Raw genomic sequence first — 112,850 nt, forward strand, 5'->3', positions numbered from 1 at the left:
CGCCCCGAACAGCACCTCAGCGCCGCCGGTGAAGGCGTATCTACGACCACCAAACAAAAGGCGCAAGCGATTTCTTCAAAAAAATCCCAATGCCCAAACGTCAGGGAGGGGGATATTGCCGGAACGCTGTCCCGGCCTTACAAGCAAGCCCCTGATTACAGGTCGAATCTTCAAGAGCTCACGGAATAGGCGCCACCAGGGAACTTTGGCGAGGCTCGGCCAGACGAGCCATAAGCCTTCCTGACGCTCCACCACTGAAGCTCGTCAGACGGAAGCGCCGCCCGCAAGAGTCGCGCGCGCCAAGTCCCGCCTCCGGTACGAAAAGCGGCGCCTTCCGGAGACGCCGCTGCCTTGAGTTTCGGATGAGTGCCAGTCTCAGGCCGCGCGCGGCCAGGACTGTGCGCCTTTGACCACGAGGGATTCGTGCAATGCCCGTATGGCCGCCGCCATGTCGCCGCGCGGCATGGTATATTGCACATCCACATTGCGCGGCCCCTGAGACGCCCCGAGGCAGGCCAGCCCGCCGTCCGCCAGGGCCTGCAACCCCCGAGTCAGGACGGAAAGCCCCAGAAGATCACGCCCGACCACGGAAACCAGAGCCAGTTCGCGGGTGCTGATCTCCGCCTGCGGGTATTTGCGCATCAGGTCAGCCTCGACCCGGCGCAGTTCCGGCACCGTTGCATCCACGTAGTGGGTGATGGTGTTGGCATTCGACACCTTGGACACGATTCGGACATCGTGACGGGTCAGCGCCTCCAGGATCGCGGCATCGTAGCCCTTGACCCCCACCATGTCCTGCTCGAAGACCTCGAGCGCCAGAACCGGGAGACCTGTAACGATTTCCACGCCCGCCTCGTCGGCCGGCTGATCGTCGATCAACGTGCCGGGATCGTGAGGCTCGAAAGCATTCGTTACGCGCAATGGCACATGCGCCTGGCGCAGGGTCTTGGCCGCCGATGGATGGATCGCCTCCATCCCCAGGTTCGCCATCTGGTCCGCCACGTCGTAATTCGTCCGGCCCAGCTTGCGCACCTTGTCCTGGCCGACGAGTTTCGGATCAGCGGAGGACAGGTGGAACTCCTTGTGGATGATCGCTTCGCGCGCGCCGGTCAGCGCGGCCATCTGCGAGAACGTCACCTCGGAATAACCCCGGTCGAATTCGCGCATCAGACCCTCGGCGCATTGGGCGTAGCCGGTCACGATGGGCATTTCCCTCGAGGGGTCGACGCCGTCGAGCGCAGAGGTGATGCGCTCTTCCAGCGTCACGTCGCCATCGCCGCGCCAGCCCGTCAGATCCACGAGTGTCGCGTTGATGCCAGCCCGACGCAAAAGCAGAACCGCAACCTGCGCGGAGTGCGCCTCCCCGATGCCGGACAGGAGTTCCCGAATCTGCAGGAGGTGCGCGTTCAGGCGGAAATGGCCGTAGGAACACAGCCGCCCGAGGTCCACCAGGCAGGTACGCGCCCCGTCAATGCGATCATTCACCAGCGCGGTGGCCTGGGCGATGTCGTCGGGATGGTCGAGAACTGCGGTATGCGCCTCGATCATCGCGGCGGCCGCGGCGTCCAGTGCCGTACTCCACTTTTCTTCGCCCTCGCCATCCGCGAAACTCGCATAGACGCCCGGCTCCCCGGACTTCTTGTGTTCCAGAAGCAGGTTGGTGATCCCGCCAAAGGCGGAGACCACGAAAACCCGCCCGTAGTCGGTCCGGCCCCCATCGGTGAAGACCGTATCGCGCAGTTCGCCGAGGCGGGACATTGACGTCCCGCCGATCTTCTCAACGGTATGCATGGTTTATGCGTCCTCCAGATCGGGCGCGGCATAGGACCCGTCGGCCTGGTGCACTTCCTTGCCCGTCACGGGCGGGTTGAAGCAGCAGGCCATGACCAGTTCTTCTTCGGCGCGCAGGATGTGACGGTCATGCTGGTCGAGCGCATACATCACGCCCGGCTTGATCTCGTGCGTCTCGCCCGTGGCAAGGTCAGTGATCGAACCCTTGCCCTGCATGCAGTAGACGCTCTCGAAGTGGTTCTTGTATTCGAAAGTGTGCTCCGAGCCCGCCTCGAGAAAGGTGATGTGGAAAGAGAAACCCATCTTGTCGTCGGCCAGCAGCATACGGACAGATGTCCATTGCGCGTCCGACACGACGCGGGTGGGTTCGGTCTTGGTGATTTCGTTGAAGTCACGAACGATCATGTTGGTTACTCCGCTGCAAGTTTCGTTGTGGACAGGACGTCACGCGCTGCGGCGATCAGGATATCGAGGCCGCGCTGCAGGGTTTCGTCCGGCGTAGTAAGAGGCGCCAGGATCTTGACGACCTCGTCGTCGGCCCCGGATGTTTCGATGATCAGTCCGTTCTCGAAGGCGCGCGCACAGATCTCTCCGGCAAGATCGCCAGAGCCCACGTCAACGCCGCGCATCATGCCGCGTCCCTTCAGGCGCGCACCGGGAACCATGTCGGCGATGGTGTTCAGACCATGTTCGACCACGGTGGCGCGGCGCGCGACATGGCGCTGGAACTGACTGTCGGACCAGAACTTGTCGATGGCCACCTTGGCGGTGACAAACGCGTGGGTGTTGCCACGGAAGGTGCCGTTGTGCTCCGCCGGGCTCCAGATGTCGTGCTGCGGACGGATCAATAGCGCCGCAAAGGGCAAGCCCATGCCAGACAGAGACTTAGCCAGCGGAATCAGGTCAGGCTCGACGTCCATTTCTTCGAAGGAGAAGAAGGTGCCGCAGCGACCGATGCCCGCCTGGATGTCATCGAGGATCAACAGCGCGCCATGCTTCTTGGCCAGACGACCGATGCCTTCGATCCACTCCTTAGACGCGGCATTCAGGCCACCCTCGCCCTGTACGGGCTCAAGGATGAAGGCCGCCGGGGCGTCGATGCCGGAACTGGGATTGTCGAGCATCTGCTCGATGATCGAAAGCGTGTCGATACCGTCGCCAAAGGCGCCCTCGTAGGGCATCCGGGTCACGCCGTGCAGATCCATGCCCGCGCCACCACGCTTGCCCGCGTTGCCGGTAGCGGCCAGTGCGCCCAGCGACATGCCATGGAAACCGTTGGTGAAGGCGATGATGTTGGAACGTCCCGTCACCTTGCGCGCCAGTTTCATGGCGGCCTCGACGGCGTTCGTGCCGGTGGGTCCGACCATCATCACCTTGTGGTCCATGCCACGGGGCTTCAGGATCTTCTCCTCGAAGGTTTCGAGAAACGCCGCCTTCGAAGCCGTGTGCATATCGAGCCCGTGCGCGATGCCGTCGCTTGAAATGTGCTCGATCAGCGCGGTCTTCATGTCGGGGTCGTTGTGGCCATAGTTCAGCGACGAACAACCGGCCAGAAAGTCGATGTAGGTCCGCCCATCGGCGTCGGTCATCTCCGACCCGGAGGCGGAGGTAAAGACAGTGTCGAAGCTGCGGCAGTAGCTGCGGGCATCGGATTCACGGCGCTTGAAAACGGAAGGTGTGGAAGCGGTCATGGACTGCTCCTTTCGATATGGATTGATACTGGAAGAAAAAGTGCGGGTCGGATGCCGATCAGGCGGCGCGCTCCATCGCATCGGAATCGAGGTCGATGGTGACCATGTTCTCCGTGCTGGCGCGACCCTTGAAGTGCTCCGACTTCAGGAAGTGCGGCTCCGACGAGAGTGTGCCCCCCTGTACCCGGGCGAACTTCCGGAACATGCCCCAGGACGCGGCGTTGTCCGCCGTGATGGTGGTTTGCAGACGGGTCACGCCCGCACAGATTTCGCGATTCAGAAGGGATTGCAGCATCGTAACGCCCAGCCCCATGCCACGCGCCTTTTCGGACACCGCGACCTGCCAGACAAACAGCGTGTCGCCCGCGTTCGGCGTCAGGTAGCCCGAGATCCAGCCGACAACCTCTCCGTCCAGCTCAGCCACCACGCAGGTGTCGGCGAAGTGGTCGCACTGCAGCAGGTTGCAGTAGATGGAGTTCTCGTCCAGCGGCTTGCAGCTGCGCACCAGTTCCCAGATGGCCGGACCATCCTCGGCAGTCGGTGTTCGCAAGCTGGGGGTACTTTTTCGCGCGATGTCGCGGGGATGTTGCATGTGTCACTCGTCGGTTGTTTCCTTTGATGTGCAAAGTATCGTCTCGCGCGGATATTTCAACTGCCTAAGCGATTTTTTTGACCTTTGGGCGTTTACACCCATATTTCCTTAGGTATACCGCTGATCTTGAGAGGTCTTAACTTTGATTAACGAAACGAAAGACGCTTGTTTGGCGCTGACGGCCCCGGTAGTCTGGCACCTCAGAGCGGGAAGGAAGACGATGGACCGGGTCGACAGCAGCCTTATTGCCCTGCGCAGGATCATCCGCGCGACAGAGCTTTATGCCCGTGATCTGAAGCAGATTGCCGGGATCACAGCCGTACAGTTCCGCGTCCTGCAGATTGTCGGCGAGAAGGGTCATACCACAGCCAAGGAAATCAGCACCCGGATGCATGTGAGTCAGGCCACCGTGACATCCCTCGTCGACAAGCTCGTACGCGAAGGCATGGTGACGCGCGAGAAGTCCCAGACCGACCGCCGCCAGACCGACATCCTGATGACGGAAAAGGGGCAGGCCACCCTCGACGAGGCGCCGGACCCGTTACAGCAGCGGTTTGTCCGCAAGTTCGCGGCGATGGAGGACTGGGAGCAGTCCATGCTCCTCGCCGGCCTTGAACGCGTGGCCCTGATGCTGGACGCCGATGATCTCGACGCCGCGCCGGTTCTCGATACCGGCGAGCTGAAGAACGGCGCTCACCACTAGGCAAAACCACCCAGGATAGACAAAATCCCGCACAGGCCCCGCGTCTGCTGGGGCGGTCCGAAATCGCGGCGCAGGCTGACTGGCCTCGCCGCGTTGGGATGTTGCTTTTTGCAAATGCGGGAACTCACGAAAAATCGCCCTAGATCACGATTCGGATACACGGAGGGGAACATGTTCCACAAAATCGTCTTACCCGTGGACCTCACCCATGCCGACAAGCTCGGCAAGGCGCTCGGACTGGCCGCAGAGCTGGCGACACGCTACGGGGCCGAGGTTTGCTATGTCGGCGTGACCGCCAACACGCCGGGGGCCGTCGCCCGCAACCCGAAGGACTACAGCGACCGGTTGGCTGCCTTCGCGGCGGAGCAGGGCCATGAACGGGGCATAAACACCACCTCGCGAACGATCGTTTCGCACGATCCGTCCGTCGATACCGACCGACACCTCATCGAGGCGGTCAAGGATCTGGGCGCCGACCTCGTGGTCATGGCGACCCATCTGCCTAACGCGGGCGACTACATCTGGGCAGGCCACGGTGCTTCAGTCGCGGCCCATGTCGGGGCTTCGGTCTTCCTCGTGCGCGACTGAACCGAGCCGCACAAGGCCAGGCACCCACGCCCCCAACCAAAGCACAGGACGAACAGGAAAGAGAGGATACATGACAGACGAAAATGTCAGCGCCGGGGATGGGATCCCCACGCCGGACGGCGCGTCACACGTCATCGAGACGGATTACGAGATCGGACAGGATAACGTCGAAGGCAATCTTGGCCCCTTCGGCTTTGACATCCACAATCCGGTCTTCGCGATCTCCGGGCTCGCCATCGTGGCGTTCGTCTTCTACACGCTGGCCCTGCCCGAACAGGCGGGCGCGGTGTTCAACTGGCTGTTCGACAGCGTGACGAAGGGCTTCGACTGGTTCTTTCTTGGCGCGGCCAACATCTTTGTCATCTTCTGCCTGCTGCTGATCGTATCCCCGGTGGGCAGCGTCCGGCTTGGCGGCACCGAAGCCACCCCGGACTACGGGTATGTCGGCTGGTTCGCGATGCTCTTCGCGGCGGGCATGGGCATCGGACTGATGTTCTACGGCGTATCCGAACCGATGAGCCATTTCTCCTCCTCCGTTGGCGGGACCGCCGTGGGCGAGGACGGCATTCGTACCGACTGGGCGCCGCTTGGCGCAGCGGGCGGTGACGAAGCGCAGGCTGTGCGGCTGGGCATGGCGGCAACGATCTTTCACTGGGGGCTGCACCCTTGGGCGATTTATGCCGTGGTGGGTCTGGCGCTGGCGCTGTTCTCCTACAACAAGGGCCTGCCGCTGACGGTGCGCTCGGCGTTCTATCCGATTTTCGGCGACCGCATCTGGGGCTGGCCGGGTCACATCATCGACATCATCGCGGTCTTTGCCACGCTCTTCGGCCTTGCCACCTCGCTTGGCTTCGGCGCGACACAGGCAAACGCGGGTCTGAATGAACTCTTCGGCATCCCCGTGGGTGAAACCACAGAGGTCATCCTCATCTCGGCCATCACCGCCGTGGCGCTGGTTTCCGTGCTGCGCGGCCTCGATGGCGGGGTAAAGGTCCTGTCCGAGATCAACATGGGCCTTGCCTTCATCCTGCTGATCTTTGTGCTGCTGGTCGGCCCGACAGTCTGGCTGTTGACTCTGTTTGCCGATTCGCTTCTGGCCTACATCCAATACCTCCCCGCCCTGTCGAACCCGATCGGCCGCGAGGACGTGAACTTCAGCCAGGGCTGGACGTCCTTCTACTGGGCGTGGTGGATCAGCTGGTCCCCCTTTGTCGGCATGTTCATCGCCCGCGTCAGCCGGGGCCGCTCCGTACGTGAATTCGTGGTTTGCGTGCTGCTTATCCCCTCACTGGTCTGCGTTCTGTGGATGTCCGTCTTCGGCGGCTCCGCGCTGCATCAGGTCATCAATGACGGCTATACTGCCGCACAGGACGCCACCCTTGAACTCAAGCTGTTCAAAATGCTGGACGTGCTGCCGCTGGCCTCGATTACCTCGCTGATCGGGATCGTCCTCGTGATCGTTTTCTTCGTCACCTCCTCCGACTCCGGGTCGCTGGTGATCGACACCATCACGGCAGGCGGCAAGGTCGACGCCCCGGTGCCGCAACGCGCCTTCTGGGCGATCTTCGAAGGTGCCGTGGCCATCGTGCTCCTGCTTTCGGCAGGCGGCCTGAAATCGCTGCAGTCCATGGTGATCTCCACCGGCCTGCCGTTCACGGTAATCCTGCTGGTGATGTGCTTCGCCATCTGGCAGGGCCTCAGGAACGAGCGGCGCGCCATCAAGTGATGGCGCCCTGACTTGCACCCATGATGGCCCGGACCCCACGCGGTCCGGGCCATCTCTCACGTCTGATAGAACCGTCCCCGCCGAATCTGCCCGGAATTGACAGCACCCCCGCCGCGCCACAAGGCTATGCCATGGCCGGGAGGAGGTCCGGGCCGCGAGGACGGGATTTCATCGGATGACGGATAAACGGGAACTGCGCATCGGCCTGATCGGCTCCGGCTTCATGGGGAAGGCGCACGTCTTTGGCTATGCAACCGCGGTGAAGGTCTTTGACCTGCCCGCGCGGATCACCCTCCACACGGTGGCGGACATCAGCGCCGAGGCGGCGAACCGCGCCGCGAGGGCCCTGGGCTTTGCCCACGCCACCGACGACTGGCGGGTCATGGTCACCAACCCCGAGATCGACGTCATCAATATCACCGCCCCCAATGCCCTGCACAAGGACATGGCTCTGGCTGCCATTGCGGCGGGCAAGCATGTCTATTGCGAAAAACCCCTCGCCCCCACCGCCGCGGAGGCGCTGGAGATGACACAGGCAGCAGAGGCCGCCCGCCTAAAGACGCAGGTGGGCTTCAATTACCTCTGCAACCCCATGCTGCAACTGGCGCGCGACATGATCGAGGCCGGTGAACTGGGCGAGATTCGCGGCTATCGCGGCCTGCACGCGGAGGACTTCATGGTGGACGCCCAAGGGCCCTGGACCTTTCGCCATGATCCGGCGGGCGGCGGTGCGCTGGCCGATATCGGCAGCCACGCGCTGGCCACGGCGGAATTCCTGTGCGGCCCGATCACCCGCATCATGGGCGATTGCGTCACCATGATCGCGGAGCGCCCCGATGGTTACGGCGGTCGCAAGCCGGTGGAAGTCGATGACCTCGCGCGGGCCTTCCTGCGCTTTGCGTCCGGCGCCACCGGGTCCGTAGAGGGCAACTGGATCGCCACCGGGCGCAAGATGCAGCACGATTTCGAGGTTTACGGCACGAAAGGCGCGCTGGCTTTCAGTCAGGAACGGTTCAACGAACTACATTTCTATTCCAACGACGACACGCCCGGTCGCCACGGCTTCCGCCGGATCGAGGCGGGACCGGCCCACCCCCCCTATGGCAATTTCTGCGTCGCACCGGGCCACCAGATCGGGTTCAACGACCTTAAGGCCATCGAGGTCGCGGGCTATGTCAACGCGATTGTCGGCGACGCGGGGGAGCCGTTCAATTTCCGCAATGGCCTGCGCATCCAGCGCCTCGTGGAAGCGATCCAGCAATCCGCGCGGGAGGAACGCTGGCTGGAGATCTGACGTCCCGCCCTGTGACGCCGGTCAAGGCACGGGTTCGCAAGGCAGGCCGTGGATTACTCCATACGCTCCGCCAACGCGGCGGTGGTGGCCTCGACCGGGCGCTGCCAGTGGTGCGCACCGCCCCATGGCCCGCTGGTACTGACACGCGCGGTGCAGGATCGTATAGGACTGCAATCGCTTGGGTCACAGGGAACCAAAACGCGGGCGGAACGGTTCATCGCTCATGCATGATCACGCCGAAGCCCCGCACGACAGCGAACACAAGGACGCCGAAGCCATCCGCGACCCGGCGGATGAAAAGAGCGTCTTCAACGCATCCCGTCTATCGGCGCGGCTGATCTACGAGGTCATCCGCCGCGACGGCGAAGAGGAACTGGCCCGCCCCACCGTATCGCTGATCTGGTCGGGCATCGCGGCTGGCATCCTGATATCGCTCTCGGTCATCGCGCAATCGGTGCTGCGCTTTCGCCTGCCGGACGCCGAATGGGCCATCCTGATCGAATCCCTGGGCTACTCCGTGGGCTTCATGGTGGTGATCTTCGGGCGGATGCAGCTTTTTACCGAGAATACGATCACCACCGTCTTGCCGGTGATAACGGAGCAATCGCTGTCCTGCTTCATGAAGCTGCTGCGCCTCTGGGGCATCGTTCTGACAGCCAACGTGGTGGGCGCCGGCATTGCCTCGGGCTTCCTCTACCTGCCGCATTTCGTGCCGCCGGATGCAACTGACAGCCTGCTGGAGGTTGCGCACCACGCTGTGGATGGCACCGCGCGGGAGAATTTTTACCGGGCCATTCCGGCGGGCATCATCATCGCCGCCATCGTCTGGATCATCCCGGCAGCACAAAAAAGCGCGTTTTTCGTTATCCTGACGATGACGTGGCTCATGGCGGCAGCGGGCTTTGCCCACGTCATCGCCGGATCGGTGGAGGCGGGCCTGCTGGTCTGGTTCGGAGAGGAAACGCTCTGGAACGTCACCTTCTCCTTCTTTTTTCCGGTTCTGGTGGGCAATGTTCTGGGCGGCACCGCCGTCTTCACCCTGCTTACATGGGGCCAGGTGAAGAACGAGGTAACGCGGGACTGACCGCTCAGGCCCCCACCACCAGCCGTTCGTGCAACTCCCTCAGGTCCGGGTGCACCAAGGCAAGCCTGCGCAGCCAGTCCCTTGCCGCCCCGGCACGGTCAGCGTCCGTGTTCAGCACCCGTGCAGAGAGGTGAGTCTCCAGCGCCGGTCGCATTGCCGCCGGGCCACGCGCGCGAACGAGGTCCGCGATAATGTCCCGCAGGTGGGCATCGTACCAATGCTCCGCCAGCACCGGCTTGAAATCTTCATGGTAGTGGTTCAGATCCGACTCCAGTGCGTCCGCCTGCCCCAGGGCCATGACAGCCTCGGTCGGGTCGAAGACACGCAGCCCTTCGGCCTGCGCAACTTCCTTGACCATCGTCACGTAGCGATCACGCGTCTTGATCGGGGCACCGTTCTCACGCGCATTCACATGGGTGACGAACATGACATTGGGCAATTGATTGGCCAGCGCGCGCATGTCCTCGCGGGTCTGGGCCGCGTCCGCGCGGCGCAGGCGAACCTGACGCAGCACGTCGCGTTCCGCCGCGCGCTCCGGCCCACCCCAGGCGTCGGACAACAGTGCATCGATCCCGCCCTGTGTCTCGCGCTCGATGGCCTTCCAGTAGGCGTTCTTGCGTGCGTTGTCCTTGAAGAAGTCCGCGTATTGCGTCCGCAGGTAATTCAACTGCAACAGCGTATCGCCAAGGCTCAGCACCTTTTCCGAGCTCAGTTCCACGATGTAGATGTCAGACGGTTCGTGTCGCTGCGCCGCCACCTCCGCCCGGTCAAAACCGGACACGAATGGCCATAGCGCTTCGTCAATATCGACTTCGCCCAGCAGATACCGCATCTGCTGCACGGCCTCCGGCGAGGAGTGGCAGAAGCCAAGGCTGCGGCCACGGTTCATCTCCACCCCGAGGAAGGGCCGTGCCTGCCGCAACGGATCGACGATCCGGCAGGACCCGATCGGAGCGACGCTGAGGATCTGGCCGGACGTCTGGCCGGAACTCTGCTGCGCTGGCATATGGGTAGTCTCCGTAAAGTATGTCTCCGAGGCTATCCCGGAAGCGGGCCGATTGTCAGCCGCAATTGACGATTGGATCGTCATCTCACATCCCCTGCCAGCGAGGCGGACATCAGCCGCATGGCGGTACCGCGCAGCGGGCCGTGCCGGCACTCGTCGAGGTATCCCTCGGCCGCGCAGAAGCGTAACATGGCGCGCAGGGTCGAGCCGGTCAGCGTGCCGGTCAGGTGGCCGGAGTAGTTCCCGCGCCTTTTGAACTCGGACTGCACGAGCCAGATGAAATCGTTGCGATCCGCGCGGGCAACCGCGCTCATCACGTCGTAGGCGACCTCGGGGCTGGCCTCGTCCAGCCGCTCCGCGATCATCTCCCGGGCCTTGGACCGCGGCTGGCTGTCCATGATGATGCGGACCTCCTCCCCGGTGCGGGTCGCGTCCCGCAACAGGTCGCGGTAGCTTTCAAGCAATGCGGGACGCTGCGCCCTCAGACCCAGCCCCGGCACGAGACGGGCCGCGCGCAGCAGTGCGGCCGCGCTGTCCCCATGGCCGTGATCCGCTGCCGCACGGACCTGCGCCACCACCACGTCGCGATCCAGCGACACGGGCACGTGATCGGACAGGAGTTCCAGTGCAAGCACGCCATACCGCGGGTCCTGGGACTTCAGTCCCTCCTCCAGCGCCGCCAGCGCCGCCGCCCGGTCGGAACGGCTGCCCAGCTGGCGCCGGATCTCCGCGTCGATGAGAGCGACCTCCGCACCCTCCACGCGGTCCGTCACCGCGTGTTCCAGCGTCCTGCGCGCGTTTCCGAACAGCCCGCGGCGGATCTGCATCTCCGCCACCTTGAGGCGCGCGCCTTCCACGCCGCTGCGCGCCGCGCGCTCGTACAACACCTGAGCCGTCGGATAGTGGCGCGGCACGCCCAAGCCACCGCGATAAAGTCCAGCCAGCCGCATCGTCGCCTCGCCGTGGCCCTTGCCTGCCAGCTCTTCGAAGATCCTGCGCGCCGCGGCGAAGTCGGCAAAGCCGCTACCGGCGTCAGACAGCGTCTTGCCCAATTCCATGCGCGCGCGACCGTCACCGGCCGCAGTCAACGTTTGCAGCAGCGCCAGACCGGCCTCCGGGTCCGACAGTCCGCCAAAGCTGTGGCGCAGGTGGGCCTTCGCCACGATCAGGTCAAAGCCCACGATCCCGGCCGCACGCGCCTTTGCGAAGGCGTCGAAGGCCGCCTCGCCCTCCCCTACGCTCAGAAGCGCCACAGCGAGGTAACGCCATGCCGGTGCATAACCCAGCTTTGCCGCCTTGCGATAGCTGTCGATGCCGCGGGCCGCATCGGGGGCCGTCATGGTGCCGCGATAAAAAATATTCCCCATGCGAAACGCGGACCGCGCGTGGCCTTCCTTCGCCAGACCCGCATAACCCTCCAGCACCGCCTGCATCTGCTCGGTGTCGCGCGCTTGTTTGCGCAGGCGTTCCACCGCCTTGTAACGGCTGTTCAGCGTCTGTGCGGCCTGGGTCGGCTGTTCTTGCGTCATCGCCACACGGTGTTCCTGTGCATGGGTCGCCGCCGGAGCCAACGACAGGATCGCCGCGCCGAGTACGATCCCGCGGGACAGCAAGGGGGCAAATGTCTTCATTCGGATTGTCATCTCGGTCACCTGTCTTTCGATTGGCGTCGCGGTAGCGGTGCAGGTCCCTGCCCGCAGGCAATGTCAGCACCGGCACATATCATTTGAGTACGGCGGTGAGGTGCAGCGCCTGCACTTCGAAATCGCGCTGGCCCAGTGTCGGGAAGCGCGCACGGACTTCGGGCGTCAACCGTCCCAGCCCGGTCTCCCCGGTCGACTGGACTTCCTCCTGCGTCTCGATACGGAACAGGGCAGAAACCGCTTCGAGCACCGCGTCCAGCCGAACGCGATTCAGCCTGCGGGCGATGTAGTGGTCCTGAGGCGCGTCCCAGCCCAGATGCCCCCAGTCCAGCAATGGCTGCTGCGCCGCATCGCCGGGACGAATCGCCGCGACGGTCTTGGGTGACTGGGCGTGCCCGTTCCACGCGTAAAAGTTCTTGTGCCGGATCACGATCCGCCCGCCGGGCCGCAGCAGCGCCGCAACGCGGGCCAGCGCAAGCGACACGTCCTCCACATGCGCCAGAACATGGTGCATCACCGCGAGATCAAACCGGCGGTCGGTCTCGAGATGCTCTATTGCCGTGGCTTCGACCTGCCAAGGCGCCACACGCGCCGCGATCTCCTTCGGGGTCCAGCCGAATCCCTCTCTCCGGCGGGTCGCGAGGTTCTTTACCCGGTCACGGTCAAGACGTAACTCCGGGTCGATCCCCAGCACCGAGCGCGCGCCATGGGCGAGGTAGCCCAGCCCGTGCAGTCCCGCGCCACAGCCCACGTCCAGGACGTCGCGCCCGTCCAGATGCTCAGCAATACGCTCCGGCCATGCCATGTAGCCGAAGGCCGCCGCGCGCTGCAGCAGCGCGGGCTGGAATGCCCCGAAACGCCACGGCTTGTCCGACGCACTCTGCCACCAGCCGTGCACGGCAGCCATCTGGCGCCCCGCATTGCCCTGAGCCCCCTGCAGCGGGTCATTGTGGCGGATCAACAGCTCCGAAAAGGCCGCGAGGTCAGCCGCGCTTACCCGGTCGGTACGGATCGTTGCCTCAGCGCTTTCCCACAGCCGGATGTTGGCAGGGTCCGGCGCCTGTGCCGCCAATTGTGCCCAGGCCGCGGCCATGTAGCCCTCCTGCACCAGCCGGATCAGCCGTACGATGTTCTGTGGCCCTTGCGCCATGTCCTGCGCCACGAGTTCCGGCAGGATGCCCGGATCGAGCAGATCGCGCAGGTCCTGCTCCAGCGTGGCCGGGCGCTCCGCCACCTCCAGCGCGAGGATATTCGAGGCTTCCGCGTCGTTGCCCTCCGCATAGCGGTAGAGCCCCAGCCCCACCAGCCGGTCGACGTAGGCCATCATCTCGTGATGCTTCGGGTTCAACCCATTCTTTACGAGGATCACGCCGTGAGCCGCCATCGCCCCTGCGACCGACGCGAGGCATTCGTGCAGCGCCCTTGCCGTCTTGGGTGAATCGATCACAAGCAGGGAGACCTCCGGCCCCGACCAGAGAAAGTCGCTGAACGGCACCGGGTGGATCGTCGCGCGAGCGCCGGTTTCTTCCAGGATCGCCTCGAACAGCGGGCGAAAGCTGTCCCCGGCGGCAAGCACGCCCGGCACGCGCGCCGCGTGGTCAGCCGTCCAGTCGAAGCAGTCGACCACGTGCAGATCACCATGCTTCGCCAGCGCATGGCTCAGGTAACCCAGCCACGGCCCCATCTCGACGATCACCGCGTCCTCTGGCAAGACCTCTGCCACTTGCGTGACCCGGCCAAGGTCGCATTTGCCGACCATGCGCGGGTGATCCTCTGCCAGAAGGCGACTTGCCACCTCCGCTGGCGTTTTACCCTGAAACGACAAGATCGCCGCGCCCTCGCCAGCGGATGCCCGTCCTCTCTGCGTTTGCCAATCCCGGTAATACATACTCTGCCTCGCCTACATTGAGCGTTTCGCCCTGCGGGTCGTTGCCCGCTCCGGCGCGGTTCTCAGGAACCGCCCGGTCTGTGGTTGCCTACGTCAGCCGTTGCCTTCGTTGCCGTTGCCGTTGCCGCCGCCGCCGCCCTTGCCATTCCCGCAATTGCCGCCACAGCTGTCGTAGTTGCCCTTGCCCACCCGATAGAGCCATTCCTTCAGAATGGTTTGCCTGTCGAAAGATTTCTGCCCGACCACCTGCGCGCGCACATCCAGCACCGCGAGCATACCGATCTCGTCCCGGCGTTCCGTCATGCGGCGGGTCCAGAAAGCGTCGAGCGCGGCCAGATCCCCCGTCCGGGCGATGGAATAGCTCATCCAGACCAGCGCCCGTTCATCGCCCTCGCGGCCGACCCGTTCGAGAACACGCGCCACACCCTCGGATACACCGGCGATGGCGCGATCCTGCTCCAGTTCGCGGCGAAGGTCACGCCAGACGGCGCTATCCGTCACCGGCTGTTGCAGACCAAGGGCCAGCGCAGGAGTGACGGTGGAAACCACCGCCGCCACCATCAAGCCAAGACGAGACAGCGACCGTTCCAGAAGGCGACGCCCCGCGGTCATCAGAAGTTCTCCGACAGCTGCATCAGCGGTGCCGCCACGATACCCGCGATCGAGTAGTCGCTGCTGGTATAATCACCTGCGGTCAGCACGATCTGGTCAACCAGACGCGGCTGCGGCGCGGTCCAGCCAAGTTCACCGTTGGAAATGTCGCCGACTTCACGGCGCTCCTCCGCCATGGCACGCAGCGCGGCAAGATGATCCGCCCCCGGGCGCACCACGCCGATCCGGTCGGCTTTCTCGCCGCCGGGGGCAAAGCGTTGCAGCGCGTTCTCGTGCCACGGCAGATCCGCAAGTGTCGGCAGCCGCTCCGCGACATTATCCGGTCCGGTGGCCTGCGTCTGGCCGTCCACCTCCAGAGGCGCGCCCACCGCCTCGCCATCGGCGCCAAAAGAGCCCACCACGCTGGCGTTGAAGGAACTGTCAGGCAGATCGAAGACCCCGGATACGCGGAATTCCTCGGCCGGATAGCCGCCTTCCGACAACGTGATGAACGCCACTTCCACGTCGTTCGGGTCCGGTTCCCAGCCTTCGAAACGTGCCCCCTCTCCGATGAACAAGTCGCTCAGCCACAGCCCGCGCAGCAACATCGGCGCGGCGAAACGGATCGTCAGGCGCTCATTAATGTCGATTTCGTCGTTCTCATGCCCATCAAGCACGCCAAGCCCGTCGATGGGGTCCCAGTAGATCGCCGCCGAAATCCAGACGCCCTCTGCGTTCAACCGCTCCGCCACGACCTCTATGCCGTCAACGTTGCAGCGATCCGCGCCCAGGCAGACCTCCCATGAAATGTCACGGAAATCCGTTTGGCCCCGCAGTTCTGTGTCCACCGCACCCATCGGCATTTCCGCAGCAAAAGCGGCGGCAGAAGTTATTACAAGGGCGACCCCGGCGGGGCGTACGAACTGGGGTAAACATGATTTCAGCAACAACGACATTGTATTTTTGCACCCTTCCCGCGCCTTCTACGCGCTAGATTTGTGATCGTACCGAGGTTAGAACCGGGAGAGGCGTATTTCTTAGCGCTCCGGTTACCACTTTGATTGACCTGTCACCCAGATAATTCCGGGGCAGGAATGTGGCGAAATTGTGCAGCACCCGATTAAAATCGGGAGAATGACCTATTAAGACGGGTCAGCCTGGCATAAATCCATCTGAGGGAGCCATGGCCCTGCCATTCGCCCTCCAGCGCCCTTACAGGATGGTCCGACCGAGAGATGCCCGATTCGACGCCCGCTCCGGATTTCGCAAGGCTGCGCCGCACCCTCGTGGAACTCTGCGGACGCGACGCTTACCTCGACGCGCTACTGGCTCTGGAGGACAGCGGACTCGCCGTCGCAGAAGCCCCGGAACTCTGGCACTATCTCGAACGACAACTGACCGAAGGCCGTGCCGACCGCCTCGCGCGGGTGGTTCGCGCGCGGCTCGCCGAGGCGGGCAGCTATTCGACACAGGCGGCGCTTGCCGATGCTCAGGCGGCGCTCGACCACGGCGACCCGCACCGGGCGGAAACCATCCTGCGCGCGGTTTTTGGCAGCGACGACCTACCGCCGCCGGTCGCACGGGTCATGGCGCGCGCGCTGGCGGGGACCGGCCACCCCGAGGCTCTTTTGCACCTCGACCGCCTCTCTGACGGTGACAGCGACATGGCATTGCTGAAAGTCGACACCCTCCGGGCCGAGGACCGCCTGCTCGAAGCCCAGGCGCATTGCGAACTTTTTGCGCGCCAGTTTGGCGGCGACGCGCGGTTCCAGGTGCGGCTGGCGCGCATGGCCGTCGGGCTGGGCCGCTGGGACGAAGCCTTGCGTGTGTGGGAAACGCTCTGCGCCACGCCCGGTTTTCCGCGCTCCGTGGCTCTGGCGAACCGCATCCGCCTGCTGGCCCGGCTCGAACGCAATCCCGAGGCGCACGCCCTGACGGCCGAATTCCTGCTCGAAGGCCCTGCCCTGCCGGACCTCGTCACCATTGCTGCCACGCTTGGCATGACCGGGCTGATGCAGGCGGCCATCGCTGATGCCGTCCAACGCGAATCCCGCCTGCCCCTGCCCGAAGGCGACTGGCCAGAGGTCTGCGGACAGCTTCTTGACCTAGGCCGTCTAGGCCAGGTGGCGCGGCTCGCCTCTCAGGGCCTGCCGGTCGGCCCGGCTGTGACGGAGACGCTCGCCGCCGCACGCCGCGTCCTGGGGCGCGACAATACCAGCCCAGCAACCCCGGCTGAAGCCGCGCGCCTGCAGATGCCCGACGCGTTGCTGCCCTTCCCGCCCTTCTACGCCATGCGCCGCCCAGCGCTGATACGGCACCCTGACCGGGCACGCATCCTGCTGGTCAATGCCTCGCTTGGCTCCGGCGGGGCGGAGCGGCAATTCGTCATGATGGTGCAGGCGCTTCTGCGGCAGGGCATCCGTCCCGATCAAATCGACGCCGCACTGTTTTCCGTTTCCCCTGACAGGGGCCGCGCGCATTTCCTGCCGGAGCTTCAGGACACCGGCATCCGCCTGCACGACCTCCAAAGCCGCGACGGTTTCTACCGCCGCCTCGACCCCGCGCTCGAGGACACCTGCCAACTGCTGCCCAAACCCCTGCGCGGCGACGTGGTGGCGCTGCACGATCTCGTTGCCGAGCTGCGCCCGGACATCCTGCACGGTTGGCAGGATCGGGCCGGGCTCGCCGCGGGCTTTGTCGGGGCGCACCTCGGGACCGGGCGCATCGTTCTGTCGGCCCGCAACATGCAGCCAGCGAAGCGTGATCGCGGCGCGCAGATCGACGACCGTCGTCTCTATGCGGCGCTCTGCGCCCTGCCAAATGTGCAGCTGACCGCGAATTCCATAGCAGGAGCAAGGGATTACGAAGACTGGCTCGGCCTTGATCGCGGCGCGGCGGGCGTACTGATGAACGGCCTCGACACCGCGCGGTTCGCCATTCTCCCGCCGCGCGCCCCGAACGCCCGCGTGGTACGCCTCGTGGGCGTTTTCCGATTCGCCCCGAACAAGCGCCCGCTCCTGTGGCTCGATACCGTGCGCGCCCTACAACGCCTGTCACCGTACGACGTCCGCCCGCGGATGGTCGGCAGCGGCCCGCTGCGGGACGAAATCCTCGCCCACGCCTCTGCCATCGGGCTGAAGCATCTCCAGATCGACGGCGGACTGTCGGAACCCGCCGCAATCTATGGCCCCGCCGACGTGATCCTGCTCATGTCCCGCGTCGAAGGCACGCCCAACGTCCTGCTCGAAGCGCAGGCCATGGGCATTGCCGCGGCGGGCTGCGACGTCGGCGGCGTGCGCGAGGCCATGCTGTCCGAAGGCCCCGCCGCCGGCCTCGTCTTGCCGGAGGACATCGCGTCCGAAGACGCCGCCCGTCTGATCCAGGACTGGCTCCCCACCGCGCTCGCCGCCCCGGGCGACGCACGCGCCGCCTTTATCCGCGACACCTACTCGCTCGAAGCACTCGGCTCCGGCACGTTGGGGTATTACGGATTGGAGGCATGATGACCGCCGTCACGTGGATCGATACGCCCGAGGGCGATCCCGCCGCCGGGCTGATCGCGGCGCTCCTGCCGGAGGTGCGGCCGATGCCGCCGCTGGCCGCGACCGCGCCCGAAGACACAGTCTGGTTCCCCTCCCACCACGCCTTTGCAGCCCGGGCGGCGGAGTTCGCAGCGACCCCCTGCGCACTGCATGTCGCCGTCCGGCGCGGCAGATCGCTGGCTGCGGATGCGCAGGTCCTGCGCGCGTTGGCCGACCGCCTGGCGCCACGCGTGACCTTCCACGCACTCAGCCCCGCCGCCGCCACCGCCTTGCAGGCTCTCGGCATTGACGCGGCTCCTCTCGGGACGGCCCCTACCGCCCCGCCCCCCTCCGACCGCGCGGTGATCGAACCGGATCGCGACCGGCTGCTGCACATCCGCCACGGGGTGGAAACGCCGCTTCCGCTGACGGCGCTGAACTGGGCGCGGCTTGCCCGTGGTGCGGTGCTGACCGCGCCCGGCGATCTGGAACCCGACTGGCATGACCTTGCAGCGCTGGCATCGCGTCTGCCCTCGCCGGGTGACCCCGGCCGCCACCTGCTTTTCATCACGCCCAACGGCGTTGGCCTTGGCCACTTGACCCGGCAGCTTGCCGTGCTGCACGCCATGACCGAACCGGTGCGGGCAACGTTCTGGAGCTTTTCCCGCGCCGCCCTCATCGCGCAGGCAGCAGGCCACGACGTGCTGCTCCGCCACACCGCCGAACACCTCGGCGCCGATCCCTCCGCATGGCAGATGCGCGAAACGGAGGCGCTGGCGACCTACCTGCGTCGCTTTCGCCCCGCCGCCATCGTCACCGATGGCAGTCAGGTCGAACCCTTCCTGCGCGACGCGATGGCGCAACCCGGCTGCCATCACGCACGGCTGATCTGGATCCGGCGCGGCATGTGGCGCGCCGATGCTGATGCGCGCGGCCTGTCCGACGTGCGCTTCTGCGACCGCGTGCTGATTCCGGGCGACCTTGCCGCCCGCGCCGACCCTGGCGCCACCGCCCGCGCGAATCCCTTTCCGCCGGGTCTGTCAAAGACACGAACCAGCGCACCGGTCGTCCTTTCCCCCGCCACGTCACCTCTTTCGCGCCGCGACGCGCGTCGTGCTCTGGGCCTCGGGTTTGGCACAGGAACGACCTGCCTGGTCTCCCTTGGGGGAGAAGCGTTTTCCCGCACGGCGGGGGTGGAGGATCGCCTGCGTCAGCTCGCCCGCAAGGCCCGCGTCACGCTCGTCTGGGCTCGCTCGCCGCTGGCGGCGCCATCAGACCATGCCGACGATACCCGCCAGATCGCCCTGTATCCGATCAGCCCTTACCTCGCCGCTTTCGATGGTGTCATTTCTGCCTGCGGCTACAATTCCTTCCACGAACTCATGACAATGACAAACAGGCCCGTGCTCTTTGTTCCAACGATCAACGAGCGCCTGGACGATCAGGGCGCGCGTGCCCGGCATGCCGCGTCCGAAGGCTGGGCGCTATGCTTCGACCCGGAGCAGGGACACGACGAATCGGCGGTTCTGCGCAGTTTCCTTGGCTCGCTCCGTCGCGCGGAGCCTGTCGCGGGGCGCCCGCCCGGCAATCCGACAGGGGCGGCAGAGATGGCGGCGACCATCCAGGACTGCATTCGGGGGAATATCTGATGGCATCGACCGACGATCAGGATACCGATGCGCTGATCCTCCTGCGTCAGGCGGGTCGCGAACGGCAGGAACTCGGACGGCGCCTCGCGCGCTATGAATTCGAAGCGCTGAAACGAGACCTCTCGGATCCGGGCGCCTTCGACCTCCGGCTGGAATTCGGAGACGTCAGGCCGGGCCGCCTGCTGCTCGATCCCGATCTGGATACCGCCCCGCAAACGCTGGACGCACTACCGCGTTTGCCGGTGCCTCTGGGCCGCGTTGCATGGGCGGACCATCCCGAAGACCTGCCCGTGACCGGAATTCTCATAGGCGACCTGCGCCCCCCCGTGCTTGCCTCCGGCCTGCTTGCGCTGCTCACGGAACATCACCAGCAGCCTTTCGCGCGATTGTTGTTTCTCTGCAGGACGCTGGCACCTGTGCACGTGCTCGGTCGCTACGGCTTCATCTGCGCCTGCATCGGTGACGCCCCGGTGGACGGTGTCGGCATTACTCTCGGCCTTCGTCACGGGCTGCATCAGATCCGGACGCTTGACGAGGGCGCTCTCCTCTGGTCGAGCGAAACCGCAGAGGCGCCCCACTGCCAACCGCCCTGAAAGCGCGGTCGCGCGCTGCGCGAGTTGCATGTGCTTATACCGCGTATTAACTATACATCGGGGAAGAGGCCAAGTGACTGCCGGTGAACGGGATTTCAGGCACGAGGCCTCCATCAGCGTGTCGGGATGCTGCAAAATCCTATCGCTAACTGTGAATTGCCCCGAGAACTCCGCCACCCCGCCCCAGAACAGCCACTTTCAAGTGCGATTTCTGACCAAGCCCGGAAGGACAGGAGTCCAGGATGCCCAGCTTCAGAATGCCGAAACTCGGCAAGAACAGCATCGGCCCATCGGCCAGAGCAAAGACAGACACCGCCCCCACCTCGACAGCGTCGCCGAAGCCGACCTATGCGGCAAGGCAGGAGCGCAAACGGAGCCTCGTTCTGGCCTCCGCCACGCTGGTCTGCGCGTTGGGTATTGGCTACGTCATGCAATACGGCCTGCCCGGCATGGACAATCGTGACGAGGCCCGCACCCGGCCCATGGCACTGACGGACATCACGCCGACCTCCTCCGCCGCCGGGGACATGCCGCGCCGCGAGCCAGAAACCGGAGTATCGGCCCGCATCGCAGAAGGCACCCATTCGGCGAAGGCCGCGCTGCAATCCACCGACGCACCCGCACCGATCACCCTAGCCGCACTCGAAGACGTCTCGCCCGGGGCCGCCCCGGCCACGCCCGACATGCAATCCGTGCAATCCGTGCCCGACCCCGCCTGCGACGTCACCATGAGCGCCGAACCGGCGGCGGGCGCGCTCGTCAAGCTGACGCTCGACGCACCCTGCAACGCCTCTGAACGCCTGACCCTGCACCATCAGGGCATGATGGTCACCGCCGCCACCGGGAAGAACGGCCACCTTGCCATCACCGTGCCTGCGCTGGCCGAAAAGGCGCTATTCATCGCCTCCTTTGCTTCCGGCGATGGTGCCACCGCGCTGGCGGAGGTTCCGACCCTCTCGCTTTATGACCGTGTTGCATTGCAATGGAGGGGTGACACCGGCCTTGGCCTGCATGCCCGCGAATTCGGTGCCGATTACTTCGGCCCCGGCCATGTGCACGCCAGAACTGCACGCGACCTCGGTGCCACGGCCCGCGGCGAGGGCGGTTTTCTCGTGTCGCTCGGCGATGGGACCGCCCCCGACGCCCTGCGCGCGGAGATCTATACCTTCCCGCGCGGCGCCGCCCACCGCGACGGCACCGTGGCGCTGAGCGTGGAGGCGGAGATTACCGCCGAGAACTGCGACCATCCTATCGAGGCGCAAACCCTTGAGATCCGAGACAGCGCAGCCCTGCGCACCCGCAATCTATTGCTGGATATGCCGGGCTGCGACGCCATGGGGGACTTTCTGGTGTTGAACAATCTGGTCGAAGACCTGACAATCGCCGCGAGGTAGAAGTCAGGCGAACGAGGCCCTTCATGAGCATCCGGCGTGCGGCGATCTTCGCCGCACTTTTCTTCGTGCAGACGCTTTTCGCCCTGCCCGCGGCCCTGGCACAGGACATCACCCTGCGCTCCCGCGACGGCTCCATCGAGCTGAAGGGCGACCTTCTGGGCTTCGACGGCGAATTCTACCGGATCGATACGCGCTTTGGCCGCCTCACCGTGGACGGATCCGGCGTCACCTGCGAAGGCATTGGCTGCCCCTCCCTGACCGACTACGTGGCCGAAGTGCAGGTCTCCGGCTCCGCCACGCTGGGCCGCGTCCTTGTCCCGGCCCTGATTGAAGCCTTCGCCGCACGCTCCGGCTTTGCCGCTGAACGGTTGCCGGAGGATCGCGACCATTTCACCTACGCGCTGACTGACCGGCGCACCGCGAAACTGGCTGGGCGCTTCCATTTCAGCGTCACAAATACCGATGCGGGCTTTGCCGGCCTGCTTGCCGACGAGGCTGACATTGTCATGGCCCTTCGCGAAATCCGCCCCGCAGAGGTCCAGCGGGCGCGCGAGGCAGGTCTGGGCGACATGACTCTGTCGAACCGCTCATCCGTGCTGGCGTTGGATGCGCTGGTGCCCATTGTCGCCCCCGGCAACCCGGTCGACCGGCTGTCGCTTTCCGACCTCGTGGCGATCCTCTCCGGCAAGAAAAACAACTGGTCCGCTTTCGGCGGCCCCGACGCCCCCATCACCCTGCACGCCCGCGCGCAGTCTGCCGGGCTGTCCCAGTCCATCGAGGATAGCCTTCTGGTCCCGGCCCGAGCCACGCTGGGCGCGGCCACGCGTCACGCCTCCAACACCGCTTTGGCGGAGGCCGTGACCCGTGATCCCTTCGGCATCGCGCTCGCCGCCTTTTCCGACATCGGGGGGGCAAAGCCCCTGCCGCTAACCGGGCCCTGCGGTTTTCAGCTGCGCGCCGCACGCCGCACGGTCAAGACCGAAGACTACCCGCTCACGGCTCCGGCCTTCCTCTATATCCCGGCGCGCCGCCTGCCCGCGCTGGCTCGGGACTTCCTCAAATTCACCCGCAGTCCGGCGGCGCAGATCGTCATCCGCCGCGCCGGTTTCGTCGATCAGGCGCCGGAGGAAATCAGCGTCGACCTGCAGGGCGACCGTTTTGCGAACGCTGTCCTTTCGGCCGAGGGTACCGATGGCCTTTTTGAACTGCAGCGCATGACCCGTGCGCTCACCCCGATGCGCCGCCTGACAACGTCTTTCCGGTTCGAGGTGGGGTCCTCGCGACTCGACGCTCAATCGCGCTCCAATGTGCTGCAATTGGCCCGCGCGCTGGAAAGCGGGGCATACGATGGGCGCGAACTACTCTTTGCCGGCTTCTCCGACGGTGCGGGACCCGCTGACGCCAACCTGCGCATCGCCGCCAAACGGGCGGAGGCCGTCCGCATCGCCGTCGAACTCGCCGCTGAAACCGCGGACCTGGAACGCACCCGCATGACCTCGGATGCTTTCGGAGAAGCCATGCCCATGGCCTGTGACGACACATCCTGGGGGCGCGAGGTCAACCGCCGCGTCGAAGTCTGGCTGCGCTGAAAATCGGCCGAGGCCAATCCGTATCCAGTGAGGAACCCTTCAATGGGGACGGTGACTGACCGGAACGAGTCCCTAAAGGAACCCCTCCGATCGGAAGCTCGTCTCTGACGACTTTCCGATGATGAGGTGGTCGTGCAAGATGATCCCCAACGCCTCCGCCGCTTGCTGAATCTGCTCGGTCACGACGATATCCGCCTCCGAAGGCGTGGGATCGCCCGAAGGGTGGTTATGCACCAGGATCAGTGCCGTGGCGTTCAACTCAAGCGCGCGCTTGACCACCTCCCGCGGGTAGACCGGGACATGATCCACAGTACCGCGCGCCTGTAGTTCGTCGGCGATCAGCACGTTCTTTCGGTCGAGGAAAAGCACGCGGAACTGCTCCACGTCGCGATGCGCCATGCTTGTCTGGCAGTAGTCCAGCAGCGCGTTCCAGCCGCTCAGCACGGGCTTTTTCAGCACCTTCGCGCGCGCCAGACGATGCGCGGCGGCCTCGATGATCTTCAGTTCGCAGACGACCGCTTCTCCCACCCCGCTGACCTCCGCCAGCCGGTGCGTAGGCGCGGAGAGTACCGCGTTGAAATCACCAAAGACCTCAAGCAGTTGGCGGGCCAAAGGCTTCACGTCGCGCCGGGGGATCGCACGGAAGAGAACAAGCTCCAGCATCTCGTAGTCGGGCAGCGCATCGGCCCCGCCCACCAGAAATCGCTCCCGCAGGCGGGCGCGGTGATCCTTGATATAGGACGGCTGGGCGCTGGTCGCCTGTGCCGGAATCTCCGGTGCCTCGTCGCGCGCAAACAGTGGGGCCTGCGAATCGGAAAACTGGCGGTAGCGGCTCATATCGGGATCCTGCGCCCACCGTGGTAAAAGCCGCGTTAACGCGCCTTCACATTTTTGCGTTTCTTCTCGCGCCGATCATAGGTTGCCACGCGCCAGGCGTAGATGGCGATCAGCCCAACCACCACGGCGGTGGATATCGGGTTCAGCCAGGCGCTCACCGCTTCATACCCCCCCTCCAGCCAGTAGCCGGCCAATGTCAAAGCGGCTGTCCACGCGATGGTGCCCACCGCACTGAACCCCAGAAACAAGGCCCGCGGCATCCGCCGTACGCCTGCGGGTACGGAGATCAGCGTGCGGACGGTCGGGATCAGGCGCCCGATCAGCACGGCGCTGCCCCCATGGCGGTCGAACCAACCGTTCGCACGGTCCAGTTCATCAGGCGAGATCGACAACCAGCGCCCGTGTCGTTGCGACAGGTGGCAAATGCGGTCGAAACCTATGCGACGTGCGCCCCAGTACCACAGGTACGCTCCCGCCAGCGAACCGGCGCTGCCTGACAGGATCACCGCCAGCAGAGACATATCACCCCGCGCGGCGTTGAAGCCTGCCAGCGGCATCACGAGTTCCGAGGGAATGGGAGGAAAGACGTTCTCGAGGAACATCAGGAGCGCGATACCGAACGGCCCCATGCTGTTGATAAGGCTGGTGATCCAGTCGAACATGCGTACCTCCGGAAATGCAGACGGCCCGTGTAAGGAACACGGGCCGTCCGGCATTGTTCCGATTTCCCGATGCGCCGCCGATCTTTTCGGTAAAAACCGGGCAATGACACATCAGCCGATCCAGGGCCGTTCGCCCGGGCACCGGATCAGCCCTTCATCGAATCCCAGAAGTTGCGTACCGAACTGAAAAAGCTTGAGCCTTCTGGGTTGTTGTCCTCCGACAACTGTTCGAATTCGCGCAGCAACTCCTTCTGGCGGGTGGTCAGGTTCACGGGTGTTTCGACGGCAAGTTCGATGAACATGTCACCTGTACCACCGCCCCGCAACGCTGGCATACCCTTGCCACGCAGACGCATTTGGCGCCCGGATTGCGATCCTGCCGGGATTTTCACGCGGCTTCGGCCACCGTCGATCGTCGGCACCTCAATGTCGCCGCCCAGCGCTGCCGCAGCCAAGGATACCGGGACGCGGCAATGCAGCTCCGTGCCTTCCCGTTCAAAGATCTTGTGCTGCTCAACCTCGATGAAGATGTAGAGATCGCCCGGAGGCCCACCCCGCATTCCTGCCTCGCCTTCACCGGCCAGCCGGATGCGCGTGCCGGTCTCGACCCCTGCCGGGATATTCACCGACAGCGCGCGCTCCTTCTGCACGCGGCCCGCACCGTGGCATTTGGTGCACGGGTTCTTGATGATCTGGCCCAGTCCCGAACAGGTCGGACAAGTCCGCTCCACGGTAAAAAAGCCCTGCGTGGCCCGCACTTTCCCCATGCCCGAACAGGTTGGACAGGTGGTCGGCTCCGACCCGCCTTCGGAGCCGGTGCCGCTGCACTGGCCGCAGGCGACCGACGTCGGCACATTGATCGTCTTGGCAAGACCGCTGAAGGCGTCCTCCAGCGTCACGCGCAGGTTATAGCGCAGGTCCGCCCCGCGCGATGCGCGCTGGCGCCCACCACCCTGACGGCCCCCCATGAAGTCGCCAAACAGGTCGTCGAAAACGTCCGAAAAGGCAGAGGCGAAGTCGGGGTTACCCCCCATTCCGCCGCCGGGACGCGGACCACCGCCCATGCCGCCCTCGAAGGCCGCATGGCCATAACGGTCATAGGCCGCCTTCTTCTCGGCGTCCTTCAGAACCTCGTAGGCTTCGTTCACTTCCTTGAACTGGGACTCCGCGTCCGGGTCGTCCTTGTTGCGGTCCGGGTGCAGTTCCTTGGCCTTCGTCCGGTACGCCTTCTTCAGCTCATCGGCGGACGCGCCACGCTGGGCCCCCAAAACCTCGTAATAATCACGCTTGGACATTCACGTCCTCCTCTCATATCGAAAGGGCCGGTCCGGCGTCCGGACCGGCCCCTCGACTTGTGGGTTCCGCGAGCGTGCCTTAGCCGCGCTTGTTATCGCCCAGATCCTCGAAGTCGGCATCGACGATATTGTCGTCGGCCGAGGTGCTGTTATCGCCGGTTCCGCCGCCAGCGTCACCGTCTTCGCCCTTCTCGGCCTGCGCCTTGTAGATGGCCTCGCCCAGACGCATCGCCGCCTCGGTGACGTTCTGGATTCCGCCCTTCAGCTTGTCAGCCGTGACGTCGTCCTTTTCGAGATCGTCCTTCAGCGCCGCGACGGCCAGCTCGATGGCCTCGATTGTGCTCGGATCGACCTTGTCGCCATGCTCTTCGATCGACTTCTCGGTCGAATGGATGAGGCTCTCGGCCTGGTTCTTCGCCTCGACCAGATCCTTGCGGGCCTTATCGCCTTCGGCGTTTTCCTCGGCTTCGCGCACCATACGCTCGATGTCGTCATCCGACAGACCGCCCGACGCCTGGATCGTGATCTTCTGCTCCTTGTGGGTGCCTTTGTCCTTGGCCCCCACGGAGACAATACCATTGGCGTCGATGTCGAAGGTCACCTCGATCTGCGGCATGCCGCGCGGTGCCGGCGGGATGTCTTCCAGATTGAACTGGCCGAGCATCTTGTTGTCCGCCGCCATCTCCCGCTCGCCCTGGAACACGCGGATGGTCACCGCGTTCTGGTTATCCTCGGCGGTCGAGAAGACCTGGCTCTTCTTCGTCGGAATGGTCGTGTTGCGGTCGATCAGGCGGGTGAACACGCCACCCAGCGTCTCGATGCCCAGCGACAGCGGGGTCACGTCCAGCAGGACCACGTCCTTCACATCACCCTGAAGGACACCGGCCTGAATGGCGGCACCCATGGCGACGACTTCATCCGGGTTCACGCCCTTGTGCGGCTCCTTGCCAAAGAATTTCGTCACCTCTTCGATGACCTTCGGCATACGCGTCTGACCGCCGACCAGCACGACTTCGTCGATGTCGGAGGTGGTCATGCCAGCGTCCTTCAGGGCCGCCTGACAGGGCTTGATTGACGCCTTGATCAGATCACCGACAAGGCTTTCCAGCTTGGCGCGGGTCAGCTTCATCACCAGGTGCAGCGGCGTGCCGCCGGAGCCCATCGAGATGAACGGCTGGTTGATCTCCGTCTGGGTGGCCGAGGACAGTTCGATCTTGGCCTTTTCAGCCGCCTCCTTGAGACGCTGCAGAGCCATCTTGTCCTTGGTCAGGTCGACCGAATGCTCTTTCTTGAACTGGTCCGCGAGGTAGTTGACGATCCGCATGTCGAAGTCTTCACCGCCGAGGAACGTGTCGCCGTTGGTGGATTTCACTTCGAACAGCCCGTCGTCGATCTCGAGGATGGTCACGTCGAACGTACCGCCGCCAAGGTCGTAGACGGCAATCGTCTTCGCGTCCTTCTTGTCGAGGCCATAGGCCAGCGCAGCCGCGGTCGGCTCGTTGATGATACGCAGCACTTCGAGGCCCGCGATCTTGCCCGCGTCCTTCGTTGCCTGACGCTGGGCGTCGTTGAAGTATGCCGGCACGGTGATGACCGCCTGGGTCACCTCCTCACCGAGATACGACTCGGCGGTCTCCTTCATCTTCTGCAGCGTGTAGGCGGAGATCTGCGAGGGCGAATACTTCTCGCCGCGAATCTCGACCCATGCGTCGCCGTTGCCACCGTCCACGATCTTGTACGGGACGATGTCCTTGTCTTTCGTCACTTCCGCATCGGTGGTGCGGCGGCCGATCAGACGCTTCACGGCAAAGACGGTGTTTTCCGGGTTCGTCACGGCCTGGCGCTTGGCCGGCTGGCCCACCAGGCGTTCATCTTCGGTGAAACCGACGATGGAGGGGGTCGTGCGTGCCCCTTCGGCGTTCTCGATCACACGCGCCTGCGAACCATCCATGATGGCGACGCAGGAGTTGGTGGTCCCGAGGTCGATGCCAATAACCTTACCCATGTTTTCGATCCCTTTCTGTCTCAAGGCGATACAACGAGGCTGTGGACCCGTTACGGCGTCCGTACCCCGCATTTCAAGACGCTGACAGGTGCCTGCCACCGCGTTCGGAGGACATATAAGGAGGCCCCCGCGCTTTGCCAAGCACCGGAGGCCATGCAAATTGGCGCAATTCCGGCATGACGCTGCGGGGGGCGCCCGCGACACAGGGGACTCGAATTTCTGGCGATATAGCCCCAAATCCTGAGTAATCGGTTTCCACCCGGAGGACAGGCACCGCATGACACCGCTCGAGATCAAGGGATTTCGCATCTACCCCGCAGCGCTGAACCGCGCCGCCCAGGACCGCATCATCGCGGATGTTCGCGACGTTCTGCGGCAGGCGCCGTTGTTTCGCCCGCGCACCCGGCGGGGACCCATGTCGGTGCGCATGTCGGCAGCGGGGGAATATGGCTGGATCAGCGACACCAAGGGTTACCGCTACGAACCGAACCACCCTGACGGGCAACCCTGGCCGGCAATTCCCGGCTCAATCCGCGCGCTCTGGGACGACCTGGCCGACAGCCCGCGCACACCGGAGTGCTGCCTGATCAACTGGTACGACGAAGGCGCCCGCATGGGGCTGCATCAGGATGCGGACGAACAGGATTACGACTGCCCTGTGCTGTCGGTCTCGCTCGGGGCGGAGGCGCTGTTCCGGATGGGCGGCACGGAGCGGCGCGACCCCACGGTATCACACTGGCTGCAATCGGGTGACGTGGTGCTGCTGACGGGGCCGTCGCGCCGCGCCTTTCATGGTGTGGACAGGCTGCGTCCCGGACCATCACCGCTGTTTCCGGAGGGCGGGCGGCTGAACCTGACGCTGCGCGTCGTCACCTGATCGCGCCGCCAGACGAAACCCTTGCGCACTCCGGGGCGTGGCATGGAGGGTGGGCCGCTGAGCCGGAGGCTCGGTCGGGGCGCCCGGAAGGCCCGTCCCCCGTCAGCGCCGCGCGCTCCACGAGGCGGAGGCGTGCTTGCGGGTGTAGAACTCCCCCATCAGCCCGACCATCAGCAGGACGATGCTGACCACGAGCGGGTATTCCCAGCTGGAATTGCGCGGGTTGTAGTTGATGAAGGCGTGGCCGCGCGACTGGTCGATGGTGTGGAACAGCGGGTTCCAGTCGAACATCTTCAACATGTAGGGCGGCAGCGTGTTCGCCACGAACATCTTGCCGGACGCGATCATGTTCGCCCGCTGGAAAATCGTCGACGCGATGCTGACCGGCGTCGGCGCCCAGGGCTTGATCGCGAGGAAGACCATTCCGATCGACGCCCCCGCGAACCACGACAGCAACAGCATCTCGAGGCATCCGATCGGGTCGTAGATTTCCTGCATGACAAAGGGATTGAACGCGACGTCGTAGACGAAAAGCACCGCAACCAGCGACAGCACCTGGATATAGAGTGTCGACAACATGGCGCTGATGATGGCAATGGCCGTGTTCATCGGCGCGTGCTGCATCATCGGGCTGGCCGGTCCTTCGGACCCGGCCACCGCGCCCAGCGTCTTCGAGAACGTCATGTAGAGGAATATCCCCGTCATGATGTAGATCAGGAAATCGCCCCGCACCGCGTTGCGCCGCATCCCCATGATCTCGAACATGGCAAAGAAGGCCAGCACGAAGATGATCGTCTGCAGCAGGTTCATGAGGATCGCCATAAACGCGTTCTCATGCGTCTTGCGCACCGCCCGGACGGAATTGTGGTAGATCAGTTCGGCGATCTGGATGGCCGATTGCAGCTTCGACTTCGGCCGCGCGGTCTGAAACATGCCTGTGCTCCGCTCTGCGGTTTCTGCCGCCTTGCCCCTCGGTCCCGGCTTATGCCGGTTGTTCGTTAGCTTGCCGTTTACGCTCATCCGCAGCATAAGTCGCAGCAGGTTTCAAATCAACAAACCGTGCCACCCGCCCGCCCCGCCGGGTCCCGCGGTGCGGTGGTGGGGACACAGGAGTTTTCCATGAACTATTCCGAACTCGTGACGCTGATGCGCCGTCTGGCCATCGAGGCCGGCGAAAAGATCATGGAGATCTACGAGGGCCCCGACTTCGAGGTAAAGACGAAATCCGACGCCTCCCCCGTGACAGCCGCCGACGAGGCCGCTGACGCGCTGATTTCGGCGGGTCTGCGCGCCGCCTACCCCGATGTGCCGCTTGTGACGGAGGAGCAGGCCGCATCGCACGATGTGCAGGCCCGGACCTTCCTGATTGTCGACCCGCTGGATGGCACGAAGGAATTCATCAACCGGCGCGGCGACTTTACCGTGAACATCGCGCTGGTCGAGGACGGCGTCCCCACCCGTGGCGTGGTCTACGCCCCTGCCCGCAAGCGCATGTTCTGGACCAACTCCGTCGGCCATTCGGTCGAGGAAGTCGGCACCTTCGACCCCGAAACCGTGGGGGACACAAAGGATATCCGCGTGGCCGACCCCGACAACGACGCGCTTATGATCGTGGCATCGAAATCGCACCGCGATCAGGCCACTGACGATTACATCAACCGCTACAAGGTGAAGGACATGCGCTCTGCCGGGTCCTCGCTGAAATTCTGCCTCGTGGCCACGGGGGAGGCCGACCTCTACCCCCGCCTCGGGCGCACGATGGAGTGGGACACCGCCGCAGGCCACGCCGTGCTGGCGGGCGCAGGCGGTCGCGTGTTGCGCTTCGACGACCACACGCCGCTGGCCTATGGCAAGGAAGGTTTCGCCAACCCTTTCTTCATCGCCTACGCTCCGGGCGTCGATCTGAAAAAGGACTGATGGCCCTCCCGGTCAGCGTAGTCGTGGTCAGTCGGCATCGGCCGGAGGCCCTGTCGCGCTGCCTGACCGGCCTCTCCCAACTTGATTACCCGGACGTGGAGCTGGTGGTCGTGGCCTGCCCGGCGGGCCTTGCCGCGCTCGCAGCGCGGGCCGACGCGCCGCAAGTGAAGGCGATCCCCTTCGACGAAGCCAATATCTCGACCGCACGCAACCTTGGCGTGGCGGCGGCGGCGGGCGCGGTGATCGCCTTCATAGACGACGACGCCGTGCCGGAACCGATGTGGTTGCGCCACCTCACGGCCCCTTTCGAAGACGAAGAGGTCGCCGCCGCCGGGGGCTTCGTGCTTGGCCGTAACGGCATCAGCTTTCAGTGGCGCGCACGCACGGTCGACCGCGCCGGACAGGCCGCGCCGCTCGCCGTCGACGACAGCCACGCAACCGTCCTGCCCCCGGTCCCCGACCGCGCGATCAGGACCGAAGGCACCAACATGGCCGTTCGCCGCGCCGTTCTGGCAGAGATGGGCGGCTTTGATCCGGCCTTCCGGTTCTTCCACGACGAAGCCGATCTGAACATGCGCCTCGCTGCCGCCGGCCATGCCACTGCCATCGTGCCGCTTGCGCAGGTCCACCACGGCTTTGCCGCCTCCGCGCGCCGCGCCCGCGACCGCAGCCCGCGCGATCTGACCGAAATCGCCGCCTCGCAACAGGTCTTTCTGCGAAAACATTGCCCGCCGGAGGCCCGCGCCGCAGCATGGGATACCTTCCGCGCGGAGCAGCACCTGCGCCTCCTGCGCTGGATGCAGCGCGGTCCTCTCGACCCGCTCGACCTGCGGCGCCTGATGGCGGGGTTCCAGCGTGGCCGTCGTGCGGGCGAAGATCGGCCCCTGCACACCCTGCCGCCAATTCACGCGCCAAACGAGGGCTTCCGCCCGTTTCCCACGCGCCCCGACGCTCCACGCCGCCTGTTCGCGGGGCGTCCGTGGCAGGCTCCGCGCCTGCGCGCCGAAGCTGAGAAAGCCGTCCGTCGCGGTGAAATCGTCACGTTGATTCTGCTTTCGCCCAGCGCGCTTTACCACCGGGTGCGCTTTGCCGGCGAAGGCTATTGGGAACAGACCGGCGGGCTCTTTGGACGCAGTCAAAGACAGGCGCCAATCTTCCAGCCATGGCGTTTCACCTGCCGGATCGACGCCGAAGCGCGCCGCTTTGCCGCCCCGCGCGGTCAATTTTCCGTCACGTATCGGCGGTAAGCTGTTTCTTTGAACACGCGTGGAACCAAATGGCTGGCCTTTTCTGTTATACTTGGCAAAGGTCATACGCCAAAGGCATAACGGGTGGTCCGTTGACCATGAGTAGTTGAGAAAGAGGAGCTAGCGGATGCGCAAAAAGGTCACGAAGGCGATTTTCCCTGTCGCCGGCCTTGGAACCCGCTTCCTTCCGGCAACCAAGTCGGTGCCGAAGGAAATCATGACATTGGTTGACCGGCCGTTGGTGCAATACGCCATCGACGAATGCCGCGCCGCCGGCATCAAGGAATTCATCTTCGTTACCTCGCGTGGCAAGGGCGCGCTGGAGGACTATTTCGACGTGGCCCCGGTTCTGGAGCAGGAGCTGCAGAAGAAGGGCAAGGACGAGCTGCTGGAGATCCTGAAATCTACCAATATGGATTCGGGTGAAATCGCATACATCCGGCAGCACAAGGCGCTTGGCCTCGGGCACGCGATCTGGTGCGCGCGCCGTCTGGTGGGCAACGAACCCTTCGCCGTGGTGCTGCCCGATGACGTGATCGCCGCCGAAAAGCCCTGCCTGCAGCAAATGGTCGAAGCCTACGAGGAAACCGGCGGCAACATGGTCGCCGCCATGGAGGTGCCGCAGGACAAGACCAAGTCCTACGGCGTGCTCGACGTCGAAGAGGACATGGGCTCGCTGGTGAAGGTGAAGGGCATGGTCGAGAAACCCGACCCCGCCGATGCGCCCTCGAACCTCGCGGTGATCGGCCGCTACATCCTGTCGCCGCAGATCTTCGAGAACCTGAACCAGAAGAAGACCGGCGCGGGTGGCGAGATCCAGTTGACCGACGCCATTGCCGAGGAAATCGGCAAGGAAGAGAGCGGCGTTTACGGCTACCGCTTCCGCGGCCAGCGCTTTGACTGCGGGTCGAAGTCCGGCTTCCTTCAGGCAACCGTGGCCTTTGGCCTTGCCCGCGAAGAACTGCGCGACGACCTCGAAGGCTACCTGCAAGAGGTCATGGCCTCGCGCAAGGCCGCCGAGTAAACGGACCGGGAATGGCGAACGTACTGGTAACGGGCGGGGCTGGCTATATCGGCAGCCACGCCTGCAAGGCGTTGAAGTTGGCGGGTTACACGCCCGTCACCTACGACAACCTCGTCACCGGCTGGCAGGACGCGGTACAGTTCGGTCCCTTCGAACAGGGCGATTTGCAAGACCGGGCCCGGCTGGACGAGGTGTTCCGCATCCACCAGCCCGTTGCGGTGATGCACTTCGCCGCCCTGAGCCAGGTGGGCGAGGCCATGGCGAAACCCGGCCTCTACTGGCGCAACAACGTCGCCGGATCGCTGACCCTGATCGAGGCCGCCGTGGCAGCAGGCTGCATGGACTTCGTTTTCTCGTCGACCTGCGCCACCTATGGCGAACATGACAATGTCGTGCTGGACGAAGAAACCCCGCAACAGCCGCTCAACGCCTATGGCGCGTCGAAGCTGGCAGTGGAAATGATCCTGCGCGATTTCGAGGCCGCTTACGGGCTGAAATCGGTGATCTTCCGGTATTTCAATGTGGCAGGCGCCGATCCGGAGGGCGCCGTGGGCGAACACCACCGCCCGGAAACGCACCTGATCCCGGTGATGCTCGAGGCGATCGACGGCCAGCGCGCTGCCCTTACGATCCACGGAACCGACTACGATACAGCCGACGGCACCTGCATCCGCGACTACGTGCACGTCTGCGACCTCGTGGACGCGCATGTGCTGGGCCTGAAGTGGCTGGAGGCGGGACATGCCAGCCGGGTCTACAACCTCGGCACCGGAAAGGGGTTTTCCGTGCGTGAGGTCATCACCTCCGCTGGCAGCGTCACCAATGCCGAGGTCCCGCATTCGGAAGGTCCGCGCCGCGCCGGCGACGCGACCAAACTGGTCTCCGGATCTACGCGTGCGGCCGCCGAACTGGGCTGGGCTGCGCACCGCTCCACCATGCCGCAGATGATCGCTGACGCCTGGCGCTGGCACAAGAACGGCCACTATGACAAATGACGGCCCGGCGGCCTTCCGGTGACCGCAGCGCCCCCAGGAGAAAACCCGGCCCCCGGCCCCGGTCTCTGTTGCCATGCATTGCGAAAGACACCGGAGCGCGTGAAGGGCTGGCCCCGTGCAGGGGCCGCCGCTAACTTGCCCGCATGACCCGCCTGCTCGACCTCACCCGCCTCGTCAGCCGCGCCGGACGCCCGCTGACCGGGGTGGATCGGGTTGAGTTCGCATGGCTCTATCACCTCCTGACCCTCGACACTCCGCTCTTCGGTCTCGTTCGGTCCTCCTTCGGATATCTATTGCTGGACCGCGCTGGCTGTGCCCTGTTGCGCGACCGTATCCGGCACGGCGGCTGGGGCCCGCCGGACGCGCTATCTCGACTGAAGCGCATTAACCCGATCCGCGCCGGTGCCGAAGCCGATCTGCGCCGCGTCGCGCTCGCCCGCGCGCTGCCGCCCGGCCTGCCCCGACTGCTGCGACGCCACCTGCCGCACGGCGTGCACTACGTGAACCTCGGGCATACCAACTTCACACGTCGGGTGATCCGCGCGCTCGACACTCTGGGCGCGCGCAAGGCCGTTCTGATTCACGACACGATCCCGCTCGATCACCCGGAGTTCCAGCGCCCCGGCTCTGTGGACCACTTCGCCGCCTTCCTCGCCCGCGCGGGGCACCACGCAGACCTGCTGATCGCCAATTCGCAACAGACCGCGCGCGACCTTGCCCGCCATCTGCCCGCCCCTCGCCCCGAAATCCTCGTCGCGCCGCTTGGCGTCGACCTCGCCACGCCCGGACCGGCGCCGGAGGGGCCCTGGGCGCGACCCTATTTCGTCACCCTGGGCACCATCGAGCCGCGCAAAAACCACGCCCTCCTTCTCGATATCTGGGAGGCGGGCATGGATGCCGACCTGCTGATCCTTGGCCATCGCGGATGGGAAAACCACGCCACCTTTGCCCGCCTCGACGCCCGCCCGCCCCGCGTGCACGAACGCGCAGGTCTGGACGATGCCGCCGTGGCGGCTCTGATCGCGGGTTCGGCGGGCTTCCTCTTTCCCAGCTTCACAGAAGGCTACGGTCTGCCCCCGATGGAGGCCGCCGCCCTCGGAGTGCCGGTTTTATGCAACGATCTGGGGGTTTACCGCGAAACTTTGGGCGAGATACCGATCTTCGTGGATGCTTCGGCAACCCATCTGTGGCAAAACGCAATTCAAACGCTGGCAGACGATTGCCGGGCAGGACGGACACGACCAAGGGCCTTCTCGCCACCCACGTGGGACGCGCACTTCAAATCCGCCTTAACCCGCATCTGATAGCAGCGAAGGACTGGCCCGGGAGGAGACGGGCAAGGGGCAGATAACACTTTGGGCGCATGGCAGTCATACAGGCTCAGGCTACAACGGAGGCGCTGGCGCATTCGCGCCTTCCGCAAACGGCACGACCTGCGGCCCGTCGCCAATCGCACCGACCAGATCCGCAGCTCCGATTTGCTGCTGTTCTCGACCCAGCGAAACGAAGGCATCCGGCTGCCGTATTTCCTGCAGTACTACCGCGACATGGGCGTGAACCACTTCTTCTTTGTCGACAACGACAGCGACGACGGTTCGCTCGACTGGCTGGCGCGACAGTCTGACGTATCGGTCTGGACGACGCGCGCCAGTTACAAACGCTCGCGCTTTGGCATGGACTGGATGAACTGGCTGCTGATGAAATATGGCCACGATCACTGGTGCCTGACCGTCGACCCCGATGAGTTGTTCCTCTACCCGTTCTCCGACACCCGCCCCCTGCGCGCGCTGACCGACTGGCTCGACGCCTCCTCGATCAAATCGTTTTCGGCCATGCTGCTGGACATGTACCCCAAGGGCCGCATCGACCAGCATCCCTACAGTGCCGGGCAGGATCCGCTGGAGGTCGCCAGCTGGTTCGACGCGGGCAATTACACGATCACGAAGAACCCGCTATTCGGCAATCTCTGGATACAGGGCGGACCGCGCGCCCGCATGTTCTTTGCCGAGACACCACGGCTGGCGCCGGCCCTGAACAAGATCCCGCTGGTACGCTGGGACCGCCGCTACGCCTATGTTTCCTCCACCCACAACCTGCTGCCGCGCGGGCTGAACCAGGTCTACGACGAGTGGGGAGGGGAGAAGGCATCGGGCGTCCTTCTGCATACGAAATTTCTCGCTTCCTTCACCACGAAGGCCGCAGAGGAACTGGACCGCCGCCAGCACTACGGCGCCAGCCGCGAATACATCGCCTACGCCGAAGGCGTAAGGGAGAACCCCGACCTCTGGTGCAAGTGGTCGGAGAAATACATCAACTGGCGCCAGCTCGAAATCCTCGGCCTCATGTCAAAAGGCAACTGGGCGTGAGCGTCGGCATCATCATGCTTGTGCACACGGCCTTTGAACGTGCGGAACAGGTGGCGCTGCACTGGGCAAGGGGCGGCTGCCCGCTGGTCATTCACGTAGACAGCGCCGTGCCCCAGGCAAATTTCAACGATTTCCGCGAGCGGCTGAAGGCCGTGCCGGGTGTTCTGTTCTCCAGACGGTACCGCTGCGAGTGGGGCACATGGGGGTTGGTCGCGGCCTCGCAGGCGGCATCCGAACTGATGCTCAAGACGTTCGGAGACGTGCGCCACGTCTACCTCGCCTCCGGGTCCTGCCTGCCGTTGCGCCCGGTCGAAGAACTGACAGGCTATCTCGCGGAACGCCCGCGCACCGACTTCATCGAAAGCGCCACCACGGCGGACGTGCCGTGGACGGTGGGCGGCCTGGACCACGAACGTTTCACCCTGCGGTTCCCCTTTTCGTGGCGCAGGAACCGCTTGCTCTTTGATCGTTTCGTCGAAGTGCAGCGGCGCATCGGCTACAAGCGCCACATCCCCAAGGGCATCACGCCGCACATGGGATCGCAATGGTGGTGCCTGACCCGGCAGACGCTTTCGGCCATCCTCGAAGACCCGGAACGGCCCGCCTACGACGCCTATTTCAAACAGGTCTGGATTCCCGACGAATCCTACTTCCAGACATTGGCACGGCAATACGCCACGCAGATCGAAAGCCGCTCGCTCACGCTGTCCAAATTCGATTTCCAGGGCAAACCGCACATCTTTTACGACGATCACCTGCAACTGCTGCGCCGGTCGGATTGCTTTGTCGCGCGCAAGATCTGGCCGCATGCGGACCGGCTGTATGACGCGTTCCTCACCGACCCGAACCGCGCGATGTCGCGGCAGGAACCCAACCCCGGCAAGATCGACCGCATCTTTGCCAAGGCAGTGGATCGCCGGACACGCGGCCGCCCCGGTCTATACATGCAGTCGCGCTTTCCCAACACAGGCTGGGAAAACGGCGTGACGGCGGAGAAATATTCAGTGTTTCAGGGCTTCACAGAACTCTTCGTCGATTTCGAAAGCTGGCTTTCGCGGGCGACGGGGGCGCAGGTGCAGGGCCATCTTTTCGCGCCGGAGCGGGCGGAATTCACCGGTGGGCAGCCCCTGATCAACGGCGCGCTGTCCGACAATCCAAAGCTGCGCGATGCCAATCCCAAGGGTTTCCTGACCAACCTCATCTGGAACACGCGCGGCGAACGCCAATGCTTCCAGTACGGCCCGCGCGACAACCCCGATATCCTGCCGCACATATCCCGCGATCCCAATGCCCAGATCTCTGTGATCTCGGGCGCATGGGCGGTGCCGCTGTTCAAGTCCAACGCCAATTTCGCCGACATCCGGGCGCAGGCCGCGAAGCTTCAGAAGATCGAGAGCAGGATGCTCGACACCCTGCGATCCCCGGAAGTGAAGGCGCGCATCCGCATCTGGTCCATGGCGGAATTCATCGAAAGCCCGATGGAGCCGCTGCAGGTCATCATCGACGAGATCGGACAGACCGCGCAGCGCCGCCTTGCCGAAGCGCCACGGCTGGAAAACCTTGTGGGCTTTGGGCAATTCCTCCAGAACCTGAAGAACCAGGGCATGCACCCCTACCTGATGGGCGACTTCCCCGTCGACCCGGCGCCGCGCAACACCCGCGGCGGGGCGCGCAAGCCCTACCTCGTCAAGAAGTGACCAAGGACAGATGGCCAAATTCGACTGCTTCGTGATCTTCGCCGAGATGCGCACCGGCTCGAACTTCCTCGAGGCGAATTTGAACGCCTTCGACGGGCTCAATTGCTTCGGGGAGGCATTCAACCCGCACTTCATCGGCTACCCCAAGTCGGAGGACATCCTCGGCATATCGCAGGCCGAGCGCGACCGCGATCCCACGCGCCTGCTGAACCAGATCCGCAAGGCGACGCCGGGCGGGTTGGGCGGCTTTCGCTACTTCCACGACCACGACCCCCGCGTGCTGGACAGCCTGCTGACCGACCCGAAGGTGGCGAAGGTCGTGCTGACGCGCAATCCGGTGGATTCCTACGTTTCGTGGAAGATCGCGCGCGCCACCGGCCAGTGGAAGCTGACCAATGTGAAGCGACGCAAGGAATCGAAGGCGCATTTCGATGTTCGTGAATTCGAGGAACACGTCGCCGACCTTCAGGCCTTTCAGCTGTTGTTGCTGAACACGCTGCAGAAGACCGCGCAGACCGCCTTCTACATCGACTACGACGACCTGCAGGATCTTGGGGTAATGAATGGCCTCGCCCGCTGGCTGGGGACGTCCGAGCAGAAGGACAGCCTCAATACCGCGCTGAAACGCCAGAACCCGGAGCCCATATCGGAGAAGGTCGAGAACTTTGACGACATGCAGCGCGCACTGGCCCGTCACGACAGCTTCAATCTGACCCGCACGCCGAATTTCGAACCGCGCCGCGGCCCGGTGGTGCCGGGTTACCTCGCCTGCGCGACAACGCCGCTCCTGTACATGCCGATCCGCTCCGGGCCGGAGACGATGGTCACCCGGTGGATGGCCGCTCTCGACGGTATCTCCCCGACAGACCTCACCGGCGATTTCACCCAGGGCGCGCTGCGCGCCTGGAAACGCGAACGCCCCGGGCACCGCAGCTTTACCGTGATCCGGCACCCGCTCGCTCGCGCACATGACTGCTTCTGCACAAAGATCCTCTCGACAGCCAAGGGCAGCTTCAAGGGCATCCGCCACACGCTGCGCCGCGTGCACGCCCTGCCCATTCCAGAAGGCGAGCCAGGCGATGACTACAGCCCAGAAGCGCACCGCGAGGCGTTCACCGCGTGGCTCAGGTGGGTAAGGGCCAACCTCTCCGGCCAGACCGCCGTGCGCGTGGATGGCCATTGGGCCACGCAGGCGCAGTGCCTGCAGGGCATGGCGGATTTCACCCTGCCAGACATGATCGTGCGCGAGACGGAGGCCGAAACCTACCTGCCCGCGCTCGCCATGCAGGTAGGCCACCCGGCCCCCGCCGACCCGGTGCCGCAGCCGAACCGCGCACCCTACAGCCTCGCCCAGATCCACGACGGTGAAATCGAATCCCTCGCCCGCGAGGCCTACCAGCGCGATTACGTCATGTTCGGCTTCGACGACTGGGCCTGAGCAGACCTTCGGCGGCAATCGCCGCCTGACGGACGGCGCCAAATGGACAAGCAGTGCTTCGCTTCGTCCCGGTGCGGATGTTTCACCGGGTATCTCACCCGGCCAGCCCGGGATACCGTCCGCCTTGTCCCGGTCCACGGGGTCCGCGCGCCGGGTGAAACGGCCGCCCTGCCGTGACGAAAGACGCCCGGTCCATGGACCGGGCGTTTCACGAGACGATGGCCAGGCGCTCAGGCGGCTTTCACCACCTCGGCTTCGGTCAGGATGGTGAAAAGCGTTGCCGGGTCCGGGTTCGCCCTAAGCTTGCCGCAGAGGCCCGCGTCGCGCAGGGTACGCGACACCAGCGCGAGCGCCTTCAGATGCTCGACCCCGGCCTCTTCGGGCGCGAAGAGGGCAAAGACGATATCCACCGGCTGCCGGTCCACTGCGTCAAAGTCGATGGGACGCTCCAACAGGAGGAAAACGCCCAGCACCTCCTCCAGTCCGGGAATGCGCGCGTGCGGCAGCGCCACCCCGTGGCCGACCCCGGTCGGACCAAGGGACTCGCGCTCCAGCAGCGCCTCCACCAGCGTCTGGGCGTGCAGCCCATGCGCGGTCTCGGCGAGGTCGGCAATGTCGTGCATCACCCGCTTCTTCGAGGAACAGGAGGCCATGACCTTGACGGCCTGTGGTTTCAGAAGATCGACAAACTTCATGTACAAATCCCGAGGGTCAACGCACGGCCGACGGCTCGCTCGGGGATCAAGGATCGATCCAGCCGATATTGCCGTCCTCGCGCCGGTATACGACGTTTACCCCATCCTTTTTCTCATTCCGGAACACCAGCACCGGGGCACCGGCGAGCTCCATCTGCATCACAGCTTCGCCGACTGACAGCGACGGGATCTTTGTCTCCATCTCCGCCACGATGATCGGCTGAAGCGTCTCGGGCTCGGATTCGTTGCCCTCATCATGGTGCGCGAGGATATAGGAGGAGGCCCCGAAAGATTCAACAGGTTCCGTACGGTCCTTGTGGTGGTCCTTCAGGCGGCGCTTGTAGCGGCGCAGTTGCTTGTCCATCTTCTCCACGCAGGCATCCAGTGCCGCGTAGATTTCCGTCGCGTGCCCCTTGGCCGCGGCGTTCAGGCCGCTGGACAGGTGCACCACGGCCTCGCAAACATACTCATGAGCGGACTTCGAGAACACAACGGTCGCATCGGTCGGGCGCTGCGAATATTTGTCCAGCGCAGCCCCCAGTTCGTTCTGCACATGGGTCTGAAGCGCTTCGCCGATGTCGATATGTTTTCCCGTGATCTGGTAACGCATGTTCCGTCCTTCTCTTTGAGCACCGACAATCCCCCCGGGGGCGACAGGCCCCGGACCAGGAAATCATCGGTTCAGGAAAGGCGCCCTGCGCCGACCAGAGCGGAACACCCCCGGAGACCGGGACGAGCGCGACTGCCTATGGCCGTGTTGCAAAGCACCATACCCATAATTGGAGGCGAAAGCCCTTCGCCTGTCAATGGAAACCGCGATCACATCATCCGCCGTCAGGGGGAAACGCACCCTTGAACTACACGCGTGGTAGACAGGGTATTAATGTGCACGCAACGATCCGCCGAGGGACGGCCAGCACGCGTCAGACCATGCCGGAACGGGGGCCGGAACGGGGGCCCGAACCTGCCCGACCGTGTCAGGCGCGCCCGCACTTTCGCAGACCCCTTCGCCCGGATCAGGACGGATCAGGCCGGATCAGGCCAGATCAGGCCAGCCGGAAGTTGTCGCCGAGGTAGACGCGGCGCACGTTCTCATTTTGCACAACCTCTTCGGGCGTGCCGGACATCAGCACCTGCCCATCGTGAAGGATATAGGCACGGTCGACCAGCTCCAGCGTCTCGCGCACGTTGTGGTCGGTGATCAATACACCCAGCCCCCGCGTTTTCAGATCCGCCACCAGATGCCGGATATCCCCGACGGAGATCGGGTCCACCCCGGCGAAGGGTTCGTCCAGCAGCAGGTACTTCGGATCGGCAGCAAGGCAGCGGGCGATTTCCACCCTGCGGCGTTCCCCGCCGGACAGCGCCAGCGCCGGCGCGCGGCGCAGGTGCTCGATGGAGAACTCGCCCAGCAACTCCTCCAGCCGCTCGCGGCGGCGATGCGCGTCCTTTTCCGCGATGTCCAGCACCGCGCCGATGTTGTCCTCCACCGAAAGACCGCGAAAGATCGACATTTCCTGCGGCAGGTAGCCGATGCCCATCCGCGCGCGGCGATACATCGGCAGGTAGGTGGCATCGCGCCCATCGATCAACACCTGCCCCGCGTCCGGGTTCACCAGCCCGGCGATGGCGTAGAAGGAGGTCGTCTTGCCCGATCCATTCGGACCCAGCAGCGCCACGACCTCGCCCCGGTCCAGGCGCATGGTCACGTCGCGGATGACGACGCGTTTGCGATAGGCCTTGCGCAGGTGGTTCACGCGCAGTCCACTGTCGCCCTCCGTCACGGTCAGCTCCGGGCGCGACGTCCTGTCTTGCGCCGGGGTCACTGGCTGGCCTTCTGATCGTCAGCCGGTTGCAGCACCGTTTTCACACGGCCCGACATATTGGCGGTTCCGGTTTCGAGGTTCACCACCATGCGCTCCGACGTGACCGCGCTCGGCCCCTGCGTCAGCAGCACATTTCCGGTCATTACCACGGTGCCGTTCGAAATGTCGTAATCGGCGCGCTCGGCCTCCGCGGCCTCCGTGCCGCTGACAAGGATAACGCCGCCGGTCGCCTCCATGCGCTGGATCTTGCCCTGCTCCTCCGAATACACGACCAACACGCGCGGCGCGGCGAGCCGCATCTCGCCCTGCACGATGACTACGTTTCCGGTATACAGCGCGGTGCCATCCTTCTGGTTGACGGACAGCGCATCGGCGGTGGCCTCCACCGGGGCCGAGGTGTCCTGCTGCATGCCATTGCCGAATGCGACCTCGGTGCCCTGCGCCTGCCCCGGCGCCGGAAGCCCCATCGATAGGGTCAGGAACAGCGCCGTCAGAATGGCTCGGGTCATGGGTCATTATCCTTTGCTGGCGGCTGGTATATCAGCTTTACGCCGCCGGTGAAGAGCATTTGCACCGCGCCATCCGCGTCGGCCGGAAGGATCTGCATCTTGCCCGCCTCCAGCGTGCCCAGCGGCCCTTCGCCCTGAACGGGGGCGAGGCTTTCGGCAGCGGTGCGGTCGATGTCGGACACCAGCGCCTGGGTTTCCAGCCGGTAACCGAGGCTGTTGGTGATGATCACGCCCTGATCCAGATGAATGCGCCGCTCACCGTTGCGCAGGGTGCCCAGCGTCGCGGTCAGGTCGATGGCGCTGCCGTCCTTCATGCGCAACTGCGCCACCAGCGCATCGGCGGCGATGTCACCGCCCTGCAGCGGGCGGGCGCGCTCTGCCGTCATGGTCAGCAGGTCGCCGCTCTGTGTCGTGCCGGAATATTGCGGCGCCGCGACCCCCTCGAGGATCGTTCCGCCGCCCTCCAGCGTGTCGGCAAAGGGAACGTTCTCCAATGGGTCGCGCCCGGATGAAAACAGGAACAGCGTCGACAAAAGCGCCAGCGCCGCCAGCGGCAGCACCACCTTCAGCCAGGCGATCACGCGGGAATAGAGGCCGTCGCCGCGCATTGCCGCTCACATATGCGCGAAAATGTCGGTATCGGCCCAGCCCGCCAGGTCGAGCCGCGCCCGCATCGGCAGGAAGTCGAAGCACGCCTGCGCCATCTCCAGCCGCCCCTCCCGGTCCAGCATCGCGGTCAGCGCCTCCCGCAGGCGGTGCAGGTGCAGCACATCGGAAGCGGCATAGTCCAGCTGCGCGCCGGTCAGCTCCGCCGCGCCCCAATCCGACGATTGCTGCTGCTTCGAGATATCCACACCCAGCAACTCCTGCGTCAGCGTCTTCAGGCCGTGGCGGTCGGTGTAGGTCCGTACCAGGCGGCTGGCGATCTTTGTGCACCAGACCGGTTCGGCCAGCGCGCCAAAGGCATTGTACATCGCGGCGATATCGAAACGGCCGTAGTGAAACAGCTTCAGCACGGCCGGATCGCGCAGCAGACGGGCAAGGTTCGGAGCCTCCGTCTGGCCCTGCGCGATCTGCACCAGATGGGCGTGCCCGTCACCACCCGACAGTTGCACCACGCACAGCCGGTCGCGGTGCGGGTTCAGCCCCATGGTCTCGCAGTCGATGGCCACGACCGGCCCGAGGTCGAGCCCCTCCGGAAGGTCGCGCTGGTACAGGTGGTTCGCCATGATCCCGCTCCGTCCGGGTGAAACTCTCGTGCGGGACATATCCCCCGCACGCTGCCGGATCAACCGCGCCCGCCAACGGGGCGTTGCCACATTCCGCCTGTCGATTCGCCGGAATAAGGCGCAAGACGACGCATTTGAGGCGCAAATGCGACCCTTGAGCGGTGCGATTCGGGCACCCCCTGCGCACCCCAAACGCCATCTGTAACATTTCGTGAGCAAAACCGTTCGCGCTGAAATTGTTCAAAACAGATCGTTTCCAATTTTGAAGTAAACCGTTTCCGCCCGGACATACACCGCACTCTACGCGCGCAGCCCATCTGCCCGCCAATCCCCATTTCCCTTTACTCGACTTATAATGGCGAACGATTCCCGCTCTCGCCCACATTTGGCCCAGAGCAGGAAACGCTACTTGGCGCGAAACTGCGATCTCGCCCCCCTCCCATTCGGGTCGACATGACGCCAATGCGCGGATTTTCTGCCGTTTGGCGCCATTGTCGCAACGGTTGAACGCTGCCACACAGACAACACCAACACGCTGCAAACACGGAGCATTCAACCCAAACCTGTATTGCCAAGCCTTTATTGACGGAAACAGGGCAGATGGGCATAACGAAGAGGTCGCGCGGGTTCGTCACAGTGTCGCCGCAATCCGCACAAAACGGCACTTGGGGGTTGGTGCTTCCATTACGGGAGTCAATGGGTACGTCTGCTGCGAACTGCCTTGGAAATCCATCGGTGAACTGAGCACGGGGCATCCGCTGCCCTGACGCAAGGGCGCGTGTCCGCGCCCCGGCGGAGCCATGCCCGACAACATCGCCCGACCACAGGCGTCGAACCAGACCAGTCCCGTTCCGTCACGCATGACTGAAGGAGGTCATCTTGACACTACACATACGTCAGCCGCTGCCAACGGCATCGAGCATCGAGACCCTGATCGACGACGCGCTTTTTGTCGGCGCGCGCCCCACACCCTACCGCGACAGCATGAAGCGTATGCTGGATGTGGGAATCGTCTTGCTTCTGGCGCTGCCGGCGGCGCTGCTGACCCTCGTCTTTGCCCTGCTGGTGGCCTGCGACGGGCACAACCCGTTCTACCGGCAGACCCGCGTCGGCCGGAACGACCACAGCTTCCGCATGTGGAAACTGCGCTCCATGGTTCCAGACGCCGACCGCCTGCTTGAGGACCACCTCGCCAGCAACCCGGAGGCCCGCGCCGAGTGGGACCGCGACCAGAAGCTGCGCCACGATCCGCGCATAACCCGGATCGGGCGACTGATCCGCAAGACCTCCATCGACGAGCTGCCGCAACTGTGGAACGTGGTGACCGGGGACATGTCGCTGGTCGGCCCGCGCCCGATGATGCTGTCGCAGCGCGCGATCTACCCCGGCACGGCCTATTACTCGCTGCGACCGGGCATCACCGGATACTGGCAGACTTCCGTGCGCAATGAATCGAGCTTTGCCGAGCGTGCCGGTTTCGACTCCGCCTACCTGCGCGACCTCTCCCTCTTTACCGACCTGAAGGTGCTGCTGAAGACAGTGCGCGTCGTAATCGACGGCACCGGCTACTAAGGTCACGCCCCTGAGATGAGAAAGCCCCGCCGGATCACGCGGAGCTTTTTGCCGTCCGTATCCGGCAACATCGTCAGACCCAGGCGACCTCTGCCGTCATCACCTGGCGTCCATCCGGCCCGCGCACCCACATCTGGCCCCCGCGCCGGCACAACTCTGCCGGCTCATGGTGCATCAGCGCCGCGCTGCCCCGGAAACTGAACGCCTTCAACGCCCCGTCGCGCGCCGCCATCAGCATCAGGCGCTGTGCCAGCAGCGGGCCGTGCACCACCAGCCCGTCATAGCCCTCGACCTCGCGGGCATAGGCTTTGTCGTAGTGGATGCGGTGACCGTTGAAAGTCAGCGCCGAGTAGCGGAACAGCTGGGTCGTGTCGAAGCGCAGGACCTCCCGCGCGGCCTCGTCCAACGGCGCCTGTGGCGGCACGGGGCGCGGCGCGTCGGGCGCGGCGTCCTCGCGGTAGACCAGATCCTGCGTATCGACGACGCAGAGCGCGCCGCCCTGCGTGATCCGATGCTCCAGCGTGACAAATCCCAGCGCCCCGCTGCGCCCCTGCTTGCGCGCGACCGACAATCTGGTCGAGGTCCGTTCCGCCGGTATCCCGGCGCGCAGCGGCGCGTGGAACGTCAGCCGCCCGCCCGCCCACATGCGGCGCGGCAACCCGAGGTCCGGGATCAGGTCGTCGCCGGTGCGCGGATGGCCGTCACGGCCCAACGCCTCCGGCGGACGCGCATCCCAGAAATATACCTGATGAAAGAACGGCGGCAGCGGATCGCCCGCCGCGATGGTGCCGGACAGGCCCAGCGTCGCCATCAGAGCCTGCGCGCGGGCCGGGTCCATCGCATCGACCTGCGTGCGTTGCGGCTGGACTTCGGTCATGTGTCGGTGTCCATCTTCGGTCGCGCGGCATGGGCTTCGGCGGCGCGGCGCAGGTCGGCCATCAGCTCATCCAGCAGGCGGATCCCCGTGGCGTCGGTCAGGCGGCCCCCGGCGTCCCATTTGGTTGAGGTGTTGCCCACCATGACCTCCGGCCCGGGCAGCAACAGCGGTCGAAAGGCCGTCAGACAGAGCCGCGTCATCGCCTGCGCGCGGGGCCCGCCCGCCGCACCGGCGGCGGCGGACATCAGCGCCACGGGCTTGTCCCGCCACGGCGCGCCGGGGGTGCGACTGATCCAGTCGAGCGCGTTCTTCAGCGCACCGGAGATGCCCTTGTTGTATTCGGGCGAGGCAACGATCACCGCATCCGCGTCGGCAATCGCCCGGGCGGCCTGCGATACCTCCGCCGGGATACCGGGGTCGGCCTGCATGTCGGCATCGAACAGCGGAAAGCGGATGTCGAGCTCCGAATAGGTGCAGGGACCAAAGCGGTGTGCGGCCTCCTGCAACAGCAGACGATTGGTAGATGCGGCGCGCAGCGATCCGCAGAGGCCGACGAGCGTTAATTGAGTCATGAGATCTCCTGTCCGTGCCCTGCGCACTATCCAAAGAAAAAGCGCCGCGGCAAGGCGGCGCTTTTCCGGAACTTTAAAGCGGATGCGATCAGGCGTTCGGCAGGATCACGATTTCCACGCGACGGTTCTGCTGCTTACCCTCGGCCGTGAGGTTGGTCGCGATGGGCTGATCCTCGCCGCGGCCAATGACCTGAACGCGACCCGAGGGTACGCCCTGCGACAGGAACACGTTCGCCACGGACTGGGCCCGGCGCTGCGACAGGTTCTGGTTGTAAGACGCTGCACCATCGGAATCGGTGTGGCCGATAACCTGAACAGTGGTGTTGGGGTACTGCAGGAGCGAAGCGCCCACGTCCTTGATGTCGCCCAGCAGTCCGCCCGAGAGCGTCGCACTGTCGGTGGCAAAGAGGATGTCCTGCGGCATGGTGACGATCAGACGGTCGCCGGTGTTGCGGATGCCGACGTTGCTGCCCAGCTGCTGGCGCAGTTCGGCTTCCTGCTTGTCGAGCTGGTTGCCGATGGCAGCACCGGCGGCGGCGCCCAGGACGGCCCCGGCCACGGTGGCGCGATTGCGCTCGCCGACATCATCACCCCCGGCCAGACGACCCGCGACGGCCCCGCCGACCGCCCCTACCAGCGCGCCGGTCTTGGCCTGGCGGTTGGGGTCGTTCTCGTCGAACATCGGGCCGGTGGTGCAGGCGGTCAGGCCCAGCATCGCGACAGTGGAAAGCATCAGTGCGGAACGGATCATTCTATCTCTGGCCTCTCGGTCGTTTGTTATTCAGTCTGGCATCAAGGTCCGGCCGGGTGATCCCGGGCGCGGCGCTGTCCTGAAGGCTTAATGCCACAGCCCGGCGAAAGGTTCCCGAGAAAATCGCCCCTGTCGCGGAATTTGGCGGCAATTCGCCACCCTCCACCACAAGGCGAGGTTTCGTCGCGAAACCCATAGCATTTACAGTATGTTAACCATTTTTACGCGCGCCATATGCGGCAACTTCCCGCCGGATGCGCCACCCCAAAGGCCCAAATGCCTGTCCCCGGGGGCACGGAGCCGCGCGTCACCCGGTTTCCTTCCCGCCACTCCGGACGGTAGTCTGGGGCGAGGCAGAAAAACAGGAGAAAGCAATGCGCAAGGCAGTGCTGGCGGCGCTGGCCGCCATCGGGCTGGGGGCCGCCATGACCGGAAAGGCGGAGGCGGCCTGGCTGGGGAAATACGAGGTCTTCGGCGTCGAGGAGGGCGACATGCTCAAGATGCGCGCCGGGCCGGGCACCGGTTTCGTCGTGCTGGTTGGACTGCCGAATGGGGCGATCCTGCGGGTGTATTCCTGCGAGCGGGCGGGGGCGACAACGTGGTGCGACGTGGCCTTCGACCGGGCGCCCGCGCTGCGCGGCTACGTCTCCGAAGCCTATATCCGCCAGCGCTGACCCCTTCGGCGGACGGCAGCGAGCGCCGCCCCGTGCCGCCCCAACGCCGGATCAGGCTTCCAGGCGAGCGGGCGGCGCGTCCTCCGCATCCACCCGCGCCGCTTCCCAGGCCAGCAGCGCGCGTTTGACCGGCAGCCCCCAGTGGTAACCGCCCAAGCCGCCTGACTTGCGCAATGCGCGGTGGCAGGGAATCAGGAAACTGACCGGATTGCGCCCGACGGCGGTGCCCACGGCGCGAACCGCCTTTGGGTGGCCGATGCTGCGGGCGATTTCGGAATAGGTGGTGACGTGCCCGGTGGGGATGCGCATCAGCGCCTCCCAGACCTTGATCTGGAAGGGCGCGCCGATCAGGTAGAGCGGTACCGGACCCTGGTCCGTCTGGCCGAAGGCCGCCATGACCCAGGGGCGCAGGCGTATCGGGTCCTCCACGTAGGTCGCCCGGGGCCAGCGCCCTGAAAGATCGCTCATGGCGTGCTCCGCCGTGGTTTCGGCCGCGAAGCCGATCCCGCAGAGCCCCTTGTCCGTGCCCATGACCAGCGCCGGACCAAAGGGGCTTTCGAACCAGCCCCAATAGATCGTCAGCCCTGCGCCCCCCTTGGCGAAATCGCCGGGACTCATCGCCTCCCATCTGAGAAACAGGTCGTGAAGCCGTCCTCCGCCCGAGAGGCCGGCGGCATGGGCCGTGTCGAGCGTGGTAAAGCGGTTTTCCAGCAGCGCCTTGGCGTGGCCGAGGGTGAAATACTGTTGCAGGCGTTTCGGCGAGACCCCGGCCCAGCGGGTAAAGAGGCGCTGGAAATGCGCCGGGGACATGTTCATCTCCGCCGCGAGGGTGTCGAGGCTGGCCTGCGGCCCGAGGCGGTCGACCGCCTCGATGGCGCGGCCCATGACGGCGTAATGATAGCTTTGGGTGTCGGTCACGGGTGTCTCCTTTGGGTGAAGGATAGCCCGGGAAACGGCGCCCGCGCAGCCCGAAACATGCGCTTTTTTGGGGGCGCGGACCGGGGCGGCGCCCCGGCGGAGCGGTTGGGGGGGGCGGTCAGAGCGGACGGCGGGGACGGGCGCCGAGGAGGGCGTCCTGCATCTCGCTGATCTGGGACCCGAGCCGGTCGGGGACGGGGCGATAGTCGGAGCGCTTGCCGATCACGGAGGGGTCAAGGTTATGATCCGAAAGATGTTTTGCCAGTTGCGTCTGAAGCGTTTCGCGCTGTCGGGGTGTGAGGATGCAGGTATAGCCCTCGGCGGGATCTTCGTCCGGCACAGTCCAGCCGTCGCAGGCGACGCCAATGGCGATGGCACCCGCGTTGTGGTTCAGCACGAAGGCCGGGGTGCGGCCCACCGGCCTGGCGAGCTTTACCGAGCCATCGAGCGCGACATAGAAGTGGAAGCCGATGTCGGCCCAGCCGAGTTTATCGACATGGTAGGCGCGGAAGTCGGACATGGTGGCGTCGGCCTCCGCCCCCACCCAGATACGGGTGATCTGCCGTCCGGTCAGTGCGTCGATGCCACCGATCCGTGTGGCCTCTTCGTCCTGCGGGACGGAGGTGGCGATGTCGTCATAGTAGGCTTTCCATTTGGCCTGAAGTTCGGGATTGGTTGAAACGGCGGCGAAGTAATGCGCGAAGCGCAACCGGCTGGCGAGGTCTTCGACCAGCGCGAACTGCAGGAATTCACCGAGGTATTTCTGCTCGAACTCAAGCCGTTGCAATTCGCGTTCGTGGGCGAAGCGGGCCTCTTCGAGGCGGACTTCGCGAGTCTGGAAGTGCCACGAGACGATGGAGGTCAGCAGCGTCAACCCCACGGTGCCGATCAGCCATTTCCACAGGTCGAGCCGATACCGCATCCGGTAGAGCGCCTTGCTGTCCTCAGCGCTCAGTTCGGACAGGTCGAGTTGCGGCTCGTCGGGCATCGCGGGAAATCCCTTTGGCAAACGGAGAGGCGAAAAACGCGAAAGCAATGGCGCGAGCCTAGCAGAGCGGAGGGAATTTTCAACTTTGGGCTGTGGTGGCCCGGCTTGTCAGACGGGGCAAAAGCGGGCAGAAGCGCGCCATGGTCAAGCAGATGGACTATCATACGCTGCGCGAGGTCTTCACCCGCTTCCGCGATGCGGAGCCGGAGCCGAAGGGCGAATTGAACCACGTCAACGCCTATACGCTGGTGGTGGCGGTGGCGCTGTCGGCGCAGGCCACGGACGCGGGCGTGAACCGGGCGACCGAAAAGCTGTTCCAGATCGCCGACACGCCGGAGAAGATGCTGGCGTTGGGCGAAGAGGGCGTGATCGAGCACATCAAGACGATCGGGCTGTTCCGCAACAAGGCGAAGAACGTCATCAAGCTGTCGCGAATCCTCGTGGAGGAGTACGGCGGCGAGGTGCCCTGTTCGCGTGCGGCGCTGGAGTCGCTTCCCGGCGTCGGGCGCAAGACGGCGAACGTGGTGCTGAACATGTGGTGGCGCTACCCGGCGCAGGCGGTGGACACGCATATCTTTCGCGTCGGCAACCGGACCGGGATCTGCCCCGGCAAGGACGTGGTCGCGGTCGAACGCGCCATCGAGGACAACATCCCGGTGGATTTCCAGCAACACGCGCATCACTGGCTGATCCTGCACGGGCGCTACATCTGTGTCGCGCGTAAACCGAAGTGCAAGGCCTGCCTGATACGGGACCTCTGTCCCTTCGAGGAGAAGACGGAATGAAAAAGTACCAGCTGGCCGGAATCGGCAACGCGGTCGTGGACGTGATCGCGCGGGCGGACGACAGCTTTCTCGATCACATGGGGATCGAGAAGGGCATCATGCAGCTGATCGAACGCGAGCGGGGCGAGACACTGTATGGCGCGATGGGCAACCGGGTGCAGACGCCGGGCGGATCGCTGGCCAACACTGTGGCGGGTGCGGGCGCGCTTGGGCTGCGGACGGCGTTCTTTGGCCGGGTGAAGGACGACGCGCTGGGGCGGTTCTACGCCGATGCAATGACCAACGAGGGCATCGCATTCGTCAATGCACCGGAACCGGGGGCGGAACTGCCGACCTCGCGCTCGATGATCTTTGTCACGCCGGACGGCGAGCGGTCGATGAACACCTATCTCGGGATCTCCTCGGAACTGGGGCCGGAGCACGTCGACGAGTCCGTTGCGGCCGATGCGGAGGTGATCTTTCTCGAAGGATACCTGTTCGACAAGGACAAGGGGAAAGAGGCTTTCCTGAAGGCCGCGCGCGCCTGTACGGCGGCGGGCGGCAAGGCGGGGATCGCGATTTCCGATCCCTTCTGCGTGGAACGCCACCGCGAGGACTTCCTGCGGCTGATCGAGCACGAGATGGATTTCGTCATCGGCAACGAGGCGGAGATCCGGTCGCTGTACCAGAACGACGACCTTGAGGCCGATCTTGCGGCGGTCAGCGCGATCTGCCCGCTGGTGATCTGCACGCGGTCCGGCGACGGGGTGACCATCGTGAAGGACGGGGTGCGCACCGACGTGCCGGTCAAAAAGGTAGTGCCGGTGGATGCCACCGGCGCGGGCGACCAGTTCGCCGCCGGGTTCCTGTATGGTCTGGTCACGGGACGCGACATGGAAACCTGCGGGCGCATGGGGTCGATGGCGGCGGGCGAGGTGATCGGCCACATGGGCCCACGCCCGGAGGCGAGCGTCTCCGCCCTGTTCAAGGCGGCCGGGCTGGCCTGAGGTCTGGCCCGAGGTCTGGCCTGAGGTCTGGCCTGAGGTCTGGCCCAATATCTGCCCCCCCAAGGAGGGATGCCGTGAAGCGATTCACGGCGACCTTCCACTTATTAACGGAATAATCACGTTAGCCATCTTCCGGTTTCCGGGGAGGAGGGAGTAGCCTTCGGCGGCAAAGTTATTCCTCCCGGAGATTGGATGTCTCGTATCATTGTCCTGCGCGACCGGACCGACAACTGGCGTCGGCCCGCGGTGCCCTTGGCGGCTTCGGTCGCCCCGCTGCGCCCCGAGATCCCCGCGGAGCCGATGCTGGAAGTTGTCGAGGTCGATCCCGCCGGGCTGCGCCAGTTGATGCGGGACCCCAGCGTGCTGACCGTGGCGCCCGCCATGCCGACGCGCATCGTCAATCCGGAGCCACTCGACGACCTGCGCAGCACCGATGTAGTGCCGGGCTGGGGCGCGCGCGCCATTGGCGCCGACTGGACCCAGAGCACCGGCGCGGGCGTGCGGGTGGCGATGCTGGATACCGGCATTGACAAGGCGCACCCGGCCTTTGCCGGGGTGACCATCACGGGACAGGATTTCGTCGGCACCGGCCTCAGCGACGCCAATGGACACGGCACGCATCTGGCCGGCACGCTGCTGGGCCGCGATCAGGGCGGCACGCGGATCGGCGTGGCACGCGGCATCACCGACCTCAAGGTGGGCAAGGTGCTGTCGGACAACGGTTTCGGGCGGACGGACGGGTTCCTCAGGGCGGTGCTCTGGGCGTTTCGGGAGCAGGCCGACATTATCGCCTTTGCCCTGAGTTTCGACATCGCGGCGCAGGTGGAGGTGCTGACCCGCGACGGCTACCCGCGCGTGCAGGCGACCACGGCGGCGGTGAACGCCTATCGCGGCAACCTGCGTATCTTCGAGTTGATGATGGAGATGATGTGCGCCACCGGCGGGCCGCTGCTGCTGGGCGCCATCGGCAACGACAGCCTGAGGGTGATCTCTCCGGATTTCGAGACGGCGGCCTCCGCCCCGGCTGCGGCGCGACACGTCATGGCGATCGGCGCCTGCGGGCCGGGTTCCGAGGAGGATCCGGGGCTGGTGCCAGCGGTGTTTTGCAACGTCGGACCCGCGCTGGTGGCACCGGGGGTGGGCATCGTATCGGCCAGCCTTGGCGGCGGGATCAAGACGCTGAACGGCACCTCCATGGCAATGGCGCATGCGGCGGGGGTCGCCGCGCTCTGGGCGGAGGTCATGCGCGCGGAACGCGAGGCGGTGACCGCGCGCAGCCTCGCGGCCAAGCTGATCTCCACCGCCACGCGCAAGGGGTTGCGCCGCGGTCAGACCATCCTCGACTGCGGTTTCGGACTTGTGCAGGCGCCGCGCGCGCGGCTGGACTGAGCCGGAGGCCCAGCCCCCCTTCCCTGCCCCTCCACCAGCCGCCGTTCGCCAAAATGGCGATGCGGATGAACGGCCCGGAACGGAGCCTGCGGGCTAGTGCGCCTCTGACCAGGTCATGCCCTGCCCGGCATCGACCACCAGCGGCACGTCGAGCTTTATCACCGGATCGCAGGCGCCCTGCATGATGTCGCGGGCCACGCCGATAAGGTCCTCCACCGCGCCGTCCTCGACCTCGAAGATCAGTTCGTCGTGTACCTGCAAGAGCATCCTGGCCGGAAGGGTCGCGATGGCATCGGGCATCCGGATCATGGCGCGGCGGATGATGTCGGCGGCGGTGCCCTGGATCGGGGCGTTGATCGCCGCACGCTTGGCAAAGCCGGCGCGCGGTCCCTTGGCGCCGATCTCCGGCGTGTTGATGACCCGGCCAAACAGGGTCTCGACGCGCTTGTGTTCCTCGGCGAATTTCACCGTCTGTTCCATGTAGGCCTTGATGCCCGGGAAGCGGTCGAAATAGCGGTCGATGAAGCCCTGCGCCTCTGCCCGCGGGATGCGGAGGTTGCGGGCAAGGCCGAAGCCCGAAATGCCGTAGATGACGCCGAAGTTGATCGCCTTCGCCTGACGGCGGATGTCGGGTGTCATCTGATCCAGGGGAACGTTGAACATCTCGGAGGCGGTCATCGCATGGATGTCCAGCCCGTCGCGGAAAGCCTGCTTCAGCGCGGGAATGTCGGCCATATGCGCAAGGATACGCAGTTCGATCTGGGAGTAGTCGAGGGAAACCAGCTTGTGCCCCTCCGGCGCGATGAAGGCCTCGCGGATGCGGCGGCCCTCCTCTGAGCGGACCGGGATGTTCTGGAGGTTCGGTTCATTGGAGGCGAGGCGCCCGGTGACAGCGCCTGCGATCGAATACGAGGTGTGTACACGGCCGGTGTCGGGGTTCACATGTTCCTGCAGGGCGTCGGTGTAGGTGGATTTCAGTTTCGACAGTTGCCGCCAGTCAAGCACGCGGCGCGGCAGGTCGTGTTCCGTGGCAAGGTCTTCGAGCACGTCGGCGGGGGTGGAATATTTGCCGGTCTTGCCGCGCTTGCCGCCGGGGAGCGCCATCTTGTCAAAGAGGATATCGCCCAGCTGCGCGGGGGAGCCGACGTTGAAGGTCTCTCCGGCGAGGGCGTGGATCTCTTCCTCCAGCATGGCCATCTTCTGCGAGAAGGCATTGGACATGCGCGAAAGCACGTCGCGGTCGACCTTGATCCCGCGCATCTCCATGGCCTTCAGGACGGGGACGAGCGGGCGTTCGAGGGTCTCATAGACACGGGTCACGCGGGCTGTATGCAGTTGCGGTTTGAACGTCAGCGCGAGGCGCAGGGTGACGTCGGCATCCTCGGCGGCGTATTGCGTGGCCTTGTCCAGCGGCACGTGGTCGAAAGTGACCTGCGATTTGCCGGAACCAAGCAGGTCCTTGATCGGGATGCAGGTGTGGGAGAGGTAGCGTTCGGCCAGAGTGTCCATGCCGTGCCCGTGCAGACCGCCGTGCATGGCGTAGGACATCAGCATCGTGTCGTCGATCGGCGCGATCTCGATCCCGTAGCGGGAAAAGACCTTTGCGTCGTACTTCATGTTCTGGCCGATTTTCATCACCGCCGGGTCTTCCAGCAGCGGTTTCAGCAGGGCCAGCGCCTGATCCATGGGGATCTGCCCCGGCGCGAGGGCGTCGGAGGCGAAAAGCCCGTCACCCGCGCCTTCGGCCCGGTGGGCGAGCGGGATGTAGCAGGCCTCCCCCGGCGCGACGGCAAGGCTGATGCCGACGAGACCGCAGGTCATGTCATTGAGGCCGGTCGTTTCCGTATCGACGGCGAGCGTGCCAAGGTCCGCCGCCCGCGCGATCCATGCGGTCAGCGTCTCCACATCCTGGATACAAGCATAGGAGGCGGTATCGATGGCGGGCCAGTCGGGGGCCTGGTCCTGCACACGGGCGGTCGCGGCTTCGGGGATGGCAGGAGCCTCGATCCCGGCATTCTCCGCGATGCGCTTGGTCAGGGTGCGGAATTCCATCTTCGTCAGGAAGGCCAGCAGGGTTTCGGGGTCGGGTTCCCGTACCTCCAGATCGTCTAGCGTGAAGGGCAGCGCCATCTTTTCGTCGAGCTGCACCAGCCGCTTTGACAGCTCGATCTGGGCACGCATGTCGATCAGGGTCTGGCGGCGCTTTGGCTGCTTGATCTCTTCGGCGCGGTCGAGCAGTTCCTCCAGCGAACCGAATTCGTTGATCAGGAGAGCGGCGGTCTTGATCCCGATGCCGGGCGCACCGGGAACATTGTCGACCGAGTCGCCGGCAAGCGCCTGCACGTCGACGACGCGCTCAGGGCCGACGCCGAATTTCTCCATCACGCCCTCGCGGTCGATGCGGCGGTTCTTCATCGGGTCGAGCATCTCGATCCCGTCGCCCACAAGCTGCATCAGATCCTTGTCGGAGCTGAGGATCGTCACGCGCCCGCCCGCCTCCTGGGCCTGACGCGCAAGGGTCGCCATGATATCGTCGGCTTCGAAGCCCTCGATCTCCTTGCAGGCGATGTTGAACGCAAGGGTCGCCTCGCGGGTCAGCGGGATCTGCGGACGCAGTTCCTCGGGCATGGCCTCGCGGTTGGCCTTGTAGAGATCATAAAGATCGTTGCGGAAGGTGTGACTGCCCTTGTCGAAGACCACGGCGACGTGGGTCGGCGCGTCGGGGCCATGGTTGTCCTCCACGTAGCGGTGCAGCATGTTGCAAAAGCCCGAAACGGCACCGATGGGCAGCCCGTCGGATTTGCGCGTCAGCGGCGGCAGGGCGTGAAAGGCCCGGAAGATATAGGCCGATCCGTCGATCAGATGCAGGTGGCAGCCCTTGCCGAATTTCGTCGCCATGATCCATCGCTCCATGCTGTGCGCGGACGTGTGTGCCATGGCGGGCGCGCGGGTGCCAGTGGGCTTCTCCCGCGTGGGCCGGACTCCATTGGCCGTTGGGCCGAGCCACCGGGATTACCGGTCTGTCCTGTTCCGTCGGGGACCCGCGAAGACACCGTATCGTCTGCGCATGTAACGAATGCAGGCGGCATTTGCCGCAAGCCGCCCGTGTCCTTGCGTTTCATAAAGATACAGCGCGTCGAGGTCGCGGATATTCACGTCTTCTTCCACGAGGTCCTGCGCCGTGTCACCGAATGCGACACCGCTATGGATCACGCGGTGACCGTTTGCCCAAAAATGGCCCGATAACCACACGTCGTCCACGGTCCACAGGATGTCCGGGATGTCGAACGCCTCGTCCCCCAGGAAATGCGGGCGAATGAGAACGCCGCCACAGCCCTCGGCGATATCATGAACGAAGTGACGCCCCAAAGGCTCGAACCGCCCGAAGCTGGCCTTGCGGAGAAAAACATACAGTGCGCCCTTCCGCCCCCAGCGGTAGCGGTTTTCCTTCGCGCGGGACGAAACCCAGCGCTCCGTGATGACATCGTCGGGATGTGCATCGGAGGCGCTGAGCAGGCGCGCCAGCCAGCCGGGCCCGTAAATCCGGTCATCGTCCCCATAGACAAGCCGTACGTCCTGACCCCGATGACGCGCCACCGTCGGCAAAATCTTGGTCGCAGGGCCGTAGTCGCGATCCACGACCTGCACATCGCAGTTCTTCGGAAGGTCCGACACATCGAGACGGCCCATGGAACGCCTGCTGTACTCGCGGGGGATGTTCACCTCGATCGCAGCGGGCGCGGGGTCCTGCGCCCAGATGCTGTCGATTGTCCGCCGCAGTGTTGCAGCACGGGATGGAATCGTCGTCAGGGAGACGACAACTCGTGAGTTCGTTTCAGCCATCTTGTCTACGCGGAACTGGTTATAGCTGGGCGGCTGGGCGGTTGGCCGGGACGGTCAGACCTTGCCTTCGAAATCCTTGTGGACGAGCTTTGCGTCGCAGTAGGGGCATTCGACATAGCCCTTGTCGTGCGGGATCTGAAGCCAGACACGGGGATGGCCCAGCGCGCCCTCGCCGCCGTCGCAAGGGATGCGGTAGGCCTGGACAATGCGGGTTTCGGGTGCCTGCGTGGTCATGTCGGTCCCTCATTGGCGGAATGCTGGTCCATGGCGTTATGCGGGAAGCCGCGCGCCGGGGCAAGAGCGCGCGGCGCGCCATGGTTGATTGCCGCCGTGCGGCTGGACGCGCCGCTGCGACCGGCCGCCGGCGCATGGCGCGCGACCGTCATGCCGGTTGCAGCATCCGGCCCAGCCTGCGCCCGGCGAGGATATGGACGTGCAGGTGCGGCACCTCCTGCACGCCGTTCGTCCCGGCGTTGGAAATCAGCCGCCAGCCGTCCGCTTCGAGCCCTTCCATACGGCAGACTTCGCCCACGGCGCGCACATAGTCGACGATCTCCGCATCCGTGGCCGCGTGTGCGAAGTGGTCGAAGCAGACATAGGCGCCCCTCGGGATAACGAGGATATGGGTCGGCGCCTGCGGGGCGATGTCGCGAAAGGCGAGCGAATGCTCGGTCTCCAGCACGGTTTTGTTGGGAATCTCGCCGCGCAGGATCCTTGCGAAGATGTTCTGGTCGTCATAGGCGTAGGCCATGGGGGTGCTCCGTTCCGGTTTGCCGACACCAAAAGCGGAATTGGCGCCGGACGCAAGCACACCGCCGGAGCGGGCGTGAAGATTTCCCGAGAGAGAAATCTTCACGCGGGCAAGCACTTCGTCGAAAAGCTTGCGACCCTCACTTCGTCTGGAACGCGATGGGCCACATGAAGTCGAGCGGCATGAAGCCCTGCCCGAGATAGGCGACCTCGCTGCAGGCGTCCTGCATGTTGTAGCCGGGATGGAGCTTGCCCACCGGCACGCTGAAGGGGAAGAAGACCGGCGCCTTTTCCCAGTCGTCCTTGCAGGGATTCTTGATCGCCGGGTTGCGCTTGAACTCCGGGTTCGGGCGGTAGGACGCGGTGGCGTGGCAGCCATGGCAGCTGGCTTCGAAGGCGACCCAGTTATAGGGCTGCGCGGTGTTCCACTTCCCGGCAAAGTCCTCCATGTTGGTATGGCCGAGGATCACAGGTTCCCCCCTGCCATCGACGGTGAAGCGGATCTGCGTGCCATTGGGCGCGAGGTTTTCGAAGCCGAAGCCCTCGGATTTCATGTCGGTCAGAAGCCGTTCGATCAGCGCGGGATCGAGCGGCGCGCGCTGTGTGATGAGCGCATCACGGACATGCTGCGTGCCGGGGTTGTTGTTGAATTCGAAGGTGGACCAGAACCAGCTCGGGTCTTCTGAATAGAAGATGTCGTAGGGGCTGCTGTGGTCGAGCGGCCGCATCTTCATCATGATGTGCAGGCCGCGCCACCAGTATGTGCCACCCTGAAACGGGAAGGTCAGCGCGCCCTCGGGGGCCGGGCTGCCGTCGGTGACCTGCAGCCAGGACGCCTTGAGTTCGATCGAGCCGACCGGCATTTCCACGGTGTCGTGGGTTTCGAAGAAGGTGGCCACCCCGGCCTTTGTCGTCAGGCCGTTTGCGATCAGGTAGTCATAGGCGATCTGGTTGCGGTTGACCTCTTCGTTGGCGCCATCGGGGTCTTCGGTCGAGATATGCGTGGGCTCTTCCTCCGAGAGCGTCATGCGGGCGAAATCCTTCTCCTCCGTGGAGGGCCGCATCTGGTTACGCGGCTCCCTGGCGTCGAAGTTGAAGGCGGCCAAAGTGTTCTTGCCGTCCTGCGGCGCGGGGTCGAAGGTTTCCGGGTCGGTGGCCCAGGACATCCACAAAGGCGCCTGCCCGGTGTCATTCATGCCGGGGCCGTCGCTGTCGGGGATCAATTCGGTAACCCGGGCAAAAACGACCCATGCGAAGAGTTCGCGCAAGTAGAGGTTGTCGGAAAAGGCGATATCGACGCAGTCCGAGGCAAGCTGGTCGAAAGGCTTCATCGTCCAGTCGTGCAGGCAGTCGGCGGCGGCCAGAACCGCCTGATCGGGATCAAGGCGCTCTGTCATGGTCTGGGCCTGCGCGGCGGTGGCGGCGAGGATGAGAGCAAGCGGGGCAAGTACGGGTTTCATGAATGAGGTCCTCCAATGCGCGCAGCCTGCCATCAGCCCATCGTTCCGGCAACCACAGATTGATTCCGTTCGGAATATTTTCACGCACGACGGGGCCGCAGGCGCGGAACCGCGTTGAGTTTTCGCGCCCCGTACCTATATTGGAATTGCTACGTTATTCGAGCGCATCCTGTCTCCGACCTCGGCCACAGCCTGCTTTTCGGACCGACCGGCCCGGTTGCCGTATATCGCGGGTAGCGCTGAAAGAGGGAGAGGACATCATGACAAAAGACAACGCCGGGACATGGCCGCGGGTACGGATCACATGAGCCGGGACCTCGAAGACCTGCTGGCGGCGCGGATGACGGAGGCCGCCTCTGCGACGGGGCGCAAGCCGGGTGATGGCCTGTTCAAGGATGCGACGGGGCAAGCTCCGCGCACGGCGCTCGACAAGACTTCCGCCGCGGCGCGCGACATCATCGACACGGAAAACCGTCAGCGCGCGGACCGCACCGCAGAGCTGCGCGCGGCGCGGCTGGAGCGGGACAAGACGGAGAAGAAATGACGCCGGGGCGGGGTCGCGGCCCCGTCCCACCTCCGGCCCGTCGGGAAAGCAATCGGTAATCAGTCGGCGAAGAGGTCGTCGAGCGTCACGATGTCCTGCGCCACGCTTTCCGGCGCAGTGAGGAAATCCGCGAGGACACGGGCGTTGGCTTCGGCCTGGTCGGTCTCGCGGATGCGGTTGTGGTGATCCAGCCCCGCGTCCCGGATGCGGTCGCTTTCGTGCAGGAGGTCATCGCGCACCGTGGGCAGCAGCCCGGCGATGGTCTCACGCGGGGTGCGGTCGCCAGCAAGTCCCGCGCGGATCGCATGGCGTATCAGGTAATCCTCCGAAAACTGGCAGTCTATCTCGAGAATTCGGGTTGTGGACCGATCGCGGTCGAAATCCTCCAGCAGGTCAAGGCTGGACGGGTCGATGCAGACCAGAAGACGGTCGGAGTCGTAATGGTCGAACAGCATCCGCAGCAGGGCCACACGGTGGCGGTGGCGCTTGGCCATGGTCGACTGGATGCCGCCAAGGTCGGGAAGCGCGCAAGCCTCGTCGTTGAAGAGGTATTCGACGCAGGGAATGTTGGTCGACTTGCTGATCTGCCGGACCAGCCGCCTGGCGACGTTCCACTTCTTGCAGACAACGATGAGCAGTTCACGCTCGCGCCCGAGCGAGCTTTCTTTCTCCCAGAAGCGCGGCGCAAAACGGCGGCCAACGCGGCCCTTGCCGGTGAGGAACTTGTACAGGGCGCTGCCTTCGTTGGTGATTTCGAAGGTCGCCCCCCTGGCGGAAAAAAGCACCCCGAGGCGGTGCTTGAGTTCCAGCGCCTCCGGGCTGATCTTGCGCGCAAAAAGGAAATCCTGCCCAAGCAGAAAATCGTAATGGTCGTTGTAGAAGGCGACTGGCATGCCGTAATCGGTGAACATCAGAAAGGTGAGCGTGCGGCTCTCGATCTCGGTTTCCGGGACAAGGTGGCGCACCAACGTCTGAAAGAAGGTCTCGTCCGGAATCCACGTCGTGGCGAAAAAGCGCATCACGTCGCGGCGCATCTTCGCAAAGTCCAGAATCCATTCGATTGTGCGGCGGCGCAGGCACCACCATTGCGAACCGATCATGACGTCGATGTCCGCCGGGATCTTTCGCGTGAGGCCAAACCGTTTTTGCAGGTTGAACATCGCGTAGAAGCGGCGCTTCTGCCTGCGTTCGTTGAACCAGTGGCGGTAGATCAGGCGCTCTTCCTTCCAGCCAGTCTTGATCCAGCTGGATTCGAAGTAATCGACGCTTTCGATGTAGTCGCGGTCATGCCGGTCGAGGAAATCATGCGCGTATTCGGCGGACTTGATCGCCATGCAGTCGCCCGAAAGCATGTAGAAATGCGTGGCGCGCGGAAAGGCGTCGATCGCGGCCTCCACCGCCTTCAGCGTGGCGGCGACCAGCGACCATTCCCCCCAACCGCATTTCAGACGCTTCGCGGCGAAGGTGACGTTGGGGTCCGGGTCCAGGGCGGCGCGGATCTGTGCGTAGTCCCGCGCAGGGGCATTGCCGTCGAAGTGAATGGCGATGCAGTCGCCCGCCGCAGTCAGGCTGCGCGCCTGGCGGATGATAGCGTCCGGGTCCTTGTGACACAGAAGGATGAAGGCAATTTTCGCCATTCAGGAAACGGTCTGCCTCGATCTTATTGTATCGGTTCTGCTATTAAAGGTGAACGGACGTTGAATAAACCTGAAAACTTTGGTTTTTTGGCGCCGCACGCCCGCGTGGCGGGCCAGAGGCGACAAGAACAGATCAGGCCAGAGGCAGGGCACTATGGGTTTTCCCGGAACGTGGATGACCGAAAGCGAGAGCGTGGTGTACCGGGTCGTCCCGAAATGCGCCTGCTCCACCATCGGCCAGATCCTGTATTATTCCGATCACGGTGAATTCTACGACGGCGACATCCATGATGCTACTGCCGGTATGCATAAATGGGCGATCGAGGACAGCCAGCCGAAGATCAAGGCCAACGTGAAGGCGCGGACCTCCTACGCTTTCACCTGCGTGCGCAATCCTTACACGCGCATCCTCTCGTCGTTCTTCGACAAGATTTGCGGCATCCAGCGCAACGGGAAACGTTACCGCGGCAATCTCGTACCGCTCTTGATGCAGAAATACGGCGTCGAGGTTGGCGGCGATGACGGCAAGGAGGAATTCGACCAGGTGCGGTCGTTCCGCCGGTTTCTGCTGTTCGCCCGCGACACCATCCGCTGGCGCCGCCCGATGGACCCGGACATCCACTGGTCGGCCATGTCCGGGCACGTAAGTACCTTCATCGTGAACGGCGGGCGCTACGACAAGATCTTCTGGACCGAAAAATTCAACGCGGGGATGCAGGAGGTCCTGGACAGCATCCAGACACCGCATAGTCTCGATCTGGCGACCATCCCTCGGTTCAACGAAAGCGAGGGCCACGGGCCGAAACGTGCGCATCCGGTCGAGGACTACTTCGACGACCTGTCGAAACATCTGGTCTACGAAATCTACAAACGCGATTTCGAGCTGTTCAAGTACGACTTCGAAAACCCGGGCAACAAGATGCCGGTGGGGGAAATCGACCTCGACGAGGTGCACGCAAAGCTGGGCGACTGACGCGGCCCGGCCGAAGCCCTCACTCGGAGGCGGGGCGGACTTTCCACTAAAATCCGCGCCCTGCCGGGAAGCTCAGTCTTCCATCGCCTTGATCATGTCCACGCGGGTGCCATGGCGACCGCCTTCGAATTCGGTCTCCAGAAAGGCGTCGACGATGGCGAGCGCAAGGCCCGGACCCACGACGCGTTCACCGATGGACAGCATCTGCGCATCGTTGTGGGCGCGGATCATCCGGGCAGAAAATTCGTCGGCGCAGACACCGCAGCGGATGCCCTTCACCTTGTTCGCGGCCATCATGATGCCCTGCCCGGTGCCGCAAAGGATGATGCCGAAACGACAATCGCCGGAGGCGACCTTTTGCGCCGCGGCCTCGCCATGCAGCGGGTAATGCGTGCTTTCGGGGCTGGTGGGGCCGATGTCGACGGCCTCCCAGCCCTTGGCCTCGATATGCCTGGCGATCTGCTGGCGCAGCGCGATGGCTGCGTGGTCGGAAGAAAGGACGATACGCTTGGTGTCGGTCATGGTCTGAAGAGTCCTGTGAGCAGAGATGGGCAGGCCCCTAGCACGGCGCCCGCCCCCTGCCTACCCTCCCGGCCGCTCAACAGTTGGGGATCGCCTGCATCAGCCCGCGCTGGATCAATTCGGCGTGCGCCTCGTCAAGGCTGAGCCGCGCACGCTCGACCAGCGTGTCGATCTCCTCATGAGAGATCACCAGCGGCGGGGAGATGATCATGCGGTCGTAGACGTGGCGCATGATGAGGTTATTGGCAAAGCAACGCTCGCGCGTGATCAGCCCGGCAGTCCCGGCTTCGGCGGCAAAGCTTGCGCGCGACGGTTTGTCGGGTGTCAGCGCCAGGGATCCCATCAGGCCGATGATCTTCACCTCGCCCACCAGCGGGTGATCCGCGAGGCTCTCGAAGCGCTGTTTGAGGTAGGGTGCCACGTGGGTGCGGGCGCGGTCGACGATGCCTTCCTCGTCGAGCAGGCGCAGGTTCTCCAGCGCGACAGCGCAGGCGACCGGATGGCCGGAGTAGGTGTAGCCGTGGTTGAACTCGACGCCATCGATGACCCGTGCGACCTCGTCCGAGACGATAGAGGCCCCGATCGGCTGGTAGCCCGACGACAACCCCTTGGCCACGGTCATGATGTCGGGACGGACGTCCATCGTCTGGCAGCCGAACCACTGGCCGGTGCGGCCAAAACCTGTGATGACCTCGTCAGCGATCAGAAGGATGCCGTACTTGTCGACGATGCGCTGGATCTCGGGCCAGTAGGTCGCGGGTGGCACGATCACACCGCCGGCCCCCTGAAGCGGTTCCGCGATGAAGGCGGCGACCTTGTCGGCGCCGATCTCGAGGATCTTCTCCTCCAGCTGCTGCGCGCGCGCCAGCCCGAACTCCTCCGGCGTCATCTGTCCGCCTTCGAGGTACCAGTGCGGCTGGTCGATGTGGTGGATGCCGGGGATCGGCAGGCCACCCTGGGAATGAATGCTCTTCATCCCGCCCATGGAACCGGATCCCACGCCCGACCCGTGGTAACCGTTCCAGCGCGCGATGATGTGCGTGCGCTCCGGCTGGCCCTTCACATGCCAGTAGGCACGGACCATGCGCAGGTTGGTGTCGTTGGCCTCCGACCCGGAGTTGGCAAAAAAGACATGGTTCAGGTCGTCTGGCGCCAGCTCCGCCAGCCGCGCGGCAAGGTTGATCGCCGGCACGTGGGAGGTCTGGAAAAAGGTGTTGTAGAAGGGCAGTTCCCGCATCTGGCGGGCGGCGGCCTCGGCCAGTTCCTCACGGCCATAGCCGACGTTCACACACCACAGCCCCGCCATCGCATCAAGAATGCGGTTGCCGTCGCTGTCATTGAGCCAGACGCCCTCCGCCCGGGTGATGATGCGTGCTCCCTTTTCTCTCAGGGCGGCACCGTGGGTGAAAGGATGCATATGATGCGCGGCGTCCAGCGCCTGCAGTTCCGCGGTGGGGGAATTGGGGGTGAGGATGTTCATGGCGGACCTCCTTGGGGATCGGCGCCGACAATATGATCAAATTCAAAAGAGTCAATCGAATCGGCTGCACGCGGCCCCTCGCGTGCAGACCGCGGAAACGTGCCACCGGGTGATGCCAGCACACCAGATGCGGCCACGAAATCTTACCGCTCGGGCGCACCATGTCTACGCCCCTGCCAAGCCTCCAAATGAACGTGGCAGCCCCCTCAGCCCCCTTCAGACCGCCAACCTTACTTCTTTGGTTTCCAAATACCGCGGGAGCGCGAGGGCAGAGCCCTCGCCGCGCCGCAGGCGCGTGGCGCGGTCCGCGGGACCGCGCCGGTCGCGCGCGACAGCGCGCGAAACCGCCTTCTCACCCGGCCCTCTACGCAGGCCTCTACACAGGCCTTCGAATTGAAATGACACGGCCCAGAAATTTTACCGCGGGCGGCAGAACTACAGCGCATCCGCGATCATCTCCATGCCCTGCCGGACGTCACCGGCAACGGCCTCTGCCGCAGCGGCGGGATCGCCCGCCTCCAGCGCCGCCAGCACCTCCTTGTGCATGTCGCGCAGCGCGCGCGTTCCGACCTGGCCGCAAACCACCCGCAGCGAGGGGCCGAAACGCAGCCAGAGGCTTTCGGTCAGCGAGGTCAGCACCGGGGCCGAAGCCTGAGCGTTCAGCGCCGCGTGAAAGGCATGGTTCTCGCGCAAATAGGCCTCCACATCGCCGCGCGTTATACCCGCATCCAGCCGGGCGTCGATGGCCCGCAGATCGGCCACGGCCGCCGGCGTCACGCGCTGTGCGGCCCGCGCGGCCAGGCGGGGTTCTATGGCAAGGCGCGCTTCGGTCAGATCCTCCACGGCAGCGCGGTCCAGCACCGGTACGGCGATGCGGCGATTGCCGAGACTTTCCAGAGCGCCCTCCGCCGTGAGTCGCCGCAGCGCCTCCCGCACGGGGGTCATGCCCGCGTCCAGCCGCTCGACGATTCCCTGTATCGTGACCGCTTCCCCCGGGGCCAGCGCCCCGAAAAGCACCATCTCCCGCAACGCGCGGTAAACCTGTTCGTGCACCGGAGCCCCGGCGCCATCCCGCGTCCCTGCCTCAGTTTTCACCGATTGCCTCTCCTTTGCGCAGCTGGGCGACGTGGCTTCTTGCGCCTGTCACGACACCATGGAAACATCGCCCAAGTTGCCTCGGCTTGCAACTTATGATCAAAATCCTGGAAGCGTGGCCGGAGAGCCACGTTACCAACGGGAGACCTCACATGACCAAGATCTATCTGACCCTGACCGCCGCCACGGCGCTGATGGCCGGGATGGCCGCCGCCGACGAGGTGCGCGTCTACAACTGGTCCGACTACATCGACGAGGCGCTGCTGGAGAAATTCCAGCAGGAGACCGGGCTGACGCTGGTCTACGACGTCTTCGATTCCAACGAACTGCTGGAAACCAAGATGCTGGCCGGCGGGTCCGGCTACGATGTGGTGGTGCCGACCGGCACCTTCCTGCAGCGCCAGATCGCGGCGGGCGCCTTCCAGAAGCTCGACAAGGCGGCGCTGCCCAACATCGACAACATGTGGGACGTGATCGAGGAGCGCACCGCGAAGTACGACCCCGGCAACGAATACGCCATCAACTACATGTGGGGCACCACCGGCATCGGCGTGAACATCGGCAAGGTAAAGGAAGTGCTGGGCGAGGATGTGGCGCTGGACAGCTGGGACCTCGTCTTCAAGCCCGAGAACATGGAGAAGCTGGCCTCCTGCGGCGTGCATTTCCTCGACGCGCCCGCCGAGATGCTGCCCGCCGCGCTGAACTACATCGGCGAGGACCCGGACAGCCATGACCCGGAGGTGATCGCCAAAGCCGAGGCCATCTACAGCCCGATCGCGCCCTACATCCAGAAGTTCCACTCGTCCGAGTACATCAACGCGCTGGCAAACGGCGAGATCTGCGTGGCCGTGGGCTGGTCGGGCGACATCATCCAGGCACAGTCGCGTGCCGCAGAGGCCGACAACGGCGTGGAGATCGCCTACGTGATTCCCAAGGAAGGGGCACAGATGTGGTTCGACATGATGGCGATCCCGGTCGACGCACCGAACCCGGAGGGCGCGCACAAGTTCCTGAACTTCATCATGGACGCGCAGAACATGGCGGACGCCTCGAACTACGTCTATTATGCCAACGGCAACAAGGCCTCTCAGGCGCTGCTGAATAAGGACGTGATCGGCGACACCTCGATCTACCCGGACGAGGAAACCATGGCGAACACCTACACCACCACGCCCTACGAGCCGAAGGTGCAGCGTGTCGTCACCCGTCTCTGGACCAAGATCAAGTCGGGCACCTGACGGCGCAGACCGCTTGAATTGCAGGGGAAACCCTGATGCAGTCTGGCCCGCGTCCCCCGATGCGGGCCACCCTACTTTCGGAAAGAATTCCATGGCCCAGACCGTCTTCGCCCCCTGGAACGACCCAGAGGAAAAACCGCTCATCCAGTTTCGCAACGTGACGAAGCGGTTCGGCGACTTCACCGCCATCGACAGGCTGACGCAGGATATCTACGCGCGGGAATTCTTTGCCCTGCTGGGTCCCTCCGGCTGCGGCAAGACGACCCTGATGCGGATGCTGGCGGGATTCGAGCGGCCCACCGAAGGGCAGATCCTGCTGGGCGGACAGGACCTGTCGCAGATCCCGGCAAACCAGCGCAGCGTGAACATGATGTTCCAGAGCTACGCGCTGTTTCCGCATCTGACCGTCTGGGACAACATCGCCTTTGGCCTGAAGCGCGCGAAGAAGCCGAAAGCTGAGATCGAGGCCCGCGTGAAGGAGATGCTGCGCCTCACCCGGCTGGAGCAATTCGCCTCCCGCAAGCCGCACCAGATCTCCGGCGGTCAGCGGCAGCGGGTGGCGCTGGCACGCAGCCTCGCCCGCGCGCCAAAGCTGCTGCTGCTGGACGAGCCGCTGGGCGCGCTCGACAAGAAGTTGCGCGAAGAGACGCAGTTCGAACTGATGGACATTCAGGAGAAGACCGGCACCACCTTCATCATCGTGACCCACGATCAGGAAGAGGCGATGACGGTGGCCTCCCGCGTGGCCGTGATGGACCATGGGCGCATCGTTCAGGTCGACACCCCGGACCGGATCTACGAGGCGCCGAACTCGGTCTATGTCGCGGATTTCATCGGCGACGTGAACCTCTTCCACGGCGTGGCGAAGTCCCGCGCGGAGCGCGCGCCGGCGCCCGCAGCCCGACCGCTGCCCGAACCGGAGACCCCGGAGGCAGAGGACGCGCTGCGCGAAATGCAGGAAGAGGCCGCGCGCAAGCCGCAGCCCACTGCTCTTGGGATGGCGCTGCACGACAAGGTTCTGGCCCCCATCGTCGGCAAGTGGCTGGACCAGCAACCCAAGGCGCTGCCGATGCCCGATCCGGCCCCCGCCACCGGCGTGACCGAAGCGGCCGCCCCTGCTCCGGTCCGGACACCCGATGCACCCCAGGCGTCCGCCTCGACGCCCACCGCCGCCACGCAGCCGCCCGCGATCCCGCCTGGCGGGCTGGAGATCCACTGGCACGCGGGCCAGCCCCCCCTGGTGGCGTCGAACGGACCGGAAGCGCTCGCCGGACGCAACGTGGTTCTGTCTCTGCGGCCAGAGAAGATCTCGATCTCCAAGGAGCGGCCGACCGCCGCCAACGTCCTGCAGGGGAAGGTGATCGACATCGCGTACCTGGGCAATATCTCCACCTACTACGTGAAGCTCGCCGACGGCACGATGGTGAAGGCGCAGGCCGCCAACACCCGCCGGATCTCGCGGCGCGGCATCACGTGGGAGGACACGGTCTGGCTGTCGTTCACCGCCACGGCGGGCGTCGTGCTGGAGGATGACACGTGAGCACGGGAATCGTTTCGCGCGGGCAGAACACGGCCCTTGGCGCGGCGCTGATCGCCGTCGCCGTCTTTGGCGCGCTGGTGGCGGCGGCCCTCTGGCGCGGTGCCGCGCCAGGCGCATGGGCCGTGACTGGAAGCCTTGCGGGGCTGGCGGGTTTTCTCGCGCTCTGGACGCGGGCGGGCAGCGATCAACGGACCAGCTTCCTCGGGGCGACGGTGATCGGCCTGCCGTATGCGTGGCTGTTGGCGCTCTTCCTCGTGCCCTTCGCCATCGTGCTCAAAATTTCACTTTCCGACGTGGCGCTCGCCCGCCCGCCCTACATGCCGCAGTACGATCCCGCGCAGGGCTGGGCCGGGGTGGTCGATCTGGTGCGGGAACTGGATTTCGAGAACTTCGTCTTCCTGACCACGGATGACCTTTACTGGAAGGCTTATCTCAGTTCCTTCCGGATCGCCGCGATTGCCACGGCCTGCACGCTGCTGATCGGCTACCCCATCGCCTACGGCATGGCGCGCGCTCCAAAGGAATGGCAGGCGACGCTGCTGATGCTGGTGATCCTGCCCTTCTGGACCTCCTTCCTGATCCGCGTCTATTCGTTGATGGGGATTCTCGGCAACGAGGGCGTTCTGAACGGCGCCCTGATCCGGGCGGGACTGGTCTCCGAACCGATCCAGATCCTGAACACACAGATGGCGGTCTATATCGGCATCGTCTACACCTACCTGCCCTTCATGATCCTGCCGATCTATGCCGCGTTGGAAAAGATGGACGAAAGCCTGCTGGAAGCCGCCGAAGATCTCGGCTGTTCGCGGCTTCAGGCCTTCTGGCTGGTGACCTTCCCGCTGTCGCGCGGAGGGATCATTGCGGGCTGCTTCCTCGTCTTCATCCCGACCATGGGCGAATTCGTCATCCCCTCGCTGCTGGGCGGCGCCGGTACCCTGATGATCGGCAAGGTCCTCTGGGAGGAGTTCTTCAACAACCTCGCCTGGCCGCAGGCCTCGGCGGTGGCGGTGGTACTGCTGTTGATCCTGATCATCCCCATCGTGCTGTTCCAGCGCTCCGAGGAAAAGGCCCGGGAGGCAGGCAAATGACCATGACCCTTTTCCAGACCCCTTCTTCTTCTTCGTCCAAATACTCCCGGGGGAGTCTCCCGCAGGGAGACGGGGCCTGCGCCCCCATTCCCCTTGCTCGCAGGGGAATTCGGGAGGCCAGCGCATGAAACGGTTCTCCTGGTTCAACGCGACGGCGCTCAGCTTCGGATTTGCCTTCCTCTACATCCCGATGATCGTTCTGGTCGTCTATTCCTTCAACGAAAGCCGCCTCGTCACGGTCTGGGCGGGTTTCTCGACAAAGTGGTATGCGGAACTGTTCCGCGATCAGGCCTTCCTCGACGCCGCCTGGGTAACGCTGCGGGTGGCATTCTTCAGCTCCACCATCGCGACGGTGCTCGGGACCATGGCGGCCCATGCTATCGTGCGGGCCGGGCGGTTCCCCGGACGGACGCTTTTTTCCGGCATGATCTACGCGCCACTCGTCATGCCCGAGGTGATCACCGGCCTGTCGCTGCTGCTGCTTTTCATCGGGCTGGGCATCGACCGGGGTGTCCTGACGGTGGTGCTGGCGCATACCACCTTTGCCATGTGCTACGTCTCTGTCGTTGTCTCCTCGCGGCTGGCGACCTTCGATACCGCACTGGAGGAAGCGGCCCGCGACCTTGGCGCCACGCCGTTTCAGGCCTTCCGGCTGGTGACGCTCCCGATCATCGCGCCCGCCGTGATTTCCGGCTGGCTTCTGGCTTTCACCCTGTCACTGGATGACCTCGTGATCGCGTCCTTCACCACCGGGCCCGGGGCGACGACGCTCCCGATCAAGATTTTCTCGGCCGTGCGTCTTGGCGTCAGCCCGCAGATCAACGCGCTGTCGACGCTGCTGATCGTGGCGGTTTCCGTCGGCGTGATTACCGCCTCGCTGGTGACAAAACGCAACGCCGTCCGCCGCGCCCGCGAGGAACGCGCCGCCGACCAGCTGGCGTGAAGCGGCTTTATGAACCGGGGGCCTACGGTCCCGCCGCGCCTTGGTGGGCCGAGACCGTCACCCGACCCGATTGGCCTTCATTGGCTGAGGATATCACGGTTGAGGTGGCCGTTATCGGTGGCGGCTTCACCGGGCTGAACTGCGCACTGGCGCTGGCCGGAGCCGGTGTCGATGTCGCCGTCCTCGACGCCGAGCGCCCCGGCTGGGGCGCCTCCGGGCGCAACGGCGGATTCTGCTGCATTGGCGGCGCGATGGCGCCGGAAGGCAGCTTGCGACGGCGCTACGGCGCGGCGGCGCTGACCGAATGGCAGACGGCGCAGGGGGCGGCAATCGACCACGTGGCTGGCCTGCTCGACACCCATGGGATCGACGCGGACCGCCATTCCGAGGGCGAGACCGTTCTGGCACACACCCCCCGCGCGTTCCGCGCCCTGCGGGCGGAGGCGGCGGAAGCCGCCGCGACGTGGGGTGTGGCATCAGAGGTGCTGACGCGCGATGACCTTGCGGCGCAGGGGCTGGGCGGGCCGTGGCATGGCGGAATGACGCTGCGTCGGGGCTTTGCCCTGAACCCCGCGAAGTACCACGCCGGGCTGGCGCGGGTCGCGACGCGGGCGGGTGTTCGGGGCTATGGCCGCTCGCCGGTGGCGTCCCTCGACCGGAATGGCGACGGCTGGCGGTTGGGGATCAACGGTCACAGCGTCCGGGCCCGCCGGGTCGTGCTGGCGACCAACGGCTATTCCTCCGAAGACCTGCCCGACTGGCTGCGCGCGCGCACCCTGCCGGTGCAAAGCTCGGTCATCGTCACCCGCCCACTGACAGGGGCAGAGGCCGAGGCGGCGGGCTGGACCTCTGACCAGATGGCCTATGACACGCGGCGCCTGCTGCACTACTTCCGCAGGCTGCCGGATGGGCGGTTCCTGTTCGGAATGCGCGGCGGGCTGACCGCGCGGGCAGAAGAGCAGATCGCCGTCTCCCGCCGCATCCGAACGGATTTCCACGCCACATTCCCGGCGTGGCGGGGGGTGGAGATCACCCACGAATGGTCGGGGCTGGTCTGCTTTCTGGCCTCCGGCCACCCTTTCGCCGGGGCGGTGCCGGGGTGTGAGGGGCTTCATGCCGCATTGGGATTTCACGGCAACGGCGTTGCCATGGGCAGCTACCTCGGCCATTGCCTGGGCGAAGTCTTGGCGCACGGGCGATCCGGCGGGCCGATGCCGGCCTTTCTCGGGCAGGAACCCCGCCGCTTTCCTTTGGGCAGACACCGCCGCGCGCTCTTGCGCCCGGCCTACTGGCTGGCGGAAACCTTCGACCTGTGACGCCGGGGATGACCTGTCGAGACAGCGCGTTTGCCGGGCGGTTCGCTCCGCTTCCTGCATTCGGTGCCGATGACCATCTTCCGAACGGTCACCGGCACGCACCTCATCCCTGCGGCGTCATGTTCGACCGCGCCTGGCCGCGCCTCATCCCCAGCTGGCGTTCGCGCCAGATGATCACGACCCCGGCCAGGATCACGATGCCCGCGCCGATCAGCACCGCGCCGGTCGGCACTTCGTCAAAGAACGCGTAACCGAAGAGCACCGCAAAGAGGATGGAGGCATATTCGAAAGGCGCCAGAACCGCCGCCCCCGCGAAACGGTAGGAGGACGTCAGCAGGATCTGTGCCACCCCGCCGATCAGGCCGGAGGCGATCAACATCCCCGTCACGCCCCAGCCCGGCCAGGTCCAGCCAAAGGGCAGCGTCAGCAGCGAAAACAGTGTCGCTGTCAGCGAAAAATAGAAGACGATGGCAGAGGTCTCCTCCACCGCCACCATGCGCCGGATCTGGATCTGCGCCAGCGCGCGCATGACGGTGGAGATCATGATCAACCCCACCCCCAGCAGCGCCGCGTCGCTGAGGTCGTCAAAGGCCAGCCGCGGCCAGAGTACGATGGAGACACCCACCAGTCCCAATGCCACCGCCGACATGCGGAAAAGCCGCAACCGTTCGCCCAGCATCACCGCGGCCAGCACCACCGTCAGCATCGGCGCGGCGTAGCCCAGCACGGTGACCTCCGGTAGCGGCAGGAGGCCCAGCGCGGCAAAGTTACAGCCCATGGCGGTCACGCCCACCAGCCCGCGCCAGAGGTGCATCAAGGGCCGCTGCGCACGAAACCCGGTGGAAAGGTCGCCGCGCATCGCCAGCCATGCGACGATCACCGGCATCGCCAGAGCCGAGCGGAAGAACACCGCCTGTCCGGGGGGAACGTGGGCCGAAGCCGCCTTTACCAGGGAGGCCATGATGGTGAACAAGAATACCGAAGCCAGCTTCAGCGCTATGCCGCGCATCGGGGACATGGAGGGGGACCTTTCGCGTTGGCGCCACCGTGAACCGCTTCCGGCGAAAGGTCAATCGCCCTGCCCTGTCGCCCCAACTGCGGTTCGCCCTCCTGTCTGACCCCGCCAGTTTGCGGTCAGGATGTCTCCAGGCAATGCCGCCGGAACGCGCGTTTCAGCATGTCCAGTTCGGCGCGCAGCAGGTCGACCTCTGCGCGGATGTCGTCGCCCAGCGCCTCGCCCGCAATCAGGGAAAAGCTTTCCAGAACCTCCTGCGCTGCCGCGTCGACGATAAGAAAGGTCTGCACCCCGTCGCCCACGGCCTCTGGCGGGACGGGCACCCGCAGCAGCCAGTGCAATCCGGGGGCCTGCGTTTCGGGTGTCATCGCGGTCACGGTGACATCCGCCACCGGCTGGTCGTGCAGGGTCACCCGAATATCCGGCGGTGCGCCGCTGGACTGCGCGTGCAGGACGCCCTCCCAGGTACCATGCAAAAAGCGCGTCTTGGTCAGGCTGAAGGCGCTCATGGAAACTCTCCCCTCGGGTCTGGCAGGTCTTACAGCGCCGCGCGCTTGCGGCGGCTGAAGGTGACATCGCGCAGCACCACCTGGTTCATTTCCGGCCCCTCGAAGATAAGGTCGAGCCAGATCTTCTCCACCCGCTTTTCGTTCAGCTTGGTGTAGGCGAGATCGAATTCGACGTGGATCTCCTCCGTGTTCAGGGAGAGTTCGCGAACGATCTGTTCGGTGTTGGGGCCATGCTTGATGTTGAGGCGGGCAAAGATTTCCAGCGGTTTTTCCATCTCGACGATGGCGTCGATGCGGACAAGATGCTGGCGTCTGAGGCCAAGCGCCGCCTCCTCCGGCAGGTCGATGGCAAGCGACAGGTAGGAACCGTCGAACCGGAAGACATCGAGCCGCAAGCCATAAGCGGCAAGGTCCGCCTCGCGCGTGTTGCGGATCTGGCGAAGGGTCAGTTCGGAGTGCGCGCAGTCATGGAACAGCGCGACCTCGCCACCCAGTTTGGATTGGGTCGGAACCGAGGACAGGCCCGGCACCGGCAACGGCCCGCACCACAGTTCCGGCCGCCACGCCCAGTCGGCGTCCACCGGGCGCGGAAAGGCCTGATTGCCGATCGGCGGCAAAGCCAGCCGTTCCTCTGCGACGTGGATCAGCCGGTCCAGGTGGGTGCGCAGGCGGCGGGCACGGGATCGGGCTTCGCGCAGGGTGGAAAGATCCATCCGGTCGGCCGTCCTGGCCGCGCGCGACCAGCGCCGGAGACCGGCAAGGAACACCGCCCTGTCCATCCATCCCTGTCCCAAGCCTGCCGACATTGCCGCCTTTCCCTATGCGCCTCTCGGGCGGGTCGTCCCGATACAGGCCCAGAATTTACTGTCCGGAATGCTCGGCTTCGCAAACCAGTATTGCAACCCCGTCGCGTTGAATAAATCCGAAAGCATCATGCGCCCGCGTTTCCATCCCGGGCGGCCTGCGTCGACCGCCCGCGGGCTGCGCTGGCCTTGCTGATGCTGGCACGCACGCGGGCGAGCATCGCTGCGCCCTCCCGGCCGGTCAGCGCGTCACCTTTTGGCGCATAGAGGGCGAGGCCGATCATGCGCCCGCCTTCGACGAAGGCACCGCGCCAATAGCGGCTGTCGCCCTCCGGCAGGATGCTGTCCCCGCCGCGGCCCAGATGGGCGATCACGAGCCCGTCCTTCCGCCCGCCCGCCAACAGGGGCACACCAGCGGCCTTCGCCAGCGCGGCGGCCTCCGGCAGATCGGACTGCGATCCGCGCGGGCCCACGGTGACCGTGACCAGCGCAGGAGGCACCCAGGGACCAGCCTCCCCGCCCGAGAGGATCAGGCAGGAGGCAAGTACCGCCACATTGGCCTGCCGGTTCGTGGTCGCGGGGTCGATGCAGTAGCCTTCTGGTCCGGCCACAACCACCGCGCCACCTGCAAAGCTCAGGCTGGCGAGCGGTGCCCCGGTGCCGGAACCCGGCCCGGTACTGCAGGCGGCGAGCGTCAGAAGCCCGCAGAGGAACGCAAACCGGCGCATCCTTCAGCGCTCCGCGCCGTGGCGGGTACTGCCGAGGCGGGAGGACCGGTTCAACGGCACGACAGACAGTTTTCGCATGGCGGTCTCCTCCCCCTGTGGTCTCCAGAGTGAAGTAGCCTCTGCCCCGGCATCGGGCAAGCACCGTGGCCTCTTGGGCGACGCATGAACAGAGGGGGAGAAATGAGTATTTGATCCAAGTAGAAACTGACATCCGCGGTCCGCAACCTTCAGCTTCTTCTTGGTCCAAATTCTCCAAAGCGTCTCCGTCCGGCGCGGGCCGCCTGAGGGGAGGGGAGACGGGACGGCGGGCGGGGCGCCTTCCGGCGACAGCCGGAACAGCGCCGATCCACCGTCACCCGGCGCCGATCAGCGCGCCCGCGCCGAACACCAGTGCACCGCCCAGGACCACTTGAAACGCGGCGCGCCAGAAGGGCGTGTCCATGTATCGGTTCTGGATCCACGCAATGGCCCAGAGTTCGACAAAGACGACGACCATGGCGGTGATCGTGGCGGTCCAGAAGTGCGGAATCAGGTAGGGCAAGGCGTGGCCCAGACCGCCGACAGCCGTCATCACCCCCGCCGCGATGCCGCGCTTTACCGGCGACCCGCGCCCGGAAAGCTGGCCATCATCGGATGCAGCCTCTGTAAAGCCCATGGAGATACCGGCGCCGACCGAAGCCGCGAGCCCAACGAGAAAGGTGGTCCATGTGTTCTGCGTGGCAAAGGCCGTGGCAAATATCGGCGCAAGCGTCGAGACCGACCCGTCCATCAGACCGGCCAGCCCCGGCTGCACCCATGTCAGCAGGAACCGGCGCTTGGCCATGTCGTCCTCGGTCTCGCGGGCAGTATCGTCGAGGTGCGTTTCCTCCAGCCCTGACGCCGCCCTATGGTGGCCCGCCTCGGCGGCGGCGAGAAAGCCCAGAAGCTTGCGCGTGCCCGCGTCGGTCGTACGTTTTGCCGCGGCCAGGTAGAAACGTTCGGCGTCCTGCTCCATCGCCTCGGCCTCTGTTCGGATGCGGTCCAGCGACAGGTTCTGGATGAGCCAGACCGGTTTGCGCGCGTAAAAGCCCGCGACGTGTTCGCGGCGGATCAGGGGAATGACCTCTCCGAAGCGCTGCCGATGCAGGTCGATCAGCGACGCGCGGTGGCGGTCCTCTTCCTCGGCCATGCCGTCGAAGATCTTCGCCGTGTCGGGGTATTCGTTCCGCAGGCGTTCGGCGTAGCTGCGGTAGATGCGGGCGTCGTCCTCCTCGGAGGAGATCGCCAACGCCAACACCTCCTGTTCGCTCAGGTCATCGAATCCGCGCCGCTGCATCAGGAAACGCATGTGAGTTCACCCCGTTATTAGAACGATTCCAAGGTATCTTTCCGGCTGGCGCTTGCAAGTCAGGAATAGCCGGTGCGGCAAATCGGCCGCGTTGCCCCGCCTTGACAAAATGAACCATTCGGTTCACTTACCCAAACCGTACCGTTCAGTTCATTTCTCGGAGGAGAAGCCCGATGAAACGTCTCGCAACCGCTTTCGCCCTGTCCCTGCTGGCCGCCCCCGCCATGGCGAACGTCGGCCCGATCTTCCTGCCCGACCTGACTTTTCCGGCGCCGGTGACGCAACCGGACGTCGCGACCAGGGGTACGACCGATTGCCAGACATCGCAGGCCGCCCCCTGCCGGTGAGCGTGGCTTTCCTTGCTACGCCGGAACCGCGCGGTCTATAAATGCCCCGAGGCATAGGAGTGCGTGCATGACCGTCGGCAAGGCCGCGACAGCCCCGGAAGAACCCGCCAGGGACATTCGCAAGGGGCGCAAATACGACCAGGTGATCGCCGGTGCGCAGGAGGTTTTCCTGCGCGACGGCTTCGAAGGCGCCTCTGTCGACGATATCGCGCGGGAGGCGGGCGTTTCCAAGGCGACACTTTACAGCTACTTCCCCGACAAGCGGCTCTTGTTCATGGAGGTGGCATCCACCCAGTGCTGCCGGCAGGCGGACGAGGCGCTTCTGTCCGTCGACATGACGCGCCCGCCCGCCGAAGTGCTGCGCCAGGCGGCGCATCGCATCCTCGAATTCATCCTCTCCGACATGGCGCAGCGCATCTTCAAGGTCTGCGTGGCCGAGGCCGACCGCTTTCCCGAGCTTGGCCGCCAGTTCTACCAGAGCGGCCCGATGATCGCCAAGCGCGCGCTGACCAACTACCTCGAAGTTGCCCGTCAGCGCGGCGAGGTGGAGATCGACGACATGGCGCTGGCCGCCGACCAGTTTTCTGAACTGTGCAAGGCCGATCTCTGGGCTAAACTCATATTCGGGCTGCAGACGGAGTTCACGCTCGCGGAGCGCAGCCGGATTGTGGATGGCGCCGTCGAAACCTTCATGGCACGGTACGGCGCAAAGAAAGCCGATTGACCCGGGGCCCTCACCCCCGGGAGGGGAGTGACGACCGATGAAGACCGTATCCGAAAACCGCAGTTTTGGCGGGATGCAAGGCGTCTACAGCCACGAGAGCAGCGCCTGTTCCTGCGAGATGACCTTTGGCCTTTTCCTGCCGGAGGAGGCCCGCCATGTGCCGGTGCCGGTGCTTTGGTATCTGTCGGGGCTGACCTGCACCCACGACAACGCCATGACAAAGGCTGGCGCGCAGGCGTGGGCCGCGCAGGAGGGCATCGCGCTTGTCTTTCCCGATACTTCGCCGCGCGGCGAGGGTGTAGCCAACGACGATGCCTATGACCTGGGACAGGGTGCCGGGTTCTACGTCAACGCCACGCAGGCCCCCTGGGCGCCGCATTTCCGCATGTGGGACTACATCGCCGAGGAACTGCCCGCGCTGATTGGGTCCGAATTCGCCATCGACATGGACCGTCAGGCGATCACCGGGCATTCGATGGGCGGCCATGGCGCGCTGACGCTGGCGATGACGCTGAAGGACCGGTTTGTCTCTGCCTCGGCCTTTGCGCCCATCGCCAACCCGACGCAATCGGACTGGGGCACGAAGCAGCTGGGCGCCTACCTCGGTGACGATCGCGCCGCATGGCAAAAGCACGATTCCTCTCTTCTGATGATCGAGCATGGCTTTGACGGGCCGGTTCTGGTGGACCAGGGCACAAGCGACCAGTTCCTTGACCTGCTGAAGCCCGAAACACTGGCGGAGGCCATGGTGAAGCGGCGGCAAGACGGAGTATTCCGGATGCAGAAGGGCTACGATCACAGCTACTTCTTCATCTCCACTTTCATGGAGGAGCATGTCGCCTTCCACGCCGAGCATCTGTACGCCTGAGATGACAGTTCTCTACATCGACGCCGATGCCTGCCCCGTGAAGGAGGAGGCGGAGCGCGTCGCCACGCGGTTCAAGGCCCCGATGAAGCTGGTGTCCAACGGCGGTCTGCGCCCCTCGCGCAACCCGCTGGTGGAAATCGTGGTGGTGGAGGCCGGGCCGGATGTGGCCGACATGTGGATCGCGGACCGGGCCAGGCGGGGCGATGTCGTGGTGACAAGCGACATCCCCCTTGCGGCGAAATGCGTGGAGGCGGGCGCAGTGGTCTTGCGACCCGATGGCTCTGCGCTGACGCAGGCCAATATCGGCCAGCAGCTGGCCATGCGCGACCTGATGACCGACCTGCGCGCCGCCGATCCGTTCCGGCAGGGCGGCGGCAAAGGCTTCACAAAGGCGGATCGCAGCCGGTTCCTCGACGCGCTGGACCGGGCGATGCGGCAGGCCGGGAGGGAAACGTGATCGAGGCCGTCGTCTTCGACGTCGGGAACGTGCTGATCGAATGGCAGCCCGAGCGCTATTACGATGCCCGCGTGGGCGAGGCACGCAGGCGTGCGATGTTCGCGGAGGTTGACCTGCATGGCATGAACGACCTCGTCGACCGGGGGCATGATTTCCGCGAGACGATCCAGACATGGGCCGGGAAACATCCCGAATGGCAGGCCGAAATCGCGCTGTGGCATGACGACTGGCTGGAAATGGCCAAACCGGAGATCCCGCATTCGGTGCGTTTGCTGCGCGCGCTGAATGCGAAAGGCATGCGGACGCTCGCGCTGACAAATTTCGGCATCGGAACATGGGCCATTGCCACACCGGTTTATGACTTCCTCGGCGCGTTCTCGAAGGCCTATGTCTCCGGCCACATGGGTGTGGCGAAACCCGATCCGGAGATCTACCGGATGGTCGAGGCGAGCGAGGGCGTGTCGCCGGAGGCGCTGCTGTTCACCGATGACCGGGCCGAGAACATCGCCGCCGCAGAAGAGCGCGGCTGGCAGACGCATCTGTTCGAGGGGCCGGAGGGCTGGGCGGCACGGCTGGTCTCCGAGGGGCTGCTGTCGGCAGCCGAGGCGGCGTGAGCCTCTGGCCCTGGGCCGCAGGCGCCGCGCTGGTGGCCCTGCCCGCCCTGCGGGAGCTGCGCCGCGCGCCGCGCGGACGACGGCTGCGGGAAGAGGCGCCGGGAGACTTTGCCGCGCTGCCGGGCGGCCGCACGCATTACACCTGGCTCGGGCCAGAGCGCGGCCCGGTGGCGGTCTGCGTGCACGGGCTGACGACGCCGTCCTATGTCTGGCTGGGTCTCGCGCGGAAGCTGGTGGCGATGGGATTCCGGGTGCTGATCTACGACCTTCCCGGGCGCGGGTATTCCGACGCACCGCGCGGCTTGCAGACGCCGGGGATGTTCGCCACGCAGCTTGATGGGCTGCTGGCGCAGGAGGGTGTCGAAGGCGATATCACTCTGATCGGCTATTCCATGGGTGGCATGATCGCGGCGCTCTGGGCAGCGAAGAACGTGCACCGGCTACGTCAGCTGATCCTGCTGGCCCCCGCTGGCATGGGGATCACCCTGGACGCGAAGACCCGCTGGGCGCGGGACTGGCCGCTGGTGGGGGACTGGGTCTTTCACATGCTTTACCCCGGGGCCGCGGCGCGGGCGCTACGCGCGCAGGAGGCCGAGCCGTCCAGCGTCGAAGGCATCGTGGACCGCCAGCGTGCGGAAATGGGGCGGCGGGGTTACGTGCGTTCGGTGCTGTCCTCGCTCAGGGGCACGCTGCGGCGGTCGTCGGAGGCAGCGCAGCGCAATCTGTCAGCGGCCGGCGTGCCTGTGCTGGCGATCTGGGGCCGGGAGGACCCGGTTGTTCCGCTAAGCGCCATGGGCCAGTTGAGCCAGTGGAACCGCACCGTCCGTCAGGTGGTGGTGGACGGCGCGGGACACGGCCTGCCCTACACGCATACCGACTCGGTGGCGGCGGCGATCCGGGCGCATTGGATCGCGCCGGGGCCGTAAGGTTGCACCGGGGTATCGCGAGGCGACCGGCGCGTTTGACCCGCGCGCAACCCGCCCGTGCCGGGCGCGCTGGAGGCGCTGCCTCCAGACCTCCGCAGTATTTCTGAACCAAAGAAGCAGGGGGCCGCGCGCGGATCGTCAGGCCGGTTGGGGACCCGGCGGGTGAGGCGGGGTATCGCGGTGCTCCCTGACCGGCAAGTGCACAAGCGCGCTGAAGGCGCCGACACCGACGCCGAACCACCAGACAGCGGTGTAGTCACCGTAGGCGTCATACATGCGGCCGCCGAGCCAGACGCCGAGGAAGCCTCCGATCTGGTGGCTGAGGAAGACGATACCATAGAGCGTGCCCATATAGCGCAGCCCGTAGAGATGCGCGATGAGCCCGCTGGTCAGCGGTACCGTCGCAAGCCAGAGCGCCCCCATGACCGCCGAGAAGACCAGCACGGAAGTGGGCGTGATCGGAAGCAGGATGAAGGCGGCGGCGGCCACGGTTCGGCCAAGGTAAATGCCCGCAAGGAGGTACTTGCGGGTGAAGCGCTTGCCCAGCCAACCCGCCGTCAGAGTGCCGATGATGTTGAACAGTCCGATCAGCGAGATCGCCACTGCACCCAGCGCCGAGGTCGACCCGATCCCCATCGACGACAGTACGCCGCCTGCCACGATTGGCGAGCAAAGTTCCGTTACGAAGGCGGGGAAGTGGGCGGTGATGAAGGCAAGCTGGTAGCCGCAGGAGAAAAAGCCGAGGAAGATCAGCGTGAAGGACGGGTCGCGGAAGGCGCGGCCGAGGATGTCGCCCATGCTTTCCTGGAGTTCTGCACGGGAGGCAGCGGGGGCGCGCATCAGCGGCAGAGCTGCCAACATTGCGACGATGGCCACCGCGAAGGCGAAAAAGACGGCCTGCCACGACATGACGCCCAGGAGCGACTCTGCCAGCGGGGCGCCAAAGACCTGCCCCGCAGAGCCCGCCGCTGTGGCGATGGCCAGAGACATGGAGCGGTTTTCGTCGGACGACGCCCGGCCCACCACGGCGAGGATCACGCCAAAGCCTGTGCCCGCGATGCCGAAGCCCACGAGAACCTCCCAGGCCTGCATGGCAAAAGGCGTTTCTGACACGGCCGAGAGCACCAGACCGGCGGAATACATCATCGCGCCCAGGACGATGGCCATGCGGTCGCCGAGCTTTTCAGCGAAGGCGCCGAAGAGCGGCTGACCGATGCCCCAGGCGAGGTTCTGAATGGCGATGGCGAGCGAGAATTCCGCCCGTGCCCAGCCGAATTCCTCGGCGATGGGGATCTGGAAGACGCCAAAGCTTGCCCGGATGGCGAAGGAGATCATTATGATGAAGCAGCCGACCAGCAGGACCGGTGTCAAAAGCGGGGCGGGTTTGTCCATGGTATTCCTCCTGCGCGCGCGAACAGGTCTACGCCTTTGCCGCGACAGGTCAACCGTGCTGACGTGATCGCCGCCATAACGGGCCGTTGTGGACGGCGGCGCGCCGCCTCTACCCAAGCGGCGCGGGCCGGGCTAAGTCACGGGCATGGAGACTGTTCAGGATCACTACGAGGCGCGCGTCGCCTCTGGACGCATCAAGCCCGACGCGGCACAGCGGCAGGCACTGCCTGCCTTCGAGCGTATCCGCGCCGCATTGGCGGAGCCGGTGAAGCGCGGGCTTTTCCGGAAGGCACCGGAACCGCCGAAGGGACTGTATCTGTGGGGCGGCGTGGGGCGTGGCAAGTCGATGCTGATGGATCTGTTTGTCGACACGCTGACCGTCCCGGCACGGCGTGCGCATTTCCACGCCTTCATGCAGGAGATGCATGCCGAGATGCACCGCCTGCGCGGGCAAGGCGTCGAGGACCCAATCAGGCCGGTCGCCAAGGCGGTGGCGGACAGCGTGCGGGTGCTCGCCTTCGACGAGATGCAGATCTCCGACATAACCGACGCGATGATCGTCGGGCGGCTCTTTGAACATCTGTTTGCCGCGGGCACCGTGGTGGTCACGACCTCCAACAGGGTGCCGGGGGACCTGTACAAGGACGGACTGAACCGGCAGCTTTTCCTGCCCTTCATCCGTTTGATCGAGGAGAAACTGGAGGTGCGGGAGCTCGCCTCCGAGACGGATCACAGGCAGGACCGGCTGGGCGGGGCGCAGGTCTATTTCGCTCCCGCCGGGGCCGAGGCGCGGGCGAGGATCGACGCCATCTGGGAGGAGCTGACACACGGCACGGAGGAAAAGCTGACGCTCAGGGTGCAGGGGCGCGAGCTTGAGCTGCCGCGGTATCGGAATGCCATGGCGCGCGCGCCGTTCTACGACCTGTGCGGGCGGGCGCGGGGGCCCGCGGATTACCTTGTCCTGGCCGACGCCCTGCGGGTGCTGGTGCTGGAGGACATCCCCGCCCTGTCGCGGCACAACTTCAACGAAGCCAAGCGTTTCGTCACGCTGATCGACGCGCTTTATGAGGCGAAGGTCCGGCTGATCGCGTCAGCTGCGGCACTGCCGGAATCGCTTTACCTCGAAGGGCCGGGCAGTTTCGAGTTCGAGCGAACCGCCTCGCGCCTGCGGGAGATGATGGCGGCGGACTGGGGGCGATAGCACTTTGGCCGAGCGGGTGGCGGACAGGACAACAGGGCCCCGGAGGGCCCTGCTGACTTTCTGCCTGTCTGCTCGATCCAGGTTCTGCTTGGTGTTCTATTCGGGAAGGGTCAGCACCATACCGACGCGCAGTGCCGCAGGGTCGCGGACCACGTCCTCGTTGGCGTCGAGGATGCGCTGGTAGGCGGCGGTCGTGCCGTAGAATTCAAAGGCGATGACGGGCAGGCTGTCGCCAGGAACCACCGTGTAGGTCCGAGGCTCGGCCTGAGCAGTGGCGGCCCGCAGCGATGCGGGCGTTGCGGCGGCGACTGGGCCGGACAGCGCCCCCGACAGCGCCCCCGACAGCGCCCCCGACAGCGCCACGGCGTTCAGCGAGGGAGACAGACCCATTGGATCTGGGGTGGAGCGGCTGACCTGCTCCGACATGCTTTCGGCTTCGGACCCGGCAAAGCCCCAATGCAGCGCCAGCGTGCCACCGGTCAACCCCAGCGCGAGAAGGGCCATGCGGATCATGCGCCCGTTTCCTTTACCCATGCGGTAGTGGACGCAGCCTGTGCGGCCTCGCAACGCGAAGTCATGTGGAAAGTCCCCTAAGTCGGCCGCACCGCGGATTTGGCGCCGCGCGCGGTTGCCCACAACTATAGGCGAATCACGCCTGACGCGTCAACATATAGCTGAATGCCCTACCTGTATGGTTAGAGCGCAAATAGGCTTCTACGGATGGGAGTTGGATCTACGCTTATTTTCCCGGCAGGACCAGCATCTGGCCGGGGCGCAGATCGTCGGGGCGGGTCAGGATCGACTGGTTCGCAGCGAAAAGAGGGCCGGTCATGTTCACATCGCCATAAATGCGTTCCGCGATGGAGACAAGGCTGTCGCCATCCTGGACAACGTAAGCAGCGGACTGCCCGTCAGGCGCGGAGACGATAGCCAGCGACCGCTGAACGATGGTGTGCAGCAGGCTGCCGGGCTGGCCGGGGGTGGTTTCGCGGCCGGTGGCCCGGTTCAGACCAGAGAGCGCCTCCCACGTCATCCGACGCATGTCCTCGTCGCCGAGGGTCTGCACGGGCGGGGGCGCGGCGGGTGCCGGGGTGGTCGAGGGGACCCGACGACCGAAGCGCGGCTCGTCCGGGGCGATGCGCGCGATGTCCTCCGCAGGGACGGACGCGCGGGTCACCGCCTCTGTCAGGGCGGGCTGCGCGCGGCTGACTGCCGGAACCGGCGCCGCATGCGGCATGCGGCTGCGGCTTCCCGGCTGAACGATGAGCAACGTCACGGTGATGGCGACGAAGCCCAGCGCGAAGAGAACCATGCGGATCATTCCAGTCACCCTCCCCCGGGTCCTTAGTCACCGACCGTCATTCACAGGCCTTCTCCGTCAGGCGTTTTCATTCACTTGCGGCGAGGCTCAGGCCCATTCCCTGCCAGGCTTGCACGCCGCCTCGGTAATATTTCAGCTTCGCTGCCGGGTAACCAGCCGCCAGCAGATCGCGCAGGGCCCCTGGTGCCTCAGGATCATCGGCGGCGGCGCCAAAGATCACGAGGTCGAAGGCCGCTGAAAAATCGTCACCCTCCACACCCAGCGCGCTTAGCAGATCATCGCGGTAGGGGTTCTGCGGCCTCAGAGTGGAGGCCGGCACATTCACTGCACCCGGCACCGTGCCACTGCCAAACCCCTCAGGCAGGCGGGCGTCGAGCAGCAGCCCCTTCGCGTCGCTCACGAGAAGATCGATGAAATCGAGCACCTCGAGTTCACCGATGGTAACCACGCCAGAGGCCGCCTGCATCGGTTGCACACAGGCGGGCGGGCAGACCGCGCCTGAGCGTTCGATGGTCAGCGGACGGCCATTCAGCGTGGTGCTGAAGACGTCCATCCTTGGGGTAATGCCAGCATTTTCGGCGCAGGCCGACTGTGCCATGACCGCGAGGGACAGGGCCGCGCACGCAACGGCGCAAAGGGTCGTGTGATGACCTTTGACCATACTGCTCGTCCTTCGGGAGTCCTTGAGGGACCGCTTACCCTTGTTGCTTGGACAAGATATAGGCCGCGGCGCGCGAATCAGTCAATATGAACGCACCCTTTCATCGAGCTTTGGGACATTGCCGTTACGCCTCAGGGGCTGGCCGCGGCGACGAAACCCTCCGGAAGGTCGAGCCAGTCCAGCGCCTCAGCCATGTCCTCGAAGACCCGCGCGCGTAGCACCTCAGCCTCACTGATGGCGGTGACATAGGCCTGAAGCTCGGACAGCAAGCTGCGTTTGGCGATCACGAAGGCCGCGCGCCGGGACACGCCCCAGTTGGCGGCATCGGTTCGGATCATCTCGCCCAGTGAATCGACCCCGCTCTGGAACAGGGACAGGTTTTCGATCCCGCGCAGATCGTGCAGGCCGCGCGTGACGCGTCCGGCTTCGGGCATTCCGGAGAAGGTCTCGTACCCCCGGGCGATACTGCCGAGGGTGACGTGACCGCGCCACCCGACATGCAGGAGATGGAGGTGGTCGTGGATCGTCTGTGAAAGACTCAATTCATCCGGCATTGCAAAAGTCTAAAACAATCTGTCCCTTTATGAGGCGAACGCGCAAAGCGCTGTCATATCAACAATTTTCAGACAGAATCCGGCCTGCAAGATATAGCGAGCCGCAAATCACTACACGGGCGTGTGGGGCGCGTGCGTTAATCTCCCTCAACGCGGCCGCCACGTCCGGTGATTCCCGTGCGTCATGGCCAACCTCTGCCGCGAGGCGCGCGGTTTCCGCCGCAGGCAGGGTGTTCGCCTCTCCGGGGATGGACACCGCGTGCAGCCCTCGTGCCTGCGTCACCAGCGGCCGCAGAAAATTGCGCGCATCCTTCGTGTTCAGCATACCGCAGATCAGCAGGGTCTCACGCTGAGGCAAGGAAGCGAGATGCGCCGCCATGGCCTCCCCCGCTGCCGGATTGTGCCCGCCGTCGAGCCAAAGCTCGACCCCCGGTGCGGTCTCTGTCAGCGGGCCCTTGCGGAGCCGCTGCATCCGGGCGGGCCACTCCACCCGCGTCATGGCGGCCTCGAATGCGGACTCGGCCGCCTTCAGGTGCCGCAGCACGGCCACCGCGGCGCCCGCGTTCTGATACTGGTGCGCGCCGGGCAGCACCGGCAATGGTAGATCCAGCAGCCCGGTTTCGTCCTGATACACCAACCGCCCGCGTTCCTCCCAGACATGCCAGTGTTGGCCATGCACCAGCAGCGGGGCGCCAAGCCGCGTGGCACGGTCCTCGATCACTTCCAGCGCTGCTTCGGGTTGGGGACCGACGACGCAAGGCACGCCGCGCTTGATGATCCCGGCCTTTTCGCCCGCGATCTTTGCCAGCGTATCGCCAAGGAAAGATTCGTGATCCATCGAAATGGGCGTGATCACGGTGCAGGCGGGGGCCTCGATGACGTTGGTGGCATCCAGCCGCCCGCCAAGCCCCGTTTCCAGAAGGACATAATCGGCCGGGGTACGCGACATGGCCAGCAGGGCGGCGCAGGTCGTGATCTCAAAATAGGTGATCGGGGCGCCGCCGTTCGCCGCCTCGCATTCGTCGAGCGCAGCCATCAGCGCCTCTTCTGAGATCACCTCTCCGGCCAGCCGGATGCGTTCGTGGAACCGCACCAGATGCGGCGAGGTATAGGCGTGCACGCGCGCGCCGATCGCCTCCAGCCCGGCGCGGATCATCGCCTGGGTCGACCCCTTGCCGTTGGTCCCGGCGAGGTGGATCACCGGCGGAAGCGCGCGCTCCGGATGGCCGAGCGCCGCGAGCAGGCGCCAGACGCGGTCGAGCACGAGGTCGATGACCTTGGGGTGGAGCGTCATGAGACGCTCGAGGATCAGATCGGACCCCCGAGACTGTGCCGGCTTCTGCATCGTCCCGGTCCTCCGGATATGGTTACTTTTTGGGCTTGGCCGGGTGCGGCGCCTTGGCTGCGGAAATCGCGTCAAGCGCTTCGGGCGCCAGCTCCTCCGACCCCGGCTTTGGCAGGTCGCCCCAGGTCGGCGGCGGCAGGCGCATCAGCATCCGGCACACGGTGATCAGTTCCGCGCGCATTTCACGGCGGTCGATCACGCGGTCGAGCATCCCGTGCTCCAGAAGGTATTCCGCCCGTTGGAACCCTTCGGGAAGCTTTTCCCGGATTGTCTGTTCGATGACGCGCGGCCCGGCAAAGCAGATCAGCGCATTGGGTTCGGCGATCTGGATATCGCCCAGCATGGCGTAGGAGGCCGTGACGCCGCCGGTCGTCGGGTGCGTCAGCACCACGATGTAGGGCAAGCCCGCCTCTTTCAGCATCTGCACGGCCACGGTGGTGCGCGGCATCTGCATCAGGGACAGGATCCCCTCCTGCATCCGCGCGCCGCCAGCGGCAGAGAACAGGATCAGCGGGCGGCCCAGCTTCACCGCTTCTTCGGCGGCGGCGACGATGGCGTTGCCGACGTACATCCCCATCGACCCGCCCATGAAGGAGAAGTCCTGCGCGGCACAGATCACCGGCGTGCGACCGATCTCTCCGGCGGCGACCAGCATCGCCTCCTTCTCGCCGGTGGTCTTCTGCGCCGTCTTCATGCGGTCGGGATACTTCTTGGAATCGCGGAAATGCAGCGGATCGTGCACCGGCTCCGGGACGGCGATCTCGTTGAAAACGCCGCCGTCGAACAGCGACAGGAAACGGTCGCGCGGCGTGATGAGCATGTGATGGTCGCAGCTGCTGCAGACATTCAGGTTGTCGCTGACCTCGCGGTGGAACAGCATGGTCCCGCAGTTGTCGCACTTCGACCACAGATTTTCCGGGATCTCGCGGCGTGAGAAGATCGAATTGATACGCGGACGGACGTAGTTGGTGATCCAGTTCATGGAGACCCCGATTTCTGTGGTGCCGCTGATCTATGCCCGCCTGCGACAAAATGCAAACGACACGTTTCGAGGTCTATGTGCGGATCGCCAGACGTGCCGCCAGCCAACTGACGCCCATGGTGGCAAGGTCAACCGGCAGCCACGCTGCAACGGCGGCCTCATCGTCTGGGCCAAAGGGCAGCTGCATGAGCGCAAGCCCCGACATGTCCCCCTGCATGGCCACCAGCGCGATGGCGACGAAGTTGTTGACGAGATGCAGCGCGATGGCGGGACCAAGGCTCCCCGCCCGCGCCGTAAGGTCGGCGGCGACGACGCCGAAAAGAAACGCCCAGAGCGCAATGGCAAAGGCGTTGCTGCCGTATGTCTCCGGCGCATAATGCCCGATGGCAAAGGCCGCCGAGGGCACCGTCAACCAGATCGCCGGATGCTTCAGTCGGGCGGCCAACTGGCTCTGGAAGTAGCCGCGAAAAAGCAGCTCTTCGGACCCTGTCTGGAGCAGCAGACCGATCAGCGTGAGCGGAAGCAGCGCCAGCCACTGGGTCGGGGGCAGGCCCGGCTCCGTCGCCTCTGCCAGCGGCCAAGGGGGCAACAGCGCAATGGCCGCGTTGAGCACAACCAGCACCACCAGCACGCGCAGGAACTGACGCCAGAACAGCCGCGCGGGCCCAAATAGCGAGCGGGCGGCGCGTTTGTGCACCACCTCGGCGGCGACCAGCGCCCCGGCCCCCATCGCCCCCATGAGGAACAGCAGCAGTAGAAGCCCGGTTGGCGTTTCTGCCGTCTGCAACGCGGCGGACAGCCCCAGTGCCGTCTCATCCGACACCAGCGAAGCGATCAGCGCCATCACCCCGCGCGCCAGCCCGAACATCACCAGCGCGGCGACAAAGAGACCCAGCGCCAGCCGCCAGATCTCTGCCGAGGCCCGCGCCGGGACGGTCATCACGGCGTGGCGTTCGTAGGGCTTGCGGATCATGCCTTTCGGGCGCTCGCCTGCCGCAGGACGTCGATGTAGTTCGGTGCCGTTGTCATCCGCTCCCCCAGGCCCTTGTCGTGCAGCAGCCGATGCAGTTTCGGCAGCCGGTAGCAGGGCACATGCATCACCAGGTGGTGTTCGAGGTGATAGTTCACCCGGTAGGGCGCGACCAGCAGTCTTTCCAGCGGACCGGCCAGCGTGGTGCGGGTGTTGCGGAAGGGATCGTCGCATTGCTGCACCGCGCCATGTTCGGCGATGTTGCGTACCCGCAGCACCAGCTGGAACCATGTCAGCAGCGGCAAGAGCCACAGCGCGAACCAGAACCACCACGCACCCATCACCCAGAGCAGCGCGAAGAGCAGCAGGTTGGCCAGCGCCGCCCGACCGAGTACCGGGCCGGAAAACGCCTGCGCGAGATCCTGACTGCTCACCCCCTCCGTCTCTCCGACAAGGCGGAAGGCAAAGGCGATCTGCGCGGCCCGCTGCCGTATGCCCGTCTGCCCTGTCACGTCGCGAATCAGCTTGCGCCGCAGCGAGGCGCGCGTGGTCGGGAAGGGTTTGGACAGCACGAGATCGGGGTCATCATCGGTCTGGGTGTAACGATGGTGCTTCAGGTGGTAGTGCCGGTAGCTGGCAAGATCCGCGAGGATCGGCGCCCCGCACAGCCACGTCCCGGCCCATTCGTTCCATGCGCGGGAACGGAACAGCGCGTTATGGGCCGCCTCGTGCATCAGGATCGCAAGGCCCAGCTGGCGCGACCCGATCACGATCACCGCCAGCACGAAGGTCAGCAGGTTCGGCCACAGCGTAAACACCCAGACCGATCCGAGGATCAGCCCCCAGGCATGCACCACCAATGCCACGCCCCAGAGGTTCGAGCGCTGCGACAGCGCCCGGATTTCGTCGCTCGACAGATACGCGCGTCCCGGTGTCATGACGCGGATGATCCGTCCGTCACCCCCGCCCTGTCAACGGTGCCCTGAGGTGACACCGGACGCCCACGCGCATCGGTCGGCGTTGACCCTGCTGCGCCCCATGCTATCGAGATGCCCATGCTGGCGATCTTCCTCAAAACCCTGCCGTTCTTCGGCCTTATCGGCCTCGGCTGGGCGGCCGCGCGCTGGCGGTTCTTCAGCGCGGAGGCGACGGCGCACCTGACCAGGTTCGTCTTCTACTTCGCCCTTTCGGCCATGCTTTTCCGCTTCTCCGCCAACCTCTCGCTGGGCGAAATCTTTGACGGCCGGCTGGCCGCCGGTTACCTCTGGGGGACGACCTTTGCCTATGCCATCGGGCTGGGGGTCGCCTTCTGGCGCGGGCTCGACACGCCCACCGCCGCGATCGAGGCGCAATGCGCCGCCATCGGCAACACCGGCTTTCTCGGCGTGCCGATGCTGGCCCTCCTGCTGGGGCAGGAGGCCGTGGGTCCGATCATCCTCGTGCTGTCGATCGACATGATCGTGTTCTCCTCCGTGCTGACACTGGTCGTGACCGCCGCGCGCGAAGGCAGCATGTCCCCGCGCGTCGTGCGCAACCTCGGGCTGGGGCTGCTGAAGAACCCGATGATCGTCTCAATCGCGCTGGGGCTTTGCGTGTCGGCCACCGGACTGGGGTTGCACGAGGTGCCGGACAGCTTCTTTGCCACGCTGGGGGCGGCGGCGACGCCGGGGGCGCTGTTTGCCATCGGCGCGTCACTGGCGACCAAGAGCGCGGAGCGTCTGCAGGTGGCGGCATGGCTGTCCTTCGCCAAGCTCATCCTGCACCCGCTCTTTGTTGCGATCGGCGTGTATTACCTGTTTCCGGTCGATGCCTACCGCGCGTCAGTGGTGATCTCGGCGGCCTCGCTGCCGGTAGCGGGCAACGTGTTCATCCTCGCGCAGCACTACGGCATCGCGCCGCAGCGGGTGTCGGCCTCGATCCTGATATCCACCGCAGCCAGCATCGTGACCGTCTCCGCCATCATCGCCGCCGTCGCCGTTTCAGCGCCCTGATTTCCTCCTGGGGATCAGGCGAACAAGCCTTGGCAGAACCAGCCCGACGACAGCGTTCCGCCATGCGCATAGAACAGCCAGAGCCGGTCGCCGCGCGTGGTGTGCACGTCCCAGTAATCGCGCGGGCCAGAGCGCCACGCGGGATCGTCCAGCCACCATTCCGGAGCAATACGTTCCGGGCCGCGTGCGTCGAGGGCTTCCCACTCGCGCCCCCGCCAGCGGAACTGGCGTGAGAGCCGGGGCCGGTCGGGAGCCATGACCGGCTCCGGCCGCCAGAGCAGCAGGGGACGCGGGCGGTCGATCTCCACCCAGTCAGAGGCTGGCTCCGTCCAGGCGGCAAGGACGGTTTTCTGCGTTTTTTCAGGGATATGGCTGTTGCCGGGATGCAGGCGGGTGATCGCCTCCATGCCCAACCGCGCGCCGAGCCGACCGATCAGATCCTCAATGCCACGGTGCCCGTTCCGGGAAGCGTCCCGGCGGCGCATGGCCTGTTCCGTAGCCTCGGCGTGGCCCGCCATGGTGCGCTGCTGGATCGGTTCGGTCTGCACCGCCTCAAGCCGCAGCATGTCGATGCCGGGGCCGGCTTCCATTTCGGGAATCTTCAGCCGCAACAGCGGCAGGATACGGTCGGGCTGCGTCAGCGCATTGGCCAGCGTGAGCGTCTGCCATTGCATGACGTGGTCGCACCGGTAGACTTCCATCCGCAGGACGCGGGCGCCCTTCGACTTTGATTTCAACGTGTTGCAAAGGCGATCAAGCATACGAGAGAAGCCCTCCGCCACGTCGTCCTCCAACCCGATGGGGTCGGGAAAGGACAGCCGGACGGCAAAGCGGTCCGGCGGCTGGGCGGGGTTGATCGGCTCGGGCGCGCTGCCGATGGCCTGATCGAGGCGGTCAAGCAGGTGGCGGCCGAAGCGGCGGGTCAGAGCGGCGCGCGGTTGGTCGAGCAGGTCGCCGATGCGGCGGAGACCGACGCGAATCAGCGCCTCCTCCGTGTGGGCGGGCAGGCGCAGGGCAGCGACGGGCAGCGCGGATAGCGCCCGCCACGCCGTGCCGGGGGCGGCGATGCGGTTTTCCGGGGGGCCGGTGATCGGGCCACGGGGTGGGCCTATGCGCCGTTTTCCGGCCCTCGAACGGGTGGCGGGCGCCTCTTGGTCGATGGCGTCGCCGTTACGGGTAGGCACCTGATCCGCCTCGGCAAACCGGGCCAGGGCCCAGGCCGCCCCAAGCGTGTCGGCCAGCCCAGTGCGTACCGAAAGGCCAAGATCGGCGCAGTCCTGCGTAACCTGTTCGCAAATCCGCTCCTCCCCCCCAAAGAGATGCGCGCACCCCGTGAGATCGATCACCAGCGCGTCGGGCCGGTGGGAGGCGACCCAGGGCGAGAACTTCCCCGCCCAGCGGTGCAGCGCGTCAAGAAAGGCTTCTTCGCGGTGAACATAGGCAGGGCGGGTCACCAGCTCGCCACAAAGCGCGTGCGCGTCGCGTAGCGCCTGACCCCGGAACAACCCGTGCCGGGAGGCTATTTCGTTAATTGCCCCAAGCGTTTGCGCGTTTCCATCGGTGGCGACGGTGGCAAAGGGCACCTCCCTCAGATGCGGCTCTGCCCGCTGCCAGCGTTCGGCACCGAGACGCGGAAACCAAAGGGAAAGGATACGGCGGTTACGCATGGGACAAATCTTGTGTTCTATCTTTGTTCTACAAATACTAACGGAACGAGTCGAGTCACACCCTGTTTCACGTCGGGGCAACGGCGACCGGGTCGGCACCCGCCTCAATGCCCCGCGCCGGGTTAGCAGACAGGTGCAAGGGCGCGCGAAGGGGCCAAACCAACGCGTAATACGTCGAGGCGGCGCAGGGAATTTGCGATGGCAGGCGCCGCCTGTCGGCGCCCTTTCGCGAAAAACCGCGTCAGCCATTCGAAAACCCGGTTAACGGGCGCATCTGTCGCTGGGAGAGGAGACCAGAAATGTTGTCATTGATCGTCGCACTGGCGCTGACCGCGCCCACCTACTACGGCACCCTGCCCCGTGGGACGCCGCAGCCCACCCCGGCGATGGGCGCGCGGCAGGCAGAGGCGCCGCCTGCAGAGCCCGGTCTGTGCCCCGCCGCGCAGTATCAGGACCTGATCGGACAGCCCGCCACGGCGGCCGAAGCGATCCCGCAGCCAAAGCGTGTGCTGCACCCCGACGACATGGCGACGATGGACCACCGGCCCGACCGGACGAACGTGCACCTCGACGACGAGGGCGTGATCCAGAGTTTGCGCTGCGGCTGAACGCGCTTTTCCCAAGCCACAACCGAAGGCCCAGTCTCAGGCCCAGTCTCAGGCCCAGTCTCAGGCCCGGTCTCAGGCCCGGTCTCAGGCCCGGTCTCAGGCCCGGTCTCAGGCCCGCCGCGTCGCGCGGGAGAGGGTTGCGCGCAGGGCCTCCTCCTCCTCGTGGCGGAGGGAGAGCGCGTCGATTTCTGTGGCAAGCGCGGCGCGGGTCGATTTCGCGGCGTGGCGCAGCGCATCGGCCAGTTGCCGCGCGCGCACGTCCCCCGCACGACGAGCCTGCATGGTAAAGTGAAGCTCCGCGTGGTCGAGGGCCAACATCGCCTCCTGGCGGCGGGCGATCCGGGCGCACAGGCGTTCCCCCGGATCTGCGTCAGCCGCCAGCAGCGCATGCAACACCGACAACCGGACCGCGTCGTCGCAATGGGCGGCGATATCCTCGCGCAGGACATCGGGCCGCTGTGACGCAGCGAGATTCTGCGCGAGGCGCACGGCCCCTTCCTCCGAATATTCGGCGAGCGCGTCGCGCGGGGAATCGAGGGCGATGACAGCGGTCTTCCGGGCAGGTGCACGCATGCGATTCTCCAGTCTGGCAGGCATCGGGGCAATCTCCCGAAGGGTGCGCGCAGATCGTTGAAGATTCGATTAACGGGATTCCTTCCCCGATTGCCCCGCCCGGCCTCACGGTGTCGCAGACGCGTTGCGCCCTCTGGAATTCCGCGCCACAGCGAGGCACTGTAACCTGCCCCGCAAGCGCTTCGCGGACGGGCAGACAGGAGTGTCGGCGCGTGAGCCACCCCACCGAGAAATCCCCGCGCGCGGAGCCACGCCCGTGACGCTGGTCCTGTTGGCCAACGGCCTTTTGATCATGGGCATGTCGGTGCTGATGGCGCTGCTTGGCCTGCTTTTCCCCGACACGCGCGGCTTGTTCATGGAGGCAAGCGTCATCACCGGCTTTCCCGGCGGGCTGGCCGTGCTGGCACTGTGGAACCGACCGCGCGATTTTTCGCGTCTGCATTCCTTTCTGCTGACCGGGACGATCTGGGTGACAGGGGCCACCATGGGGGCGGTCCCGTTGTGGCTGTGGCAGATGATGCCGGTGGATGCGTTTTTCGAATCGATGTCTGGGATCACCACGACCGGATCGACGGTGCTGAGCGGCCTCGACCATATGCCCCATGCCATCCTGCTATGGCGGGCGATCCTGCAATGGTTGGGCGGCATCGGTTTCATCGTCGCGGGGATCGCCCTGCTGCCGATCCTGCGGGTGGGTGGGATGCAACTGTTCCGCACCGAAAGCTCGGAGAAGGGCGACAAGGAGATGGCGACGGCAGCGCGTTTCGCGGGCACGACGCTGTGGGTCTACGCCGGCCTAACGCTGACCTGCATGGTGGTCTACCGGCTGGGCGGCATGAGCATCTTCGACGCCGTGGTACACGCTATGACAACGCTTTCGACCGGTGGCTATTCGACATCAGACGCGTCCTTCGGCCAATTCCACAGTCCGGGGCTGGAATGGGCGGGCACCTTCTTCATGCTGTGCGGCGGGCTGCCCTTTGCGTGGTACATGCGGGTGCTGAGCAAGGGCGACATCCGCAGCGAGCAGGTGCGCGCGTTGATGGTGTTGTTTGCCGTGTCGATCACGCTGCTGACGGTCTGGCGGGTCTGGACGACCGGCGCGCCGGTGGAGGAAGCGCTGCGGCAGGTTGCCTTCAACGTGGTGTCGGTGGTGACGACGACGGGCTTCGCCACGGTGGATTACACCGAGTGGGGGGCCTTTGCCGCGATTGCCTTTCTGGTTCTGACCGCGCTTGGCGGGTGCACGGGGTCCACGTCGGGGGGCGCAAAGATGATGCGATGGGTGATCGTGCTGAAGCTGCTGCGCCTGCGCTTCCTGCGGGTGCGGATGCCGCACGCGGTGGAGGTGACGCGCTACAATGGCCGCGTGGTGGAGGCCGACGTGATGGTGGGTGTGATGACCTTCTTCGTGCTCTATGTCATCACCGTGTTCGCGCTGGCGATTGTACTGGATCTCTACGGTCTGGACATGACGACCAGCTTCAGCGGGGCGCTGACGGCGGTGGCGAACGTCGGTCCGGGGATCGGCGGGATCATCGGCCCGGCCGGAAACTTCGCCCTGCTGCCCGAGGGCGCTAAGTGGTGGCTGGCCTTCGGCATGTACGCCGGACGGCTGGAGATGATGACGGTTTTCGTGCTGTTCACGCGGACCTTCTGGAGAGAGGCGGTATAGGCCGGTGGCAGAGAAGAAAGACATGCGGAACCGGGTACGCGAATTGTACGTGGGCGAAAGTCCCGCGGCGCGGCGATTCCGCTACGCGGTGCTGGCCTTCGATCTCTTGACGATCGCCTTCGTGGTGGCGACCTCCTTCACGGAGCACGGGCAATTTGTGGAGGCCATCGACGTGGTCTTTGGCCTGGCGATCCTTGCGGAGTTCGGGCTGCGTGTGTGGATCTCCGCCAACCGGATGCGGCTTTTCACGCGCTTGACCACGCTGGCGGACGTGGTGGCAATCGTGTCGTTCCTGGCGCCGCTGGCCGGGGAGGGGCTGGGCTTCCTCCGGGTCTTGCGAACGCTTCGGTTGCTGCACACGTATCATCTGGGCCTGCAACTGAAGCGGGATTTCCCGTATTTCCGCAAGCATGACGACGTGGTGCTGGCGGTGACGAACCTCGGCGTTTTCATCTTTGTGATGACGGGGCTGGTCTACGCGACGCAGTACCGGGTGAACGAGCAGATCGCGAACTACGCGGATGCGCTGTACTTCACGGTGACGGCTCTGACAACGACGGGCTTCGGGGACATCGTGCTGAAGGGGTCTCTGGGGCGGCTGATCTCCGTGGTGGTCATGCTGTGCGGGATAACTCTGTTCCTGCGGCTCGTGCAGGTGTTGTTTCGACCGAACAAGGTACGCTGCGAGTGCAAGGAATGCGGGCTGGTGCTACATGATGCCGATGCGGTGCACTGCAAGCACTGCGGCGCGGTGATGAATATCAAGACGGAAGGCGTGACGTGACCCCACCCGAAACAGACGCGGTTATCCGCGAAGCGACACAGGCGGACCGCGCGGCGATCTGGGCGATGCTGGAGCCGGTCTTCCGGAGTGGAGAAACCTACGCCATCGACCGCGACATTTCGGGCGAGGACGCGCTGGCCTACTGGTTCGGGCCGGAGCGGACCGTGTTCGTCTACGAAGACGGCGGCAGGATTCTGGGCACCTATTACATCGTGCGCAACCAGAAGGGCGGCGGGAGCCACGTCTGCAACTGCGGTTACGTTACCGCCGAGGCCGCCCGTGGCAAGGGCACCGCCCGCGCCATGCTGGCGCATTCGCTGGAGACGGCAGCCCGACTGGGTTTCCGGGCCATGCAGTACAACTGCGTCGTCTCCACCAACACCCGCGCGGTGGGGATCTGGCAAAGGGCCGGCTTCGAGACGGTCGGCCGCTTGCCGGGCGCCTTCCGAATGCCGTCAGGCGAGGAGGTCGATGCGCTGGTGATGTACAGGCGGCTGTAAGCCGCCAGCCGTGGCGAATGGACGACAGTGGAAGGGGACATCCTGCCGTCCTGTGGTCGTCGAAACCACCCGAGCCACCGGCGTGATATTCCCCACGGATCGAGGGGCAGCCAATCAAACGCTCGGTTTCGATATTCGCTCGCTGCACCTGAATTACCCATTTCCATTTCGACCACCCGCCGCAGTACGAGCAACCCGGGAAAATGATGACGCAGCGAAATAAAGCCAAATCGCCATGCCGAAGGCACTTGTGCCCCATCAGTCACCCATCGTTTGAAACAGGACCGTGAGACCCTCATTGCCTGCGCGTCCGAACCGGGCGCCAGCCGATCCGTGATATACGGGAAACCGCTGCCGAAACTCGGGGGTCCGGTTGCGTCATATGTTCGCCACGCCGCCTGACCATGCTACCTCTCCACCAAAGATACCCAACGGAGGCTCCATGCCCAATGATACCCGCCTGCTGGCGATCCTGATTGACGGGGACAATACCTCGCCCAAGTACGCCAAGGCGCTGTTCGAGGAGATTGCCTCCATGGGGGAGGCCTCCGTGCGGCGTGTCTACGGCGATTTCGCCAGCCCGCAGATGAACGGCTGGAGCCGGGTGACGGCGGAGTATGGCCTCGTGCCATTGCATTCGCCCGCAAACACGGTGGGCAAGAACGCCTCCGACATCGCGCTGGTGATCGACGCCATGGACCTGATGCACTCCGAACGCTTCGACGGCTTCGTGCTGGTGAGTTCGGACAGCGATTTCACCCGGCTGGCCAGCCGCATCCGTGAACAGGGACTGGATGCCTACGGCATGGGGATGCAGAAGACGCCCGATGCCTTCCGCAAGGCCTGCAAGCGCTTCATCTACCTCGAGAACATCGATTCCGGACCGACCGAGGAAAAGGAAAAGAAAGAGGGCAAGCGCCCGCTCTCGGAGGCGCGCGACCTGATCTTTCGGGCGATGGAATCGATCGAGGGCAACGACGAGTGGTACAAGCTGGGCGATATTGGCCAGGTCATCACGGCGGCAAACCCGGATTTCGATACGCGCACCTATGGCAAACGCAAGCTGAGCGATCTCGTCAAGGTTCTGAAGGTCTTCGAGACCCGCACGGAAGCGAGCCAGCTGATGGTGCGGCGGGTCGACTGAGCCAACGCGACTACCCCTTTCCTGATCGAAACACCGCCGCGAACGCGAGGGTCCGCCCCTCGCGTTCCTCGGTCTGGCCCTTCTCCGCGTTGTGTGCTTGATACGCCGCGAAACCGAGATTGGAGCCTGCCCCATGTTCATCGCTTCGCTGATCGCCAGACCCGGCCACCTCGACCCCGCGTTGGTGGAATCGCTCCGCAACGCGTTCGGCGGTGCTGAGGTGGTCTGGCTTGCGCCCGACGAGGCGGCGGAATTCGCGCTGCCGGTGCGGCCGACGAACTTCGACGAGGTTCGGGAGACGGTCGCGGACCAAGTGGATCTTAATATCGTCCCGGCGGAGGGGCGGGCAAAGAAAATGCTTCTGGCCGACATGGATTCCACGATGATCCAGCAAGAGTGCATTGACGAATTGGCCGAGGTCGCCGGTGTCGGCGCGCATGTGAAGGACATCACGGCGCGGGCGATGAACGGAGAACTCGATTTCGAAGGCGCGCTGATCGAACGGGTGGCACTCTTGAAGGGCCTGCCGGAAGGGGTGATTGATCAGGTTGTGGCGGAGCGGATCACGCTGATGCCGGGCGGTGCGGAACTGATCGCGCGGATGCACAAGGCCGGGGCCCATGCGGCGCTGGTTTCGGGCGGGTTCACGGCATTCACCGCAAAGGTCGCGGCACTTCTGGGCTTTGACGAGAACCGCGCAAATACACTGGTCGTCGAAGGAGGCGCACTGACCGGCGAGGTCGGGCGGCCGATCCTGGGCAAACAGGCGAAGGTCGAAGCGCTCGAGCAGATCACCGCCCGGCTGGGGATTACGGAGGCGGAGGTGCTCGCGGTGGGTGACGGGGCCAATGACCTCGGGATGCTGACGCTTGCGGGCATGGGTGTGGCGTTGCACGCAAAGCCCTCGGTGCAGGCGCAGTGCGATCTGCGGGTGAATCACGGCGATCTGACGGCGCTCCTCTACTTGCAGGGTTACGCCAGGGCATAGGGGTCGGAAGGGGGCCCTGCCCCCATCGCCCCGGCGGAGCAAATCCCCCCGGGTATTTTTGCCAAGAAGAAGCAGGGCACGTCTGCGGCTTCTTCTTGGTCCAAATTCCTCCCAAATTCCTCCGGAGGCCCCGGCCTCTTTCTCAGAATACGCCGACCTTAGGGCGGATTTCTCCGGTCACGGTTCCGGCGAAGTTGTGGATCGCGGGATTGAGGAAGCGTTTCACATCCGGGTGCTCCGCATCGACGACGCCCAGACGCACCAACAGCGCGGCGATGGCGCAGTCGGAGGCGCGGGTGGCACCATCGGCGATCTTCAGCGAGACCCCCTGACCGCGTTCAGGCAGGATGGCGATGAAGTAGCCCTCCGCCCCGGTCTTGATGGCGACAGGCTCCTTGGCGGCGCGCATCAACAGGGTGCAGGCCCGGCCTTCGCCGGCGACGTGGGCCGGGTGTGCAATCATCGCCTGGGTGAGGCGCGTGGCGGATTTCGACAACACATCGCCGCGGGTCTCGGCAGAGCCGAAAAAGGCCATGGCGCGCGCCATGCCGTGCATCGTGGTCGCGAAGTTCGGGGCAGAGCAGCCGTCGATGCCGTAGCCGGGGCTTGTCTCGCCGGTGACCTCCTCGAAGACAGAGCGGATGGCGCGCTGGACTGCGTGGTCCGGGCAGCAGTAGTCGGGGCCCGCGCGCAGGTGCTTGGTCAGCGTGAGGAAGCCTGTATGCTTACCCGAACAGTTGTTCATGATGCGGCGGGGATCCTCGCGGTCGCGGATCATCGAAAGGCGCAGGTCCTTGTCGCGCGACGGTTCCGGCCCGCAGATCAGATCGGACTCGGAGCGCCCGATGTCCGCAAGCCACGCCGCGACGGCCTGATTGTGGAGCGGCGCACCCTGGTGGGAGGCGCAGGCCAGCGCCAGCCGCTCGGTGGACAGCGACGCCGCGTCTGCCGCGCCGGAGGCCACCAGCGGCAGCGCCTGCAGCATCTTGGCCGAGGAGCGCGGCAGAATGACTTCTTCCGGGTTGCCCCAGCAATCCATGATTTCGCCGGAGGCATCGCAGATTACCGCATGGCCGGAATGGCGGCTTTCCGCCAGAGGTCCGCGGACGACTTCGACCATTTCGACCGGGTTGGTTTGCGCGCGCATGATCTGCCCCCATTTGCTGTCTCGCACCCCATATCCGGGGCCGGATCGCTTTGCCATACCGCCCTGAGCGACTTTCTGCCAACAGGGCTTTCGCATTTCGGTTTTTTCGGGCTAAAGTCCCGCCGTCGAGAGAAAACACCGTCGCGGTGTCATTGCGGGTCGGGACAGGGCCGGACAGGCGACAGGTCAGAGGCAAGGACAGCTGGAGGCTGCACGAATGAAATCTCATTTTGGTCGGATGGTTGCGGCCGTTCTGATGCTGGGGACCGCCGCGGCGTCTTCTTTCGCCGTGACCGGGGCGCTGGCACAGGAAAGCAGCACGAACCGTGTCGACGCGATGACCGACTGGTCGGTTTTCGAGGGCAAGAGCCCCCGAGAATGCTGGGCGGTCACCACCTACAAGGAAAGCGTGAACAGCAAGGACGGCCGCGTCGTGGCCGTGACACGGGGCGAGATCCTTCTGATGGTCTTCTTCCGCCCTGACCAGGAAGTGAAGGGTCAGGTGGCGTTCACTGGCGGCTATCCCTTTGCGCCCGGTTCTACCGTCAATGTGAAGGTCGATGACGCGGAATTCGAGCTGTACACCGAGGGCGAATGGGCATGGCCCGCCACGCCGCAGGACGACCAGAAGCTGACCACCGCGATGAAGCGCGGCTCGTCCGCCGTGCTGACCGCGGTTTCGGCGCGCGGCACGACGACGAAGGACACGTTCTCTCTGCTCGGGTTTACCGCAGCGGTCGAGGACGCCGAGAAGCGCTGCAACTGACGCCGAAATGACAGCGCAGGACCCCGGCGCAAGGCCGGACTGGATCGCCGTCGACTGGGGCACCTCGCACCTGCGGGTCTGGCCCATGCGCGGTGGCACACCCCTGACCCGGTTGCAAAGCGACCGGGGCATGGGACAGCTTTCCCCCGACACATTCGAAGCCACGCTGGTCTCTCTGCTGGGCGACTGGCTGGCGGGAATCGAAAACAGACTGCCCGTGCTGGTCTGCGGCATGGCCGGCGCGCGTCAGGGCTGGCGGGAGGCGCCCTATGCAGCGGTGCCCTGCACCCCGCCGGTAACAGGCGTCCCGGTGGAAACCGTTGATCCGCGCCTTGCCGTCACGATCCTTCCCGGACTGAGCCAGACGCAGCCCGCCGATGTGATGCGCGGCGAGGAAACGCAGATTGGCGGTTTCCTGCGCGGCACGCCCGGCTTTGACGGGGTGATCTGCCTGCCCGGCACGCATACCAAATGGGCGCATGTGAGCGCGCAGGAGGTCGTATCCTTCCGCACTTTCATGACCGGAGAGTTGTTTGCGCTGCTGTCGAAGCAGTCGGTGCTGCGGTTCTCCATGGGCGAAGGCTGGGACGATGCTGCGTTTGGTGATGCCGTGGGCGATGCCATGGCGCGGCCCGCGACGCTTGCGGCGGATCTGTTCGGTCTGCGCGCCGCGACGCTGCTGGAGGGGTTGTCTCCCGGTGCGGCAAAGGCGCGGCTGTCGGGCCTGCTGATCGGGGTGGAACTGGCCGGGGCACGGCCCTATTGGCTGGGTCAGGAGATCGTCATCCTTGGGGAGGACGGCATGGCCGGGGCCTACCGCGACGCGTTGGTGGCGCAAGGCGCACAGGTGCGTTGCGTTCCGGTCGACGACATGACGCTGGCGGGGCTGATCGCCGCGAGGGAGAAGACATGACCCATACACGCGAAATCATCGCCATCCTGCGTGGACTGACGGCCGAGACGGCCGAAGGCGTCGCGGAGGCGCTGATTGGGGCGGGCATCACCCGGATCGAGGTGCCTCTGAATTCGCCGCGCCCGTTCGAGAGCATTGCCGCGATGGTGGCACTTGCCGGGGACCGCGCCGTTATCGGCGCTGGCACGGTGTTGACGGCGGAGGATGTGGCGCGTCTGAAGGCCATCGGCGCGGGCATGGTGGTCTCGCCCGATTGCAACCCCGAAGTCATCCGTGCCACGAAGGCGGCGGAGATGCTGTCCTACCCCGGCGTCTTTACCGCCACGGAGGCCTTTACCGCGCTGCGCAACGGCGCGGACGGGTTGAAGTTCTTTCCCGCGTCAAAGCTGGGAACCGATGGCTACGGCGCGCTACGGGCCGTGCTGCCCGCGGACGTGAAGTGCTACGCTGTCGGCGGCGTCGATGTGTCGAACATGGCGGAGTGGTGGGCAGCCGGGATCGCGGGCTTTGGCCTGGGATCATCGCTGTTCAAGCCGGGCATGTCCGCCGCAGACGTTGCGGAGAAAGCGCGTGACGTGGTGGCGCAATACGATGCGCTGAGCCGCTGAGTACGGCACCCCTACCCTCACCCGGCGGACCGGGTCTTGGAAAAAACAAAGAGATGAGAACCCTCGGCATGCTGGCGCATGCCAGAATTTTTATTCGGGCAAGCCGAGGAGGGGCGGTGCGGCCTGATGCTGGGTGGCTTTCGCCATGGTCTCGGGGAGGCGTCGGGCGATTCTTCTCCGATGCCCCCCTGCGGCGGCGGCAGGAGGATCAGACGTGGCTTTCGCGAGGTGACTTCGGCCCATCGGGGACGGAGCGGAAGAAAGGCGCTGGCGAGGCATCGCGCGGTCGCAGCGGCAAAGGCTGCCATGGCGCGATGGACATTCACGCGGGAGCGGCCGGAGCGCATGATGACGCCGGAGGCTCTGCTCATTAACTGCCCGGCGGGCCGCTGACCGAGCGAGAGAGCGCGCCGAGACCCACCTTATACGGGCTGCGTATTGCCTGACGCCTTGGGGCCGGAAGGCGCGCGAGCTGGCGTGCCGGGGTGCGGGCCGCCCTGATCCGGTGGCAGGCCGGGACCGAGGCGCTTCAACCGCAGCGCGTTCGTCAGGACGAAAACAGACGACAGCGCCATGGCCCCGGCAGCCAGCATGGGCGACAGCATCGTGCCGGTCAGCGGGTAGAGCGCGCCAGCTGCCACCGGGATCAGCACCACGTTGTAGCCAAAGGCCCAGAACAGGTTCTGCCGGATGTTGCGCAGGGTGGCGCGACTGACGTGCAGCGCCGTGACGACGCCGGCGACGCGGCCTGCGCTCATCACCACATCGGCGGATTGGATGGCGACGTCGGTGCCGGTGCCGATAGCGAGTCCGACGTCCGCCGCCGCCAGCGCGGGAGCGTCGTTGATGCCGTCGCCGACGAAGGCGGTGAGGCCGTGGTCCTTTTGCAACGCGCGGAGCGCGGCGAGCTTGCCGTCGGGGAGGACTTCGGCGGTTACGTGGTCAATACCCAGCTCGCGGGCGATGGCCTCCGCCACAGGGCGGGCATCGCCGGAGATCATGGCTGTGCGGATGCCCCGCGCATGAAGCGCCGAGATGGCTGCGCGGGCGTCGGGCTTCAGCCGGTCGGCCACTGCCAGAACGCCCGCGATCACGCCGTCCACGGCGATCAGGACCGGGGTCTGTGCCTCTCTTGCGATGCTCCCGAGCGCCTCGGTCAGAGGGGCGGTACTGATGCCTTCGCGGGCCATCAACCGGGGCGCTCCTACCAGCACGCGGCGCCCGTCTACCTTGGCCGAAAGCCCGTGACCGGGGAGGGCCTCGACGCTCGTGGGTTGCGGCGCATCGGGGGCAGCGCGCAGAACGGCCTGCGCTATGGGATGTTCCGAGCCGCGCTCGGCGGCGGCGACGAGGCGCAGCACCTCGTTCTCGGTGAAACCGGGCAGGACATGGGTACGGGTCAGCTCCGGGCGGCCCTCCGTCAGGGTGCCGGTCTTGTCGAAGGCGACGAGGCGCACCGCGTCCAGCCGTTGCAGCGCCTCCCCCTTGCGGAAAAGCACGCCCATCTCGGCTGCGCGTCCGGTGCCGACCATGATGGAGACCGGCGTGGCCAGTCCCATGGCGCAAGGGCAGGCGATGATGAGCACAGAGACACCCGCGACGAGTGCGAAGGTCAGGCCGGGGCCGAAAACGAGCCAGACCAGTGTGGTCAGCGCCGCGACGGCCAGCACAGCGGGGACGAAGTAAAGCACCACCCGGTCGGCCAGCGCCTGGATCGGAAGCTTTGCGCTCTGCGCCTGTTCGACCATGGCGATGATGCGGGCCAGAACAGTATCTCGGCCGACGGCCTCTGCCCGGTAGGTCAGCGTACCGTTGCCGTTGACGGTGCCCGCAGTGAGGGCCGCGCCGCCGGTCTTTTCGACCGGGGCGGCTTCACCGGTCAGCATGGATTCATCCACGAAGGAGCGCCCGGTCACAAGGATGCCATCGACGGCTATGCGTTCGCCGGGGCGGGCCATGAGGATATCGCCAGGCTGAACCTCACGCAGAGGGGTTTCCACGAAGCCTTCGCCGCGCCGCACCTGTGCCGTGTCCGGGCGCAGGCCGACGAGGTGGCGGATGGCGGCGCCGGTCCGGCCCTTGGCGCGCGCCTCGAGGAAGCGGCCGAGCAGGATCAGGGTGACGATGACGGCGGCGGCCTCGAAATAAACGGCCACGGCAGTGTCGGGCAAGAGCGCGGGCAGGAAGAGCGCCATGGTGGAATAGGCCCAGGCCGCGAAGGTGCCCAGCGCCACGAGGGAGTTCATGTCCGGCGTGCCCTTGAACAGCAGCGGCAGGCCGATGCGATAAAAGCGGTGGCCGGGTCCCGCGAGGACAAGCGTCGTCAGGACAAACTGGAGTGCCCACCATGTCGTCTGGCCAAGGGTCATGGTCAGCCAGTGGTGCAGCGGCGGAAACAGGTGGCCGCCCATCTCGCCCAGAAAGACCGGCAGCGTCAGCGCGCCCGCAAGGATCAGGTCGCGTTTCAGGCGGGCCTGTTCCTCGGCGTGGGGATCGCGGGCGGGGGCGTCATCGTCTATGGGTGTGGCCTTGTATCCGGCATCCGCGACCTTCTGCGCCAGATCGCGCGGGTCGGTGCTGCCGGCGAGGCTCTGCACCTCGGCGGTGTTGGAGGCAAGGTTGACGGAGGCGGAGAGCACCCCGGGCACCGAGAGCAGCGCGCGCTCGACGCGACCCGCGCAGGAGGCGCAGGACATGCCTTCGATATCCAGCCGGGTGCGGGCCTCTGCGGCGGGGTAGCCGGCGGTCCTCAGCGCCTGCTGCAACGTCCCGGCGGTGCCGCCGGAGACCTGTGTGGAAACCTGGGCCGTGCGGGTCGCGAGGTTGACCGAGGCCGCTGTCACGCCATCGGCAGCCTCGAGCGCGCGCTGCGCCCGCCCCGCGCAGGCGCCGCAGTTCAGTCCGGTTACTTCGAATCTCAGATCGGTCATGATCAGCCTCCTGTTCCGCTGGAGATAGGGCTTCCAGTCGCTGGAGGGTCAAGGGTTGACCGTGGAAATACCCGACGGCTGGGGGCGCCGCCCCCAGACCCCCGCGGTATTTGAGAACCAAAGAAGCAAGGGGCATGGTCGTTATGCTTCTTCGTGGTTCATGGACCTCCAGGCGGAGGCTCCGGTCCGCGCAGGCACGGCGATCCGTGCAAAGCGCGGACAGAAAGGGTGACGTCCGAGCGCGGGCTGGTCGCCCGCAACCAGTATGGGCGATCAGGCGGTGCCGGTTTCCGCGGCAATCTGGGCGCGGGATTTGCGCTGGCGTTCTGTTGCGGATTTCAGCTGACCGCAGGCGGCCATGATGTCTTCGCCGCGGGGCGTGCGGATCGGGGAGGCGTAGCCGGCTTTGTAGATGATGTCGGCAAATTTCTCGATCCGGTCCCAGTCGGAGCGCTGGTAGGGCGAACCGGGCCATTCGTTGAAGGGGATCAGGTTGATCTTTGCCGGGATGCCCGCGATGAGTTTGACCAGGCGGCGCGCGTCGGCGTCACTGTCGTTCACATCTTTCAGCATGACGTATTCAAAGGTGATCCGCTCGGAGTTCGACAGGCGCGGATATTCGCGCAGGGCATCGAGCAGCGTGGCAATGTTCCAGCGCTTGTTGATCGGCACCAGCTTGTCGCGGACCTCGTCGGTAGTGGCGTGGAAGGAGACCGCCATGAGGCAGCCGATTTCCTCGGCGCATCTGGCGATCTCCGGCACGACACCGGAGGTCGACAGCGTGATGCGGCGGCGCGACAGGGCGATGCCCTCGCCGTCCATGGCGATCTTCATCGCGTCGCGCACATTGTCGAAGTTGTAGAGCGGTTCCCCCATACCCATGAGCACGATGTTGGACAGCAGGCGCGGGCCCTGTTCGCCGGTGCCCACCCCCGCCTCCGGCCATTCGCCAAGATCGTCACGCACCAGCATGATCTGCCCGACGATTTCGCCCGCTGTCAGGTTGCGTACCAGGCGCTGCGTGCCGGTGTGGCAGAAGGAGCAGGTCAGCGTACAGCCCACCTGGGAAGAAACGCAGAGCGTGCCGCGATCCTCCTCCGGGATGTAGACGGTTTCCACTTCGTGCCCGCCCGCGATGCGCACGAGGTATTTGCGCGTGCCGTCAGCGGAGACCTGTTTCGAAACGATCTCCGGCAGGGCGATGTCGAAATGGTCGGCGAGTTTGGCGCGGTAATCCTTGGCCAGGTTGGTCATCAGGGAGAAGTCGCGCACGCCCCAGAAGTAGAGCCACTGCCACACCTGATTGACGCGCATCTTCGCCTGCTTTTCAGGCGTGCCCATATCGATCAGCGCGACGTGCAGGGCGTCGCGGGTCAGGCCGACGATGTTCGTCCGGCCGTCTACGGGCAGTTTACGCGGGATCGTCAACACGTCCTGGGTGATCGGAGCGTCGGTCATGAAAGCCATCCTCTGGGAGAAGAAGCGCCTTATATACAGGATTCGGCGGCGAATTCCATAGAGCCGCGCGCATTTGGCTCAGTTCAGTGGCTTCGCCTCGGCAAAGGCGCGGGACGTCTGGTCGCGGCGTTCGGCGCGGGCGCGGGCGGCAGAGACGAGCGCGCGGAAAATCGCGCGCTGGCGGTGCGCGTAGAACAGGTGTTCAGGGTGCCACTGGACGCCCAGCGCGAAGGGGTCGGAGGAGCGCTCGATCGCCTGCACCATGCCCGCGGTATCCCGGGCGGAGATGCGCAGCCCCTGCCCCAGCCGGTCCACCGCCTGAGTGTGCAGCGCGTTGACCTTCATCGGTGCGTGCCCGGCGAGGCGGGCCAGCAGCGTGTCCTCCGCCACGCAAATGTCGCGCTTGGGCAGGATGGTCGTGATCTTCCGCGCGGGGGCGAAAGTGGCCCATGCGTCCTGATCCAGCGTGCCGCCCAGCGCCACGTTCAGCATTTGTGCGCCGCGGCAGATGCCCAGTACGGGGATATTGCGGCTGATGGCCTCTTCGGCGATGCAGCGCTCGAAGGCGTCTCGATCCGGGTCGAGCCGGGCGGAGACGCCGATAGTACCACCGTACAGCTCCGGTCCGATATCGTCGCCGCCACCGATGATGACACCATCCACGGCATCGAGGTCGTGCGGCCGCCCGGCGCCCCAGCGCATGCCGCGTCCCCCGGTCAGCCAGAGGTTCAGGTTCACCAGTGGAAAGATGCGCCAGCCGGAACGTCGAGAGGTGGTGACGCCGATCACCGGCCGGGTCATTCCGCAGCCTCGCTGATCAGCGCCTCGTCGTGGTGGTCCAGCAGGCGCTTGACCTTGGCGCACCAGCGGCGTTCCGCCCCCGGCGCGTTATGCGCATGGTCGAGCCATTCGGCACGCAGCGCGTTGAGCAACGGGGCATTGAAAGCCACGCGTTCCACCAACGCCCAGAACCCCCAGGCACGCGCCAGCGACCAGCCCGGTTCGTCGATGCGGCAATCGGGCATCCTAAAGTGAAAAGTCGGGCGGGCGGAAGTCTTGTCCGGGCGCGGAAAGCGATCCTTGTACAGGTCCGGATGCGCGTGGGCGAAGAGCGGAAAGAGGTCGAGCCCGTGATTGCGGCTTTGGACGTGAGGCGCCATGATACCCATCAAGTCCGCAAGGGTATCGGGCCGTTCCGTCACCATCCCCGTAACAAACGCTGTCGGCCACGGGTTGACGTAGGGCATCAGACGGCGCGTCATGTCCAGGTCGGCCTCGCGCCGCAGCCAAGGCTCCAGCAGCCCGAAGGCGAGGATCGTCGCCAGCGTGTGGGGATGGTCGGGGGCGACGACTTCGGGGTTGAGGTGCACACCGAAGCCGAGCAGCACGCCATCGCTGGTGCCGGTGGCACCCGCGTCGCGCAGCGCCTGCACAAGGCGATCAAGCGAGGCAACACCCGCACGGGTCAAGGGCGGGGTGATGATCTCTACGGGAACCAGGCCGGTGGCGAGGCTCAGACCCGCCTCGAGAAAGGGAATATCCTTTTTCTTGCGCAGGACGGTGTCGAGTTCGACGCCGATATCGCCCAGTTCGGAGCCTTCGACGATCAGCTCGTGGGTATCTTCGTCGTGGGCCGTGCCGCCGAGCACCTCGGCCACCACCTCAGCCGCGCGGGTCTCGTCCATCCCGGCGAATTCGATCTCCACCCCCGTGCGGCGGGGATCGCCCGCGTCCGTTTCGGGGCATGGCAGGTCCGGGTAGATTTGGGGCATGGTTACAGTCTCACGGGCTCACGGGTTTTTGCGGCGGGTCTTGCGCCAGAGGTGCGCTGGTCTGAACCGGGGGCTCAGGGCCAACGCGCGCCCGGCTTCACGGTTCCTGTCCCGGGTCACGCGCTCTCGGCAAAGGGTTCTGCCTGCGCCGATGGCTCCATTCCGATATCGGCCTCCGTGCGGTGACCGGAGAAAACCAAGAGCCAGACCATGGCCGGCAGGGAAACCACGCCGCCCACCGGCCCCCAAAGCCACAGACCAAAGAGGATCGACAGGAAGACGAGAAGCGGGTTCAGGTGCAGGCGCTGGCCCACCAGCGAGGGCGTCACGAACTGCGCCTCGATCATGTTGAGGCCGAGATAGACGGCCATCGGGACCAGTACCATGCCGCCGTGAAAGTTCACGAAGCCCGCCACCAGCAGCGAGGCCATCATCACCACCGGCCCGAGGTAGAGCACGAAGTTCAGGATGAAGGCAGCGCCCCCCCAAAGCATCGCGTTCGGCAGATCGAGCAGCGTCATAACGCCAAAGACGGCAAGTCCCAACCCCGCGTTGATCGACGTCACGGTGATGAAATAGTGTGAAACCGCACGATCGGCGGCTTTCAGCGCGGTTTCGCGGGCCGGAAGGTGGGCGTAGATCTCCTCTCCGGTCAGCACAAAGAAGAAGAGCGTGCCAAGAAAGATCATGGATTGCGCCATGAAGTTGGGCGCCATCCAGAGCGCATCCATCAGGGTCGGCACAGCAGCCTTTACTGCCTCGTCAGATCCTTGGGCAATGGATTCCTCGATTTCACGGCCCAGCGACTCCGCACCGCGTACCAGGCTTACGATATCATCGAGCCATGAGCGGATTTCCCGTTGGATCTTGGGGATTTCTTCCATCAAGCCGGACAACACCGGGCCAAGGGCGGAGACCAACAGGATCAGGACCACAATGGCGAGGATCAGCGCCAGGGAGGCACTGAGCGCGCGCGGCACGCCGATCCGGCGGAGGCGGTTCACCACCGGGGCGAGAACGACGCCCACAACGAGGCCCAGCAGCACCGGTGCGGCCAGCGTGGCGGCGAGTTTGAGAGCGGCAACCCCGGCAATCAGCGCCATCACCATAAGGGCGCGGGCGGCATACCGGGCATCGCGTGGCGTGAGGCCCCACATTTGGTCAGATCCTGTCCTGGTTGTCGTAGCGGTGGGTAGGTTTGGGCCCGCTGGGGAAGGGCTGGAGGCGCGCTTCCTCCACAGAAAGCTGGTTATCGGCGGCGCGCAGACGCTGATCGCGGGTTTCCTGCGCCTTCAGGGCCTTCTTCGGCCAGAGCTGTCGGGCGGCGAAACCCAGCGCCGCAGCGGCAAACAGGAGCGTCAGTTTGTTCTCCCTTGCCACAGCAAGCGGGGTGGTGGGGCGTTTTTCCACTTCCTCCTGCGCCTCGAGAGCCTCGATACGCTTGCGGATCACGCGCTTGCGGGCCTCGGGCGGCAGGTGGGACAGACCTTCGTGCAGGGACAGCCTCATGGCTTCGGCGCTTTGCGGTTCAGAGGGTGCGGCAGCGGCCTGCGGCTGCGGAGGCTTCGATCTCGACGACTTGGCGAAGATCATCGCCAGTCCGGCACCTACGAGAACGGTGGCCAGAGGGTTCGCCCTTGCCGTCTTCAGCGCGGTCTTCATGGCGGTCTGGGCAAGGTCTGTACCCAACACCGCAGTTGGCCGGGTCGATTGCGTCAAACCCGAAATCGCCTGCGCGAGGGCGGCGCGGTGGGCGGCGGCTTGTGCCTCCAGTTCAGCGGTGCGTTTAGTACGGCGGGACATGCGGCGCCTCCGCGGCTGCGTGAACGTCGGCGCGCAGGTTGGCCATGGCGCGTTTCGGCACGAGGTTCTGCGGTTTGACCCTTCGGATGCCGACGTACGCGGCCAGCGCCGCGATCAACAGGGCCGCTCCGCCGGTGATGAACGCGGCGTGCAGCCACGAAAACCCGTAACCGTGCAGCGCCAGAACGACGGCTCCGGCCAGGACGACAAGCCCGATGAAGCCCAGCATCCCGGCCAGCGCGATCAGTGCGACGCCGATGGCCATGCCGCGCGCGCCGTCCTCGATCTCTGCACGGGCCAGCGCAAGTTCAACGCGCAGAAGGCCACGCAACTCCTGCACGAGCAGGGCGATGGAGGCGGGGAGGCCATTGGGAGGGATCATATGAGAGGTGTCCGTCGGTCTGCCGGGTGGTCGGGCGCAGGATCTGCGTCCCGCAGCCTCGGTGTGGTTCAGGTCTCGGCGTGGCTCAGGTCACGTCGGCCAGCCCCTGGCGGCCAGTGGCATAGGCTAGTCGGAACAGGCCGGTCGCGGGCGAATTGCTGGAGCCCGCCATGCGGGACAGGGCCAGACCCGGTCCCGCAGGGGGGGAGGGCGTCAGCGCCGCGCCTTCATAGCGAGGCCGATCAGCAGACCCACGCCGACGGCACCCAGCAACGTCGCGGTGGGATTGCGCCGCACGGCGGACTCAAGCTGTCCATGGGCCTCGCGCACCATCATCGCGCCCTCATCGTAGGCGGCGCGACCGGATTCCTGCGCGGCGGCAAAGGCCTGCTCGGCGTGATCGCGGGCCTCGGAATAGCCCTCCTCGATTGAGTCGCGCGCGGAGTTCACCGCGTCGCGGGCATGGGCGGTGGCGCGGTCGATGCCGTCGGAGCCGTTGCGCAGCGGGTTCTTGGAAGCACTCATGATGGATCTCCTTTCCGAGATGAACACGCCCAATCGCATTTGGTTCCCGCGTCTAGTGGAAATCCCGAACGCGCAGGCCGGATTCGATCAGGCGGGATTCGATCCGCGGAACCAATCGCCCTTTTGCGGGTTGAGCCGGCAGAGTGATCGAAACGCCGGTCACACCGCAAACGGTCCCAGACGGACCCCAAAAAGACCAAGGAGAATTCAATGCTGTACTGGGCTCTTGTCTTCCTTGTTGTCGCCATCATCGCCGGCGTCTTTGGCTTTGGCGGCATCGCTTCGGCTTCGGCCGGCATCGCACAAATCCTGTTCGTGCTTTTCCTCGTGCTCTTTGTCGTGGCCATGGTGGCCCGTGCCCTGCGTGGCCGGTCTCCGACCTGACACGGCCCCGCCCGCACACGGACTGATCATCGGAACCAGACCACCAATAATGAACGAGCCGGACATTAGAATATCCACGCTTGTCAAAGGCCCGGAGCGGACCCCGCCCCGGGCCATTTCGCATTCCGTATAATGGCGTTATAGCGGCGGTGATGCCCAGAAGCGCGGCGAACCCAAGAGCGCGCGATGCAGTTCGGAGCCGGAGGCAGCGACGGGGCAGTCCTGAGGTCTGCTCAGGGCAAGTTGATTTGGCCCCATGACGGTTTGGGGTGTACCATGGCACCCGTCGCGTTATTACACGTACCAGAAATCGAAAGGTGACGAGTCCTCCATGAACCGCGTGCACATCGAAAGTGTCAAACCCGACCCTGCGGATACGGATGTGCGCGCCGAGGGCCACGCCGAGAAACTGGCCGATCCCGCGCGTCTGAACGCGCTGGAGATGCTGGGCGTCATGGAGGACACCACCGATCCCGCGCATGAACGCAGCGTGCGTCTGGCCGGGCGCATCCTGCAGGCCCCGGTCAGCCTCGTGTCCTACGTCGACACGGAACGACAGTTTTTCAAGGCGCAGACCGGGCTATGTGGGCCGGCTTCGGAGGCACGCGGAACGCCGCTCACGCATTCCTTCTGTCAGTATGTCGCCAGCACCGGCGAACCGCTGATGGTGAACGACGCGCGCGAAGACCCGCTGTTGGCGGACAACGGCGCGGTGCACGATCTCAATGTGGTCGCTTATCTCGGCGTGCCGGTCCGGGCTCCCACCGGCGAGGTTCTGGGATCCTTCTGCGTCATCGACGACTCGCCGCGAACGTGGACCCAACAGGACCTCGACGCGCTGAACGATCTCGTCGCAATGCTGGAAGCGGAGCTCGCCCTGCGGCACACGGTGAACGAGCGCGAGATTGTTCTGCAGGAAATGAATCACCGCATTCGCAACCTGTTTTCTCTGATCAACGGCATGGTGCGTATCGACCGCCGCTCCGCCTCAAGTGCAGAAGCGCTGGCCGACAGCATCGCCCGCCGGTTGGAAGCCCTGAGTGCGGCGCACCAGATGATCGTGCCCGTGGTGGATGCGCAGCGGCATCTCGGCATTCACGCGGAACTGCGCGACCTGCTGGAAAAGCTGCTGCTGCCCTACAAAAGCGGGGGCCGCCTTACGCTGAGTGGCGACAAGGTCAACATCGGCCCCAAATCAGTGGTCTACATGACGCTGGCTATCCACGAGATCGCGACGAATTCCGCAAAATACGGCGCACTGTCGGTTTCGGACGGGCGGCTGGATATCCGCTGGTGGACCAAGGATGGCGACCTGATGCTGGATTGGGTCGAAACCGGCCATTCGTGGGGCGAGACGGAGGTGCGCGGCACCGGCTTCGGCTCCCGCCTGCTGACGATCTCTCTCGAAGGGCAACTGGAAGGTGCACTGACCACGGAGGCCGCGGAAGACAGCTACCGCCACCGGATGCGGCTGCCGTTGGCGCGGCTGGTACTCTGATCAAGCGCCCCCGATTTATCGCCTGACGCCCCACACACGAAAAAGGGCCCCGCATGGGGCCCTTCGTTGATTACGGAAAAGACCCGG

110 protein-coding genes and 1 pseudogene are annotated in these 112,850 nt (G+C 65.2%); 52 read left to right on the plus strand and 59 right to left on the minus strand.

The genetic code is table 11. From position 1 onward, the window contains the following. The coding region (locus tag J5474_RS11300) for a hypothetical protein (protein WP_209361029.1) at positions 1-189 on the plus strand (189 nt) is incomplete at its 5' end. A 186-nt stretch (positions 190-375) separates the two neighbouring features. Here J5474_RS11300 and J5474_RS11305 read toward each other — a convergent pair. The 4 genes from J5474_RS11305 to ectA are packed head-to-tail and all read right to left on the minus strand — an operon-like array spanning position 376 to position 4,074. Beyond that, complete coding sequence (locus J5474_RS11305) at positions 376-1,791, minus strand: aspartate kinase (RefSeq protein WP_209361030.1); 1,416 nt, start codon at positions 1,789-1,791, stop codon at positions 376-378. Positions 1,792-1,794: 3 nt separating this feature from the next. Then, positions 1,795-2,196, minus strand: a complete 402-nt coding sequence (locus tag J5474_RS11310; RefSeq protein ID WP_209361031.1) for an ectoine synthase — start codon at positions 2,194-2,196, stop codon at positions 1,795-1,797. A gap of 5 nt (positions 2,197-2,201) precedes the next feature. Continuing rightward, complete coding sequence (ectB, locus tag J5474_RS11315; protein ID WP_209361032.1) at positions 2,202-3,482, minus strand: diaminobutyrate--2-oxoglutarate transaminase; 1,281 nt, start codon at positions 3,480-3,482, stop codon at positions 2,202-2,204. Positions 3,483-3,540: 58 nt separating this feature from the next. Continuing rightward, positions 3,541-4,074 carry a diaminobutyrate acetyltransferase gene (gene ectA / locus J5474_RS11320; protein WP_209361033.1) on the minus strand — a complete coding sequence of 178 codons (534 nt, stop codon included), beginning with the start codon at positions 4,072-4,074 and terminating at the stop codon, positions 3,541-3,543. Positions 4,075-4,294: 220 nt separating this feature from the next. On the opposite strand from ectA, the gene J5474_RS11325 reads away from it, so the two are divergent. From J5474_RS11325 to J5474_RS11345, 5 genes are all read left to right on the plus strand, one after another. Beyond that, positions 4,295-4,777, plus strand: coding sequence for a MarR family winged helix-turn-helix transcriptional regulator (locus J5474_RS11325; protein ID WP_209361034.1), 483 nt, complete (start codon positions 4,295-4,297; stop codon positions 4,775-4,777). A 171-nt stretch (positions 4,778-4,948) separates the two neighbouring features. Further along, on the plus strand, positions 4,949-5,365 hold the full coding sequence (locus J5474_RS11330) for a universal stress protein (protein WP_209361035.1): 417 nt from the start codon (positions 4,949-4,951) through the stop codon (positions 5,363-5,365). Between the two features lie 70 nt (positions 5,366-5,435). Then, a complete protein-coding gene (locus J5474_RS11335; protein WP_209361036.1) occupies positions 5,436-7,091 on the plus strand; it encodes a BCCT family transporter in 1,656 nt (551 codons plus the stop codon). Between the two features lie 175 nt (positions 7,092-7,266). Next, the gene (locus J5474_RS11340) at positions 7,267-8,385 is read left to right on the plus strand and encodes a Gfo/Idh/MocA family protein (RefSeq protein ID WP_209361037.1); all 1,119 of its coding nucleotides are present in this window, start codon (positions 7,267-7,269) and stop codon (positions 8,383-8,385) included. Between the two features lie 223 nt (positions 8,386-8,608). Beyond that, positions 8,609-9,469 (plus strand): formate/nitrite transporter family protein, encoded by an 861-nt coding sequence (locus tag J5474_RS11345; protein WP_209361038.1) that lies wholly within the window; start codon positions 8,609-8,611, stop codon positions 9,467-9,469. Between the two features lie 4 nt (positions 9,470-9,473). Here the strand turns inward: J5474_RS11345 and J5474_RS11350 are convergent, their stop codons facing one another. The 5 genes from J5474_RS11350 to J5474_RS11370 all read right to left on the minus strand — a co-directional run bounded on the left by J5474_RS11350 (position 9,474) and on the right by J5474_RS11370 (position 15,454). Continuing rightward, positions 9,474-10,475, minus strand: coding sequence for a hypothetical protein (locus tag J5474_RS11350; RefSeq protein ID WP_209361039.1), 1,002 nt, complete (start codon positions 10,473-10,475; stop codon positions 9,474-9,476). Positions 10,476-10,555: 80 nt separating this feature from the next. After that, positions 10,556-12,106, minus strand: coding sequence for a tetratricopeptide repeat protein (locus J5474_RS11355; protein ID WP_209361040.1), 1,551 nt, complete (start codon positions 12,104-12,106; stop codon positions 10,556-10,558). A 91-nt stretch (positions 12,107-12,197) separates the two neighbouring features. Further along, entirely contained in the window at positions 12,198-13,913 is a 1,716-nt protein-coding gene (locus J5474_RS23125; protein WP_209361041.1) for a class I SAM-dependent methyltransferase, read from the minus strand. Between the two features lie 186 nt (positions 13,914-14,099). Continuing rightward, complete coding sequence (locus tag J5474_RS11365; protein WP_209361042.1) at positions 14,100-14,618, minus strand: hypothetical protein; 519 nt, start codon at positions 14,616-14,618, stop codon at positions 14,100-14,102. Next, positions 14,618-15,454, minus strand: a complete 837-nt coding sequence (locus J5474_RS11370) for a hypothetical protein (protein WP_209361043.1) — start codon at positions 15,452-15,454, stop codon at positions 14,618-14,620. Before J5474_RS11370 ends, J5474_RS11365 begins: the two co-directional genes overlap by 1 nt. A 378-nt stretch (positions 15,455-15,832) precedes the next feature. Between J5474_RS11370 and J5474_RS11375 the strand changes: the two genes are divergently transcribed. The 5 genes from J5474_RS11375 (at position 15,833) to J5474_RS11395 (ending at position 23,343) form a co-directional block, all read left to right on the plus strand. Beyond that, a complete protein-coding gene (locus tag J5474_RS11375; RefSeq protein ID WP_209361044.1) occupies positions 15,833-18,100 on the plus strand; it encodes a glycosyltransferase in 2,268 nt (755 codons plus the stop codon). Beyond that, complete coding sequence (locus J5474_RS11380) at positions 18,097-19,767, plus strand: glycosyltransferase family protein (protein WP_209361045.1); 1,671 nt, start codon at positions 18,097-18,099, stop codon at positions 19,765-19,767. The genes J5474_RS11375 and J5474_RS11380 overlap by 4 nt, the downstream gene beginning before the upstream one ends. Beyond that, on the plus strand, positions 19,767-20,360 hold the full coding sequence (locus J5474_RS11385; protein WP_209361046.1) for a hypothetical protein: 594 nt from the start codon (positions 19,767-19,769) through the stop codon (positions 20,358-20,360). Before J5474_RS11380 ends, J5474_RS11385 begins: the two co-directional genes overlap by 1 nt. A gap of 242 nt (positions 20,361-20,602) precedes the next feature. Beyond that, a complete protein-coding gene (locus tag J5474_RS11390; RefSeq protein WP_245216405.1) occupies positions 20,603-21,754 on the plus strand; it encodes a translocase in 1,152 nt (383 codons plus the stop codon). 23 nt (positions 21,755-21,777) lie between these two features. After that, on the plus strand, positions 21,778-23,343 hold the full coding sequence (locus J5474_RS11395) for a substrate-binding domain-containing protein (RefSeq protein WP_209361047.1): 1,566 nt from the start codon (positions 21,778-21,780) through the stop codon (positions 23,341-23,343). A gap of 72 nt (positions 23,344-23,415) precedes the next feature. On the opposite strand, the gene radC is transcribed toward J5474_RS11395, so the two are convergent. From radC to dnaK, 4 genes are all read right to left on the minus strand, one after another. After that, positions 23,416-24,180, minus strand: coding sequence for a RadC family protein (radC, locus tag J5474_RS11400; RefSeq protein WP_209361048.1), 765 nt, complete (start codon positions 24,178-24,180; stop codon positions 23,416-23,418). A 35-nt stretch (positions 24,181-24,215) separates the two neighbouring features. Then, positions 24,216-24,842, minus strand: a complete 627-nt coding sequence (locus J5474_RS11405) for a DedA family protein (RefSeq protein ID WP_209361049.1) — start codon at positions 24,840-24,842, stop codon at positions 24,216-24,218. Positions 24,843-24,988: 146 nt separating this feature from the next. Then, positions 24,989-26,137: a molecular chaperone DnaJ gene (dnaJ, locus tag J5474_RS11410; RefSeq protein WP_209361050.1), complete on the minus strand. Its 1,149-nt coding sequence runs from the start codon at positions 26,135-26,137 to the stop codon at positions 24,989-24,991. Positions 26,138-26,216: 79 nt separating this feature from the next. Next, positions 26,217-28,142, minus strand: coding sequence for a molecular chaperone DnaK (gene dnaK / locus J5474_RS11415; protein WP_209361051.1), 1,926 nt, complete (start codon positions 28,140-28,142; stop codon positions 26,217-26,219). Between the two features lie 277 nt (positions 28,143-28,419). Here dnaK and J5474_RS11420 point away from each other — a divergent pair, with 277 nt between their 5' ends. Beyond that, on the plus strand, positions 28,420-29,019 hold the full coding sequence (locus J5474_RS11420) for an alpha-ketoglutarate-dependent dioxygenase AlkB family protein (RefSeq protein WP_209361052.1): 600 nt from the start codon (positions 28,420-28,422) through the stop codon (positions 29,017-29,019). A gap of 102 nt (positions 29,020-29,121) precedes the next feature. Here J5474_RS11420 and J5474_RS11425 read toward each other — a convergent pair whose 3' ends face one another. Next, complete coding sequence (locus tag J5474_RS11425; protein WP_209361053.1) at positions 29,122-29,952, minus strand: ABC transporter permease; 831 nt, start codon at positions 29,950-29,952, stop codon at positions 29,122-29,124. Between the two features lie 186 nt (positions 29,953-30,138). Between J5474_RS11425 and cysQ the strand changes: the two genes are divergently transcribed. From cysQ to J5474_RS11465, 8 genes are all read left to right on the plus strand, one after another. Then, on the plus strand, positions 30,139-30,936 hold the full coding sequence (gene cysQ, locus J5474_RS11430; protein ID WP_209361054.1) for a 3'(2'),5'-bisphosphate nucleotidase CysQ: 798 nt from the start codon (positions 30,139-30,141) through the stop codon (positions 30,934-30,936). After that, positions 30,936-32,183: a glycosyltransferase family 2 protein gene (locus tag J5474_RS11435; RefSeq protein ID WP_209361055.1), complete on the plus strand. Its 1,248-nt coding sequence runs from the start codon at positions 30,936-30,938 to the stop codon at positions 32,181-32,183. The genes cysQ and J5474_RS11435 overlap by 1 nt, the downstream gene beginning before the upstream one ends. Positions 32,184-32,310: 127 nt before the next feature. Next, the gene (galU, locus tag J5474_RS11440) at positions 32,311-33,207 is read left to right on the plus strand and encodes a UTP--glucose-1-phosphate uridylyltransferase GalU (protein ID WP_209361056.1); all 897 of its coding nucleotides are present in this window, start codon (positions 32,311-32,313) and stop codon (positions 33,205-33,207) included. A gap of 11 nt (positions 33,208-33,218) precedes the next feature. Next, entirely contained in the window at positions 33,219-34,202 is a 984-nt protein-coding gene (galE, locus tag J5474_RS11445) for a UDP-glucose 4-epimerase GalE (protein ID WP_209361057.1), read from the plus strand. 143 nt (positions 34,203-34,345) lie between these two features. Continuing rightward, positions 34,346-35,506, plus strand: coding sequence for a glycosyltransferase family 4 protein (locus tag J5474_RS11450; protein WP_209361058.1), 1,161 nt, complete (start codon positions 34,346-34,348; stop codon positions 35,504-35,506). Between the two features lie 51 nt (positions 35,507-35,557). Then, positions 35,558-36,568, plus strand: a complete 1,011-nt coding sequence (locus J5474_RS11455; RefSeq protein ID WP_209361059.1) for a glycosyltransferase family 2 protein — start codon at positions 35,558-35,560, stop codon at positions 36,566-36,568. Continuing rightward, complete coding sequence (locus tag J5474_RS11460) at positions 36,565-38,265, plus strand: DUF5927 domain-containing protein (RefSeq protein WP_209361060.1); 1,701 nt, start codon at positions 36,565-36,567, stop codon at positions 38,263-38,265. Before J5474_RS11455 ends, J5474_RS11460 begins: the two co-directional genes overlap by 4 nt. Before the next feature lie 10 nt (positions 38,266-38,275). Continuing rightward, complete coding sequence (locus J5474_RS11465) at positions 38,276-39,703, plus strand: sulfotransferase family 2 domain-containing protein (protein WP_209361061.1); 1,428 nt, start codon at positions 38,276-38,278, stop codon at positions 39,701-39,703. 230 nt (positions 39,704-39,933) lie between these two features. Here J5474_RS11465 and J5474_RS11470 read toward each other — a convergent pair whose 3' ends face one another. The 6 genes from J5474_RS11470 to J5474_RS11495 form a co-directional block, all read right to left on the minus strand. Beyond that, complete coding sequence (locus tag J5474_RS11470; RefSeq protein WP_209361062.1) at positions 39,934-40,398, minus strand: PTS sugar transporter subunit IIA; 465 nt, start codon at positions 40,396-40,398, stop codon at positions 39,934-39,936. A gap of 46 nt (positions 40,399-40,444) precedes the next feature. Then, positions 40,445-41,008: a ribosome hibernation-promoting factor, HPF/YfiA family gene (gene hpf, locus J5474_RS11475; RefSeq protein WP_209361063.1), complete on the minus strand. Its 564-nt coding sequence runs from the start codon at positions 41,006-41,008 to the stop codon at positions 40,445-40,447. 436 nt (positions 41,009-41,444) lie between these two features. After that, positions 41,445-42,224: an LPS export ABC transporter ATP-binding protein gene (lptB, locus tag J5474_RS11480; RefSeq protein ID WP_209361064.1), complete on the minus strand. Its 780-nt coding sequence runs from the start codon at positions 42,222-42,224 to the stop codon at positions 41,445-41,447. Beyond that, positions 42,221-42,733, minus strand: a complete 513-nt coding sequence (gene lptA, locus J5474_RS11485) for a lipopolysaccharide transport periplasmic protein LptA (protein ID WP_209361065.1) — start codon at positions 42,731-42,733, stop codon at positions 42,221-42,223. Before lptA ends, lptB begins: the two co-directional genes overlap by 4 nt. Continuing rightward, positions 42,730-43,341, minus strand: coding sequence for an LPS export ABC transporter periplasmic protein LptC (gene lptC / locus J5474_RS11490; RefSeq protein ID WP_209361066.1), 612 nt, complete (start codon positions 43,339-43,341; stop codon positions 42,730-42,732). Before lptC ends, lptA begins: the two co-directional genes overlap by 4 nt. Positions 43,342-43,347: 6 nt before the next feature. Then, positions 43,348-43,962, minus strand: coding sequence for a ribonuclease D (locus J5474_RS11495; protein ID WP_209361067.1), 615 nt, complete (start codon positions 43,960-43,962; stop codon positions 43,348-43,350). A gap of 879 nt (positions 43,963-44,841) precedes the next feature. Between J5474_RS11495 and J5474_RS11500 the strand changes: the two genes are divergently transcribed. After that, positions 44,842-45,534: a sugar transferase gene (locus tag J5474_RS11500; protein WP_209361068.1), complete on the plus strand. Its 693-nt coding sequence runs from the start codon at positions 44,842-44,844 to the stop codon at positions 45,532-45,534. Positions 45,535-45,607: 73 nt separating this feature from the next. Here J5474_RS11500 and J5474_RS11505 read toward each other — a convergent pair whose 3' ends face one another. The 3 genes from J5474_RS11505 to J5474_RS11515 all read right to left on the minus strand — a co-directional run bounded on the left by J5474_RS11505 (position 45,608) and on the right by J5474_RS11515 (position 47,734). Continuing rightward, positions 45,608-46,411 carry an HTD2 family dehydratase gene (locus J5474_RS11505; RefSeq protein WP_209361069.1) on the minus strand — a complete coding sequence of 268 codons (804 nt, stop codon included), beginning with the start codon at positions 46,409-46,411 and terminating at the stop codon, positions 45,608-45,610. After that, complete coding sequence (locus J5474_RS11510) at positions 46,408-46,983, minus strand: NADPH-dependent FMN reductase (RefSeq protein WP_209361070.1); 576 nt, start codon at positions 46,981-46,983, stop codon at positions 46,408-46,410. The genes J5474_RS11505 and J5474_RS11510 overlap by 4 nt, the downstream gene beginning before the upstream one ends. An 88-nt stretch (positions 46,984-47,071) precedes the next feature. After that, positions 47,072-47,734 (minus strand): YiaD family glycine zipper/OmpA-like lipoprotein, encoded by a 663-nt coding sequence (locus J5474_RS11515; RefSeq protein ID WP_209361071.1) that lies wholly within the window; start codon positions 47,732-47,734, stop codon positions 47,072-47,074. 374 nt (positions 47,735-48,108) lie between these two features. Between J5474_RS11515 and J5474_RS11520 the strand changes: the two genes are divergently transcribed. Further along, complete coding sequence (locus J5474_RS11520; protein ID WP_209361072.1) at positions 48,109-48,408, plus strand: SH3 domain-containing protein; 300 nt, start codon at positions 48,109-48,111, stop codon at positions 48,406-48,408. Between the two features lie 51 nt (positions 48,409-48,459). On the opposite strand, the gene J5474_RS11525 is transcribed toward J5474_RS11520, so the two are convergent. Together J5474_RS11525 and J5474_RS11530 are read right to left on the minus strand one after the other, a co-directional pair. Next, positions 48,460-49,293, minus strand: coding sequence for a methylated-DNA--[protein]-cysteine S-methyltransferase (locus J5474_RS11525; RefSeq protein WP_209361305.1), 834 nt, complete (start codon positions 49,291-49,293; stop codon positions 48,460-48,462). Between the two features lie 151 nt (positions 49,294-49,444). Then, positions 49,445-50,314 (minus strand): peptidoglycan recognition protein family protein, encoded by an 870-nt coding sequence (locus J5474_RS11530; protein WP_209361073.1) that lies wholly within the window; start codon positions 50,312-50,314, stop codon positions 49,445-49,447. 140 nt (positions 50,315-50,454) lie between these two features. Between J5474_RS11530 and nth the strand changes: the two genes are divergently transcribed. The 3 genes from nth (at position 50,455) to J5474_RS11545 (ending at position 53,474) form a co-directional block, all read left to right on the plus strand. Further along, positions 50,455-51,099 carry an endonuclease III gene (gene nth, locus J5474_RS11535; protein ID WP_209361074.1) on the plus strand — a complete coding sequence of 215 codons (645 nt, stop codon included), beginning with the start codon at positions 50,455-50,457 and terminating at the stop codon, positions 51,097-51,099. After that, positions 51,096-52,085, plus strand: a complete 990-nt coding sequence (locus J5474_RS11540; protein ID WP_209361075.1) for an adenosine kinase — start codon at positions 51,096-51,098, stop codon at positions 52,083-52,085. The genes nth and J5474_RS11540 overlap by 4 nt, the downstream gene beginning before the upstream one ends. A 192-nt stretch (positions 52,086-52,277) precedes the next feature. Then, positions 52,278-53,474, plus strand: a complete 1,197-nt coding sequence (locus tag J5474_RS11545; RefSeq protein WP_245216406.1) for a S8 family serine peptidase — start codon at positions 52,278-52,280, stop codon at positions 53,472-53,474. A 93-nt stretch (positions 53,475-53,567) separates the two neighbouring features. On the opposite strand, the gene polA is transcribed toward J5474_RS11545, so the two are convergent. The 5 genes from polA to J5474_RS11570 all read right to left on the minus strand — a co-directional run bounded on the left by polA (position 53,568) and on the right by J5474_RS11570 (position 59,527). After that, positions 53,568-56,372, minus strand: a complete 2,805-nt coding sequence (gene polA, locus J5474_RS11550; protein ID WP_209361076.1) for a DNA polymerase I — start codon at positions 56,370-56,372, stop codon at positions 53,568-53,570. A 114-nt stretch (positions 56,373-56,486) separates the two neighbouring features. Then, entirely contained in the window at positions 56,487-57,317 is an 831-nt protein-coding gene (locus J5474_RS11555) for a hypothetical protein (RefSeq protein WP_209361077.1), read from the minus strand. Positions 57,318-57,371: 54 nt separating this feature from the next. After that, on the minus strand, positions 57,372-57,551 hold the full coding sequence (locus J5474_RS11560; RefSeq protein WP_209361078.1) for a zinc-finger domain-containing protein: 180 nt from the start codon (positions 57,549-57,551) through the stop codon (positions 57,372-57,374). A 148-nt stretch (positions 57,552-57,699) separates the two neighbouring features. Next, positions 57,700-58,068, minus strand: a complete 369-nt coding sequence (locus J5474_RS11565) for an HIT domain-containing protein (RefSeq protein WP_209361079.1) — start codon at positions 58,066-58,068, stop codon at positions 57,700-57,702. Positions 58,069-58,207: 139 nt separating this feature from the next. Continuing rightward, entirely contained in the window at positions 58,208-59,527 is a 1,320-nt protein-coding gene (locus J5474_RS11570; RefSeq protein ID WP_209361080.1) for a hypothetical protein, read from the minus strand. A gap of 283 nt (positions 59,528-59,810) precedes the next feature. Here J5474_RS11570 and J5474_RS11575 point away from each other — a divergent pair, with 283 nt between their 5' ends. Beyond that, positions 59,811-60,071: a hypothetical protein gene (locus J5474_RS11575; protein ID WP_209361328.1), complete on the plus strand. Its 261-nt coding sequence runs from the start codon at positions 59,811-59,813 to the stop codon at positions 60,069-60,071. A gap of 59 nt (positions 60,072-60,130) precedes the next feature. Here the strand turns inward: J5474_RS11575 and J5474_RS11580 are convergent, their stop codons facing one another. After that, entirely contained in the window at positions 60,131-61,708 is a 1,578-nt protein-coding gene (locus tag J5474_RS11580; protein ID WP_209361081.1) for a DUF5928 domain-containing protein, read from the minus strand. A gap of 154 nt (positions 61,709-61,862) precedes the next feature. On the opposite strand from J5474_RS11580, the gene J5474_RS11585 reads away from it, so the two are divergent. Continuing rightward, positions 61,863-62,681 carry a sulfotransferase family protein gene (locus J5474_RS11585; RefSeq protein WP_209361082.1) on the plus strand — a complete coding sequence of 273 codons (819 nt, stop codon included), beginning with the start codon at positions 61,863-61,865 and terminating at the stop codon, positions 62,679-62,681. A 72-nt stretch (positions 62,682-62,753) separates the two neighbouring features. On the opposite strand, the gene rpiB is transcribed toward J5474_RS11585, so the two are convergent. The 3 genes from rpiB to J5474_RS11600 form a co-directional block, all read right to left on the minus strand. Continuing rightward, a complete protein-coding gene (gene rpiB / locus J5474_RS11590; protein WP_209361083.1) occupies positions 62,754-63,203 on the minus strand; it encodes a ribose 5-phosphate isomerase B in 450 nt (149 codons plus the stop codon). Positions 63,204-63,279: 76 nt separating this feature from the next. After that, positions 63,280-64,683, minus strand: coding sequence for an aspartate aminotransferase family protein (locus tag J5474_RS11595; RefSeq protein WP_209361084.1), 1,404 nt, complete (start codon positions 64,681-64,683; stop codon positions 63,280-63,282). 435 nt (positions 64,684-65,118) lie between these two features. Beyond that, positions 65,119-65,778 carry a GntR family transcriptional regulator gene (locus J5474_RS11600; protein WP_209361085.1) on the minus strand — a complete coding sequence of 220 codons (660 nt, stop codon included), beginning with the start codon at positions 65,776-65,778 and terminating at the stop codon, positions 65,119-65,121. A 152-nt stretch (positions 65,779-65,930) separates the two neighbouring features. Here J5474_RS11600 and J5474_RS11605 point away from each other — a divergent pair, with 152 nt between their 5' ends. The 6 genes and pseudogenes from J5474_RS11605 (at position 65,931) to J5474_RS11625 (ending at position 71,903) form a co-directional block, all read left to right on the plus strand. After that, positions 65,931-67,016: a polyamine ABC transporter substrate-binding protein gene (locus tag J5474_RS11605; protein WP_209361086.1), complete on the plus strand. Its 1,086-nt coding sequence runs from the start codon at positions 65,931-65,933 to the stop codon at positions 67,014-67,016. A 91-nt stretch (positions 67,017-67,107) separates the two neighbouring features. Continuing rightward, a pseudogene (locus tag J5474_RS23280) lies at positions 67,108-67,876 on the plus strand (ABC transporter ATP-binding protein); the annotation flags it as partial. Between the two features lie 209 nt (positions 67,877-68,085). Beyond that, the gene (locus J5474_RS23285) at positions 68,086-68,556 is read left to right on the plus strand and encodes a TOBE domain-containing protein (protein WP_425342886.1); all 471 of its coding nucleotides are present in this window, start codon (positions 68,086-68,088) and stop codon (positions 68,554-68,556) included. A gap of 212 nt (positions 68,557-68,768) precedes the next feature. Continuing rightward, complete coding sequence (locus tag J5474_RS11615) at positions 68,769-69,644, plus strand: ABC transporter permease (RefSeq protein WP_342454035.1); 876 nt, start codon at positions 68,769-68,771, stop codon at positions 69,642-69,644. A 124-nt stretch (positions 69,645-69,768) separates the two neighbouring features. Beyond that, positions 69,769-70,587 carry an ABC transporter permease gene (locus J5474_RS11620; RefSeq protein WP_209361088.1) on the plus strand — a complete coding sequence of 273 codons (819 nt, stop codon included), beginning with the start codon at positions 69,769-69,771 and terminating at the stop codon, positions 70,585-70,587. Next, complete coding sequence (locus J5474_RS11625; protein ID WP_209361089.1) at positions 70,584-71,903, plus strand: NAD(P)/FAD-dependent oxidoreductase; 1,320 nt, start codon at positions 70,584-70,586, stop codon at positions 71,901-71,903. Before J5474_RS11620 ends, J5474_RS11625 begins: the two co-directional genes overlap by 4 nt. Positions 71,904-72,006: 103 nt before the next feature. Here the strand turns inward: J5474_RS11625 and J5474_RS11630 are convergent, their stop codons facing one another. From J5474_RS11630 to mbfA, 5 genes are all read right to left on the minus strand, one after another. Next, positions 72,007-72,921 (minus strand): DMT family transporter, encoded by a 915-nt coding sequence (locus J5474_RS11630; RefSeq protein ID WP_209361090.1) that lies wholly within the window; start codon positions 72,919-72,921, stop codon positions 72,007-72,009. Between the two features lie 116 nt (positions 72,922-73,037). Continuing rightward, positions 73,038-73,427, minus strand: a complete 390-nt coding sequence (locus tag J5474_RS11635) for a hypothetical protein (protein WP_209361091.1) — start codon at positions 73,425-73,427, stop codon at positions 73,038-73,040. Between the two features lie 29 nt (positions 73,428-73,456). Further along, entirely contained in the window at positions 73,457-74,206 is a 750-nt protein-coding gene (locus J5474_RS11640) for a DUF6478 family protein (protein ID WP_245216407.1), read from the minus strand. A 152-nt stretch (positions 74,207-74,358) separates the two neighbouring features. Continuing rightward, on the minus strand, positions 74,359-74,958 hold the full coding sequence (locus J5474_RS11645; protein WP_209361093.1) for a dihydroxy-acid dehydratase: 600 nt from the start codon (positions 74,956-74,958) through the stop codon (positions 74,359-74,361). Between the two features lie 352 nt (positions 74,959-75,310). Then, on the minus strand, positions 75,311-76,285 hold the full coding sequence (gene mbfA / locus J5474_RS11650) for an iron exporter MbfA (RefSeq protein ID WP_209361094.1): 975 nt from the start codon (positions 76,283-76,285) through the stop codon (positions 75,311-75,313). A 173-nt stretch (positions 76,286-76,458) separates the two neighbouring features. On the opposite strand from mbfA, the gene J5474_RS11655 reads away from it, so the two are divergent. The 6 genes from J5474_RS11655 to J5474_RS11680 all read left to right on the plus strand — a co-directional run bounded on the left by J5474_RS11655 (position 76,459) and on the right by J5474_RS11680 (position 80,221). Continuing rightward, entirely contained in the window at positions 76,459-76,632 is a 174-nt protein-coding gene (locus J5474_RS11655) for a hypothetical protein (protein WP_209361095.1), read from the plus strand. Positions 76,633-76,699: 67 nt separating this feature from the next. Further along, positions 76,700-77,356 (plus strand): TetR/AcrR family transcriptional regulator, encoded by a 657-nt coding sequence (locus tag J5474_RS11660; protein ID WP_209361096.1) that lies wholly within the window; start codon positions 76,700-76,702, stop codon positions 77,354-77,356. A gap of 37 nt (positions 77,357-77,393) precedes the next feature. Then, entirely contained in the window at positions 77,394-78,224 is an 831-nt protein-coding gene (gene fghA / locus J5474_RS11665; RefSeq protein WP_209361097.1) for an S-formylglutathione hydrolase, read from the plus strand. A gap of 1 nt (position 78,225) precedes the next feature. Next, positions 78,226-78,681 (plus strand): YaiI/YqxD family protein, encoded by a 456-nt coding sequence (locus tag J5474_RS11670; protein WP_209361098.1) that lies wholly within the window; start codon positions 78,226-78,228, stop codon positions 78,679-78,681. Continuing rightward, positions 78,678-79,295, plus strand: a complete 618-nt coding sequence (locus J5474_RS11675; RefSeq protein ID WP_209361099.1) for an HAD family hydrolase — start codon at positions 78,678-78,680, stop codon at positions 79,293-79,295. The genes J5474_RS11670 and J5474_RS11675 overlap by 4 nt, the downstream gene beginning before the upstream one ends. Next, positions 79,292-80,221 carry an alpha/beta fold hydrolase gene (locus J5474_RS11680; protein WP_209361100.1) on the plus strand — a complete coding sequence of 310 codons (930 nt, stop codon included), beginning with the start codon at positions 79,292-79,294 and terminating at the stop codon, positions 80,219-80,221. Before J5474_RS11675 ends, J5474_RS11680 begins: the two co-directional genes overlap by 4 nt. 138 nt (positions 80,222-80,359) lie before the next feature. On the opposite strand, the gene J5474_RS11685 is transcribed toward J5474_RS11680, so the two are convergent. Then, the gene (locus J5474_RS11685) at positions 80,360-81,613 is read right to left on the minus strand and encodes an MFS transporter (protein WP_209361101.1); all 1,254 of its coding nucleotides are present in this window, start codon (positions 81,611-81,613) and stop codon (positions 80,360-80,362) included. A 145-nt stretch (positions 81,614-81,758) separates the two neighbouring features. Between J5474_RS11685 and zapE the strand changes: the two genes are divergently transcribed. Beyond that, complete coding sequence (gene zapE, locus J5474_RS11690) at positions 81,759-82,814, plus strand: cell division protein ZapE (protein ID WP_209361102.1); 1,056 nt, start codon at positions 81,759-81,761, stop codon at positions 82,812-82,814. A gap of 96 nt (positions 82,815-82,910) precedes the next feature. Here the strand turns inward: zapE and J5474_RS11695 are convergent, their stop codons facing one another. The 8 genes from J5474_RS11695 to J5474_RS11730 all read right to left on the minus strand — a co-directional run bounded on the left by J5474_RS11695 (position 82,911) and on the right by J5474_RS11730 (position 89,585). Beyond that, entirely contained in the window at positions 82,911-83,327 is a 417-nt protein-coding gene (locus tag J5474_RS11695; RefSeq protein ID WP_209361103.1) for a LysM peptidoglycan-binding domain-containing protein, read from the minus strand. A gap of 226 nt (positions 83,328-83,553) precedes the next feature. Further along, a complete protein-coding gene (locus J5474_RS11700) occupies positions 83,554-84,135 on the minus strand; it encodes a LysM peptidoglycan-binding domain-containing protein (RefSeq protein WP_209361104.1) in 582 nt (193 codons plus the stop codon). 67 nt (positions 84,136-84,202) lie between these two features. After that, positions 84,203-84,688 carry a rhodanese-like domain-containing protein gene (locus J5474_RS11705; protein ID WP_209361105.1) on the minus strand — a complete coding sequence of 162 codons (486 nt, stop codon included), beginning with the start codon at positions 84,686-84,688 and terminating at the stop codon, positions 84,203-84,205. Positions 84,689-84,927: 239 nt separating this feature from the next. Next, positions 84,928-85,350 carry a hypothetical protein gene (locus tag J5474_RS11710; protein WP_209361106.1) on the minus strand — a complete coding sequence of 141 codons (423 nt, stop codon included), beginning with the start codon at positions 85,348-85,350 and terminating at the stop codon, positions 84,928-84,930. Between the two features lie 58 nt (positions 85,351-85,408). Then, complete coding sequence (locus tag J5474_RS11715; RefSeq protein WP_209361107.1) at positions 85,409-86,695, minus strand: bifunctional folylpolyglutamate synthase/dihydrofolate synthase; 1,287 nt, start codon at positions 86,693-86,695, stop codon at positions 85,409-85,411. A 22-nt stretch (positions 86,696-86,717) separates the two neighbouring features. Further along, complete coding sequence (accD, locus tag J5474_RS11720) at positions 86,718-87,677, minus strand: acetyl-CoA carboxylase, carboxyltransferase subunit beta (RefSeq protein ID WP_209361108.1); 960 nt, start codon at positions 87,675-87,677, stop codon at positions 86,718-86,720. Positions 87,678-87,750: 73 nt separating this feature from the next. Continuing rightward, a complete protein-coding gene (locus J5474_RS11725) occupies positions 87,751-88,650 on the minus strand; it encodes a CPBP family intramembrane glutamic endopeptidase (RefSeq protein ID WP_209361109.1) in 900 nt (299 codons plus the stop codon). Beyond that, the gene (locus J5474_RS11730; RefSeq protein ID WP_209361110.1) at positions 88,647-89,585 is read right to left on the minus strand and encodes a fatty acid desaturase family protein; all 939 of its coding nucleotides are present in this window, start codon (positions 89,583-89,585) and stop codon (positions 88,647-88,649) included. Before J5474_RS11730 ends, J5474_RS11725 begins: the two co-directional genes overlap by 4 nt. A 117-nt stretch (positions 89,586-89,702) precedes the next feature. On the opposite strand from J5474_RS11730, the gene J5474_RS11735 reads away from it, so the two are divergent. Then, positions 89,703-90,638, plus strand: coding sequence for an AEC family transporter (locus J5474_RS11735; RefSeq protein WP_209361111.1), 936 nt, complete (start codon positions 89,703-89,705; stop codon positions 90,636-90,638). A 14-nt stretch (positions 90,639-90,652) separates the two neighbouring features. On the opposite strand, the gene J5474_RS11740 is transcribed toward J5474_RS11735, so the two are convergent. Then, positions 90,653-92,305 carry a Y-family DNA polymerase gene (locus tag J5474_RS11740; protein WP_209361112.1) on the minus strand — a complete coding sequence of 551 codons (1,653 nt, stop codon included), beginning with the start codon at positions 92,303-92,305 and terminating at the stop codon, positions 90,653-90,655. Between the two features lie 299 nt (positions 92,306-92,604). Between J5474_RS11740 and J5474_RS11745 the strand changes: the two genes are divergently transcribed. Next, the gene (locus J5474_RS11745) at positions 92,605-92,913 is read left to right on the plus strand and encodes an I78 family peptidase inhibitor (protein WP_209361113.1); all 309 of its coding nucleotides are present in this window, start codon (positions 92,605-92,607) and stop codon (positions 92,911-92,913) included. A gap of 108 nt (positions 92,914-93,021) precedes the next feature. Here J5474_RS11745 and J5474_RS11750 read toward each other — a convergent pair whose 3' ends face one another. Further along, positions 93,022-93,486, minus strand: a complete 465-nt coding sequence (locus J5474_RS11750; RefSeq protein WP_209361114.1) for a hypothetical protein — start codon at positions 93,484-93,486, stop codon at positions 93,022-93,024. 256 nt (positions 93,487-93,742) lie between these two features. On the opposite strand from J5474_RS11750, the gene J5474_RS11755 reads away from it, so the two are divergent. From J5474_RS11755 to serB, 5 genes are all read left to right on the plus strand, one after another. Then, on the plus strand, positions 93,743-95,161 hold the full coding sequence (locus J5474_RS11755) for a TrkH family potassium uptake protein (RefSeq protein ID WP_209361115.1): 1,419 nt from the start codon (positions 93,743-93,745) through the stop codon (positions 95,159-95,161). Between the two features lie 22 nt (positions 95,162-95,183). After that, the gene (locus J5474_RS11760) at positions 95,184-95,945 is read left to right on the plus strand and encodes a potassium channel family protein (protein ID WP_209361116.1); all 762 of its coding nucleotides are present in this window, start codon (positions 95,184-95,186) and stop codon (positions 95,943-95,945) included. Then, on the plus strand, positions 95,942-96,445 hold the full coding sequence (locus J5474_RS11765; protein ID WP_342454027.1) for a GNAT family N-acetyltransferase: 504 nt from the start codon (positions 95,942-95,944) through the stop codon (positions 96,443-96,445). Before J5474_RS11760 ends, J5474_RS11765 begins: the two co-directional genes overlap by 4 nt. Before the next feature lie 442 nt (positions 96,446-96,887). Beyond that, positions 96,888-97,589 (plus strand): NYN domain-containing protein, encoded by a 702-nt coding sequence (locus tag J5474_RS11770; protein WP_209361117.1) that lies wholly within the window; start codon positions 96,888-96,890, stop codon positions 97,587-97,589. 133 nt (positions 97,590-97,722) lie between these two features. Continuing rightward, entirely contained in the window at positions 97,723-98,577 is an 855-nt protein-coding gene (gene serB, locus J5474_RS11775; RefSeq protein ID WP_209361118.1) for a phosphoserine phosphatase SerB, read from the plus strand. A gap of 142 nt (positions 98,578-98,719) precedes the next feature. Here the strand turns inward: serB and J5474_RS11780 are convergent, their stop codons facing one another. Next, a complete protein-coding gene (locus J5474_RS11780; RefSeq protein WP_245216408.1) occupies positions 98,720-99,724 on the minus strand; it encodes an asparaginase in 1,005 nt (334 codons plus the stop codon). Positions 99,725-99,980: 256 nt separating this feature from the next. Between J5474_RS11780 and J5474_RS11785 the strand changes: the two genes are divergently transcribed. The 3 genes from J5474_RS11785 to J5474_RS11795 are packed head-to-tail and all read left to right on the plus strand — an operon-like array spanning position 99,981 to position 102,011. Beyond that, a complete protein-coding gene (locus J5474_RS11785; RefSeq protein ID WP_209361310.1) occupies positions 99,981-100,490 on the plus strand; it encodes an invasion associated locus B family protein in 510 nt (169 codons plus the stop codon). 7 nt (positions 100,491-100,497) lie between these two features. Then, positions 100,498-101,403: a 2-dehydro-3-deoxygalactonokinase gene (locus tag J5474_RS11790; RefSeq protein ID WP_209361119.1), complete on the plus strand. Its 906-nt coding sequence runs from the start codon at positions 100,498-100,500 to the stop codon at positions 101,401-101,403. After that, a complete protein-coding gene (locus J5474_RS11795) occupies positions 101,400-102,011 on the plus strand; it encodes a 2-dehydro-3-deoxy-6-phosphogalactonate aldolase (protein WP_209361120.1) in 612 nt (203 codons plus the stop codon). Before J5474_RS11790 ends, J5474_RS11795 begins: the two co-directional genes overlap by 4 nt. Before the next feature lie 422 nt (positions 102,012-102,433). Here the strand turns inward: J5474_RS11795 and J5474_RS11800 are convergent, their stop codons facing one another. The 8 genes from J5474_RS11800 to J5474_RS11835 form a co-directional block, all read right to left on the minus strand. Continuing rightward, positions 102,434-104,941: a heavy metal translocating P-type ATPase gene (locus J5474_RS11800; protein ID WP_209361121.1), complete on the minus strand. Its 2,508-nt coding sequence runs from the start codon at positions 104,939-104,941 to the stop codon at positions 102,434-102,436. Positions 104,942-105,214: 273 nt separating this feature from the next. Continuing rightward, positions 105,215-106,399: a dual-specificity RNA methyltransferase RlmN gene (gene rlmN / locus J5474_RS11805; protein ID WP_209361122.1), complete on the minus strand. Its 1,185-nt coding sequence runs from the start codon at positions 106,397-106,399 to the stop codon at positions 105,215-105,217. A gap of 78 nt (positions 106,400-106,477) precedes the next feature. Next, the gene (locus J5474_RS11810) at positions 106,478-107,200 is read right to left on the minus strand and encodes a gamma-glutamyl-gamma-aminobutyrate hydrolase family protein (RefSeq protein ID WP_209361123.1); all 723 of its coding nucleotides are present in this window, start codon (positions 107,198-107,200) and stop codon (positions 106,478-106,480) included. Beyond that, positions 107,197-108,171 (minus strand): amidoligase family protein, encoded by a 975-nt coding sequence (locus J5474_RS11815; RefSeq protein WP_209361124.1) that lies wholly within the window; start codon positions 108,169-108,171, stop codon positions 107,197-107,199. The genes J5474_RS11810 and J5474_RS11815 overlap by 4 nt, the downstream gene beginning before the upstream one ends. A 116-nt stretch (positions 108,172-108,287) precedes the next feature. Further along, on the minus strand, positions 108,288-109,328 hold the full coding sequence (locus J5474_RS11820; RefSeq protein ID WP_209361125.1) for an AI-2E family transporter: 1,041 nt from the start codon (positions 109,326-109,328) through the stop codon (positions 108,288-108,290). Positions 109,329-109,332: 4 nt separating this feature from the next. After that, the gene (locus J5474_RS11825) at positions 109,333-109,974 is read right to left on the minus strand and encodes a hypothetical protein (protein WP_209361126.1); all 642 of its coding nucleotides are present in this window, start codon (positions 109,972-109,974) and stop codon (positions 109,333-109,335) included. After that, the gene (locus tag J5474_RS11830; RefSeq protein WP_209361127.1) at positions 109,958-110,356 is read right to left on the minus strand and encodes a phage holin family protein; all 399 of its coding nucleotides are present in this window, start codon (positions 110,354-110,356) and stop codon (positions 109,958-109,960) included. Before J5474_RS11830 ends, J5474_RS11825 begins: the two co-directional genes overlap by 17 nt. Positions 110,357-110,569: 213 nt before the next feature. Beyond that, a complete protein-coding gene (locus J5474_RS11835; RefSeq protein WP_209361128.1) occupies positions 110,570-110,881 on the minus strand; it encodes a DUF883 family protein in 312 nt (103 codons plus the stop codon). A 210-nt stretch (positions 110,882-111,091) separates the two neighbouring features. On the opposite strand from J5474_RS11835, the gene J5474_RS11840 reads away from it, so the two are divergent. Further along, a complete protein-coding gene (locus tag J5474_RS11840; protein ID WP_209361129.1) occupies positions 111,092-111,265 on the plus strand; it encodes a DUF1328 domain-containing protein in 174 nt (57 codons plus the stop codon). A 331-nt stretch (positions 111,266-111,596) separates the two neighbouring features. Next, the gene (locus tag J5474_RS11845) at positions 111,597-112,763 is read left to right on the plus strand and encodes a GAF domain-containing protein (protein WP_209361130.1); all 1,167 of its coding nucleotides are present in this window, start codon (positions 111,597-111,599) and stop codon (positions 112,761-112,763) included. Positions 112,764-112,850: the final 87 nt, after the last annotated feature.

This window comes from Sagittula salina (assembly GCF_017813235.1).
In the GTDB taxonomy this organism is placed as follows: Bacteria; Pseudomonadota; Alphaproteobacteria; order Rhodobacterales; family Rhodobacteraceae; genus Sagittula; species Sagittula salina.

Bases quoted from the DNA above. Each gene is read 5' to 3' on its own strand.
- J5474_RS11305 (WP_209361030.1), bottom strand. From the start codon at position 1,791: ATGCATACCGTTGAGAAGATCGGCGGGACGTCAATGTCCCGCCTCGGC.
- J5474_RS11310 (WP_209361031.1), bottom strand. From the start codon at position 2,196: ATGATCGTTCGTGACTTCAACGAAATCACCAAGACCGAACCCACCCGC.
- ectB (WP_209361032.1), bottom strand. From the start codon at position 3,482: ATGACCGCTTCCACACCTTCCGTTTTCAAGCGCCGTGAATCCGATGCC.
- ectA (WP_209361033.1), bottom strand. From the start codon at position 4,074: ATGCAACATCCCCGCGACATCGCGCGAAAAAGTACCCCCAGCTTGCGA.
- J5474_RS11325 (WP_209361034.1), top strand. From the start codon at position 4,295: ATGGACCGGGTCGACAGCAGCCTTATTGCCCTGCGCAGGATCATCCGC.
- J5474_RS11330 (WP_209361035.1), top strand. From the start codon at position 4,949: ATGTTCCACAAAATCGTCTTACCCGTGGACCTCACCCATGCCGACAAG.
- J5474_RS11335 (WP_209361036.1), top strand. From the start codon at position 5,436: ATGACAGACGAAAATGTCAGCGCCGGGGATGGGATCCCCACGCCGGAC.
- J5474_RS11340 (WP_209361037.1), top strand. From the start codon at position 7,267: ATGACGGATAAACGGGAACTGCGCATCGGCCTGATCGGCTCCGGCTTC.
- J5474_RS11345 (WP_209361038.1), top strand. From the start codon at position 8,609: ATGCATGATCACGCCGAAGCCCCGCACGACAGCGAACACAAGGACGCC.
- J5474_RS11350 (WP_209361039.1), bottom strand. From the start codon at position 10,475: ATGCCAGCGCAGCAGAGTTCCGGCCAGACGTCCGGCCAGATCCTCAGC.
- J5474_RS11355 (WP_209361040.1), bottom strand. From the start codon at position 12,106: ATGAAGACATTTGCCCCCTTGCTGTCCCGCGGGATCGTACTCGGCGCG.
- J5474_RS11365 (WP_209361042.1), bottom strand. From the start codon at position 14,618: ATGACCGCGGGGCGTCGCCTTCTGGAACGGTCGCTGTCTCGTCTTGGC.
- J5474_RS11370 (WP_209361043.1), bottom strand. From the start codon at position 15,454: ATGGGTGCGGTGGACACAGAACTGCGGGGCCAAACGGATTTCCGTGAC.
- J5474_RS11375 (WP_209361044.1), top strand. From the start codon at position 15,833: ATGCCCGATTCGACGCCCGCTCCGGATTTCGCAAGGCTGCGCCGCACC.
- J5474_RS11380 (WP_209361045.1), top strand. From the start codon at position 18,097: ATGATGACCGCCGTCACGTGGATCGATACGCCCGAGGGCGATCCCGCC.
- J5474_RS11385 (WP_209361046.1), top strand. From the start codon at position 19,767: ATGGCATCGACCGACGATCAGGATACCGATGCGCTGATCCTCCTGCGT.
- J5474_RS11390 (WP_245216405.1), top strand. From the start codon at position 20,603: ATGCCCAGCTTCAGAATGCCGAAACTCGGCAAGAACAGCATCGGCCCA.
- J5474_RS11395 (WP_209361047.1), top strand. From the start codon at position 21,778: ATGAGCATCCGGCGTGCGGCGATCTTCGCCGCACTTTTCTTCGTGCAG.
- radC (WP_209361048.1), bottom strand. From the start codon at position 24,180: ATGAGCCGCTACCGCCAGTTTTCCGATTCGCAGGCCCCACTGTTTGCG.
- J5474_RS11405 (WP_209361049.1), bottom strand. From the start codon at position 24,842: ATGTTCGACTGGATCACCAGCCTTATCAACAGCATGGGGCCGTTCGGT.
- dnaJ (WP_209361050.1), bottom strand. From the start codon at position 26,137: ATGTCCAAGCGTGATTATTACGAGGTTTTGGGGGCCCAGCGTGGCGCG.
- dnaK (WP_209361051.1), bottom strand. From the start codon at position 28,142: ATGGGTAAGGTTATTGGCATCGACCTCGGGACCACCAACTCCTGCGTC.
- J5474_RS11420 (WP_209361052.1), top strand. From the start codon at position 28,420: ATGACACCGCTCGAGATCAAGGGATTTCGCATCTACCCCGCAGCGCTG.
- J5474_RS11425 (WP_209361053.1), bottom strand. From the start codon at position 29,952: ATGTTTCAGACCGCGCGGCCGAAGTCGAAGCTGCAATCGGCCATCCAG.
- cysQ (WP_209361054.1), top strand. From the start codon at position 30,139: ATGAACTATTCCGAACTCGTGACGCTGATGCGCCGTCTGGCCATCGAG.
- J5474_RS11435 (WP_209361055.1), top strand. From the start codon at position 30,936: ATGGCCCTCCCGGTCAGCGTAGTCGTGGTCAGTCGGCATCGGCCGGAG.
- galU (WP_209361056.1), top strand. From the start codon at position 32,311: ATGCGCAAAAAGGTCACGAAGGCGATTTTCCCTGTCGCCGGCCTTGGA.
- galE (WP_209361057.1), top strand. From the start codon at position 33,219: ATGGCGAACGTACTGGTAACGGGCGGGGCTGGCTATATCGGCAGCCAC.
- J5474_RS11450 (WP_209361058.1), top strand. From the start codon at position 34,346: ATGACCCGCCTGCTCGACCTCACCCGCCTCGTCAGCCGCGCCGGACGC.
- J5474_RS11465 (WP_209361061.1), top strand. From the start codon at position 38,276: ATGGCCAAATTCGACTGCTTCGTGATCTTCGCCGAGATGCGCACCGGC.
- J5474_RS11470 (WP_209361062.1), bottom strand. From the start codon at position 40,398: ATGAAGTTTGTCGATCTTCTGAAACCACAGGCCGTCAAGGTCATGGCC.
- hpf (WP_209361063.1), bottom strand. From the start codon at position 41,008: ATGCGTTACCAGATCACGGGAAAACATATCGACATCGGCGAAGCGCTT.
- lptA (WP_209361065.1), bottom strand. From the start codon at position 42,733: ATGACCCGAGCCATTCTGACGGCGCTGTTCCTGACCCTATCGATGGGG.
- lptC (WP_209361066.1), bottom strand. From the start codon at position 43,341: ATGCGCGGCGACGGCCTCTATTCCCGCGTGATCGCCTGGCTGAAGGTG.
- J5474_RS11495 (WP_209361067.1), bottom strand. From the start codon at position 43,962: ATGGCGAACCACCTGTACCAGCGCGACCTTCCGGAGGGGCTCGACCTC.
- J5474_RS11505 (WP_209361069.1), bottom strand. From the start codon at position 46,411: ATGACCGAAGTCCAGCCGCAACGCACGCAGGTCGATGCGATGGACCCG.
- J5474_RS11510 (WP_209361070.1), bottom strand. From the start codon at position 46,983: ATGACTCAATTAACGCTCGTCGGCCTCTGCGGATCGCTGCGCGCCGCA.
- J5474_RS11515 (WP_209361071.1), bottom strand. From the start codon at position 47,734: ATGATCCGTTCCGCACTGATGCTTTCCACTGTCGCGATGCTGGGCCTG.
- J5474_RS11520 (WP_209361072.1), top strand. From the start codon at position 48,109: ATGCGCAAGGCAGTGCTGGCGGCGCTGGCCGCCATCGGGCTGGGGGCC.
- J5474_RS11525 (WP_209361305.1), bottom strand. From the start codon at position 49,293: ATGGGCCGCGCCATCGAGGCGGTCGACCGCCTCGGGCCGCAGGCCAGC.
- J5474_RS11530 (WP_209361073.1), bottom strand. From the start codon at position 50,314: ATGCCCGACGAGCCGCAACTCGACCTGTCCGAACTGAGCGCTGAGGAC.
- nth (WP_209361074.1), top strand. From the start codon at position 50,455: ATGGTCAAGCAGATGGACTATCATACGCTGCGCGAGGTCTTCACCCGC.
- J5474_RS11540 (WP_209361075.1), top strand. From the start codon at position 51,096: ATGAAAAAGTACCAGCTGGCCGGAATCGGCAACGCGGTCGTGGACGTG.
- J5474_RS11545 (WP_245216406.1), top strand. From the start codon at position 52,278: ATGTCTCGTATCATTGTCCTGCGCGACCGGACCGACAACTGGCGTCGG.
- polA (WP_209361076.1), bottom strand. From the start codon at position 56,372: ATGGCGACGAAATTCGGCAAGGGCTGCCACCTGCATCTGATCGACGGA.
- J5474_RS11555 (WP_209361077.1), bottom strand. From the start codon at position 57,317: ATGGCTGAAACGAACTCACGAGTTGTCGTCTCCCTGACGACGATTCCA.
- J5474_RS11560 (WP_209361078.1), bottom strand. From the start codon at position 57,551: ATGACCACGCAGGCACCCGAAACCCGCATTGTCCAGGCCTACCGCATC.
- J5474_RS11565 (WP_209361079.1), bottom strand. From the start codon at position 58,068: ATGGCCTACGCCTATGACGACCAGAACATCTTCGCAAGGATCCTGCGC.
- J5474_RS11570 (WP_209361080.1), bottom strand. From the start codon at position 59,527: ATGAAACCCGTACTTGCCCCGCTTGCTCTCATCCTCGCCGCCACCGCC.
- J5474_RS11575 (WP_209361328.1), top strand. From the start codon at position 59,811: ATGGCCGCGGGTACGGATCACATGAGCCGGGACCTCGAAGACCTGCTG.
- J5474_RS11580 (WP_209361081.1), bottom strand. From the start codon at position 61,708: ATGGCGAAAATTGCCTTCATCCTTCTGTGTCACAAGGACCCGGACGCT.
- J5474_RS11585 (WP_209361082.1), top strand. From the start codon at position 61,863: ATGGGTTTTCCCGGAACGTGGATGACCGAAAGCGAGAGCGTGGTGTAC.
- rpiB (WP_209361083.1), bottom strand. From the start codon at position 63,203: ATGACCGACACCAAGCGTATCGTCCTTTCTTCCGACCACGCAGCCATC.
- J5474_RS11595 (WP_209361084.1), bottom strand. From the start codon at position 64,683: ATGAACATCCTCACCCCCAATTCCCCCACCGCGGAACTGCAGGCGCTG.
- J5474_RS11605 (WP_209361086.1), top strand. From the start codon at position 65,931: ATGACCAAGATCTATCTGACCCTGACCGCCGCCACGGCGCTGATGGCC.
- J5474_RS23285 (WP_425342886.1), top strand. From the start codon at position 68,086: ATGCCCGATCCGGCCCCCGCCACCGGCGTGACCGAAGCGGCCGCCCCT.
- J5474_RS11620 (WP_209361088.1), top strand. From the start codon at position 69,769: ATGAAACGGTTCTCCTGGTTCAACGCGACGGCGCTCAGCTTCGGATTT.
- J5474_RS11630 (WP_209361090.1), bottom strand. From the start codon at position 72,921: ATGTCCCCGATGCGCGGCATAGCGCTGAAGCTGGCTTCGGTATTCTTG.
- J5474_RS11635 (WP_209361091.1), bottom strand. From the start codon at position 73,427: ATGAGCGCCTTCAGCCTGACCAAGACGCGCTTTTTGCATGGTACCTGG.
- J5474_RS11640 (WP_245216407.1), bottom strand. From the start codon at position 74,206: ATGGACAGGGCGGTGTTCCTTGCCGGTCTCCGGCGCTGGTCGCGCGCG.
- J5474_RS11645 (WP_209361093.1), bottom strand. From the start codon at position 74,958: ATGCGCCGGTTTGCGTTCCTCTGCGGGCTTCTGACGCTCGCCGCCTGC.
- mbfA (WP_209361094.1), bottom strand. From the start codon at position 76,285: ATGCGTTTCCTGATGCAGCGGCGCGGATTCGATGACCTGAGCGAACAG.
- J5474_RS11655 (WP_209361095.1), top strand. From the start codon at position 76,459: ATGAAACGTCTCGCAACCGCTTTCGCCCTGTCCCTGCTGGCCGCCCCC.
- J5474_RS11660 (WP_209361096.1), top strand. From the start codon at position 76,700: ATGACCGTCGGCAAGGCCGCGACAGCCCCGGAAGAACCCGCCAGGGAC.
- fghA (WP_209361097.1), top strand. From the start codon at position 77,394: ATGAAGACCGTATCCGAAAACCGCAGTTTTGGCGGGATGCAAGGCGTC.
- J5474_RS11670 (WP_209361098.1), top strand. From the start codon at position 78,226: ATGACAGTTCTCTACATCGACGCCGATGCCTGCCCCGTGAAGGAGGAG.
- J5474_RS11685 (WP_209361101.1), bottom strand. From the start codon at position 81,613: ATGGACAAACCCGCCCCGCTTTTGACACCGGTCCTGCTGGTCGGCTGC.
- zapE (WP_209361102.1), top strand. From the start codon at position 81,759: ATGGAGACTGTTCAGGATCACTACGAGGCGCGCGTCGCCTCTGGACGC.
- J5474_RS11695 (WP_209361103.1), bottom strand. From the start codon at position 83,327: ATGATCCGCATGGCCCTTCTCGCGCTGGGGTTGACCGGTGGCACGCTG.
- J5474_RS11700 (WP_209361104.1), bottom strand. From the start codon at position 84,135: ATGATCCGCATGGTTCTCTTCGCGCTGGGCTTCGTCGCCATCACCGTG.
- J5474_RS11705 (WP_209361105.1), bottom strand. From the start codon at position 84,688: ATGGACGTCTTCAGCACCACGCTGAATGGCCGTCCGCTGACCATCGAA.
- J5474_RS11710 (WP_209361106.1), bottom strand. From the start codon at position 85,350: ATGCCGGATGAATTGAGTCTTTCACAGACGATCCACGACCACCTCCAT.
- J5474_RS11715 (WP_209361107.1), bottom strand. From the start codon at position 86,695: ATGCAGAAGCCGGCACAGTCTCGGGGGTCCGATCTGATCCTCGAGCGT.
- accD (WP_209361108.1), bottom strand. From the start codon at position 87,677: ATGAACTGGATCACCAACTACGTCCGTCCGCGTATCAATTCGATCTTC.
- J5474_RS11725 (WP_209361109.1), bottom strand. From the start codon at position 88,650: ATGATCCGCAAGCCCTACGAACGCCACGCCGTGATGACCGTCCCGGCG.
- J5474_RS11730 (WP_209361110.1), bottom strand. From the start codon at position 89,585: ATGACACCGGGACGCGCGTATCTGTCGAGCGACGAAATCCGGGCGCTG.
- J5474_RS11735 (WP_209361111.1), top strand. From the start codon at position 89,703: ATGCTGGCGATCTTCCTCAAAACCCTGCCGTTCTTCGGCCTTATCGGC.
- J5474_RS11740 (WP_209361112.1), bottom strand. From the start codon at position 92,305: ATGCGTAACCGCCGTATCCTTTCCCTTTGGTTTCCGCGTCTCGGTGCC.
- J5474_RS11745 (WP_209361113.1), top strand. From the start codon at position 92,605: ATGTTGTCATTGATCGTCGCACTGGCGCTGACCGCGCCCACCTACTAC.
- J5474_RS11750 (WP_209361114.1), bottom strand. From the start codon at position 93,486: ATGCGTGCACCTGCCCGGAAGACCGCTGTCATCGCCCTCGATTCCCCG.
- J5474_RS11760 (WP_209361116.1), top strand. From the start codon at position 95,184: ATGCGGAACCGGGTACGCGAATTGTACGTGGGCGAAAGTCCCGCGGCG.
- J5474_RS11770 (WP_209361117.1), top strand. From the start codon at position 96,888: ATGCCCAATGATACCCGCCTGCTGGCGATCCTGATTGACGGGGACAAT.
- serB (WP_209361118.1), top strand. From the start codon at position 97,723: ATGTTCATCGCTTCGCTGATCGCCAGACCCGGCCACCTCGACCCCGCG.
- J5474_RS11780 (WP_245216408.1), bottom strand. From the start codon at position 99,724: ATGCGCGCGCAAACCAACCCGGTCGAAATGGTCGAAGTCGTCCGCGGA.
- J5474_RS11785 (WP_209361310.1), top strand. From the start codon at position 99,981: ATGCTGGGGACCGCCGCGGCGTCTTCTTTCGCCGTGACCGGGGCGCTG.
- J5474_RS11790 (WP_209361119.1), top strand. From the start codon at position 100,498: ATGACAGCGCAGGACCCCGGCGCAAGGCCGGACTGGATCGCCGTCGAC.
- J5474_RS11795 (WP_209361120.1), top strand. From the start codon at position 101,400: ATGACCCATACACGCGAAATCATCGCCATCCTGCGTGGACTGACGGCC.
- J5474_RS11800 (WP_209361121.1), bottom strand. From the start codon at position 104,941: ATGACCGATCTGAGATTCGAAGTAACCGGACTGAACTGCGGCGCCTGC.
- rlmN (WP_209361122.1), bottom strand. From the start codon at position 106,399: ATGACCGACGCTCCGATCACCCAGGACGTGTTGACGATCCCGCGTAAA.
- J5474_RS11810 (WP_209361123.1), bottom strand. From the start codon at position 107,200: ATGACCCGGCCGGTGATCGGCGTCACCACCTCTCGACGTTCCGGCTGG.
- J5474_RS11815 (WP_209361124.1), bottom strand. From the start codon at position 108,171: ATGCCCCAAATCTACCCGGACCTGCCATGCCCCGAAACGGACGCGGGC.
- J5474_RS11820 (WP_209361125.1), bottom strand. From the start codon at position 109,328: ATGTGGGGCCTCACGCCACGCGATGCCCGGTATGCCGCCCGCGCCCTT.
- J5474_RS11825 (WP_209361126.1), bottom strand. From the start codon at position 109,974: ATGTCCCGCCGTACTAAACGCACCGCTGAACTGGAGGCACAAGCCGCC.
- J5474_RS11830 (WP_209361127.1), bottom strand. From the start codon at position 110,356: ATGATCCCTCCCAATGGCCTCCCCGCCTCCATCGCCCTGCTCGTGCAG.
- J5474_RS11835 (WP_209361128.1), bottom strand. From the start codon at position 110,881: ATGAGTGCTTCCAAGAACCCGCTGCGCAACGGCTCCGACGGCATCGAC.
- J5474_RS11840 (WP_209361129.1), top strand. From the start codon at position 111,092: ATGCTGTACTGGGCTCTTGTCTTCCTTGTTGTCGCCATCATCGCCGGC.
- J5474_RS11845 (WP_209361130.1), top strand. From the start codon at position 111,597: ATGAACCGCGTGCACATCGAAAGTGTCAAACCCGACCCTGCGGATACG.